107 protein-coding genes and 1 riboswitch (2 of these 108 cut by a window edge) are annotated in these 110,072 nt (G+C 66.2%); of the genes, 53 read left to right on the top strand and 54 right to left on the bottom strand.

What is annotated here, in order from left to right; translation table 11 throughout:
• The 6 genes from ACEN9P_RS10180 to ACEN9P_RS10205 all read right to left on the bottom strand — a co-directional run.
• Positions 1-9: the 5' portion of an acyl-CoA thioesterase gene (locus ACEN9P_RS10180; protein ID WP_495621875.1), read on the bottom strand. It extends 411 nt beyond the left edge of the window; only the first 9 of its 420 coding nucleotides appear in the window; its start codon is at positions 7-9; its stop codon lies off the left edge, out of view.
• 5 nt (positions 10-14) lie between these two features.
• On the bottom strand, positions 15-800 hold the full coding sequence (locus ACEN9P_RS10185; RefSeq protein WP_477664270.1) for an SDR family NAD(P)-dependent oxidoreductase: 786 nt from the start codon (positions 798-800) through the stop codon (positions 15-17).
• Positions 797-2,050 carry a thiolase family protein gene (locus ACEN9P_RS10190; protein WP_477664269.1) on the bottom strand — a complete coding sequence of 418 codons (1,254 nt, stop codon included), beginning with the start codon at positions 2,048-2,050 and terminating at the stop codon, positions 797-799. The genes ACEN9P_RS10185 and ACEN9P_RS10190 overlap by 4 nt, the downstream gene beginning before the upstream one ends.
• 19 nt (positions 2,051-2,069) lie before the next feature.
• On the bottom strand, positions 2,070-3,929 hold the full coding sequence (locus ACEN9P_RS10195; protein ID WP_477664268.1) for a feruloyl-CoA synthase: 1,860 nt from the start codon (positions 3,927-3,929) through the stop codon (positions 2,070-2,072).
• 81 nt (positions 3,930-4,010) lie between these two features.
• The gene (locus ACEN9P_RS10200) at positions 4,011-4,784 is read right to left on the bottom strand and encodes a crotonase/enoyl-CoA hydratase family protein (RefSeq protein WP_477664267.1); all 774 of its coding nucleotides are present in this window, start codon (positions 4,782-4,784) and stop codon (positions 4,011-4,013) included.
• 207 nt (positions 4,785-4,991) lie between these two features.
• Positions 4,992-5,825, bottom strand: a complete 834-nt coding sequence (locus ACEN9P_RS10205) for a phosphate/phosphite/phosphonate ABC transporter substrate-binding protein (protein WP_477664266.1) — start codon at positions 5,823-5,825, stop codon at positions 4,992-4,994.
• Between the two features lie 135 nt (positions 5,826-5,960).
• Here ACEN9P_RS10205 and ACEN9P_RS10210 point away from each other — a divergent pair, with 135 nt between their 5' ends.
• Entirely contained in the window at positions 5,961-6,347 is a 387-nt protein-coding gene (locus ACEN9P_RS10210; RefSeq protein WP_477664265.1) for a hypothetical protein, read from the top strand.
• On the opposite strand, the gene ACEN9P_RS10215 is transcribed toward ACEN9P_RS10210, so the two are convergent.
• From ACEN9P_RS10215 to ACEN9P_RS10240, 6 genes are all read right to left on the bottom strand, one after another.
• The gene (locus ACEN9P_RS10215; RefSeq protein ID WP_495621876.1) at positions 6,344-6,802 is read right to left on the bottom strand and encodes a hypothetical protein; all 459 of its coding nucleotides are present in this window, start codon (positions 6,800-6,802) and stop codon (positions 6,344-6,346) included. The two genes, ACEN9P_RS10210 and ACEN9P_RS10215, sit on opposite strands and share 4 nt — an antisense overlap.
• A 36-nt stretch (positions 6,803-6,838) precedes the next feature.
• Positions 6,839-8,350 (bottom strand): ammonium transporter, encoded by a 1,512-nt coding sequence (locus tag ACEN9P_RS10220; RefSeq protein ID WP_495621877.1) that lies wholly within the window; start codon positions 8,348-8,350, stop codon positions 6,839-6,841.
• 406 nt (positions 8,351-8,756) lie between these two features.
• Positions 8,757-10,829 (bottom strand): penicillin-binding protein 2, encoded by a 2,073-nt coding sequence (mrdA, locus tag ACEN9P_RS10225; RefSeq protein ID WP_495621878.1) that lies wholly within the window; start codon positions 10,827-10,829, stop codon positions 8,757-8,759.
• Between the two features lie 273 nt (positions 10,830-11,102).
• Positions 11,103-11,621, bottom strand: a complete 519-nt coding sequence (mreD, locus tag ACEN9P_RS10230; RefSeq protein ID WP_074578268.1) for a rod shape-determining protein MreD — start codon at positions 11,619-11,621, stop codon at positions 11,103-11,105.
• Entirely contained in the window at positions 11,618-12,547 is a 930-nt protein-coding gene (gene mreC / locus ACEN9P_RS10235; protein ID WP_495621879.1) for a rod shape-determining protein MreC, read from the bottom strand. Before mreC ends, mreD begins: the two co-directional genes overlap by 4 nt.
• Before the next feature lie 61 nt (positions 12,548-12,608).
• A complete protein-coding gene (locus ACEN9P_RS10240; protein ID WP_007872262.1) occupies positions 12,609-13,652 on the bottom strand; it encodes a rod shape-determining protein in 1,044 nt (347 codons plus the stop codon).
• A 307-nt stretch (positions 13,653-13,959) separates the two neighbouring features.
• Here ACEN9P_RS10240 and gatC point away from each other — a divergent pair, with 307 nt between their 5' ends.
• From gatC to gatB, 3 genes are read left to right on the top strand one after another with little or no spacing between them, the layout of a single operon-like run.
• On the top strand, positions 13,960-14,259 hold the full coding sequence (gene gatC, locus ACEN9P_RS10245) for an Asp-tRNA(Asn)/Glu-tRNA(Gln) amidotransferase subunit GatC (RefSeq protein ID WP_495621880.1): 300 nt from the start codon (positions 13,960-13,962) through the stop codon (positions 14,257-14,259).
• The gene (gene gatA, locus ACEN9P_RS10250) at positions 14,256-15,770 is read left to right on the top strand and encodes an Asp-tRNA(Asn)/Glu-tRNA(Gln) amidotransferase subunit GatA (RefSeq protein ID WP_495621881.1); all 1,515 of its coding nucleotides are present in this window, start codon (positions 14,256-14,258) and stop codon (positions 15,768-15,770) included. Before gatC ends, gatA begins: the two co-directional genes overlap by 4 nt.
• Before the next feature lie 5 nt (positions 15,771-15,775).
• Entirely contained in the window at positions 15,776-17,233 is a 1,458-nt protein-coding gene (gene gatB, locus ACEN9P_RS10255; protein WP_495621882.1) for an Asp-tRNA(Asn)/Glu-tRNA(Gln) amidotransferase subunit GatB, read from the top strand.
• Positions 17,234-17,275: 42 nt separating this feature from the next.
• Here gatB and ACEN9P_RS10260 read toward each other — a convergent pair whose 3' ends face one another.
• Both ACEN9P_RS10260 and pyrE read right to left on the bottom strand, forming a co-directional pair.
• Positions 17,276-17,914 carry a DUF4124 domain-containing protein gene (locus ACEN9P_RS10260; protein WP_495622160.1) on the bottom strand — a complete coding sequence of 213 codons (639 nt, stop codon included), beginning with the start codon at positions 17,912-17,914 and terminating at the stop codon, positions 17,276-17,278.
• A 30-nt stretch (positions 17,915-17,944) separates the two neighbouring features.
• Positions 17,945-18,697 carry an orotate phosphoribosyltransferase gene (gene pyrE, locus ACEN9P_RS10265; protein WP_495622161.1) on the bottom strand — a complete coding sequence of 251 codons (753 nt, stop codon included), beginning with the start codon at positions 18,695-18,697 and terminating at the stop codon, positions 17,945-17,947.
• 10 nt (positions 18,698-18,707) lie between these two features.
• On the opposite strand from pyrE, the gene ACEN9P_RS10270 reads away from it, so the two are divergent.
• Positions 18,708-19,574: an exodeoxyribonuclease III gene (locus ACEN9P_RS10270; protein WP_495621883.1), complete on the top strand. Its 867-nt coding sequence runs from the start codon at positions 18,708-18,710 to the stop codon at positions 19,572-19,574.
• A 226-nt stretch (positions 19,575-19,800) separates the two neighbouring features.
• Here the strand turns inward: ACEN9P_RS10270 and ACEN9P_RS10275 are convergent, their stop codons facing one another.
• From ACEN9P_RS10275 to ACEN9P_RS10295, 5 genes are all read right to left on the bottom strand, one after another.
• On the bottom strand, positions 19,801-20,187 hold the full coding sequence (locus ACEN9P_RS10275) for a response regulator (protein ID WP_074578274.1): 387 nt from the start codon (positions 20,185-20,187) through the stop codon (positions 19,801-19,803).
• A gap of 6 nt (positions 20,188-20,193) precedes the next feature.
• Entirely contained in the window at positions 20,194-23,091 is a 2,898-nt protein-coding gene (locus tag ACEN9P_RS10280; protein ID WP_495621884.1) for a PAS domain S-box protein, read from the bottom strand.
• 21 nt (positions 23,092-23,112) lie between these two features.
• Positions 23,113-23,454, bottom strand: coding sequence for an Hpt domain-containing protein (locus tag ACEN9P_RS10285; protein WP_477664166.1), 342 nt, complete (start codon positions 23,452-23,454; stop codon positions 23,113-23,115).
• Positions 23,455-23,757: 303 nt separating this feature from the next.
• Complete coding sequence (locus ACEN9P_RS10290; protein ID WP_495621885.1) at positions 23,758-24,915, bottom strand: HPP family protein; 1,158 nt, start codon at positions 24,913-24,915, stop codon at positions 23,758-23,760.
• 27 nt (positions 24,916-24,942) lie between these two features.
• Positions 24,943-25,785 (bottom strand): M48 family metallopeptidase, encoded by an 843-nt coding sequence (locus ACEN9P_RS10295; protein ID WP_477664168.1) that lies wholly within the window; start codon positions 25,783-25,785, stop codon positions 24,943-24,945.
• 31 nt (positions 25,786-25,816) lie between these two features.
• On the opposite strand from ACEN9P_RS10295, the gene ACEN9P_RS10300 reads away from it, so the two are divergent.
• The 4 genes from ACEN9P_RS10300 to ACEN9P_RS10315 all read left to right on the top strand — a co-directional run bounded on the left by ACEN9P_RS10300 (position 25,817) and on the right by ACEN9P_RS10315 (position 30,518).
• Positions 25,817-27,430, top strand: coding sequence for an AmpG family muropeptide MFS transporter (locus tag ACEN9P_RS10300; RefSeq protein WP_495621886.1), 1,614 nt, complete (start codon positions 25,817-25,819; stop codon positions 27,428-27,430).
• A gap of 197 nt (positions 27,431-27,627) precedes the next feature.
• On the top strand, positions 27,628-28,344 hold the full coding sequence (locus tag ACEN9P_RS10305) for a response regulator (protein WP_074578280.1): 717 nt from the start codon (positions 27,628-27,630) through the stop codon (positions 28,342-28,344).
• A gap of 5 nt (positions 28,345-28,349) precedes the next feature.
• Positions 28,350-29,591 (top strand): ATP-binding protein, encoded by a 1,242-nt coding sequence (locus tag ACEN9P_RS10310; RefSeq protein WP_477664171.1) that lies wholly within the window; start codon positions 28,350-28,352, stop codon positions 29,589-29,591.
• A gap of 303 nt (positions 29,592-29,894) precedes the next feature.
• Positions 29,895-30,518 carry a carboxymuconolactone decarboxylase family protein gene (locus ACEN9P_RS10315; RefSeq protein ID WP_495621887.1) on the top strand — a complete coding sequence of 208 codons (624 nt, stop codon included), beginning with the start codon at positions 29,895-29,897 and terminating at the stop codon, positions 30,516-30,518.
• Here the strand turns inward: ACEN9P_RS10315 and waaF are convergent.
• The 6 genes from waaF to radA all read right to left on the bottom strand — a co-directional run bounded on the left by waaF (position 30,515) and on the right by radA (position 35,541).
• Entirely contained in the window at positions 30,515-31,522 is a 1,008-nt protein-coding gene (waaF, locus tag ACEN9P_RS10320) for a lipopolysaccharide heptosyltransferase II (RefSeq protein ID WP_495621888.1), read from the bottom strand. The two genes, ACEN9P_RS10315 and waaF, sit on opposite strands and share 4 nt — an antisense overlap.
• A gap of 99 nt (positions 31,523-31,621) precedes the next feature.
• On the bottom strand, positions 31,622-31,831 hold the full coding sequence (locus ACEN9P_RS10325; protein WP_074578284.1) for a zinc-finger domain-containing protein: 210 nt from the start codon (positions 31,829-31,831) through the stop codon (positions 31,622-31,624).
• Positions 31,832-31,839: 8 nt separating this feature from the next.
• Entirely contained in the window at positions 31,840-32,778 is a 939-nt protein-coding gene (locus ACEN9P_RS10330; protein ID WP_007873858.1) for a branched-chain amino acid transaminase, read from the bottom strand.
• 82 nt (positions 32,779-32,860) lie between these two features.
• Complete coding sequence (locus tag ACEN9P_RS10335; RefSeq protein WP_477664174.1) at positions 32,861-33,274, bottom strand: glycerate kinase; 414 nt, start codon at positions 33,272-33,274, stop codon at positions 32,861-32,863.
• Between the two features lie 78 nt (positions 33,275-33,352).
• A complete protein-coding gene (locus tag ACEN9P_RS10340; RefSeq protein ID WP_495621889.1) occupies positions 33,353-34,141 on the bottom strand; it encodes a metallophosphoesterase family protein in 789 nt (262 codons plus the stop codon).
• Between the two features lie 20 nt (positions 34,142-34,161).
• Entirely contained in the window at positions 34,162-35,541 is a 1,380-nt protein-coding gene (gene radA, locus ACEN9P_RS10345; RefSeq protein ID WP_007873855.1) for a DNA repair protein RadA, read from the bottom strand.
• Positions 35,542-35,729: 188 nt separating this feature from the next.
• On the opposite strand from radA, the gene ACEN9P_RS10350 reads away from it, so the two are divergent.
• The 3 genes from ACEN9P_RS10350 to ACEN9P_RS10360 all read left to right on the top strand — a co-directional run bounded on the left by ACEN9P_RS10350 (position 35,730) and on the right by ACEN9P_RS10360 (position 38,714).
• On the top strand, positions 35,730-36,716 hold the full coding sequence (locus ACEN9P_RS10350; protein ID WP_495621890.1) for a Bug family tripartite tricarboxylate transporter substrate binding protein: 987 nt from the start codon (positions 35,730-35,732) through the stop codon (positions 36,714-36,716).
• 83 nt (positions 36,717-36,799) lie between these two features.
• The gene (locus ACEN9P_RS10355; RefSeq protein WP_495622162.1) at positions 36,800-37,774 is read left to right on the top strand and encodes a 2-dehydropantoate 2-reductase; all 975 of its coding nucleotides are present in this window, start codon (positions 36,800-36,802) and stop codon (positions 37,772-37,774) included.
• A 46-nt stretch (positions 37,775-37,820) separates the two neighbouring features.
• Positions 37,821-38,714, top strand: coding sequence for an NAD(P)-dependent oxidoreductase (locus ACEN9P_RS10360; RefSeq protein WP_495621891.1), 894 nt, complete (start codon positions 37,821-37,823; stop codon positions 38,712-38,714).
• Between the two features lie 13 nt (positions 38,715-38,727).
• Here the strand turns inward: ACEN9P_RS10360 and ACEN9P_RS10365 are convergent, their stop codons facing one another.
• The 3 genes from ACEN9P_RS10365 to alr are packed head-to-tail and all read right to left on the bottom strand — an operon-like array spanning position 38,728 to position 40,780.
• The gene (locus ACEN9P_RS10365; protein ID WP_495621892.1) at positions 38,728-39,192 is read right to left on the bottom strand and encodes a GNAT family N-acetyltransferase; all 465 of its coding nucleotides are present in this window, start codon (positions 39,190-39,192) and stop codon (positions 38,728-38,730) included.
• Between the two features lie 6 nt (positions 39,193-39,198).
• Positions 39,199-39,660 (bottom strand): RDD family protein, encoded by a 462-nt coding sequence (locus ACEN9P_RS10370; protein ID WP_477664179.1) that lies wholly within the window; start codon positions 39,658-39,660, stop codon positions 39,199-39,201.
• Positions 39,661-39,685: 25 nt separating this feature from the next.
• Entirely contained in the window at positions 39,686-40,780 is a 1,095-nt protein-coding gene (gene alr, locus ACEN9P_RS10375) for an alanine racemase (protein ID WP_477701136.1), read from the bottom strand.
• A 188-nt stretch (positions 40,781-40,968) separates the two neighbouring features.
• Between alr and lplT the strand changes: the two genes are divergently transcribed.
• Genes lplT through ACEN9P_RS10390 form a run of 3 tightly spaced genes read left to right on the top strand, consistent with a single transcriptional unit; the run spans position 40,969 to position 43,719 of the window.
• Complete coding sequence (lplT, locus tag ACEN9P_RS10380; protein ID WP_477664181.1) at positions 40,969-42,249, top strand: lysophospholipid transporter LplT; 1,281 nt, start codon at positions 40,969-40,971, stop codon at positions 42,247-42,249.
• Positions 42,249-43,184, top strand: coding sequence for a DMT family transporter (locus tag ACEN9P_RS10385; protein ID WP_495621893.1), 936 nt, complete (start codon positions 42,249-42,251; stop codon positions 43,182-43,184). The genes lplT and ACEN9P_RS10385 overlap by 1 nt, the downstream gene beginning before the upstream one ends.
• Positions 43,185-43,233: 49 nt before the next feature.
• Entirely contained in the window at positions 43,234-43,719 is a 486-nt protein-coding gene (locus ACEN9P_RS10390; RefSeq protein ID WP_477664183.1) for a glutathione peroxidase, read from the top strand.
• 23 nt (positions 43,720-43,742) lie between these two features.
• On the opposite strand, the gene ACEN9P_RS10395 is transcribed toward ACEN9P_RS10390, so the two are convergent.
• Positions 43,743-44,435, bottom strand: a complete 693-nt coding sequence (locus ACEN9P_RS10395) for a helix-turn-helix transcriptional regulator (protein WP_477701137.1) — start codon at positions 44,433-44,435, stop codon at positions 43,743-43,745.
• A 160-nt stretch (positions 44,436-44,595) separates the two neighbouring features.
• On the opposite strand from ACEN9P_RS10395, the gene ACEN9P_RS10400 reads away from it, so the two are divergent.
• The 8 genes from ACEN9P_RS10400 to ACEN9P_RS10435 all read left to right on the top strand — a co-directional run bounded on the left by ACEN9P_RS10400 (position 44,596) and on the right by ACEN9P_RS10435 (position 49,365).
• Positions 44,596-44,964, top strand: a complete 369-nt coding sequence (locus tag ACEN9P_RS10400; protein ID WP_495621894.1) for a hypothetical protein — start codon at positions 44,596-44,598, stop codon at positions 44,962-44,964.
• A gap of 76 nt (positions 44,965-45,040) precedes the next feature.
• The gene (locus ACEN9P_RS10405) at positions 45,041-45,454 is read left to right on the top strand and encodes a hypothetical protein (RefSeq protein WP_495621895.1); all 414 of its coding nucleotides are present in this window, start codon (positions 45,041-45,043) and stop codon (positions 45,452-45,454) included.
• Position 45,455: 1 nt separating this feature from the next.
• Positions 45,456-45,815: a hypothetical protein gene (locus ACEN9P_RS10410; protein WP_495621896.1), complete on the top strand. Its 360-nt coding sequence runs from the start codon at positions 45,456-45,458 to the stop codon at positions 45,813-45,815.
• 98 nt (positions 45,816-45,913) lie between these two features.
• Positions 45,914-46,354: a hypothetical protein gene (locus tag ACEN9P_RS10415; RefSeq protein WP_495621897.1), complete on the top strand. Its 441-nt coding sequence runs from the start codon at positions 45,914-45,916 to the stop codon at positions 46,352-46,354.
• 226 nt (positions 46,355-46,580) lie between these two features.
• Positions 46,581-47,159 (top strand): GNAT family N-acetyltransferase, encoded by a 579-nt coding sequence (locus ACEN9P_RS10420; RefSeq protein ID WP_495621898.1) that lies wholly within the window; start codon positions 46,581-46,583, stop codon positions 47,157-47,159.
• Between the two features lie 50 nt (positions 47,160-47,209).
• Positions 47,210-48,028 (top strand): class I SAM-dependent methyltransferase, encoded by an 819-nt coding sequence (locus ACEN9P_RS10425; RefSeq protein WP_495621899.1) that lies wholly within the window; start codon positions 47,210-47,212, stop codon positions 48,026-48,028.
• Positions 48,029-48,235: 207 nt separating this feature from the next.
• Entirely contained in the window at positions 48,236-48,829 is a 594-nt protein-coding gene (locus tag ACEN9P_RS10430) for a helix-turn-helix domain-containing protein (RefSeq protein ID WP_477664188.1), read from the top strand.
• 5 nt (positions 48,830-48,834) lie between these two features.
• Complete coding sequence (locus ACEN9P_RS10435) at positions 48,835-49,365, top strand: GNAT family N-acetyltransferase (RefSeq protein WP_495621900.1); 531 nt, start codon at positions 48,835-48,837, stop codon at positions 49,363-49,365.
• 70 nt (positions 49,366-49,435) lie between these two features.
• Here the strand turns inward: ACEN9P_RS10435 and ACEN9P_RS10440 are convergent, their stop codons facing one another.
• Complete coding sequence (locus ACEN9P_RS10440) at positions 49,436-49,660, bottom strand: DUF6356 family protein (RefSeq protein WP_477664190.1); 225 nt, start codon at positions 49,658-49,660, stop codon at positions 49,436-49,438.
• A 144-nt stretch (positions 49,661-49,804) separates the two neighbouring features.
• On the opposite strand from ACEN9P_RS10440, the gene ACEN9P_RS10445 reads away from it, so the two are divergent.
• Complete coding sequence (locus ACEN9P_RS10445) at positions 49,805-50,272, top strand: Lrp/AsnC family transcriptional regulator (protein WP_477664191.1); 468 nt, start codon at positions 49,805-49,807, stop codon at positions 50,270-50,272.
• 13 nt (positions 50,273-50,285) lie between these two features.
• Here ACEN9P_RS10445 and ACEN9P_RS10450 read toward each other — a convergent pair whose 3' ends face one another.
• From ACEN9P_RS10450 to glnK, 8 genes are all read right to left on the bottom strand, one after another.
• Entirely contained in the window at positions 50,286-50,735 is a 450-nt protein-coding gene (locus ACEN9P_RS10450) for an EVE domain-containing protein (RefSeq protein ID WP_495621901.1), read from the bottom strand.
• Positions 50,732-51,106 carry a VOC family protein gene (locus tag ACEN9P_RS10455; RefSeq protein ID WP_477713900.1) on the bottom strand — a complete coding sequence of 125 codons (375 nt, stop codon included), beginning with the start codon at positions 51,104-51,106 and terminating at the stop codon, positions 50,732-50,734. The genes ACEN9P_RS10450 and ACEN9P_RS10455 overlap by 4 nt, the downstream gene beginning before the upstream one ends.
• Before the next feature lie 204 nt (positions 51,107-51,310).
• Positions 51,311-52,555, bottom strand: a complete 1,245-nt coding sequence (gene glcF, locus ACEN9P_RS10460; protein ID WP_495621902.1) for a glycolate oxidase subunit GlcF — start codon at positions 52,553-52,555, stop codon at positions 51,311-51,313.
• A gap of 4 nt (positions 52,556-52,559) precedes the next feature.
• The gene (locus ACEN9P_RS10465) at positions 52,560-53,336 is read right to left on the bottom strand and encodes a YoaK family protein (protein WP_495621903.1); all 777 of its coding nucleotides are present in this window, start codon (positions 53,334-53,336) and stop codon (positions 52,560-52,562) included.
• Between the two features lie 7 nt (positions 53,337-53,343).
• Positions 53,344-54,411 carry a glycolate oxidase subunit GlcE gene (gene glcE / locus ACEN9P_RS10470; protein WP_495621904.1) on the bottom strand — a complete coding sequence of 356 codons (1,068 nt, stop codon included), beginning with the start codon at positions 54,409-54,411 and terminating at the stop codon, positions 53,344-53,346.
• Positions 54,412-54,507: 96 nt separating this feature from the next.
• Complete coding sequence (locus tag ACEN9P_RS10475) at positions 54,508-55,422, bottom strand: SMP-30/gluconolactonase/LRE family protein (protein ID WP_495621905.1); 915 nt, start codon at positions 55,420-55,422, stop codon at positions 54,508-54,510.
• Positions 55,423-55,577: 155 nt separating this feature from the next.
• Complete coding sequence (locus tag ACEN9P_RS10480) at positions 55,578-57,137, bottom strand: ammonium transporter (protein ID WP_477664198.1); 1,560 nt, start codon at positions 57,135-57,137, stop codon at positions 55,578-55,580.
• A 31-nt stretch (positions 57,138-57,168) separates the two neighbouring features.
• A complete protein-coding gene (glnK, locus tag ACEN9P_RS10485) occupies positions 57,169-57,507 on the bottom strand; it encodes a P-II family nitrogen regulator (protein ID WP_007873831.1) in 339 nt (112 codons plus the stop codon).
• 311 nt (positions 57,508-57,818) lie between these two features.
• On the opposite strand from glnK, the gene ACEN9P_RS10490 reads away from it, so the two are divergent.
• Positions 57,819-59,369: a YifB family Mg chelatase-like AAA ATPase gene (locus tag ACEN9P_RS10490; protein ID WP_495621906.1), complete on the top strand. Its 1,551-nt coding sequence runs from the start codon at positions 57,819-57,821 to the stop codon at positions 59,367-59,369.
• Positions 59,370-59,381: 12 nt separating this feature from the next.
• On the opposite strand, the gene ACEN9P_RS10495 is transcribed toward ACEN9P_RS10490, so the two are convergent.
• The 6 genes from ACEN9P_RS10495 to ACEN9P_RS10520 all read right to left on the bottom strand — a co-directional run bounded on the left by ACEN9P_RS10495 (position 59,382) and on the right by ACEN9P_RS10520 (position 68,241).
• On the bottom strand, positions 59,382-60,710 hold the full coding sequence (locus tag ACEN9P_RS10495; protein ID WP_495621907.1) for an HdeD family acid-resistance protein: 1,329 nt from the start codon (positions 60,708-60,710) through the stop codon (positions 59,382-59,384).
• A 58-nt stretch (positions 60,711-60,768) separates the two neighbouring features.
• Positions 60,769-61,986 carry a M23 family metallopeptidase gene (locus ACEN9P_RS10500; RefSeq protein ID WP_495621908.1) on the bottom strand — a complete coding sequence of 406 codons (1,218 nt, stop codon included), beginning with the start codon at positions 61,984-61,986 and terminating at the stop codon, positions 60,769-60,771.
• A gap of 106 nt (positions 61,987-62,092) precedes the next feature.
• Positions 62,093-62,905, bottom strand: coding sequence for a glycine zipper 2TM domain-containing protein (locus ACEN9P_RS10505; RefSeq protein ID WP_477664209.1), 813 nt, complete (start codon positions 62,903-62,905; stop codon positions 62,093-62,095).
• A gap of 184 nt (positions 62,906-63,089) precedes the next feature.
• Positions 63,090-65,807 carry a methionine synthase gene (metH, locus tag ACEN9P_RS10510; protein ID WP_495622163.1) on the bottom strand — a complete coding sequence of 906 codons (2,718 nt, stop codon included), beginning with the start codon at positions 65,805-65,807 and terminating at the stop codon, positions 63,090-63,092.
• Between the two features lie 51 nt (positions 65,808-65,858).
• Positions 65,859-65,950, bottom strand: a riboswitch (S-adenosyl-L-homocysteine riboswitch).
• Between the two features lie 71 nt (positions 65,951-66,021).
• Entirely contained in the window at positions 66,022-66,999 is a 978-nt protein-coding gene (locus ACEN9P_RS10515) for a Bug family tripartite tricarboxylate transporter substrate binding protein (protein WP_477664211.1), read from the bottom strand.
• A gap of 195 nt (positions 67,000-67,194) precedes the next feature.
• Complete coding sequence (locus ACEN9P_RS10520) at positions 67,195-68,241, bottom strand: homocysteine S-methyltransferase family protein (protein ID WP_477664212.1); 1,047 nt, start codon at positions 68,239-68,241, stop codon at positions 67,195-67,197.
• A 68-nt stretch (positions 68,242-68,309) separates the two neighbouring features.
• Between ACEN9P_RS10520 and ACEN9P_RS10525 the strand changes: the two genes are divergently transcribed.
• The 7 genes from ACEN9P_RS10525 (at position 68,310) to ACEN9P_RS10555 (ending at position 76,016) form a co-directional block, all read left to right on the top strand.
• Positions 68,310-68,702, top strand: coding sequence for a rhodanese-like domain-containing protein (locus tag ACEN9P_RS10525; protein ID WP_477664213.1), 393 nt, complete (start codon positions 68,310-68,312; stop codon positions 68,700-68,702).
• A 60-nt stretch (positions 68,703-68,762) separates the two neighbouring features.
• Positions 68,763-70,646: a DNA helicase RecQ gene (gene recQ, locus ACEN9P_RS10530; protein WP_495621909.1), complete on the top strand. Its 1,884-nt coding sequence runs from the start codon at positions 68,763-68,765 to the stop codon at positions 70,644-70,646.
• Positions 70,647-71,033: 387 nt separating this feature from the next.
• A complete protein-coding gene (locus ACEN9P_RS10535) occupies positions 71,034-72,008 on the top strand; it encodes an amino acid ABC transporter substrate-binding protein (RefSeq protein ID WP_413330019.1) in 975 nt (324 codons plus the stop codon).
• Positions 72,009-72,104: 96 nt separating this feature from the next.
• Positions 72,105-73,307 (top strand): amino acid ABC transporter permease, encoded by a 1,203-nt coding sequence (locus ACEN9P_RS10540; protein WP_477664215.1) that lies wholly within the window; start codon positions 72,105-72,107, stop codon positions 73,305-73,307.
• Between the two features lie 3 nt (positions 73,308-73,310).
• Entirely contained in the window at positions 73,311-74,414 is a 1,104-nt protein-coding gene (locus tag ACEN9P_RS10545) for an amino acid ABC transporter permease (RefSeq protein WP_477664216.1), read from the top strand.
• Positions 74,415-74,428: 14 nt separating this feature from the next.
• Positions 74,429-75,172 (top strand): amino acid ABC transporter ATP-binding protein, encoded by a 744-nt coding sequence (locus ACEN9P_RS10550; RefSeq protein ID WP_074578347.1) that lies wholly within the window; start codon positions 74,429-74,431, stop codon positions 75,170-75,172.
• A gap of 10 nt (positions 75,173-75,182) precedes the next feature.
• Complete coding sequence (locus tag ACEN9P_RS10555; RefSeq protein WP_477664217.1) at positions 75,183-76,016, top strand: class II glutamine amidotransferase; 834 nt, start codon at positions 75,183-75,185, stop codon at positions 76,014-76,016.
• A gap of 30 nt (positions 76,017-76,046) precedes the next feature.
• Here ACEN9P_RS10555 and ACEN9P_RS10560 read toward each other — a convergent pair whose 3' ends face one another.
• Positions 76,047-78,413 (bottom strand): ATP-binding protein, encoded by a 2,367-nt coding sequence (locus ACEN9P_RS10560; RefSeq protein ID WP_495621910.1) that lies wholly within the window; start codon positions 78,411-78,413, stop codon positions 76,047-76,049.
• Positions 78,414-78,681: 268 nt separating this feature from the next.
• On the opposite strand from ACEN9P_RS10560, the gene ACEN9P_RS10565 reads away from it, so the two are divergent.
• On the top strand, positions 78,682-79,884 hold the full coding sequence (locus ACEN9P_RS10565) for a threonine ammonia-lyase (protein ID WP_477664219.1): 1,203 nt from the start codon (positions 78,682-78,684) through the stop codon (positions 79,882-79,884).
• Between the two features lie 19 nt (positions 79,885-79,903).
• Here the strand turns inward: ACEN9P_RS10565 and ACEN9P_RS10570 are convergent, their stop codons facing one another.
• Positions 79,904-80,368: a glycine zipper family protein gene (locus ACEN9P_RS10570; protein ID WP_074578362.1), complete on the bottom strand. Its 465-nt coding sequence runs from the start codon at positions 80,366-80,368 to the stop codon at positions 79,904-79,906.
• 136 nt (positions 80,369-80,504) lie between these two features.
• Here ACEN9P_RS10570 and ACEN9P_RS10575 point away from each other — a divergent pair, with 136 nt between their 5' ends.
• Together ACEN9P_RS10575 and ACEN9P_RS10580 are read left to right on the top strand one after the other, a co-directional pair.
• A complete protein-coding gene (locus tag ACEN9P_RS10575) occupies positions 80,505-80,672 on the top strand; it encodes a hypothetical protein (protein ID WP_007873808.1) in 168 nt (55 codons plus the stop codon).
• A gap of 511 nt (positions 80,673-81,183) precedes the next feature.
• Positions 81,184-83,046: a phosphoenolpyruvate carboxykinase (GTP) gene (locus ACEN9P_RS10580; protein WP_074578365.1), complete on the top strand. Its 1,863-nt coding sequence runs from the start codon at positions 81,184-81,186 to the stop codon at positions 83,044-83,046.
• Between the two features lie 145 nt (positions 83,047-83,191).
• Here the strand turns inward: ACEN9P_RS10580 and ACEN9P_RS10585 are convergent, their stop codons facing one another.
• A complete protein-coding gene (locus ACEN9P_RS10585; protein WP_477662575.1) occupies positions 83,192-83,710 on the bottom strand; it encodes a hypothetical protein in 519 nt (172 codons plus the stop codon).
• Positions 83,711-83,859: 149 nt separating this feature from the next.
• Here ACEN9P_RS10585 and ACEN9P_RS10590 point away from each other — a divergent pair, with 149 nt between their 5' ends.
• Together ACEN9P_RS10590 and ACEN9P_RS10595 are read left to right on the top strand one after the other, a co-directional pair.
• The gene (locus tag ACEN9P_RS10590) at positions 83,860-84,831 is read left to right on the top strand and encodes a LysR family transcriptional regulator (RefSeq protein WP_477701139.1); all 972 of its coding nucleotides are present in this window, start codon (positions 83,860-83,862) and stop codon (positions 84,829-84,831) included.
• Between the two features lie 61 nt (positions 84,832-84,892).
• Positions 84,893-85,885, top strand: coding sequence for a Bug family tripartite tricarboxylate transporter substrate binding protein (locus ACEN9P_RS10595; protein WP_495621911.1), 993 nt, complete (start codon positions 84,893-84,895; stop codon positions 85,883-85,885).
• Positions 85,886-85,918: 33 nt separating this feature from the next.
• Here ACEN9P_RS10595 and ACEN9P_RS10600 read toward each other — a convergent pair whose 3' ends face one another.
• Positions 85,919-86,107, bottom strand: coding sequence for a hypothetical protein (locus ACEN9P_RS10600; protein WP_477662579.1), 189 nt, complete (start codon positions 86,105-86,107; stop codon positions 85,919-85,921).
• 170 nt (positions 86,108-86,277) lie between these two features.
• On the opposite strand from ACEN9P_RS10600, the gene ACEN9P_RS10605 reads away from it, so the two are divergent.
• Positions 86,278-87,807, top strand: coding sequence for a sensor histidine kinase (locus ACEN9P_RS10605; RefSeq protein WP_495621912.1), 1,530 nt, complete (start codon positions 86,278-86,280; stop codon positions 87,805-87,807).
• A 24-nt stretch (positions 87,808-87,831) separates the two neighbouring features.
• Here ACEN9P_RS10605 and ACEN9P_RS10610 read toward each other — a convergent pair whose 3' ends face one another.
• Both ACEN9P_RS10610 and ACEN9P_RS10615 read right to left on the bottom strand, forming a co-directional pair.
• Positions 87,832-88,254: a VOC family protein gene (locus tag ACEN9P_RS10610; RefSeq protein WP_477662581.1), complete on the bottom strand. Its 423-nt coding sequence runs from the start codon at positions 88,252-88,254 to the stop codon at positions 87,832-87,834.
• On the bottom strand, positions 88,254-88,667 hold the full coding sequence (locus ACEN9P_RS10615; RefSeq protein WP_477662582.1) for a DUF1801 domain-containing protein: 414 nt from the start codon (positions 88,665-88,667) through the stop codon (positions 88,254-88,256). The genes ACEN9P_RS10610 and ACEN9P_RS10615 overlap by 1 nt, the downstream gene beginning before the upstream one ends.
• 92 nt (positions 88,668-88,759) lie before the next feature.
• On the opposite strand from ACEN9P_RS10615, the gene ACEN9P_RS10620 reads away from it, so the two are divergent.
• Complete coding sequence (locus tag ACEN9P_RS10620) at positions 88,760-89,611, top strand: metallophosphoesterase (RefSeq protein WP_477662583.1); 852 nt, start codon at positions 88,760-88,762, stop codon at positions 89,609-89,611.
• 271 nt (positions 89,612-89,882) lie between these two features.
• Positions 89,883-90,434, top strand: a complete 552-nt coding sequence (locus ACEN9P_RS10625; protein WP_495621913.1) for a hypothetical protein — start codon at positions 89,883-89,885, stop codon at positions 90,432-90,434.
• 219 nt (positions 90,435-90,653) lie between these two features.
• Here ACEN9P_RS10625 and ACEN9P_RS10630 read toward each other — a convergent pair whose 3' ends face one another.
• The gene (locus ACEN9P_RS10630) at positions 90,654-94,718 is read right to left on the bottom strand and encodes a PAS domain S-box protein (RefSeq protein ID WP_495621914.1); all 4,065 of its coding nucleotides are present in this window, start codon (positions 94,716-94,718) and stop codon (positions 90,654-90,656) included.
• Between the two features lie 213 nt (positions 94,719-94,931).
• The gene (locus tag ACEN9P_RS10635; protein WP_477662586.1) at positions 94,932-95,876 is read right to left on the bottom strand and encodes a LysR family transcriptional regulator ArgP; all 945 of its coding nucleotides are present in this window, start codon (positions 95,874-95,876) and stop codon (positions 94,932-94,934) included.
• A 169-nt stretch (positions 95,877-96,045) separates the two neighbouring features.
• Between ACEN9P_RS10635 and ACEN9P_RS10640 the strand changes: the two genes are divergently transcribed.
• Complete coding sequence (locus ACEN9P_RS10640; protein ID WP_495621915.1) at positions 96,046-97,395, top strand: D-amino acid dehydrogenase; 1,350 nt, start codon at positions 96,046-96,048, stop codon at positions 97,393-97,395.
• A 9-nt stretch (positions 97,396-97,404) separates the two neighbouring features.
• Here ACEN9P_RS10640 and ACEN9P_RS10645 read toward each other — a convergent pair whose 3' ends face one another.
• On the bottom strand, positions 97,405-98,355 hold the full coding sequence (locus tag ACEN9P_RS10645) for a helix-turn-helix transcriptional regulator (protein ID WP_495621916.1): 951 nt from the start codon (positions 98,353-98,355) through the stop codon (positions 97,405-97,407).
• Positions 98,356-98,466: 111 nt separating this feature from the next.
• On the opposite strand from ACEN9P_RS10645, the gene ACEN9P_RS10650 reads away from it, so the two are divergent.
• Positions 98,467-98,988: a hypothetical protein gene (locus ACEN9P_RS10650; protein WP_495621917.1), complete on the top strand. Its 522-nt coding sequence runs from the start codon at positions 98,467-98,469 to the stop codon at positions 98,986-98,988.
• A gap of 11 nt (positions 98,989-98,999) precedes the next feature.
• On the top strand, positions 99,000-99,635 hold the full coding sequence (locus tag ACEN9P_RS10655) for a LysE family translocator (protein WP_477662590.1): 636 nt from the start codon (positions 99,000-99,002) through the stop codon (positions 99,633-99,635).
• Between the two features lie 6 nt (positions 99,636-99,641).
• Here the strand turns inward: ACEN9P_RS10655 and ACEN9P_RS10660 are convergent, their stop codons facing one another.
• A complete protein-coding gene (locus ACEN9P_RS10660) occupies positions 99,642-100,064 on the bottom strand; it encodes a VOC family protein (protein WP_477662591.1) in 423 nt (140 codons plus the stop codon).
• 86 nt (positions 100,065-100,150) lie between these two features.
• Between ACEN9P_RS10660 and ACEN9P_RS10665 the strand changes: the two genes are divergently transcribed.
• The 10 genes from ACEN9P_RS10665 to ACEN9P_RS10710 all read left to right on the top strand — a co-directional run.
• The gene (locus ACEN9P_RS10665) at positions 100,151-100,717 is read left to right on the top strand and encodes an NAD(P)H-dependent oxidoreductase (RefSeq protein ID WP_477662592.1); all 567 of its coding nucleotides are present in this window, start codon (positions 100,151-100,153) and stop codon (positions 100,715-100,717) included.
• 94 nt (positions 100,718-100,811) lie between these two features.
• Positions 100,812-101,105, top strand: coding sequence for a hypothetical protein (locus ACEN9P_RS10670; protein WP_495621918.1), 294 nt, complete (start codon positions 100,812-100,814; stop codon positions 101,103-101,105).
• 200 nt (positions 101,106-101,305) lie between these two features.
• A complete protein-coding gene (locus tag ACEN9P_RS10675) occupies positions 101,306-102,265 on the top strand; it encodes a MurR/RpiR family transcriptional regulator (RefSeq protein ID WP_495621919.1) in 960 nt (319 codons plus the stop codon).
• A gap of 50 nt (positions 102,266-102,315) precedes the next feature.
• A complete protein-coding gene (locus ACEN9P_RS10680) occupies positions 102,316-103,272 on the top strand; it encodes an isoaspartyl peptidase/L-asparaginase family protein (RefSeq protein ID WP_495622164.1) in 957 nt (318 codons plus the stop codon).
• Positions 103,269-105,128, top strand: a complete 1,860-nt coding sequence (locus ACEN9P_RS10685) for a dipeptide ABC transporter ATP-binding protein (protein WP_477701141.1) — start codon at positions 103,269-103,271, stop codon at positions 105,126-105,128. The genes ACEN9P_RS10680 and ACEN9P_RS10685 overlap by 4 nt, the downstream gene beginning before the upstream one ends.
• A 78-nt stretch (positions 105,129-105,206) precedes the next feature.
• Positions 105,207-106,754 carry a glutathione ABC transporter substrate-binding protein GsiB gene (gene gsiB, locus ACEN9P_RS10690; RefSeq protein WP_495621920.1) on the top strand — a complete coding sequence of 516 codons (1,548 nt, stop codon included), beginning with the start codon at positions 105,207-105,209 and terminating at the stop codon, positions 106,752-106,754.
• Between the two features lie 63 nt (positions 106,755-106,817).
• Positions 106,818-107,738 (top strand): glutathione ABC transporter permease GsiC, encoded by a 921-nt coding sequence (gene gsiC / locus ACEN9P_RS10695; protein ID WP_074578408.1) that lies wholly within the window; start codon positions 106,818-106,820, stop codon positions 107,736-107,738.
• Complete coding sequence (gene gsiD, locus ACEN9P_RS10700; protein WP_477662597.1) at positions 107,735-108,655, top strand: glutathione ABC transporter permease GsiD; 921 nt, start codon at positions 107,735-107,737, stop codon at positions 108,653-108,655. Before gsiC ends, gsiD begins: the two co-directional genes overlap by 4 nt.
• Before the next feature lie 18 nt (positions 108,656-108,673).
• Positions 108,674-109,750, top strand: coding sequence for a DmpA family aminopeptidase (locus ACEN9P_RS10705; protein ID WP_495621921.1), 1,077 nt, complete (start codon positions 108,674-108,676; stop codon positions 109,748-109,750).
• Positions 109,747-110,072: the beginning of a M55 family metallopeptidase gene (locus ACEN9P_RS10710; RefSeq protein ID WP_495621922.1), read on the top strand. Its footprint extends 493 nt past the window's final position; 326 of the gene's 819 nt are visible here — the first part of the coding sequence; it begins with the start codon at positions 109,747-109,749; the stop codon falls past the right edge of the window. Before ACEN9P_RS10705 ends, ACEN9P_RS10710 begins: the two co-directional genes overlap by 4 nt.

The following is a 110,072-nucleotide window of genomic DNA, read 5'->3' on the forward strand; positions in this document are numbered from 1 at the left end:
CTTTTCCATGCGGCTCACCTTGGCGCCATGCGCAGTGCACCGTCCAGGCGTATGACTTCGCCGTTCAGGTGGTCGTTGTGGACGATGTGCGCGGCCAGTTGCGCGAACTCCTGCGGCTTGCCCAGGCGCTGCGGAAACGGGATGCTGGCGGCCAGCGAAGCCTGGACTGCTTCGGGCAGCTGCGCCATCAGCGGCGTGGCGAACAGGCCGGGCGCCACCGTGCAGACGCGGATGCCGTGCTGCGCCAGGTCGCGCGCCATGGGCAGCGTCATGCCGGCCAGGCCGGCCTTGGAGGCGCTGTAGGCCTGCTGCCCGACCTGGCCGTCGAAGGCGGCCACCGAGGCGGTGAACATCATGACGCCGCGCTGGCCGTCCTCCAGCGGCGCCAGCTTGGCGCAGGCGGCCGCGAACAGCCGGCTCACGTTGTAGCTGCCGACCAGGTTGATGTTGACCACCCTGGCAAAGTCCTCCAGCGGTGCCGGTGTGCCGTCTTTGGCGACGATGCGTTTGGCCGACCCTATGCCGGCGATGTTCATCAGGATGCGGGCGGTGCCGTGCGCACCAGCCGCCTTGTCCAGCGCGGCCTGCACGCTGGCGCTGTCGGTGATGTCGCAGCCGCAGGCCAGCGCGGCGGCCGGGCCGTGGGCCGCGCAAATATCGGCGGCGACCTTTTCGGCGTTCGCCAGGTTGATGTCCAGCACGGCGACCTTGGCGCCCAGGCGCGCCAGTTCGCGGGCTGTGGCTTCGCCCAGTCCCGAGCCGCCGCCGGTGACCAGTGCCGCGAGTCCTTCGATATTCATGCCGCTCCTCCTTCCGGGTTCTCCAGCAGCAGGGCAATGCCCTGGCCGCCGCCAACACAGGCCGAGGCAATGCCGTAGCGCATGCCTGCGCGCTGGATCTCGCGCGCGACGGTGACCGTAAGGCGCACACCGGTCACCGCCAGCGGGTGGCCCATGGCGATCGCCCCGCCGTTGACGTTGAGCTTGCCGAGGTCCAGGTCCAGCTCGCGGGCGACCGCCAGCGTCTGCGCGCCCTGGGCTTCGTTGATTTCAAAACGGCCAATCTGCTCCAGCCTGAGGCCGCAGCGCTCGAGCAGCAGGCGGATCGCGGGAGCCGGGCCTATGCCCATGATCTCGGGCGGCACACCGACCACCGCGGCGGCCACCACACGCGCCAGCGGCTTACCGCCACGGGCTTTCACGTAGGCGCCGGAGGCCACGACGGCGGCCGCGGCCGCGTCCACCAGCGCCGCGCTGTTGCCGCCGGTCTGCACGCCGCCGGCATGCACCGCCCGGAGTTTGGCCAGGACCTCGACGGGGGACGGCCGTGCATGGGTGTCCTGCGCGACTTCCGCAAGCTTGCCCAGGCTGATGCCGCGCGTGGCGTAGCCGGGGAGTTCAAATTTCTCGCTGACCACCGGCACGATCTCACCGGCGTGAAAGCCGGCATCCCGGGCCGCCACGGCCTTGGCGAAGGAGCTGGAGGCGAATTCATCGACCGCTTCGCGCGTGATGCCGTATTTCTTCGCGAGGTTTTCCGCGGTCTGGATCATGTCGATGCCGGCGGCCGAGTCCTTGAGGGCCTCCCACATGAAGTCCTTGAAACCGACGGGTGCGCCCAGCTTGAAGCCGGTGCGGTGCTCAAAGGCCGCGATCGGGTTGCGCGTCATGCTCTCGGCGCCGACCACCAGCGCCACGTTGGCCGCACCGCTCTGGATCTGTTCGCCGGCCTGCCGGAACAGCTCGAAGCCGGTGCCGCAGATCCGCTGCACCATGATGGCGGGCACTTCCACCGGCACGCCGGCGTACAGGCCGATATGGCGCGGCAGCATGAATTGCTCGAAATCGCCCGGGGCCATGTTGCCGGCAATCACCGAGTCGACATCGCCGGGGCTGACGCCCGAGCGCTGCAGCACGGCGCGCGCGGCCTTGATGCCGAGGTCGGTGGGCGATACATGGCCCAGGGCGCCGCAATAGTCGACCATGGGCGTGCGCATGCCGTCCAGCATCCAGACGTCCTGGAAGGCGGAGAAAAATCCTTTGTGTTGCATGGTGTTGGGGTTCGTGGTGTTAGCGTGCGGCGGGTTTAAGAATGGGGTGCGCGGTGTCCTCGTGCAGGGCCGCCACAAGCACCGCCCGGTGCGTGAGCACGGCGCGTTGGTTGATGGAGCCCTTGTCGGTGACCTCGCCCTTGTCGAAAGAAGGCGGCTCGTGCATCAGGAGCAATCGGCCTATGCAGCTGGCACTGCCGGTGGCGCTCTGCGCGAGCGTGTCCAGCACAGCCTGGAAATGCGCGATCACCTGTTCGCATTCGAGAACCTCGCGCAGCGGCGCCTCGGGCGCAAGCCTCGAAAGCGCGCGCACCGCGGGCGTCGGAAACACCAGCGCGCCCACTTCCCTGAGGTTGATGCCCGTGAGGACCACGTCCTGCACATAAGGCGCGCCCGCCGCGATGACTTTTGCGCGCAGCGGTCCCACGCTGACAAAAGTGCCGGTGGCGAGCTTGAAGTCTTCGGCGATGCGCCCGTCGAACTTGAGGCCGAGGTGGATGTTGCCCTCGTCTATCCATTTGACGGCGTCGCCGGTGCAGAAAAAGCCTTCCTCGTCAAAAGCCTGCGCCGTTTCCAGCGGCGCCCGCCAGTAGCCGGGCGTGATGTTGGGGCCCTTGTAGCGGACCTCGGTCTTGCCGTCGATGTCGGCCAGCTTGAGCTCGATGCCGGGCGCGGGCACACCCAGATCGCCGGCCTTCACCTCGGGGCTGGTCACAAAGATGGCGAAGGGCCCGGACTCGGTCATGCCCAGGCCGGTGGCCATGACGATGCGCTCGCCCACTTCCTTTTCCTCGGATTCATACAGGCTGTCCCAGACCGGCTGGGCGAGCGAAGCCCCGGCATAAAAGAACATCTTCACGCGCGACAGCAGATTGCGCCTCAGCTCCGCGTCCGTTTTCATGGCGTTGGCGATGGCTTCAAAGCCGGTCGGCACATTGAAGTAGACCGTGGGGGCAATTTCGCGCAGGTTGCGCAAGGTCTCATGCATCAGCGCGGGTGTGGGTTTTCCGTCGTCGATGTAAAGCGTTCCGCCGTGGAACAGCACCATGCCGAAGTTGTGGTTGCCGCCGAAAGTGTGGTTCCACGGCAGCCAGTCGACCAGCACCGGCGGCTCCTCCTGCAGCACCGGCATGGACTGCGCCATCTGCTGCTGGTTGGCGCACCACATGCGCTGGGTGTTGATCACCGCCTTGGGCATCTTGGTCGAGCCGCTGGTGAACAGGAACTTCACGATGGTGTCCGGGCCTGTGGCCTGCATGGCGCGGTCCACCGCGGTTGTCGCGGGCGTCGCGGCCAGGTCCGCGAAGCGCGTGCTGGCGCGTCCCTCGATCTGCCCGTCGCCCAGCAGCACCTCGACCCCGGGCTCCAGCACGGCCTGGATGGCCTTGCCATACCGCTGCGCGTCGGCGGCAAACACCAGGCCCGGCGTCACGGTCTTGACCACATGGCGCAGCTTGTCGTAGTCCTGGCTGACCAGCGAGTACGGCGGTGAAACCGGCACAAAGGGCACGCCGGCCACCAGGCAGCCCAGGGCCAGCTGCGCGTGCTCCAGGCCGTTCTCGGACAGGATCACCACGGGCCGCTCGGCGCTGAGGCCGCGGTCCAGCAAGCCCTGGGCGATGCTGCGCGCCGCCGCCCAGGCCTGGGCGTAGCTCAGGTGCTGCCATTCGCCGGTCACGCCGCCGGCCAGCTTTTCGCGCCGTGCCATGAAGCTGCGCTCGGGCGCGGTCAGCGCCCAATGCCGCAGCCGGTCGGTGATGCGCTCGGGATAGTCTTTCAGGTCCTGGTCGGCACGCAGGTAGCGGACGCCGGGCTGGCCTTCGCGCAGCACGGCACGGGTCACGCCAAAGCGCAGCGGGCGGAATTTGGGGGCGCTCATGATGGTTTCTTGTCTCTTGTCTCTGCTGTTTTTGCTTTGCGTCTCTTGCTCACCGGGCCCTGGTGGCGCCCACCGGCGGGCTCAGGCTTTTTTCACCTTGGCGGCCCTGCCGCTCAGAAACTCCTTGACGCGGTCCTTGGCCTCGGGCGCGCTTTGCGCCACCGCCGCCATCAGGGCCTCGGTGAAGAATCCCTGGTCGGCCGGCTGCTCGGCGATGCGCGGCAAGGCATGCATCAGGGCGTAGTTGGTCAGCGGCGCGTTTTTCGCGACCTGGCCGGCGAGCTCCAGCGCCTTGTCGAAGGCCTGGCCCTGCGGCACCAGGTATTGCGCCAGGCCTATGCGTTCGCCTTCCTGGGCGTTGTAGACACGGCCGGTCAGCATCATGTCCGTCATGCGGGCCGTGCCTATCAGGCGCGGGATGCGCACCGCGCCGCCGCCGCCGACAAAAATGCCGCGCGAGCCTTCGGGCAGGGCGTAAAAAGCGCTTTCATCGGCGACCCGGATGTGGCAGGCGCTCGCCAGCTCCAGGCCGCCGCCGACCACCGCGCCGTGCAGCGCGGCGATCACGGGCACGGGCCCGTACTGCAGGCGGTCCAGCGCGGCGTGCCACATGCGCGAATGGTGCAGGCCCTGGCTGGCGTCGCGCTCCTGCAGCTCGCTGAGGTCCAGGCCGGCGCAGAAGTGGTCGCCCTCTCCATGGATCACGGCGGCCCTGGCGGCGGACGGCAGGTTTTCAAACAGGTCGCGCAGCGCCAGTACCAGGGCATCGCCCAGGGCATTGCGTTTGGCGGGGCGCGCCAGGCGAATCACGGCAATGTCGCCGCGCATTTCGAGAATCAGGTGTTTTTGGGTCATAGGAATCTTTTCAGTGAGGCCAATTATGATTATGAATCATAACTATTACAACGAGACCGGGCGGCTTTTTGGGCAGTGAAAACCCTAGGAGCCGAAAAAGGCGAGGTGGATCGCGGCGGCGCACAAAGAAGCGCGCGGGCGACTGCGGCGCCCGGCTGGCGCAGCCCGGTTCAGGCTGGCTTTATGACGGTTCGAATCAGCAAAGGCTCAGATATTGAGCCATTTGAGCAGCTCGCGCATGCGCGGCTCGGACGTGGTGTCGAACTGCTCCACCCCTATGCGCTTGAGCACGTCCTTGCCGGCGTCGCTGGCGGGCAAGGCCAGCAGCTCCTCCTGGATGGCCTTGAGCTGCTCGGGCTTGATGCGCTTGTGCGCCACCATCGGAAAGTAGGGCTGGGGCACGCTCTTGTGAATGATGCGGCCGCCGTCCTTTTCCCACTTTTTGGCGATGCCTGAATAGGAAGCCACGCCGCCCACGTCGGCGAACTTGTTGTCCAGGTAGAAGCCGACCGCAGCCTGCTCGCGCACGAACTGCACGTTTTCCTTGCCCACCAGGATGCCCTTGTCGCGCAGTTCCGCGGCGCAAAAACGCGACATGTAGGCGATCTGCTCGGGCAGGGCGATGCGCTTGCCCTTGACGTCATCGATGGTCTTCAGCTCGGAACCCTTGGGCGCGATGATGAAGCATTGCCCGTCGGGTTTGGTGCTGGCAATGTAGCTGTAGCCGTAGTCGCGCATGCCGCGCGCCGGGTAATCGCTGGGGCGGGCCATCACCAGGTCGAAGCGGCCGGTCTGCATGCCTTCTTCCAGCTGCTTGAATTCGCGCGCGAACACCACGCTGACCTTGGCTTTCATGGCTTTGCCGATCACCTCGGCCAGGCCCTGGTATTTGGCGATCACCTGGGCATGATCCAGGCCGCCCGAGGTGCCTTCGCTGATGCCCAGCACCAGCTGCTGGGCCGGGGCCTGCGCGTGTGCGGCGCCGGGCCCGAGCAGGCCGGCTGCCGATATGAATGCCAATGCCATCAAATCGCGCAACATAAGTTACTCCTTATACAGAGTCCGCATGCTAAAGGCGGCCCTTGGGACTGGCTAGCTGTGATTACCCTTAAAAGCGCGCCCCGGCAGACAGGCGGCAAGCGCTTGCGGCCGGTCGGCGATGACACAATGCGGCGCATGAAATACCTGCCCCCTTCCCTGGCCGCCACCCTGCTCCTGGCCCTGTCCGCCTGTGCTTCGGCGCCGCGAGCCAGCCAGGACCCGCTGTCGATTGCCCGCGCGCCGGTAGCGGCCGCCATCAACGACTACCAACGCTGCGCCGACCAGGCCCTGCTGCCGCTGAAAACCGATATGGCCCAGTCCGTCTTTGCGCTCGCCGATACCGCCCTGGCCGCCTGCGAGCCCGGCCTGGAGCAGGTGCGGCGCAGCATCCTGGCCGACAACGCGGGCCACCCCTATGTAGCCGCCTTCGCGGAAGAAGCCAGCGCCAACATCCGCATGCGTACCCGCAACATGCTGGCGCACAGCCTGAACCGCGCGCGGGAAACGCAGCCGGCGAACTAACGCAGGCTCTTCACATAACGCGGCGCGTTCGGGTCGCGGTGCTTGCGTTCGCGATGGCCCTCTTCGCCAAAGATCGCGCCGAAAGTCGATTCGATGAAACCCGATTCCGGGTAAACCTCTTCCTCGGTGTCTATGGAGCGCGCGCTCTGGCGGTCCGGCTGGGGCGGCGGGGCCGGCACGGGCGCGCTGCGCTCCTTCACGGCCTCCGACACCATCTGCACCAGCGGCAGGCGCGGCTTGGGATCCGGCACGGCCATGATCTCCTCCAGCCTGTCGGCCCAGACGGCCAGGTCGGGATGGCCGTCCTCCGCCGCCCTCTCGCGCGCAAAACGCGCGATCTCGGCCGCGTACTCGAGGTTGCCGGCCATCCACTCGGTGTCGGTTACCCGGCCGGTCTTGCGGCGCAGCAGCACGTGCAGGTGGGCGGCGATGGCGATTTTCTCGTTGGAAGGCATGGCGTGGTGTCCTTCAAAGGGTGAGATGCCGGCAACTCAGGTGCCCAGGCGTTCGGCGTGCTGGGTGATGTCCAGGCCGTCGCTTTCCGAGGCTTCGCTGACGCGCAGGCTGACCAGCAGCGAGGTGATCCACAAGGCCAGCGCCGTCATGAACAGGCTGTACAGCATGACGGCACCCGCGCCTATGGCCTGCGTGAGCACATCGCCTTGCGCGCCGGAAATGGCCTTGCTGGCGAACACGCCCGTGAGCAGCGAGCCCACGATGCCGCCCACCCCGTGCACGCCGAACACGTCCAGCGAGTCGTCGGCATCGAGCAGGCGCTTCAGGCCCGTGGCGCCCCAGTAGCATGCCAGCCCGGCGGCCACGCCGAACACCAGCGCCGCGCGCGGCGAGACAAAACCGGCGGCCGGCGTGATCGCGACCAGGCCGGCCACCAGGCCCGAGCACAGGCCCAGCAGCGAGGGCCGCCCGCGCACCGCCCACTCGGCGGCCATCCACGACAGAGCGCCGGCCGCGGCCGCGATGTGGGTGACCGCCATGGCCAGGCCGGCCCGGCCGTCGGAGGCCACGGCGGAGCCAGCGTTGAAGCCGAACCAGCCGACCCACAGCATGCCGGCGCCGGCCATGGTCAGGCCCAGGTTGAAGGGGGTGAAGGGCTCGCGGCCGTAGCCGCGGCGCGGGCCGAGCACATAGGCGCAGACCAGCCCGGCGATACCGGCATTGATGTGCACCACCGAGCCGCCGGCGAAATCCAGCGCGCCCATGCGGGCCAGCCAGCCGTTGGGCTCCCATACCCAGTGGGCGATGGGCGCATAGACGATGACCGTCCACAGCGACATGAAAATCAGCATCGCCGAAAAACGCATCCGCTCGACGAAAGAACCGACCACCAGCGCCGCCGTGATGATGGCAAACGTCAGCTGGAACATCGCATAGACCGATTCCGGGATGTTGGGCGCGACGTGGCTGACCGCGACCTTTTGCGCGTCCTTCACATAATCCAGCCCGGTGAACCAGAAGCGCTCGGTACCGCCCAGGTAATGGCCCCAGGCACCGCTGCCGGGCGTGAACGCGATGGAGTATCCCAAGGCGAACCACAGGAGACTGACGACGGCGCAGATGGCGACGACGCAGGCCATGACATTGAGCACGCTTTTCTTGCGCACCATGCCGCCGTAAAAAAGGGCGATGCCCGGGAGCGTCATGAGCAGCACCAGGGCGGTGGAGGTCATCATCCAGGCGGTGTCGGCGCCGTTGAGTGTCTCAGCCCCCACCAGGCCCGGCTGGGTCAGGGGCGCGGGAGGCGGCGGCGCGGATGCGGCCGCCGCGGGCGCCGGCGCCACGGGCGCGGGGCCGCCGGCGGCGGCGCGGGAATCACGGGAATCGCAGGAGTCGCGGCGGTCGCTGCGGCCTGGGCGGCGGCACTGGCCGCGGCCGCCGCGGAAGCGGAGGCCGGTGCGGCAGGCGCCTGCGCCATGGCCTGCTGGCAGGCTATGCCGACCCAGATCGTCAAGCCCCACGCCACAAAGCTCTTCAGGTACATACATGCCCGCCTTTCTTGCATCCAGCCAACAATCCGTAACATTTAAAGGCCGAAGGCATAACTCGTGCCAGTGCCTGGCTGCGGGGTTTTTAGGCAATTTTGAGTACAAATGCGTGCACAAGGTGCATGCGGGTGCCATGGTGTGGCACGCCGCGGCACGGACTGCGGGCATGCCGCGGGGTTTCGGGGGCGGGAAACCCCCAATGCACTATGCCAGTGCACGGGCTACATTGGATGACTTGCTGACGAGCCTCGCTGCTCGCAACGCGAGGAGCCGAGGAGACACGAGAGAGCCATTAGAAGTACACAAGCAACAGGGCATTCCAAAAGATGCCTTGTCGCAAAAAGCGCTGGTAACCCCAGCGCTTTTTTTATGCCTGTCGTTTTCGGCAGGCTTGCGGGTGCGGTACTCAGTCGGGGTTGATGCCGGCCGCGGCCATGGGCGGGGGCAGCTTGCTGAGCGCCTCCGCAATGGCCGCCGCCTTGGCCTTGGCGGCCGCTGCCGCGGCGGCGGTGGTCGGCCCGGGGGCGCCGCCGCCTGCCGACAGCAGGCCGGCCATCTCGGAGGCCTGGCGCGGTTTGCCGATGGGCGCGGCGGCCAGGCCTTTTTGCACCGCGATCATGTCTTCCTCGCTCGGGTACTGGCCCAGCAGCACGTAGTCAAACACCCGGCGCGCGATGGGCGCGGCCACGCCGGCGCCCCAGCCGGCGTTTTCCACAATCACGGCCAGCGCGATCTTGGGGTCCTCGGCCGGCGCGAAAGCCATGTACACCGCGTGGTCGCGCTGGTGCTCCTCCATCTTGGCGCTGTTGTACTTGTCCTTCTGGCCTATGGTCACGGCCTGGGCCGTGCCGGTCTTGCCACCCGAGAGATAACCCGCGCCGGCAAACACCCGCGCCGAGGTGCCCTCCTGCGTGACGCCCACCAGGGCCTTGCGCACGATGGCCACGTTCTCCGGCTTGTAGCCCAGGTCCTGCGGCGGGTCGGCCGGCAGCGGGTGCATCACGCGCGTGACCGGGTCCTGCGTGCCTATGACCAGGCGCGGCCTGTGCTTGATGCCGCCGTTGGCCAGCGCCGCCGTGGCCTGCGCCAGCTGCAGCATGGTGAAGGTGTTGTAGCCCTGGCCGATGCCCAGGGAAATCGTTTCGCCGGGATACCACTTCTGCTGCTCGGGCCGCTTGTAGGCCTTGCGCTTCCATTCCTGGCTGGGCAGCACGCCGCGCACCTCGCCGTTGATGTCGATGCCGGTGAGCTGGCCGAAGCCCAGCGGCTTCATGAAGTCGTGCATGGCGTCGACGCCCATCTCATTGGCCAGCGAGTAGTAATACACATTGCTGGACTTGACGATGGAGCGGTACATGTCGACCGCACCCAGCGCGATGTCGCCGTGGCTGCGGAACACGTGGCCGCCGAAGCTCCAGGAGGCGTTGTCATTGACGATGAAAGTCGGCGAGCGCTTGCCGGTCTGCAGCGCGGCCATGGCCATGAAAGGCTTGTAGGTCGAGCCCGGCGGGTAGGTGCCGCGCAGCGCGCGGTTGAGCAGCGGCTTGTCGATGGACTCATTGAGCGCCTGCCAGCTTTCGCTGTCGATGCCGTCGACAAAAAGATTGGGGTCGAAGGTCGGCTTGCTGACAAAGGCCAGCACGTCGCCGGTTTTAGGGTCCAGCGCCACCAGCGCGCCGCGCCGCTCGCCGAACATGTCTTCCACCAGCTTTTGCAGGCGGATGTCCAGCGACAGCATCACCGTGTTGCCGGGCGTGGCCGGGTTGCTGGCCAGCTTGCGCACCGCGCGCCCACCGGCCGAGGTCTCCACCTGCTCCACGCCGGTGGTGCCGTGCAGCTGCTGCTCGAAGCTTTGCTCGACGCCGAGCTTGCCGATGTAGTCGGTGCCGCGGTAGTTGCCCTCGTCGTCGCTGCCTTCGATGCTTTCCTTTTCGGCCTGGTTGATGCGGCCTATATAGCCCACCACGTGGCTGCCCAGCTCGCCGTAGGGGTAGCTGCGAAACAGCCGGGCCTTGATGTCGACGCCCGGAAAACGAAAGCGCTGCGCCGCGAAGCGCGCCACTTCCTCGTCGGTCAGGCGCGTGCGTATGGGCAGCGACTCGAAATTCTTGGACTCCTCGCGCAGGCGCTTGAAACGCCGCTTGTCGCGCAGCTGGATGTCGACCACCTTTTCCAGCGCGGCAATCGTTTCCTCGAGGTTCTCGACCTTGGACGGTGTGATCTCCAGCGTATAGGCCGAATAGTTGGTCGCCAGCACGATGCCGTTGCGGTCCAGGATCAGGCCCCGGTTCGGCACTATGGGCACGATGGCCGTGCGGTTGCTTTCGGCCTGCTCGTTCAGGTCGGCATGGCGGTACACCTGCAAATACACCAGCCGCGCCGCCAGCAGGGCAAACGCGCACAGCACCACAAAACTCGCCACCAGCACCCGCGCGCGAAAGCGCGACAGGTCGGCTTCAACGTTGCGCAATTCAGTCATGGTGGTGCGACTCTACTGCCGCCATAAAGTGCCCGCAAGGCGCGCCATTTCCCCCACGAAAGAAGAGGCGATGCGAAGCGAGCCGTTCAAGGCCAGCATGAGCCGCGGAACTGGCTTTGCCAGGCCGCAGGCGGGCGGCCCCCGAGGGGCTGGAGCCCGCGGCTCCAAGCCTGCCTGCGCAGGCTTGGACGGGCGACAGAGGCGAAGCGTCTCGCGAGCCGCGGCCTGCAAGGCCTCGGGAGCACACGAAGTGAGCGACCGTGGGGGCCATATCTACAGCGGCCGGTTTTGGTCAGGATCGGGCGCGCGCCGCTGCGGCACCAGCAGCAGCACGCTCACGACGGGCCATAGCAAAGCCTCGATCAGGGGCGCCAGCAGCATGATCCAGCCGGGGAAGATGCCGCCGCCTATCATGCGGATCACGAGTTCCACGCCATGCGCCACGGCAAACAGCGGCAACACCTGCAGGGCCTGCGAGGGTACGGTGAACCAGAGCAGGCGGCGATGGATCATGGTGGCGAAAAAGCTCAGCGCCGTGTACGACAGCGCGTGCTGGCCCAGCAGCGAGGACTGGTGCACGTCCATGCCCAGGCCGAACATGAAGGCCACGCCTATGCCCACGCGCAGCGGCTGGTGCACGTTCCAGAACACCAGCACCAGCGCGAGGAAGTCGGGCATCCAGGGCACGCGTCCCAGGGGCAGCATGTCCAGCAGCAGCGCCGCGATGAGGCTGCACCAGATGAAGACCGGGTTGGCGGGCAGCAGCAGCTGCTGGCCTGATCGCATGATCATTTGGCCGCCCCTTTCTCTTTCTTCCTGGGCGCGGCCTCGGCCGCGTCGGCCTCGGGCCGCGGCGGGATCAGGCCGGTGCCGGGCTTGACCACCATGACGTGCCGCGCCCCCGTCACCAGGGCCTGGGGCGTGCAGTAAATCTTGGCGAAGGCCGACTCGGCGCGCCGCTCGATGCGGCTGATCTTGGCCACCGGCAGCCCGGCCGGGTAGACGCCGTCCACACCGCTGGTGGTCAGCAGGTCGCCCTGCTGCACGTCCGAATTGCTGCCCATGAAGCGCAGCTCCAGCCCGCTGCCGGAAACCGCCGGGTCGCCATAGGCCACGCTGCGCGCGCCGGTGCGCACATTGAGCACGGGAATGGCCAGGTCGCGGTCCACCAGCAGGGTGACCTCGCTGACCAGCGGATGCACGCGCGTGACCTGGCCGAGCACGCCGGACTCATCCAGCACCGGAGAGCCCAGGTCCACGCCCTGCGCCATGCCCTTGTCGATGATCACCTTGCGGGTGTAGGGGTCGGCCGCGTCGTACAGCACCTCGGCGGCCATGACCGGCGTGCTGAGCTGCTCGCGCAGGCCCAGCAGCTTGCGCAGGCGGTTGTTTTCCTGGGTCAGTTGCTCGACCTGACCGGCGCGCATCGACTGCAGCGCCAGCTTGCGGCCGGCTTCCTCGCTGGCCAGTTTGGCCTGGCTCAGGGTGGTGAAATATTCGCCGCCGCCGCGGATGGCGCGCACCGGCTGCAGCGCCAGCCATTGCACCGGGTACAGCGCGGTGGCGAGCACGGCGCGCACCGGCTGGGTGATGCGAAAGCGGGTGTCGGCGACCATCAGGAACAGCGACAAGGCGCTGAAGAACATCAGCTTGGACAGCGCCGACGGCCCCTGCTTGAAAAAGGGCGGCGGGGATCTGTCAAGGGTTCCTAAGGGCATGGTTCGCTGTCAAGCTGGCCCCGCTTCATGCCGGCGCGCGGCACGAGATACGGCGTTGCGCTTATTCCGAGGTGAAGATGGAACCCAGGCGATCCATGCGCTCCAGGGCGATGCCGCAGCCGCGCACCACGCAGGTCAGCGGGTCTTCGGCCACCAGCACCGGCAGGCCGGTTTCCTCGGCCAGCAGGCGGTCCAGGTCGCGCAGCAAGGCGCCGCCGCCGGTCAGCATCATGCCGCGCTCGGCGATGTCGGCGCCCAGCTCGGGCGGGGTCTGCTCCAGCGCGTTCTTCACGGCGCTCACGATGTTGTTGAGCGGATCGGTCAGGGCTTCCAGGATTTCGTTGCTGGAAATCGTGAAGCTGCGCGGCACGCCTTCGGAGAGGTTGCGGCCCTTGACTTCCATTTCCTTGACTTCGGAACCGGGGAAAGCCGAGCCTATGCTCTTCTTGATGGCTTCGGCCGTAGGCTCGCCGATCAGCATGCCGTAGTTGCGGCGGATGTAATTGATGATGGCTTCGTCGAAGCGGTCGCCGCCGACACGCACGCTGCCCTTGTAGACCATGCCGCCCAGCGAGATCACGCCGACCTCGGTGGTGCCGCCGCCGATGTCGACGACCATGGAGCCGCTGGCTTCGGACACCGGCAGGCCCGCGCCTATCGCGGCGGCCATGGGCTCTTCAATCAGGTACACGTCGCTGGCGCCGGCGCCCAGGGCGCTTTCGCGGATCGCGCGGCGCTCGACCTGGGTCGAGCCACAGGGCACGCAGATGATGATGCGCGGGCTGGGCTTGAGCAGGCTGCGCGGGTGCACCATCTTGATGAACTGCTTGAGCATCTGCTCTGTCACGGTGAAGTCGGCGATCACGCCGTCTTTCATCGGACGGATCGCCTCGATGTTGCCGGGGACCTTGCCCAGCATGGCCTTGGCTTCGTGGCCGACGGCCTGGATGGTCTTCTTGCCTTGGGGGCCGCCTTCGTGGCGGATGGCGACGACGGAGGGCTCATCGAGCACAATACCGCGGTCGCGTACAAAAATCAGGGTGTTGGCAGTGCCGAGGTCAATGGCCAGGTCGGTGGAAAAATACCGACGAAATGCTTCAAACATATGCAAGAGTCCAGTTGGGGCATGGGCATACTTCGTTGCGCCATCGCCTTTTTATTGATTAAGCCATTATCGGGAAAGTCGGGCCAGAGGCGTTGGAAACCTTGCTTCAGGCATCTAAAAAGCGCCTAAAGAGTGCATCCGGCCCTGATTTCACACCAAAGGCGGGATAATACCGCATCCCCTGTAGATCAATGGGTCCATGAGGGCCGTTTTTTCAGCTTTACACCTCGTTTCAGGCCCTCGTTTCCGCGCTATTTTCACCTGCCTTTTCCCTCGAATTCCGCTGTATTTTCCTTCATACCTACCCATGGCATTGACACCCCAAGACATCGCCCGCGTCGCCAACCTGGCGCGGCTGGAATTGCGCCCTGACGAGACCGAGCGCACCCTGAGCCAGATCAACGGCTTTTTCGCCCTGGTGGAGCAGATGGAAGCCGTCAACACCGAAGGCGTGGAGCCGCTGGCCCACCCGGCGGCGGTGATCGGCGACGTCGCCCTGCGCCTGCGCGAGGACGTCGCCAGCGAACCCAACCAGCGCGAAGCCAGCCAGGTCAGCGCGCCCGCCGTGGAACGCGGCCTGTTTCTTGTGCCCAAGGTGATCGAATGAGCAGCGCCCTGAACAACACCGCGCTGCACGAGCTGGGGGTCGCGCAGCTGGCCGCCAAACTGGCCGCGCGCGAGGTCTCCAGCGTGGAAGCCACGCAGCATTTCCTGGCCCGCATCCAGCAGGAACAGCTGGGCGCCTTCCTGGCCACCAACGCCGACGTGTCCCTGGCGCAGGCCAAAGCCGCCGACGCGCGGCTGGCCGCCGGCGAGCGCACGCCGCTGCTGGGCGTGCCGCTGGCGCACAAGGACGTGTTCGTCACGCGCGACTTCCCCACCACGGCCGGCTCGAAAATCCTGGAAAACTACCGCAGCCCGTTTGACGCCACGGTGGTCAGCCGGCTCGGCGCGCAAGGCGCCGGCACGGTCACGCTGGGCAAGCTCAACTGCGACGAGTTCGCCATGGGCTCGGGCAACGACAACAGCGCCTACAAGCCCGTGAAAAACCCCTGGGACACCAGCCGCATTCCGGGTGGCTCCTCGGGCGGCTCGGCCGCCGCCGTGGCCGCGCGCCTGGTGCCGGCCGCCACCGGCACCGATACCGGCGGCTCGATACGCCAGCCGGCCTCGCTGACCGGCATCACCGGCATCAAGCCCACCTACGGCCGCTGCTCGCGCTACGGCATGGTGGCCTTCGCCTCCAGCCTGGACCAGGCCGGCCCGATGGCGCGCAGCGCGCTTGACTGCGCACTGCTTCTGTCGGCCATGGCCGGGCCTGACCCGGACCGCGACTCGACCTCGCTGGACCTGCCCGCCGCCGACTATGCGGTCGACCTGCTGGCCGCGCGCCCCGCTTCCGCCGGCGACAAGCCGCTCAAGGGCCTGCGCATAGGCCTGCCCACGCAGTTCTTCGGCGCCGGCTGCGCGCCCGACGTGCTGGCCACCGTGCGCGGCGCGCTGGCCGAGTATGAAAAACTGGGCGCCACGCTGGTGGACGTCAGCCTGCCGCTGACCGAACTGTCGATCCCGGTGTACTACGTCATCGCGCCGGCCGAGGCCAGCAGCAACCTGAGCCGCTTTGACGGCGTGCGTTACGGCCATCGCGCGGCGCAGTACGGCGACCTCAACGACATGTACAAAAAGTCGCGCAGCGAAGGCTTCGGTGACGAGGCCACGCGCCGCATCATGATAGGCACCTATGTGCTCTCGCACGGCTACTACGACGCCTATTACCTCAAGGCGCAAAAAATCCGCCGCCTGATCGCGCAGGACTTCCAGACCGCCTTCACGCAGTGCGACATCATTGCCGGCCCGGTGTCGCCCACCGTCGCCTGGAAGATCGGTGAAAAGTCCGACGACCCGGTGGCCAACTACCTGGCCGACATCTACACCCTGTCGTCCAGCCTGGCCGGCCTGCCCGGCATGAGCGTGCCGGCGGGCTTCGGCGCCGGCGGCATGCCGGTGGGCCTGCAGCTGATCGGCAACTACTTCAAGGAAGCGCAACTGCTGGGCGCGGCCCACCAGTTCCAGCTGGCAACCGACTGGCACACGCGCGCACCAGCAACATCGGCATGACTGACATGAGCAAAGACACGAAATCCCCGCTGGTGCAGGGCTACGAAGTCGTCATCGGCTTTGAGACCCACACGCAGCTCACCACTCAATCGAAAATCTTCAGCCGTGCCTCCACCGCCTTCGGCGCCGAGCCGAACACGCAGGCCAGCGCCGTGGACTTCGCGCTGCCCGGCGCGTTGCCGGTGATGAACAAGGGCGCGGTGCAGCGCGCCATCGAGTTCGGCCTGGCCGTCAACGCGCACATCGCCGAGCGCAGCGTATTCGCGCGCAAGAACTACTTTTACCCCGACCTGCCCAAGGGCTACCAGATCAGCCAGTTTGAAATTCCCGTGGTGCAAGGCGGTAGCGTCGAGTTTTTCCTGGACGGTGAAAAACGCTCGGTGCGCCTGGTGCGCGCCCACCTGGAGGAAGACGCGGGCAAGTCGCTGCACGAAGACTTCATCGGCATGAGCGGCATAGACCTGAACCGCGCGGGCACGCCGCTGCTGGAGATCGTGACCGAGCCGGACATGCGCTCCTCGGCCGAGGCCGTCGCCTATGCCAAGGAACTGCACAAGATCGTCACCTGGATAGGCATCTGCGACGGCAACATGCAGGAAGGCAGCTTCCGCTGCGACGCCAACGTGTCTGTGCGCAAGCCGGGCGAGCCGCTGGGCACGCGCCGTGAAATCAAGAACCTCAACAGCTTTCGCTTCATGCAGCAGGCCATCGACTACGAGGTGCGCTGGCAGATCGGGCAGATCGAAGACGGCCACGCCATCGAGCAGGCCACCGTGCTGTTCGACCCCGACACGGGCGAGACGCGCAGCATGCGCACCAAGGAAGACGCGGCCGACTACCGCTATTTCCCCGACCCCGACCTGCCGCCATTGGTGATCGGTCGCGACTGGGTGGAAAAAACACGCTCGGAAATGTCCGAGCTGCCGCGCGTGATGGCGGCGCGTTTCGTCAAGGACTACGGGCTGCCCGAATACGACGCCGGCCAGCTCACGCAGAGCAAGGCGACGGCCGCGTTTTTTGAGGCGGTGGCCGAGGCCAGCCAGCAAGCCAAGCTGGCCAGCAACTGGGTCATGGGGGAGCTCTCGCGGCGCCTGAACAGCGAAGAAAAACCGATCGAAGACTCCGCCGTCAGCGCCGCACAACTGGCGAGCCTGATCACCCGCATCGCCGACGGCACGATTTCCAACAATGCCGCCAAGCAGGTGTTCGACGCGCTGTGGACCGGCGAGGGTTCGGACGTCGACGCCATCATCGAGGCCCGGGGCCTCAAGCAGATGAGCGATACCGGCGAGCTCGAGAAGATCATCGACGAGGTGCTGGCCGCCAATGCCAGGAATGTGGAAGAGGTCAAAGCCGGCAACGCCAAGGCCATGAACGCCCTGGTCGGCCAGGCCATGAAAGCCACCAAGGGCAAGGCCAACCCGGCGCAGGTCAACGAGCTGCTGAAGAAAAAACTGGCTTAGGAGGCCGCGCCTGGGGACACCGGGCGGCCCGCGCCCGCCCCTTCAGTTTTTGGCGCTGGGGGCCGCCGGGCTTACAGGGCCTTCTCTCAAGGCCCACAGCTGCTTGAGCTTGACCAGCTCTTCGTCAAAGCGCTGGTTGACGCGCTTTTTCTCCTGTTCCTGGTCCTGGACGAACTTTCTCTGCACGGCCGAGCTGGCCTCGTTTTCTTCCACTTTGCGCTTGAGCCCGGGCGGCGCCTTGCCGGGGTCTTTGGCGTAGAACTCGAATTCGGCCTGGATGGCCTTGCGCTGCTCGGCCAGCTCCGCCGTCCGCTTGTTGGAGGCCTTGATGACCTCGTCGACCTGGGCCAGGGCGATGACGCGTTCCTGGTCATGCACCGCGCGGCTGGGATAACGCAGCAGCAGGGCGCGGTCGCGACGCTTGTCCTCGGCCTCGCGCGCGCGCGCCTCGGCGGCGGCCTTGTCCTTTTCTTCCTGCGCCGCGCGTTCCTGCGCGGTCAGCGAAGGCCCCACCTCGCGCTTCACCGTGCCCGAGCGGTTCAGTTCCTTCTGGGTGCGGTCCATGCACTCGGCGATCGGGCGGTCGGCCGTGATCTTGCGGCCTTTGCCGTCCACACAGGTGTAAATGTGCTGGGCCGCGGCCTGACTCGCCGTGAAGGCGGCCGACACCCAGATGACCATAAGCGCTGTTCGCAAGAGCAAATCGACTCCTTAATCCACGCCGTAGCGTTCCCGGTAGGCCAGCACGGCCTGGTAATGCGTCTTCAGAGACAGTGCATCGGGACCGTCGGACCCCGGCGTGTCGCCCTGTGCTGAGAGATATTGCAGCAAGTCCGTCAGGCGCGCAATCGCGCAAACCTGAAGGCCCAGGTGTTTCGTAACATATTGCACGGCACTATGGCTCACATCCACGCCGTTTTCCGTGGCCTTCTCCTGGCGGTCCAGCGCCAGCGCCACCGCGTGGGGAATGGCGCCAGCGGCCTGGATGATGGCGATCGATTCGCGCGCGGCCGTGCCGGCGGACATCACGTCGTCAATGATGAGCACACGGCCCTTGACCGGCGCGCCGACCAGCGTGCCGCCTTCGCCGTGGTCCTTGGCCTCCTTGCGGTTGTAGGCGAAGGGGTAGTTGCGCCCCAGCCGCGCGAGTTCGATGGCCACCGCCGCGGCCAGCGGGATGCCCTTGTAGGCCGGCCCGAAAATCATGTCAAAGGCCAGGCCCGTGCGCTTTTCTTCGGCCAGCAGGTGACGCGCATAGAATTGCGCCAGCCGTCCCAGCTTGGCCCCGTCGTCGAACAGGCCGGCGTTGAAAAAATACGGGCTCATGCGCCCGGCCTTGGTCTTGAATTGCCCGAAGCGCAGCACGCCCGCCTCCACGGCGAACTGCACGAATTCCTGTGCCAGCGCGCCGTCCGCGGGAGTTGCCCCGCCCCTGTTGTCCTGTTGTTGCCCTGCCGTGCTCATTGGAAGTTCCATGTTTAAATTGACCAGCCTCAACCTCAACGGTATCCGCTCCGCGGCCAGCAAAGGGCTGCTGGACTGGGTTGCGCAGTCTATGCCGGATTGTATTTGCGTGCAGGAGCTCAAGGCCCAGGCCGCCGACATGAGCGGCCGCTTTGAGGAAATCGCCGGCCTCAAGGGCTATTTTCATTTTGCCGAGAAAAAAGGCTATTCCGGCGTGGGCATCTACACCCGCCATGAGCCGAGCGACGTGATCGTGGGCTACGGCTCCACCGAATTCGACGCCGAAGGGCGCTATGTGGAGCTGCGCTTTGACAGGCCCGGGCGCAAGCTGAGCCCCAAACTCTCCATCATCAGCTGCTACTTCCCGAGCGGCTCCTCGGGCGAGGAGCGCCAGGCCGCCAAATTCCGCTTCCTGGCCGAGTTTTACCCCCGCCTGCTGGCCCTGAAGGAAACGCGCGACTTCGTGCTGTGCGGCGACATCAACATCGCGCACCAGGAAATCGACCTGAAGAACTTCAAGGGCAATAAAAAGAACAGCGGCTTCCTGCCCGAGGAACGCGCCTGGATGACTGAACTGCTGCGGGACGCCGAACTGGCCAACGAGGCAGCCGACGAGTTGACGCAGCGCACCGGCCCCTCCGTCAGGGGCGGCGGCGTGGTCGACGTCTACCGCAAGCTGCAGCCCACGGCGACCGACGCGGCCTATACCTGGTGGAGCAACCGCGGCCAAGCCTATGCGAAGAACGTGGGCTGGCGCCTGGACTACCACCTGGCCACGCCGGCCTTCGCGGCGCTGGCCCGCAGCGAGCACATCTACAAGGAACAGCGCTTTTCCGACCACGCGCCCATGAGTGTGGATTATGAATTCAAGCTCTGACAACCACCCCCGTTCAGGCTCACTTCGTGTAGCCTGCTCCCCCCTCGAGGGGGCGGCGCCTCAGGCCGGCGAAGCCGGACCCTCGGCCCCCGCTGGTGGATACCCCCGCTAGTTGCGCCCTGAATTCTTCAGGCCAGCATGAGCCGTGGAACCGGCTTTGCCGGGCCACAGGCGGGCGGCCCCCTCGGGGGGCAGCGACCCACACGAAGTGGGGGAGCGTGGGGGCCTAACTCTGTTCAGCCCAGATCCGCTGGATCTGCGTGGACAGCTCCATGGGGTCGAAGGGCTTGGGAATCACCTCCAGCGCGCCCAGGCCCTTGTACACAGCCACTTCGGCGGCCTGCACCTTGGCGGTCATGAAAATGACCGGTGTGCTGGCCGTGGCCGGCAGCTCGCGCAAGCCCTTGAGCGTGGTGGGGCCGTCCATGCCGGGCATCATGACGTCCAGCAGCAGCAGGTCGGCCCCGGCGCCGGGTGCGGCATCCAGCGCCTCCTGGCCGGAGGCGCAGGCGATCACGGTGAAGCCTCCCACCGCTTGCAGCGCCATCTGCGCCACCATGCGGATGTCGGGCTCGTCTTCAACATAGAGGATGCGGTTCAGTGGTTTGGTCATGATGGTTCAACTCAAGGCTTGGGGACGGGTTGGGCCCGGATCGCCGGGAATCTGGAGGACTCGCTGGATTGTATTGAGCAGTTCGGTGTTTGAGGTATGGGCCTTGACCAGGACCGCGTCGGCATACCGGCCGTCCGAGGGTTCCACGTCGCCGGCCGAGAACACGATCACCGGCGGGCGCGGATCCAGCGCGTCGATGTCCTCAAACAAGTCCCAGCCCGAATGGCTGCCCAGCGCCAGGTCCAGCAGCACTAGGTCAAAGGTGTGCTCGCGCAGCAGGGCGCGGGCCTCGTCCAGCGTGGCGGCGAATTCGAAGCTCGCGAATTCCTGGGCGATGGCGGCGGTGATGCGCTGGATGTCCAGGTCGTCTTCGACATGCAGGATGCGCGGCTTGCCCGAGTCCAGGCTGGCGACGGCGCGGCGCAGGCTGTGGATCAGCAGGTGCTCGTCGATGGGTTTTTTCAGCCAGTCCGAAACCGTGTGCGGCTTGCGGTTGAATTGCAGTTCGCCCTGCTCGGCCATGGCCGAAATGACCACGACGGGCAGGTTGCGCGTACTCTCGTCCTCGCGCAGCTGGCCGATGAAGGACACGCCGTTCTGGCCGGGCAGCTTGAGGTCCACCGTCACCGCGTCGTAGCTGTTGGAGGCCAGGCTGGCCAGCGCCTCCTCGGCGCTGTAGGTCATGTCCGAATCAAAGCCGGCCTTGCCCAGCATCATGCTGATGAGCCGGGCCACGTCGGGGTCGCCCTCGCAGATCAGGATGCGCGGGCGCGACGACACCGCGGGCGGCCGCAGGGGCTTGAGCAGCGGCACCGGGTTGGTCCATTCGGGCATCTCAAAAAAGAAGGTGGTGCCCACGCCCGCCTTGCTCGAAAAACCGATGGTGCCGCCCATTTTTTCGACCAGGGCGCGGGAAATATTCAGGCCCAGGCCGGTTCCGCCTTTCTGGCGGGTGTCGGAGGAGTCGGCCTGCGAGAACTTTTGGAAGATGCGGGAACTGAATTCCTCCGGAATGCCGGGGCCGGCGTCGACCACCTCCGCCCGCACTTTCTGTGCCGTGCGCGAAAGCCTGACCTCCACCACGCCGGCCTTGGGCGAAAACTTCACGGCGTTGGACAGCAGGTTGGTCAGCACCTGGGTCATGCGGTCGCTGTCGACGCGCACGTGCAAGGCCGCCTCGGGCGCCCGCATCACCAGACTCACGCCATGCTGGCTGGCAAAACCCTCGTTGGCGACCAGCGTCTGCTGCACCAGCTGCCGCAGGTCCACCACCTGCAAGTCCAGGCGCAGCTTGCCGGATTCGATTTTTTCGCTGTCCAGGATGTCGTTGATCAGCCGGATCAGGCGCTCGCAGTTGTTTTGCGCAATGGTCACCAGGCTCTTGACGGCATCGGGCAACTGGCCGGCCACGCCGCCCGAGATCAGGCCCAGCGAACCGCGTATCGAAGTGAGCGGCGTGCGCAGTTCGTGGCTGACGGTGGAAACAAACTCGGTCTTCATGCGGTCTATGCGCTTGAGCTCGGTGATGTCGGTGCCCAGCGAGAAAAAGCCGATCACCTTTTCCGCCGCCGAGCCTTCGCCGTAGCGCGGGAAATACTGCATCGCGTAGTGCCTGCGCTCGCCCTGTGGCGTGACCTGCGTGCGCTCGTAACGCACCGTATGCCCGGTCAGGACTTCATCCACCTTTTCCCGCACCGTTTCATACACCTGGGGGCCCAGCACGTCGGCCAGCGGCTTGCCGTCGATCTGCTCGTAGCTCAGGCCGAAGTTGTCCTCATAGGCCCGGTTATGAAAGCGAAAGCGCTGGTCGGTGTCCAGGTAGGCGATCAGGGCCGGCACCGTATCGGTGACCTGGCGCAGCTGCGACTCGCTGGCCCGCAGGGCCTTGGTAATGCGCTTGCTTTCGGTGATGTCGTGCATCAGGGCGGTGAACACGCGCCGCCCGCCCACCTGCACGTCGCTGAAGGACACGCTGACCGGGAATTCGGTGCCGTCCTTGCGCAAGGCCAGCACTTCACGCCCGGAGATCCGGAAGGCCCCGGGCCGTGCATGCATCATCGCGGTGAATTCCTTGTACTGGCCGCGCAGGCGCTCGGGCACCAGTTCCGAGACGTCGCGACCCACCAGCTCACTGCGCTCATAGCCGAAAAGCTGCAGCGCGGCGGCATTGGCCTCCAGCACGATGTCCTCCGAGGTGGTGGTGATCACAGCCTCCACCATGCCTTCGGTGATGCTGCGGCTCATGGCTTCGCTGTCGCGCAGCTGGGCCTCGCCGCTTTTTCGCACCTGCTCGTAATGCTTGACCACATAAACCACCCAGCCCAGCATGGCGAAGAACAGGGCGCTGGCGGCCACGATGAGGCTCAGCGCCCACTGCGCGCTGCGCTCGGCCGCTGCCTGCGCGTCACGCCATTTGTAGGACTCGCGGTTGCGCGCGCCTTCGAGCAGCGCATTGGTGCGCAGGCGCAAATCACGGCTCGCCTGGCTGGCCAGGACGGCCGCCGCGGCCTCGGGGCCGCCTGCCTGGCGCGCCGCGATGGCCTGGTTCGCGGTCTGGGCGCGCTGGTTGATCAATTCGTCAAAATCCGCCGACTCCTGCAGCACATTGGCACTGCGCGTGCGGGCCCTGACGGCGCGCAGTTCGACCCGGGCTTCCTGGAAGGCCGCCAGGTCGTCCTCGCGGCCGCTCAGCAGGTACTGGCGCAGCGTGGACTCGGCCGTTCGCAGGCTGGAGTCCACGCGCTCCAGCGTCACCAGCGTGTCCTCGGTCCGCACGCGGGACTGCGCCGTTTCCAGCAGGCGGCTGATGGCCATATAGGACGCCGTGCCCACCACGCCCATGAGCACCACACCGCCGGCCATCGCGACTTTGATCTTTTTCAGGAAGATGGCGGAGGATGGCATGGGCAGTTCCTTCGCGACGTGTCAGGCAGCGCCGTGAAAGCGCTGCTGCAATTGCTCAACGGCCCGGCCCACTTCGGCCCGCACCTCGGGCGCCAGCGCCTGCTCCATGCCGACGTGGGGGCTCAGGGCCAATTCCAGCGCCTGTGCGGCCAGTCCGAGTTCCGCCCAGCCGAAAGTCGCCGCGGAGCCCGCCAGGCTGTGCGCATGGCGCTCCAGCGCCGGCAAAGCCTGGGCCAGGTCCTCGCCCCGCAGAATCTGCTGCCAGAGCAGCCCGACCTGCTCCAGGCGGCGCGGCAGGGAGCGGGTGTAATCGGCGCGTTGCTCCTCCAGGAATGCGATCAGGGCCGGATCGGTGCGCGTCATGGCATCGGGATGGAGGGTGCCCGCCGTGCGTCCGCGGCCCGCCACCGCGCGAGAAAGGCGGCTTGTCCTGGAAGAAGAGGAGGGCTCATGCGGCCCATCTTAAGGCGCAAGTATCAAAAAGCAGCGTAGGACAAGTACGAGTGGTTGCCGCCCTGGACGCCCCTTTGGCGCGGGTCCATCCGGCGCGAAAACCGCACAAGGCAACCCCTTTAAACCTTATGCCTTGGTATGCAGAGAATTACATCCACAAACGCGCATAAATTGAATACCTTCGACCTCATTCATCACGCGCTAAGCCCTTGGTCAAGCTGACGGGTCGGCCGCCTTCCCGAGCGCCGCGACCAGATCCGACTGGGTAATAATCCCGACCAGCCGCTCACCCTCACCAATGATGGGGATGTGGTGGTGGCCGGTGCTGCCGAACAGCGGCACCAGCTCCACCAGCCGGCGCTGCCGGCCCGCCACGCGCACGTTGCGGGTCATGATCTGCCCCACGACCTCGGGCTTGTCCGAATACACGCTGCGCGTGCTGCGCACCAGCTGCCTGAGCTTAGCGTCAAAGCCTTCGTACAGGTCCAGGTCGGCGGCGCGCATGAAGTCCGCCACCGTGATGATGCCGGCGATGCGAAAGCCGCGGTCCACCACCGGCAGCGCCTTGATGCGGCGCTCCCTCAGCAGGGCCCAGGCCTCCTCAAGCGGCGTGCCGAATTCCACCGTCACCAGCTCGCGCGACATGATGTCTTCGCAGCGCACCTCGGCCAGCTTTCGGTCGTAGGCGCGCAGCCGCGTTTCGGCCAGCAGGGCCTTGAGGTCGTCGCGGCTCACGTCCAGCACCTGGTTGTAGCGTGCCAGCACGGCGTCCAGGTCGGCGTCGAGCTGCCGGTCCTGGACCGAGGGCGCCGCACCCGGCGGGGGCAGCTGCGTGTGCGGGTAGGCGCGCCGCGTCGCATTGTTGTAGAGGATGCCCATGAGCACCAGCAGCACCGAATTGAGCATCACGGGATAAAAGGCGAACACCGGGCTGGAGATGCCGCCCAGCACCATCATCAGCGCCGTGGCGCCGCCCGGCGGGTGCAGGCAGCGCAGCGCCAGCATCAGCGCAATCGCCGTGGCCACCGCCAGGGCCGCGGCCAGTTCGGGCGAACCCAGCAGGTGCGCGCCGTGCACTCCGGCGATGCCGGCCAGCGCCGACAGCGTGTTGCCGCCCACCACCGGCCAGGGCTGCGCCATGGGGCTGGCCGGCACGGCAAAGATCAGCACCGCGCTGGCCCCCAGCGGCGCCACCAGCCAGGGCAGGCCGGGCAGCACCCAGCCGGCCAGATGGCACAGCAGCCCCGTCAGGAAGATGCCAAACAGCGAACCCGCCACCAGGCGCAGGCGCTCGCGCGTGTTGATGCGGGTGCGCGCGGGGCGAAAAGCCCGCCACCAGGCGCGTGAAAAGAGGGCGGCGCGCTGCGTCAAACCGGTTACCGGAGACGGCCAGCCTGCTTAGCTGCGGGCGCGTTGATAAAGGGCTTGTACCTTGGGCACATTGGCCTGCAGTTGCTGGATGCGCTCAGGGCCGGAAGGATGGGTGGACAGAAAGCTCGGGCCGGAAGATCCGCCGCCGGCCTGGCCCATCTTTTCCCACAGGCTGACGGCCGCCTGCGGGTTGTAGCCGCCGCGCGCGGCCAGCTCCAGGCCCACCAGGTCGGCATCGGTTTCGTCCTCGCGGCTAAACCGCAGCGTCAGCAGCTGCGTGCCTATGCTGGCGGCCAGGTCGCCGACCTGGCCCCAGCCCAGCAACTGCGCGCCCAGCGACAGCAAGGTGCCCGTGCCCTGGCTTTTGGCGATGCGCGCGCGGGCGTGCTCGCGCAGCGCGTGGGCCATTTCGTGGCCCATGATCATGGCCGCCTCGTCGTCGGTCAGCTTGAGCTGGTCGAGGATGCCGGTATAAAAAGCGATCTTGCCGCCCGGCATGCAAAACGCGTTGATCTGTTTGCTGCCCAGCAGGTTGACCTCCCAGCGCCATTGTTTGGCGCGGTCGTTCCATTGGGTGGTCTGCGGCACCAGCCTGGCGGCGATGGCGCGCAGCCGTTGCAGCTGCGGATTGCCCTGTGGCGCCAGCGCGCCCTTGGCGCGGGCTTCGGCCAGCAGCTTGCTGTATTCCTGGGTGGCGGCGCTTTCAATCTCGTCGGCGGGCACCAGGTTGCGCAGCTGGGACGCGGGCCCGACATCCACCTGGGCGCGCAGCGGCATGGTGGCGGCCGTCGCCGCGGTGCCGGCGGCGGCCAGCAGAAATGCCCGGCGGCCGGGCCAGGCGGAGTGTTTGGCATCGCATAAAAAGCACATGGGTGAATAATAGTCACAAATCGAAATGGCCATGTCAGACAAAACCCCCTCCGCCACCTTGGCACCAGGCACCGCCTCTTCCGTCCCCGAATCTTCCAGCGCCGCCCCGGTATCGTGGGCCAGCGTCTGGCGTGTGTACGCCGAGCGCGCCACGCTGCGCATGCTGCTGCTCGGCTTTTCGGCGGGCCTGCCGCTGTTACTGGTTTTTGGCACGCTGAGCTTCTGGCTGCGCGAGGCGGGCATTGACCGCACCACCATAGGATTCCTAAGCTGGATAGGCTTGGCCTACGGCTTCAAATGGGTATGGGCGCCGCTGGTCGACCGTTTGCCGATACCGGTGCTCACACGCCTGTTGGGGCGCCGCCGCAGCTGGTTGCTGCTGGCGCAGCTCACCATCATCGGCGCACTGTGCGGCATGGCGCTGAACGACCCCAAGCTGTCCCTGCAGCCCATGGTGTGGTGCGCGCTGGCCGTGGCCTTTGGCTCGGCCACGCAGGATATCGCGCTCGACGCCTTTCGCATCGAATCCGCGGATGCCAAACGCCAGGCGGCGCTGGCAGCGGCCTACCAGACCGGCTACCGCATCGCCATGATCTGGGCCGGGGCCGGCGTGCTGTGGATCGCCGCGCGCGCCGAAGTCCCCAACGCCGCGGCCTACCAGCCCGGCGCATGGCAGACCGCTTACCTGGTCATGGCGGTCTCCATGCTCCCGGGCATCATCACCGTGCTGTTTTCGGCGGAGCCCGCAGAGCGCGCCCGCGCCGAAAGCGACGCTGAAACCGCGGCGACCCGCGCGCGTTTTGCCGCCACCGGCATTCCCCTCTACGGCGCGGTGCTGTTTGCGACGCTGGCGCTCCTCGTGCTGTTGCTGCTGGCCGTGCCCGGCGTGGTGGTGCGGGCGTACGACCTGGCCCTCAGCGCCTACCTGTTGCCGCTGCCCATCTACGTGCTGGCCATCATCGGCCTGGCCAAAACAGGTATTCGCGTCGCACTGCCGGCGCGGCTGGTGCCGGCCGCCGTCTGGTTCGACCATGCCTTTTACGTGCCGTTCGCCGAGTTCCTCAAGCGGTACGGCAAGCAGGCTATCGTGATCCTCGCGCTGATCGCCATCTACCGCATCAGCGACGTCGTCATGGGCATCATGGCCAACCCGTTTTACGTGGACATGGGCTATACCAAGGACGAAGTAGCGGCGGTAACCAAGATTTACGGCGTCGTCATGACGCTGGCCGGCGCCTTTATCGGCGGCGCCATGGCCATGCGCCTGGGCGTGATGCGCGTGCTGATGCTGGGCGCCGTGCTGAGCGCGGCCAGCAACCTGCTATTCGCCTGGCTGGGCACGCGCGGCCATGACGTCAGCGCGCTGATTTTCGTGATCTCGGCCGACAACCTCTCCAGCGGCATTGCCTCGGCCGCCTTCATTGCCTACCTGTCCAGCCTGACCAACGTCAATTATTCGGCCACGCAGTACGCGCTGTTCAGCTCCATGATGCTGCTGCTGCCCAAGTTCCTGGCCGGCTACTCGGGCAAATACGTGGACGCCTTCGGTTACAGCCATTTCTTCACCGCGACCGCCCTGCTGGGGCTGCCGGTGCTCGTGCTGGTGGCCCTGGCTTCGCGGCTTCAGCCTCCGAAATCCCAATAGGAACAGGCACCTGCAGCTATTAAATTAATAGCTTCAAAACAGCTGCCAGATACCCGCGCAGCGGAGTATGCTGGTGGACTGCCACCCCGGTTTACCGTAACTTTACGATGGCTTCAAGCGCGATTGTTGCGTGCGGCGCAGCATGAACCCATCGTGTTCCACCCCGGGGAACACACCCTGCAACCGAGGACCTCTCCATGACCCAACAACTCCTGATGATCGAAGACGACGCCCGCCTGGCCAGCATGGTGGGCGAGTACCTGCGCCAGTCGGGCTATGGCTTCACCCACGCGGCCGACGGCGCGAGCGGGCTCGCCGCGCTGGAAGGCAACACCCCCGACCTGGTCATCCTGGACCTGATGCTGCCCGACATGGACGGCCTGGAAGTCTGCCGGCGCATCAAGGGCCAGGGCAGCGACAGCGCCAACACCGCGGTGCTCATGCTCACCGCCAAGGGCGACCCCATGGACCGCATCGTCGGCCTGGAAATCGGCGCCGACGACTACCTGCCCAAGCCGTTTGAGCCGCGCGAGCTACTGGCGCGCATACGCGCCGTGCTGCGCCGCGGCGGCGACACCGCCAGCGCCGCGGCCAACGGCGGCCACAAGGTCATGCGCTTCGGCTCGCTGGAAATCGACCGCGATGCGCGCACCGTCTCGGTGTCGGGCAGCCCCTGCGAACTGACCTCCTACCAGTTCGACCTGCTGGTGGCGCTGGCCGAACGCGCCGGCCGAGTGCTCAGCCGCGACCAGATCATGGAAGCCGTGCGCGGCCGCGAACTCGAGGCCTTCGACCGATCCATCGACGTGCATATGGGCCGCATCCGCAGCGCCATCGAGGCCGACGCCAAGGATCCCAAACGCATACTCACCGTGCGCGGCGTGGGTTATGTGTTCGCCAAGCAGCAGGACTGATCTTCATGTGGGGCCGTTTCACTTCGCACCTCTATGTACGTATATGGCTGGCGGTTGTCGCCACCGTGGTCGTGCTGACTTTCCTGGTCGGCGCGGCCTGGCGCCTGAGCGCCGACCCGCCGCTGCTGCCGATACGCGAAGTGCTGGTGCACAACGACAAGGGCGAAGTCATAGGCACGGCGCAGACCCGGCCCGACCGCAAGCTCGGCGATGACCTGGAGTTCGACGTCGTGACCAATGACGGCCAGACCCTGAACCTGCTGCTGCCCCGGCCCAAGCGCCCGCCGGGCAACCCCTGGATGCGCCCGCCTTTTGGTTTCGGCTTCGGCTGGATGCTGGGCCTGGTCGGCCTGGCCGTGGCCGTGGGCGCCTACCCCGTCATGCGGCGGTTGACGCAGCGGCTCGAGGCCCTGCAACGCGGCGTGGAGCGCTGGGGCGCAGGCGACCTGTCGGCCCGCGTCAATGCCGACGGCAAGGACGAGGTGGCCTTCCTGGCCGGGCGCTTCAACCATGCGGCCGAACGCATCGAAACCCTGATGGAGTCGCACAAGTCACTGCTGGCCAACGCCTCGCATGAATTGCGCTCGCCGCTGGCACGCATTCGCATGGGCCTGGAACTCATGGGCACCGACGCCGCCTCGCCCCAGCGCAAGGAAATCTCGCGCAGCATCAACGAGCTCGACCAGCTGATCGACGAAATCCTGCTGGCCAGCCGCCTGGACGCCAAGCAGGCCGACGCGGAGCCCTTTGAAACCCTGGACCTCACGGGACTGGCGGCCGAGGAATGCGCGCGCGTCAACGCCGAACTCAGCGCGGAACTCGGCCAGCAGCCGGCCGCCGGCCTGGGGCTGGACGCCGCCAGCCACAGCCTGACCGTGCAGGGCTCGCCGCGCCTGCTGCGCCGGCTGATCCGCAACCTGCTGGAAAACGCCAGGCGCTACAGCACCGGCGAGATCAACCTCGAACTCGCACAAACCCGCGTCGGCGCCAAACAGCTGGCCGTGGTCAAGGTGCACGACCGCGGCCCGGGCGTTCCGGCCGGCCAGCGCGAACGCATCTTCGAGCCTTTTTACCGCCTGCCCGGCGCCAGCGAGCGGGAGGGCGGCGTGGGCCTGGGCCTGGCGCTGGTCAAGTCCATCAGCCAGCGTCATGGCGGCAACGTGCGCTGCGAGGCACGACCCGGCGGCGGCGCGTCCTTCATCGTGGAGTTGCCCGTGGCCCATGCGGTCGCCCAGCCCGCAGCGTGAAATAAGTCACGAACTTGCGCCGATTCAGCTGAAATCCCCGCCGTCTCCTCTATTTGGAGAATGGTCAAACCCTGCGCGATCACCGACAGTTGCGGTCGTTGCTGTCACAACACCCGCAATTCGAGGGAAACAGGGAAATAAAAACCAGACGTCGGTGAAGCATTTTTTGGTCTCCCAACGACGTTCTCCCATCCAGGAGAACTTTCAACAGGCCACCGCGAGGTGGCCTTTTTTTTGCCCCGGTGCCAGGCAGCGCAGGCTTTGATACCCTAGGGCCTCCTTCTCAGCACAGGACCGCAAGCCATGAGCACCGCCGCCACGCCCCAGCCCGCCAGCATCCCCCAGGGCTTTTTCCCGTCCACCGCGGACCGCATGCCGCTGATGCCGCGCGAGGCCATGTCGCCCGCGCAACGCGAAGCCGCCGATGCCATCATCGCCGGGCCGCGCAAGGCCGTGTTCGGCCCCTTCATCCCGCTGCTGCGCAGCCCGCAGCTCATGGGCCGCGTCGGTGACGTGGGCGCCTACCTGCGTTTTGAGAGCACGCTGGACGCGCGCATACGCGAACTCGCGACCTGCGTGGCGGCCCGCCACACCGCCAACCAGTTCGAATGGCTGATGCATGCGCCGCTGGCGGTGGCCGCGGGCGTGGCCCAGGCCACCGTGGACGCGATTGCCGACGGCCGCCAGCCGCGCGGCATGGCCGAAGACGAAGCCGTCGCGCTGGACCTGAGCTTCGAAGTGCTGCGCCAGCACGGCTGCAGCGACGCGACCTATGCCGCGGCGGTCAAAACCTTTGGCGAACAGGGCGTGGTCGAGCTGGTGAGCCTGGTCGGCTACTTCGTGATGGTGTGCTGGGTCATGAATGTGGCACGCACGTCGACACAGGCCAAGCCAGGTGTGGCGCCCCTGTCCGCCTTCCCGGGCTAGGGCATCGGCGCCAGCGCCGCCAGCACACGGTCGGCGCTGATGTCGTTCAGGCAACGCGTGTGGCCCAGCGGGCATTCGCGTTCAAAACAAGGCGCGCAGTCCAGCGGCGGCTGGTAATCCGCATCGGCCTTGAGCCAGAGCACGCTGGCCTTGCCGCTCAGCGGCGGCGTGTGCAACGGGCTGGACGAACCGAAAATCGCGACCTGCGGCACGCCGAAAGCCGCCGCCACATGCATCAGGCCCGAGTCGTTGCTGATCGTGCTTTTGCAGGCGGCGATCAGGCACAGCGCCTGCACCAGCGAGGTCTTGCCCGCGAAATTCAGGCAGTGGCCGGCTTGCGCCGCATTCACGGGCGCGGCGATTTCCTCGCACAGCGCCGCTTCCTTGCCTGAGCCCAGCAGTACCACCGGCAAGTCCAGCCGCGCGGCCAGCTCCGAGAAATGGCGGGCCGGCCAGCGCTTGGCAGGCCCATACTCGGCGCCCGGCGCAAACACGTAATAGCCGCCGCGCCGCAAGCCCAGTTCGGCCAGCGCCTGGTCGATTTCGGCCGGCGCCATCTGCAGCCGCGGTGTGTCCTTGTCGAGATCGCCCTCCCCGCTCAAGGCCGAATAAAACGCCACCATGGGCGGCTTGTTCTTGGGGTTCTTGAGCCGGTGCGTGAGCAGGCCCACGCGCGCCTCGCCGAAGTAGCCTATGCGCTCGGGAATGCTGGCCAGAAAGGGCAGCAGCGCGCTTTTCAGCGAGTTGGGCAACACATAGGCTTTGTCGAAACGGCCTTCAATGCGTTTGGCGATCGCCCGGCGTTCCCGGAACTGCAGGCCGCCGTGCGCAAAAGGAAATTCGATGACCTCGGCCACCTGCGGCATGGCGCGGTACACCGGCGCGACCCAGGGCAAAGCCCCCACCGTGAGGCGCTCGCCGCGCGCATGCAAGCGGCGCAGCAGCGGCTCCGTCATGACGGCGTCACCAATCCACTGAGGTGCGATGACGAGCGAATCAGGCATTAGATTTTCCCTTCAAGGGCCATCGCGGAACCGGCTTTGCCGGGCCGCAGGTGGCGCCCCCTTGAGGGGGAGGCGGCCACAGGCCGCTCCGGGGGTGGGTCAATGCCCGCCACCGAAATGCTCACCGTCTTTTAATTTGTAGACGGTCCCGCAATAGGGGCATTTCGCTTCGCCGGTGCGCGCCACATCCAGGTAGACCTTGGGGTGGCTGTTCCAGATTTTCATGTCGGCCTTGGGGTTGGGGCAGTAGACGCCGCCTTGCGCATTCAGGTCGGAGGCCAGCAGTTCAACAGAAGAAGAGGTGCTCATAGATATGTTCAAACCTTGGCGAGCCAATGGGCGTATTTGGGATTGCGGCCGTTGACGATGTCAAAGAAGGCACTCTGGATTTTTTCGGTGATGGGGCCGCGCGAGCCGGCGCCGATTTCAATGCGGTCGAGTTCGCGGATAGGCGTGACTTCGGCGGCGGTGCCGGTGAAAAAGGCCTCATCCGAGATATACACCTCGTCGCGCGTGATGCGCTTTTGCACCAGCTCCAGGCCCAGGTCCTTGCAGATGTGCAGGATGGTGTTGCGCGTGATGCCGTTGAGCGCGCCGGCCGAGAGGTCGGGTGTGTAGACCACGCCGCCCTTGACCACAAAAATATTCTCGCCCGCGCCTTCGCTGACGAAACCCGAGGCGTCCAGCAGCAGCGCCTCGTCGTAGCCGTCGTCCAGCGCTTCCATATTGGCCAGGATGGAGTTGGTGTAGTTGCTCACCGCCTTGGCCTGCGTCATGGTGATGTTGACGTGGTGGCGCGTGTAGCTCGAAGTCTTCACGCGTATGCCGCGCTTCATGCCCTCTTCGCCGAGGTAGGCGCCCCAGGCCCAGGCCGCGACCATCAGGTGGATCTGGTTGCCCTTGGGGCTGACGCCGAGTTTTTGCGAGCCTATCCAGGTCAGCGGACGGATGTAGCAGGACTCCAGCTTGTTCTCGCGCACCACGGCTTTGGTGGCTTCGTTGACTTCTTCCTGGGTGAACGGAATCTTCATGCGCAGGATCTTGGCGCTGTTGAAGAGGCGCTCGGTGTGCTCTTCAAGGCGGAAAACCGCCGTGCCGCCGGCCGCGTTGTAGGCGCGCACGCCTTCAAAAGCGCCGCAGCCGTAATGCAGGGTGTGGCTCAGCACGTGGATCTTGGCGTCGCGCCAATCGACCATCTGGCCGTCCATCCAGATTTTGCCGTCGCGGTCTGCCATGGAGGGTGCTACTGGGGGCATGATGGGAATCCTGTTCTATGTGGGGTGATGCGGGAAGCCGGGCGCGCGCGGGGCGCCGCCCGAAAAACCTGAATTGGCGATTTTACGGGGCGGGCGCCGCCGCGTCCTGCGCGGGCCTGAAAAGCTCATGGTGGGCCAGCTTGCCACCCACAAAGGTGCAGGTGACCCTGGATTCGCCGGCATCGGCCCAGCGGAAGATCTCGGGCTGCTCATCCTTGGGCGAAAGCCGCTCGCCCAGCGCCCGCGTCATGGCCACGACGTGCAGCAGCGTCATGCCGGGCTTGAGCTTGGCATTGAGCATGACCGCGCTGTCGACATACCCTATGGGGCGGTTGGCCGCGCGTTTGAGGATCTGCATCATGCGGCTGAAATGCAGCAGCACCCACATCACCAGGCCGCCGGCTACCGCGGCCACACCGGCCCAGCCGTAAAAGCGGTAGCCCAGCACAACGGCCGCGACGCCGGCCACGGGAACAAGGATTTTCTGGAAGTTCATGGCGCTATTTTCGCAGCCCCGGCCCGGCGGCCGGCTGCGGGGACTGCGTAGGCGCCTGAGCGGCGGCAAAACGGGGATTCAGCCCGCGCGCGCGGCCCAGCCCGTGGCCAGCGCATGCGCCCAGTCGCCGCGCCCACGGCTGGCCGCCACCCGCGACTGCGCCAGGTGGTCGTAAGGCACGGCGCGCAGATCGACGCGCCAGCCCACGCCGGTTTTTTCAGCGATGGCATAGCGCGCATGCGGCGCGCCGTTTTCCACCACATGCGGATGCGGGTGCGCGTCGTCATAAGCCTGCAGGCCGACGCTGCCGGGGTTGACGATGAGCACATCGCCGCACTGCGCCAAACGCGGCACATGGGTGTGGCCGCACAGGACCAGCGTATGCCCGGACTGCGCTGTGGCGCCCAGGCGCTCGCGCACTTCATCGGCCGTGGCCGGGCGTATGCCCGTGGCATGGCCCGCGCCGAAGCCCGGGACGGTGGTTTCCAGCCAGTAAATCAGGTCGCTGGCCGGCGTGCCGTGGCACAGCAGGATGTCGCCGCCGGCCAGCTCCAGGCTTTCGGGCAGCGAGCGTATCCATGCCAGATGCGCCGAGCCCAGCTGGGCCGCCGTGTAGCCGTCGGTGCTCCGGGGGTCCAGGTACTGGCCCTGGTCGATCAGCTCCAGCACCTGCCGTTCGTGGTTGCCGCGAATCGTGGGAAAGCCGCGCGCCATCAGCAAGTCAGCCGTTTCGGCCGGCTGCAGCGGCCCGCTGAGGATGTCGCCGAGGTTCACCACCTGGTCCACGCCCCGGCCTTCGATGTCGGCCAGCACGGCCTCCAGCGCCGGCAGGTTGCCGTGGATGTCGGAAATGGCGGCGAGTTTCATGGCACTGATTGTGCAACGCCTCAGCCCAGGCCGCGCACCACGTTCATTGCCTCTTCCACCCGCTCCACCGCGTGGATGGTCAGGCCTTCGATGGGCTTTTTGGGCGCGTTGGCCTTGGGCACCACGGCCACGCTAAAGCCCAGCTTGGCAGCCTCCTTCAGGCGCTCCTGGCCGCGCGGGGCCGGCCGCACCTCGCCGGCCAGCCCCACTTCGCCAAAGGCGATAAAACCCTTGGGCAGCGGCTTGCCGCGCAGGGACGAGGTGATGGCCAGCATCACGGACAGGTCGGCGGCCGGCTCGCTGATGCGCACGCCGCCCACGGCATTGACAAACACGTCCTGGTCCATGCAGGCCACGCCCGCATGGCGGTGCAGTACCGCCAGCAGCATGGCCAGGCGGTCGCGGTCCAGGCCCACCGAGAGGCGCCGCGGGCTGGGCCCGCCGTTGTCGACCAGCGCCTGGATTTCAACCAGCATGGGGCGCGTGCCTTCCAGCGTGACCAGCACGCAGCTGCCGGGCACGGGTTCGCTGTGCTGGCTCAAAAAGATGGCGCTCGGATTGGCCACGCCCTTGAGGCCTTTTTCGGTCATCGCGAACACGCCGATCTCGTTGACCGCACCGAAGCGGTTCTTGATGGCGCGCACCAGGCGAAAGCTCGAATGCGTGTCGCCTTCAAAGTAGAGCACGGTGTCCACCATGTGCTCGAGCACGCGCGGGCCGGCCAGCGCTCCTTCTTTGGTCACATGGCCCACCAGCACGATGCACACGCCGCTGGACTTGGCCGCGCGCGTGAGGTGGGCCGCGCATTCGCGCACCTGCGCGACCGAGCCGGGCGCGGAAGTCAGCTGGTCGGAATACACGGTCTGGATGGAGTCGATGACGGCAATCGCCGGCTGGGTGGCTTCCAGCGTGGCGAGGATTTTTTCAAGCTGGATCTCGGCCAGCACCTTGACCTGCGAGCCATCCAGCCCGAGCCGGCGCGAGCGCAACGCGACCTGCGCGCCGCTTTCTTCACCGGTGACATACAGGGTGTTGAGCCCGGCGCGCTGCAGCGAATCAAGCGCCTGCAGCAGCAGCGTGGATTTGCCTATGCCCGGGTCGCCGCCTATCAGCACCACGCCACCTTCCACGATGCCGCCGCCCAGCACGCGGTCCAGCTCTTCGTGGCCGGTGGGCGTGCGCTCCATGTCGGTGGCTTCGATGTCGGACAGGGCGGTCACGTCGGAGGCCTTGGCCAGCGACTGGAACTGGCTGCTGTAGCGGTTCTTGGCCGGCGCGCCGCTCTCGGCGGCCGACTCGACCAGCGTGTTCCAGGCATTGCAGTGCGGGCACTTGCCCAGCCACTTGGGGCTGCTGCCGCCGCATTCGCTGCAGGTGTAAATCGTCTTGTCTTTGGCCATACGTGATATTACTGTATAAATAACCAGGTTTTGGGTTTGATCATGATGCGGGAGGCGCCGGCCCGACAAGCTGGCCGCCTGGCGGAATCCCGCCGGCTCAGCATAATTGCGCGCTTGCACAGACAATGGCCTTTTGCTGTATTTCCCCGCCGACCCGACCCCCATCGCTTTCTTGAGGACACCGCACCATGAACATTTCGCGCCGCCAGCTCATACAGTCTTCCAGCGCCGCCGCCCTGCTCGCCGGCATAGGCCGGCAGGCCTGGGCCCAGGCCCTTGACAGCACCAAGGTCATCGCCGGCTTCGCGCCCGGCGGCACCGCCGACATCGTCTCGCGCCGCGTGGCCGACAAACTGCACCCCGGCTATGCCAAAAGCGCGGTGGTCGAGAACAAAACCGGCGCGGGCGGGCAGATCGCCGTGCAGTTCGTCAAGACGGCCGCGCCCGACGGCGCGACGGTGCTGCTCACGCCCATGTCCATGCTGGGCATCTACCCCCACACTTACAAGAAGCTGCCCTACGACCCGGTGGCCGACCTGACGCCGGTCTCGGCCGCGGCGATTTTTGACTACGGCTTTGCCGTCGGCCCCATGGTGCCGGCCAGCGTCAAGACCGTGCCCGACTTCCTCGCCTGGTGCAAGGCCAACCCCGGCCAGGCCAACTTCGGCTCGCCGGCGGCCGGCTCCTCGCCGCACTTCATAGGCGCGCTGCTGGGCCGTGCCGGCAACGTCGACCTGCGCCACGTCGCCTTCCGCGGCACCCAGCCCGCGGTGCTCGACATGGTGGGCGGGCAGATCGCCGCCGTGTCGGGCCCCACCGGCGAATTCACCCAGCATGTGGCGGCCGGCAAATGCCGCCTGCTCTCCACCAGCGGCCCCAAACGCAGCCGCTTCACGCCGAACACGCCCACGCTCGTGGAGCAGGGTTTCAAGGACTTGGCCTTCACCGAGTGGTTCGGCTTTTTCCTGCCGGCCAAGGCGCCGCAGGATGTGGTGCAGCGCCTGAACGCCGGCATACGCAGCGCGCTGGCCTCTCAGGACGTGATCGACGGACTGGCCGTGTCCTTCCTGGAGCCGGCGCCCACCTCGCCGGCCCAACTGGCCGCCATGCTCAAGGCCGACACCGAGCTGTGGGGCCCCTTGGTCAAAGCTGTGGGCTTTACACCGGAAGGCTAAGCCCTTCCCCTGATGGTGAGCAGGCGCCGCCCTTTACGCCGGGCGGCCGTTTTTTTGTGATCAAGAGAACCATGGGCAGCAGCATGAAGGTATGTATTTACGGCGCGGGCGCCATAGGCGGCTGGATAGGTATGGGGCTGGCGCGCGCCGGCTGCAGCGTCAGCGTGGTGGCACGCGGCGGCACACTCGAAGCCTTGCAGCTGCACGGCCTGAGACTCAACCAGGGCGGCACGGTCAGCTCGCAGGCCGTGGCCTCCAGCGCCCGGCCGGCCGAACTCGGTGTGCAGGACATGGTGGTGCTGGCCGTCAAGGCGCCCTCGCTGCCCGAAGTCGCGCGCCAGATCGCGCCGCTGCTGGGCCCGGACACCCTGGTGCTGACGGCCATGAACGGCGTGCCCTGGTGGTTTTTGCAAGGCTTTGGCGGCGCGCTGGCCGGCCAGCGCCTCAGCTCAGTAGATCCGGCGGGCGAGATCGCCGAGGCGATTCCGGCCCGGCACATCGTGGGCTGTGTGGTGCATGCGAGCTGCTCGCTCGACGAGCCCGGCCAGGTGCACCACCACTTCGGCAACAAACTCATCATTGGCGAGCCTTCGGGCGAGAAGACCGCCCGCGTGCTGCAACTGGCCGCGCGGCTCGAAAAGGCCGGCTTCGAAGCCCCGGTGTCGGACCAGATCCAGAAAGACATCTGGTTCAAACTCTGGGGCAATATGACGGCCAACCCGATCAGCGCGCTGACCGGCGCGACCATGGACCGCGTGCTCGACGACGAGCTCGTGACCGCCTTTACCCACAGCATCATGCTGGAGGCCAAGGAAATCGGCGCGCGCATAGGCATCCCCATTAATCAGACCCCCGAGGAGCGCCATGTCATCACACGCAAGCTGGGCGCCTTCAAGACCTCCATGCTGCAGGACGTGGAGGCCGGCAAGCCCGTCGAGCTCGACGCGCTCGTGAGCGCCGTGCGCGAACTGGGCCAGTTGACGGCCGTGCCCACGCCCTCCACCAACGCCCTGCTGGGCCTGGCGCGGCTGCAGGCGCGGGTCAAGGGCTTGTACTGAGGCCCTCCGTTTCATTCCATTCACCACCACTTTTCCAGGAGACAACATGAAACACATAGGCGTCATAGGCGCATCGGGAATGATGGGCCACGGCATCGCGCGCAACCTGCTGGCCAAAGGCTTCCAGCTCAGCCTGACCGTGCACCGCAACAGGGAGCGCGTAGCCGACCTGCTGGCCGCCGGCGCGAAACAGGCGTTCGGCCCGGCCGAACTTGGCACCTGCGACGCCGTCGTGATTTGCGTGACCGGCTCGCCCCAGGTAGAAGAAACCTTGCAGGGCCCCAACGGCGTGCTGTCCAAGGCCAGGGCCGGCCTGGTCGTGATCGACACCTCGACCAGCGAGCCCGAGTCCACGCGCCGCCTGGCCGCTTTGTGCGCGCAGCATGGCGCCATCCTGGTCGATGCGCCGCTGGCGCGCACGCCGGTGGAGGCCGAGCTCGGCAAGCTCAACACCATGGTGGGTGCCGAGCAGGCGGTGTTCGACAGGATCCGACCGGTGCTGGCGGCTTACTGCGAAAACATCTTCCACGTGGGCGGCCCCAGCGCCGGCCATGTGGTCAAGCTGCTCAACAACTTCGTTGCCCAGGCCATCTGCACGGCCACGGCCGAAGCCTTTGCCGTGGGCGCGCTGGCCGGCATCGAGCCGCAAAAACTGGTCGACGTGGTGTCCGCCGGCGCGGTGAACTCAGGCCTGTTCCAGGCCATGGCCAAAACCCTGGGCGGCGATTTTGCCGGCCTCAAGTTCGAGCTCGACAACGCGCGCAAGGACTTGCGCTACTACACCCACCTGGCCGAGATGGTCAAGGTGCCGTCTATGGTCGGCGAGGCCGTGCACCAGAGCCTGGTGACCGCCAGCGCGCTGGGCTACGGCAAGGAGTTTGTTCCGGCACTGGTGAAGGCGCAGGAAAAGCTGACCGGCGCGAAGATCACGCCGCAGTAAACAACGCAGCCCGCTACAAGGCCTTGGCGTACACCACAAAGCCGGATTTTTCGGCCACCTGGTCGTACAGCCGCATGGCCGTGGTGTTGGTTTCGTGGGTTTGCCAGTACACCCGGTCGCAGCCCGCCGCCCTGGCTTGTTCATAGACGGCCTCGATCAAGGCCTTGCCGATGCCGCGGCCACGCACCGATTCGGCGGTGAACAAATCCTGCAGATAACAGACCGGAACAATGCGGGTGCTGCTGCGGTGATACAGGTAGTGCGTGAGGCCGACAAGCTCACCATTCGCCGATTCGGCGACCAGCGCATGCACCGGCTCATAGGCGTCAAAAAACCGCGACCAGGTCATGGCGGTGATCTCATCAGCCAGCGCAGTCGGGCCGGAGCGGCCGTAGAAGCGGTTGTAGCCGGCCCAGAGCGGGAGCCAGGCGGCGAAGTCCGCTTTGCGGACGGGACGGATGGTGATCGCTGATGTCATGGATGGTCAGGCACTAAATTCCACGGGCCGGGTGGTTCCGGATTTTTTGCGCACCACCACCGTGCCGGCCATCTTGTCGTGCCAGCCCTGCTTGCGCGCGTCAAAGGCCACCCAGAAAATGCCCAGGCCCAGCGGGATGCAGGAAACAAAGTAACCGAGGTAGCGAATCAGCAATTGGCCGGTGCCAGGGTTATTGCCGGTGTCGGCGTCAACTATGCGCGCGGCAATCGCCATCTTTCCGGGCGTGGCCTGGCGCGCCACCCAGAACGCGATCACCGCCACCGCGGGCAGCACCCAGGAGATCAGGAAATCCAGGGGGCCGTGGACGAAGCTCGTGCCCTCCCAGTAGGCGTCGCCGTAGATCGCCGTCAGCAGCGGATACACCACGATGCCCAGCAGCAGGGTGTCGATGATCGACGCCCAGACGCGGATCCAGAAGCCCGCGTATTCCAGTTCTTCCGATGCCATGGAAAACTCCAGTTGGAGAGGTTTTTCATTCGATCTGTACGGGCACGCGCTGCGCAAGCGCGCACATCAATTCATAGCCCACGGTGGCACCGGCCTGCGCGACTTCGTCGATGGACAGCTCGGCGCCGCCTCCAGCGCGGCCCCACAGGGTGACTTCGCTGCCCATGCCCGCGGCGGGCACGGGCGTGAGGTCCACCGTGATCATGTCCATGCTGACGCGGCCCACCATGCGGGTGCGCACGCCGTTCACCAGCACGGGCGTGCCGGTGCTGCAGTGGCGCGGGTAGCCGTCGGCATAACCGCAGGCCACGATGCCTATGCGCAGCGGGCCGTCGGCGGTGAAGCTCGAGCCATAGCCCACGGTATCGCCGGCCTTGAGGTCCTGCACGCCGATGATTTTTGACGACAGCGTCATGGTGGGCTGCAAACCCCAGCCGGCCGCCGTGTGTTCGGGGAAATCGGGCGCGCTGCCGTAGACCAGGATGCCGGGCCGCACCCAGTCGGAGCGGCCGGCCAGTACGTCGCGGTGGCGCAGCGTGGCGGCGCTGTTGCTCAGCGTGCGCTCGCCGGGCAGGTCGTGCGTGACGGCGTCGAAGGCCTGCAGCGCCGCGCTGATGCCCTTGGGGCCGTCGGCGTCGGAGAAGTGCGTCATCAATGTGATCTCCTCGACCTGCGGCAGCGCGTTCAGGCGCGTCCAGGCGGCGCGGTAGCGCTCGGGCGGAAAGCCCAGGCGGTTCATGCCCGAGTTCATCTTGAGGAACACGCGGTGTGGCAGCTGCGTCTTGTGGGCGGCCAGCATGTCGATCTGCTCGTTGCAATGGATCGAGTGCCACAGGCCCAGGCGCGAGCACAGCTCCAGGTCGCGCGCGTCAAAGCAACCCTCCAGCAGCAGGATGGGGCCGCGCCAGTCGAGCGCGCGCAGGCGCTGGGCCTCGGCCAGGTCCAGCAGCGCGAAACCGTCGGCGCTGCGCAGCGCGTCGAAGACGCGTTCTATGCCGTGCCCGTAGGCGTTGGCCTTGACGACGGCCCAGACCTTGGCGTCGGGCGCGGCGGCGCGCGCAACGCCCAGGTTGTGGGCAAGCGCCGCGGTGTGGATGGTGGCAAGAATGGGACGTGGCATGGTGCAAAGAAGAAGTTGGTGCGGGCGGCGGCCTCAGCGGCCCGGTGGAGGCGGTGAACCGGTTCTAAGGGCTTTCTGCATTCTGACACCGCCCCCCATGCTATAAACCGGAATCGTCCGGAGACATTCATCCATATCTTGCAGCATCAGATCGGCTGATGCAGTGCCGCAATGACCACAACAGTTTAATGAAGCGCGGTTTTTACACCATCATGGCGGCCCAGTTTTTCAGCTCGCTGGCTGATAACGCGCTGTTTGTGGCCGCCGTGGAGCTGCTCAAGACCAGCGGGGCGCCCAAGTGGCAGCCAGCGGCGCTGGTGCCCATGTTTGCCTTGTTTTACGTGGTGTTGGCGCCTTTTGTGGGCGCTTTCGCCGACGCGCGGCCCAAGGGCAACGTGATGTTCGTGAGCAATGCCATCAAGGTCATAGGCTGCCTCATGATGCTGTTCGGCTCGCACCCGCTGCTGGCCTACGCCATCGTCGGGCTGGGCGCCGCCGCTTATTCACCGGCCAAATACGGCATCCTCACCGAACTGCTGCCGGCCTCGCAGCTCGTCAAGGCCAACGGCTGGATCGAGGGGCTGACGATTTCCTCCATCATCCTGGGCGTACTGCTGGGCGGCCAGCTGGTCGGCCACACGGTGTCCAGCCTGCTGCTGTCGTTCGACTTCCCGGTTTTCGAAACCGGCATAGACACCGCGCCCGAAGCGGCGATCGCCGTGCTTATCCTGCTGTACATCGTCGCGGCCTGGTTCAACACGCGCATCCCCGACACCGGCGTCGAGATGCGGCCCATGCCGCGCAACAAGCTTGAGCTGCTGCCCGACTTCTGGAACTGCAATTCGGCGCTGTGGCGCGACAAGCTGGGCCAGATCTCCCTGGCCACCACCACCTTGTTCTGGGGCGTTTCCGGCAACCTGCGCTACATTGTGCTGGCCTGGAGCGCCGCGGCCCTGGGCTACAGCACCTCGCAGGCCTCCTCGCTGGTCGGCGTGGTGGCCATAGGCACGGCCGTGGGCGCCGTGATGGCCTCCATGCGCATGCGGCTGGACCAGGCCACCAGCGTGATGCCGCTGGGCATTGCCATGGGCCTGCTGGTCGTGCTGATGAATTTCATCGGCAGCGTCTGGGTGGCCGCACCCTTCCTGATCCTGCTGGGCGGCCTGGGCGGCTTCCTGGTGGTGCCCATGAACGCGCTGCTGCAGCACCGCGGCCACAACCTCATGGGCGCGGGCCGCTCCATCGCGGTGCAGAACTTCAACGAACAGGCCTGCATCCTGAGCCTGGGCGCTTTCTACAGCCTGTCCACCGGCATGGGCCTGTCGGCCTTCGGCGCGATCACCGCCTTCGGCGTCGTGGTGGCCGGCTTTATGTGGCTGATCCAGCGCTGGCACCAGCACAACCTTGTCAAACACAAGGAACAGGTCGACCACCTGCTGAGCATCGCCCGCAGCGATAAATCGCACTGATGGCGGCCGACGCAACAGGCGCCGCCGTGCGCAGCGGCACGCCCAAAGCCGTGCTGGCTCTTACATTCAATGCCTTCGTCTGGGGCGTGTCCTGGTGGCCGCTGCGCCAGCTGCAAAGCCTGGGCCTGCACCCGCTGTGGACCACGGCGCTGGTCTATGCGATTGTGGTGGCCGGGCTGCTGGTCTTGATGCCGAAAGCCTGGCGCGGCTTTGCCGCGCATCCGCAGCTGTGGCTCCTGGCGGCGGGCGCGGGCCTGACCAATGTCGGCTTCAACTGGGCCGTGACCGTCGGCGACGTGGTGCGCGTGGTGCTGCTGTTCTACCTGATGCCGGCCTGGTCGGTGCTGGTGGCCTGGGCCATGCTGGGCGAAAAACCCACGCCGGCCTCGCTGCTGCGCCTGCTGCTGGCCATGGCCGGCGTGTTGATTGTGCTCAAGACGCCGGACTCCCCCTGGCCCGTGCCGCAAGGCGGGGCCGACTGGCTGGCCATCATGGGCGGCTTCAGCTTCGCGCTGACCAACGCCATGCTGCGCAAATCCAGGCACACGCTCGGTGAATCGCGCATGCTGGCCATGTTCGGCGGCAGCGGCCTGATGGCGGCTTGCGCCGCATTGGTCGGCATGTCGCAAGCCGCGGTGCCCGCGCCGACTTTGGCGCTGGCAGGCATTCCGGTGGCGCTGGGGCTGGCGCTGGCTTTCATGGCCAGCAACGCCTGCCTGCAGTACGGCGCAGCGCGCCTGGCCGCCGGCACCACGGCCATCGTGATGCTGACCGAAATCCTGTTCGCCAGCCTGTCCTCGGCCGCGCTGGGCGCCGCCGAGCTCACGCCGCGCATCCTGCTGGGCGGCAGCCTGATCGTGCTGGCCGCGCTGCTGGCGGCCATGGCGCCATCGGCATCTGCCCAAACCGCGCCGGGCGGTGCAGAATCGCGGTAAACCGGCAACCGGGACAGCGCCGGCAACAACCGCACCAGGAGACACCCCCATGAGCACCGTCTACGATTTCGAAGCACGCCAGATCAACGGCCAGGACATCTCGCTGGCCGGGTTCAAGGGCAAGGTCATGCTGATCGTCAACACCGCCAGCAAATGCGGCTTCACGCCGCAGTTCGGCGGCCTCGAAGAGCTGCACAAGCAGTACGCCGGCAAGGGCCTGGCGGTGCTGGGTTTCCCCTGCAACCAGTTCGGCTCGCAGGACCCGGGCGCCGACGGCGAGATCGAGTCCTTCTGCCAGGTCAACTATGGCGTGAGTTTTCCCATGATGTCCAAGATCGACGTCAACGGCCCGGCCGCGCATCCGCTCTACAAATGGCTGTCGGCCGAGGCGCCCGGCCTGCTGGGCAGCAAATCCATCAAATGGAACTTCACCAAATTCCTGGTCGGCAAGGACGGCAAGGTGATCCGGCGCTACGCGCCCACCGACAAACCGGCCGACCTGGCCAAGGATATCGAGGCCGCACTAGCCGCCTGAGGCAGAGCCGCCCTGCGTGTAACTCAAGGAGGCTTGGGGCCGGCTTTGACGGTGCGCAAATAATCCGCCAGCGTGCGGCCCGCCTCGTGGCCCACGCGCTCGTCCAGCACGTCGATCTCTGCCATGCGGTCCACGCGAAAGCTGCGAAAGTCCTGCCGGGTCTCGCACCAGGCGCCCAGCGTCCAGACGCTGCCCCAGTAAAAGCAACCCAGCGGCCAGAGCACACGCCGGCTTTCCCGCCCGGCCGCATCGAGGTAGCGCACATCCACCTTGCAGCGCGCATGCACCGCCTCGCGCAGCAGCTGCAGGCTGCGCTGCGTGGCTTCATCGGGATTGATCACCACCGCATACAGCGGCACACCTTCGGCCGCCGCACGCGCCGTGGGCGGCAGCACCGAAAAAATCTTGCTCCAGGCCGCTTCCGCATCGCCCGCCATGGCCGGGTCCAGCCAGGCCTGGGCCAGGCGCACCGAGGCGGCCAGTGCATTGGCTTCCTTTTGCGTGAACATCAGCGGCGGCAGGTCAAAGCCCGCGCCCAGCCGGTAACCCACACCGGCCTCGCCTTCAATCGGCACCCCCTGGTGCTGCAGGTCGGCCACATCGCGGTAAATGGTGCGCTCAGACACCTCCAGCCGCTTGGCCAGGAATTCCGCCGTGCTCAGGCGGCGGCCGCGAATCAGCTGGACTAGATGGAAAAGGCGGTCGGCGCGGCGCATGGTGTGTTGAGTGATTTGAATGACCGCAGCTTAACGCGTGTCGAAATGGCCAACATACGCCATGCGCGGCTATAGTGCAGGCATCCATCTGCGCGCGTATTGCCCTCCGACAAACCGAGGAGACATCGTGGTGTTTCGTGGAACTTCCATACCCGTATAAATGAGTACAGCCTGTCCGAACTGCCAGAGCCGCTCGCTCGGCGCGTTATTTCGCCTACGGGTCTGGTGGACGCGGCCGGTTGCATGCCCTCATTGCGCAGCGCTGTTGATTCCTGTACCGTCGCTTTGGCGCTGGGGCTTGTGCGGGTTGATAGTTTTCGCACCATCGAGCATCCTGGATACCTTTTCTCTTCATGGCTATCTCGGCACGGCTATTGTCTTTGGGATTGCATTTGGCTTTCTCTGCCTGTTGCTCGCTTCCTGGCCATTGCAGACGACGTCCATCGGGCTTGTCTCACGCAATCGGCGCATCGCGCTTGCCATCGTTGGTGTCATCTTTGTGCTGGCACTTTTCGGGCATGCGCTCTGACCATGTGCTTGAGCATCCTGGTTTCGGCGTTTAGCTTCATCGGGTCCGGTCGAGCCATCCATAAAGCAAATCACCGATGCCGTACGAACTGGCTTTCACGAAATTGGTCCCCATCGCTGATCGCGCCCAATACTTCAACGAATGTTGTGTTGGGGGTGACGTCGTGATGGATCAACTGCTCCCCATGCTCCGCGCGAAGTACGAGGGCATTGAGACCAATCAGGAAGACTGGGGGTGGTTTGCCTGGTTCAAAGACGCTGGCTCAAACCTCGCCGTGGATGTTTTTAGCGACCATCCTGATGCGGGTGAGTTCAGAATCCACATTACTTCAAGGGTGCCACGTTTTTTGTTTGGCGCTAAAGTGGTGGATACCCCCGAGCTTGAGCGACTACTTGGAATGGTTGTTGAGGCGATTTCCAATTGGGCTGGACAGGCACCACAAGTCATTCGCCTGGACGCAAAGCATATGCCCCTGGCAAAAGCGACCTGACATGTTTAGCAACGTCAAGCTGAAAGCGGTCGCCCTCGGGGCGTTGGGCGGTTTTATTCTTCCGTATTTTGTTTCGTTCTGGTTCAAGGTGTCTTTCCTTGGGGATGTCAAACAAGCCCACATCGATTCACCGGACGTTGACTACACGGTGATGTACATTTTTTTGCTTGGGTTTGGACCGCTGGCCGGCGGCGCCATCGCGGCGCATGTCTCAAAGCATCAGCCCATCCTTCACGCGGTGCTGGCGGCACTCGTCGGGTGGGTTTTCTATGCCTGGCTGGGGTCTGGGCTTCTACTCGGAATTTTGTTCGCAGCCGTCGCGGCGGTTGGGGCACTAGGCTGGAAGAAAATGCATGCCTGACCAGCCCAGGAGCGGCTCCGGCCTCCGTCGGTTGAAAGCGCCGCTGTTTCTTGTGCGCCGCTCACCTTGACGTCAGAGCGCAAGGAGTCTTTGCCACGATGCGAGCGTTTTTTCTCTTTTTCCCCAAGATTGCCCTGCTGGCAAGCATCGGCTTGTTCTGCCTGTGCCTGCTCGGCGACGGTTTCTACCCGTACGCATCGCGGCCTGACAGCGCAATACCAGGGTGGCAGTTGTTCCTGTTTGGTTGGTCAGCGATTCCCCATGGCGGCATTGCGTGGCTTGCGAATCCCGTGATTGGCGCAGCGTGGGCACTCTTTTTCCTGAAGCATCCCGGCCGGAGCGCGGGCCTGGCCGCCCTGGCACTTGCATTCATGATCAGTTTCCTGTTTGAGAGCAAAGTCACCTCGATCTATTCAGAAACCAGCACCTTTGTCGCTGAGTACGGGCCCGGCTACTGGTTGTGGGTTGCCTGCGCATCCACGCTGCTTCTCGGCAGCATCGTCGCGGCTTTGCCGACCAAATTCCTGGAGCAGGAGTAAGGATGCGCCCTGACATTTCGATTGGGATGGAATCGCGGCTGCCAACAACTCTCACAGTGAGTTGATGAAAAACCTGCCTCACTGATCGCCGCCGTCCTGACGATGCTGTCGGCCCAAGCCCTTGCTGCCGCCGACAACCAGTGCTTCAGCACCGTCAGCAAGGGACACATCGCTGCCGGCGGGCGCTTTGGCTATAGTGCCAACACCGGTTCGACCTCATAGCCCCATGAAGCTCACTGTCCGCCCCCTCACACCCGAGCGCTGGCCCGACCTTGAAGCGCTCTTCAACGCCAAAGGCTGTTCGGTGGCGCGCGGCTGCTGGTGCATGTTTTACCGCCGCAGCGGCGCCCGCGGGCCCTTGCCTGCGGGCGCCACGGCGGCCCAGGCCAATCGCGCCGAGCTCAAAGAGCTCACGCGCGGCGGCACCCCGCCCGGCCTGATCGGCTATCGCGGCAAGCTGCCGGTCGGCTGGGTGTCGCTGGGGCCGCGCGAGGACTACGCCAAGCTCCAGCGCTCACCGGTGATGAAGCCGGTCGATGACAAGCCCGTCTGGTCCATCATCTGTTTTGTCGTGCCCGCGGAGCATCGCGGCCAGGGCGTCGCGCGGGCGCTGCTGGACGGGGCGATTGCCTACGCCAAAAAGCAGGGCGTGACGCTGCTGGAGGCCTACCCGGTGGACAAGCACGGCCGCGCCCAGGACGACACCATGTGGTTCGGCGCCAAGTCCATGTATGACAACGCCGGCTTTGAAGAGGTCGCGCGCCGCAAGCCGCAGCGGTCTGTGGTGCGCATCAAGCCCGTCTGAGCTGCCGATAAGCGTTGGCGCACAATGATGCCGAAGCGGGGGCAAATACCATGAGCAATCCCAACGGCGATAAAGTCTTCAGCGGCTCGATTCCGAAGCTCTATGAAACGTATCTGGTTCCGCTGATCTTCGAGCCCTACGCGGCAGATCTGGTGGCGCGGCTTGCGTCGAAGCCTTTGACGCGTGTTCTCGAGATCGCAGCCGGCACCGGTGTCGTGACGCGTGCGTTGACAAGCGTGCTGCCCGAAAGTGTCTCCGTCGTGGCCACGGATTTGAATCAGTCGATGCTGGACCAGGCCTGCGCGGTCGGGACCACGCGCCCGGTGGAGTGGCGGCAGGCAGATGCCATGCAACTGCCTTTTCCGGACGCGAGTTTTGACGCGGTGGTCTGCCAATTCGGAGCCATGTTCTTCCCTGAAAGGTCAAAAGCGTTTGCAGAAACACGCCGGGTACTCAGGCCGGGAGGTGTTTTCATTTTTAATGTATGGGACCGGATTGAGGAAAACGAATTCGCCGACACCGTGATCACGGCGCTCGAATCCGTCTTTCCTCAAGACCCGCCGCGCTTCCTGGCCCGCACGCCGCACGGCTATTACGAGCGCCGCAGCATCGAGCAAGATCTTGCAAACGGCGGATTTATGGCGCCACCTCAAATCAGCACGGTTGCAGCGCGAAGCCGGGCGGAATCTGCCCGGGTTCCAGCGATCGCCTACTGCCAGGGCACGCCGCTGCGAAACGAGATCGAAACGCGCGACGCTTCACGGCTTCTAGAAGCCACCGACGTTGCGGCGGAAGCGATTGCCCTGCGCTTCGGACGCGGGCCGGTGGACGGCAAAATCCAGGCGCATGTTGTCACCATTGAAAACTGAGCGCGCGAACTGTGCGTGCCGCGCCCTGGCAAGCCGTTCGAGGCGGATGGCCGCCTGTTCGGCCGCACCCAGATGGATGCTGGCTGCCTTTTACCGCCACCTCTGGGACAACGAGGACAGCATAGGCGCCTGAGCCGCGCCATTTCCACGCCGCAGCCGTTGAGGCGCTGGACAGTATTTCCAATATGATGGAAAACAAATTCCATCATGACAGAAATTCCCTCCGACCTGAACCAGCGCATCGCCGAACGCGTGCGTGAGCTGCGCGCCGCCAAAAGCCTGTCGCTGGAAGCGCTGGCCGCCAAAAGCGGCGTGAGCCGTTCCATGATTTCATTGATAGAACGCGGCGAGAGCAGCCCCACGGCCGTGGTGCTGGAGCGCCTGGCCACCGGCCTGGGCGTGATGCTGGCTTCGCTGTTTGACGCAGCCGCCGCCCGGGCACCCGCCAGCCCCATCAGCCCTGTTGCGCGCCATGCGGACCAAGTGCAGTGGCAGGACCCGGCCTCGGGTTATGTGCGGCGCAATATCTCGCCGCCCGGCGTGCCTCAGCCCATGCAGATCGTCGAAGTGCATTTCCCGCCGGGTGGGCGCGTGGCCTTTGAGACCGGCGCGCGCGACGCGCGTGTGCACCAGCAGGTGTGGGTGCTCGAAGGCGCGATTGACATCACTGTGGGCGAGACACGCCACGCGCTGCGCGAAGGCGACTGCCTGGCCATGCAACTGGATCGCCCCACGATGTTCCACAACCCGACGCGAAAACCCGCGCGCTATGCGGTGGTGATCGCCACTGAACCCGCATGAACACCATGACGAATACCCCACCTTGGTCGCTGCGGCGCCTGCATGAAGTGAATGAGGCGCAGATTGCCGGACTCGCCGACGTGCTGATCGACTGCGTGGAAGGCGACGCCTCAGTGAGTTTTATGCATCCGCTGCCGCGCGAACGCGCCCAGGCCTTCTGGCGCGGCGTGGCCGACGGCGTGGCGACGGGCGAACGCGCGCTGCTGGTGGCCGAGGATGGCCAAGGCATTTGCGGCACGGTGCAATTGGTGCTGGCCCAGCCCGAGAACCAGCCGCACCGCGCCGACCTGGCCAAGATGCTGGTGCACCGCCGCTGCCGCCGCCAGGGCCTGGGCGAGGCCTTGATGCGGGCCGCCGAATCCATGGCGCGCGACTGCGGCAAGACGCTGCTGGTGCTGGACACCGTCACCGGCGACAACGGCGAGCGCCTGTACCAGCGCCTGGGCTGGCAGCGCGTCGGCGTGATTCCCGGCTACGCGCTGCTGCCGCGCGGCGGGCTGGTGGGCACGACGGTGTTTTACCGCGAGCTGGCCTGACGGAAGTTGTTGTGGGCTGTTGGCGTGCCGCCGGCAGGCGCAAGGCCCCGCGGCGCGTGCGCCGCTGTTTTCAGGCTTTTTTACCCGTGCGATGAACCACCATGCGCTCATGCAGGCGAGTGACGATGCGGCTTCCCGTCCTGACGAAGAAGAAGGGGAACACGCCGTGGATGAACGCGGCGACGGCGGCCGACAGCAGCGGCACGGCAAATGAAAAGGAAGCCGACATGTGCTCGAAATAGCTCTCCCCTACGGAGTCAGGGTGTTCCTTGAACAGCTGGAGAATTTTTTCCATGGTCGTATCCGTCGGTTTTCGGGGTTTGCACCCCGCTTGCATCAATGCCTGCCAGGAATCATAGGCCTGCGGATCGGAAAATAAGTTGCAAGTTCGGCTAGAAATCCTTCCATAATTAGAATTATTTTCTAATAATCTGGCCACATGGACAAAAAAGACATCCGGATCCTGGAGCTGTTGCAAGACGATGCCTCGATGGGGCTCAATGAGCTGGCCCACGCCGTCAGCCTGTCGCCGACACCTTGCTGGCGGCGAATCCAGAAGCTGCGCGATGAAGGTGTCATCAAGCAGCAGGTCACCTTGTGCGACCCGGTCAAGCTCAATCTGGGCCTGACCGCTTTTGTGAGCATCCGTGCCAGCCTGCACAACGACGCATGGACCCAGCGCTTCATCAAAGGCATCGTCGCCATCCGCGAGGTGGTGGAGGTCTACCGGATGACGGGCGATATCGACTACCTGCTGAAGGTCGTCGTGCCCGACATTGCCGGTTACGACAGCGTGTACAAACGCCTGATCAAGGTCGCCGAACTGCAGGACGTGAGTTCGGGCTTTGTGATGGAGGTGGTCAAGCACACCACCGCCCTCCCCACGGATTACGCGCTGCCGGCCTGAGGGGCCGAAAGCGTCAAAACCCCAGCATCGCGCCGTCAGCCCGCATGGCCTGCGCGATCAGCCGCATGTCGTGGTCGCTGATGTCGAACAGGCCGAAACGGAACTTGTAGCCCCAGCGCTGGCGGTCTTCCACAAACTCGAAGTCATCGAGCAGCGGCAGTATGGACGCTTCCTGCGCGGCCACATAGGCCACGTCGCGGCGGAAAGGCACAAAACCGCCGCCCATGTCGAAGGCGTAAGGCTCACCGGCCCGCACCAGGCCTATGGACACAAAACGCTGGAGTTTGTCCTTGCCGCCCATGGTCAGCGCGGGCGAATAGTAGGCCACCCGGTCGCCGGCCGACATGCGCTTGAGCGGCGCGCTTTTGCCGTGGCAGACCTGCATGTAGCCGGTATCCGGCGTCGCGCAGCCGCGCCGGGCATGCTCGGCGCTGGCGACCGCTATCCAGTTCCTGCGGTTCATGCGAGGGCGTGCAGGCCGACGCGGTTGCCATCCAGGTCGGTGATGTGGGCAAAGAATCCCAGGCCCGGCGGCAGCGCCTGGCGCGGCAGCGCGACCTTGCCGCCGGCCTTGACGGCGCGCGCCAGCGCGGCGTCCAGCGAGGGCGAGGCATCGAGGTAAATCAGGGTTCCATTCGATGCCGGCGCCGACGCGGTGGGGCCTGCCAACAGGGCGCCACCCACACCCTCCTCGCGCTCATAGGGAAACACCGCGCCTTCCGACGGGCCCATGGGCTCGCGGCGCATCTTGCACTCGAGCACGGCTTCGTAAAAGGCCTGGGCTTTGTCCAGTTGGGTGCTGGGGATTTCAAACCAGGTGACGGCGTTTTTCATGGGAGGCTCCTTGTGTGTTGAAGAAGCCTTGATGATGCGGACCTGCTACTGACAACGTCATGTCAGGAGGATGTTGGCCCCCACGCTTCCCGCTTCGCGAGCCTACGGCGTTGCGCTGCCCCTTTCCTCACATAACGGGGCGCTGCGCCTGCGGCCTGGCAAAGCCAGTTCCGCGGCCCCGGCTGGTTAAATGTTTAGCTCAACTCAGGGCAGCAACGCAGAATCCAGCACTTCCACCCAATGCCGCACGGGCGTTGCCGTGCCGCTTTGCAGGTGGGTGATGCAGCCGATATTGGCCGAGATGATGGTGCCGGGCGCCGAGGCCTGCAGATTGCCGAGCTTGCGGTCGCGCAGCTGGTAGGCGATCTCCGGGTTCAGCACCGAGTAAGTGCCGGCCGAGCCGCAGCACAGGTGGGATTCAGAGGCCGCCAGCGTTACCTGGAAACCCAGCGCGCCCATCAGCGTCTCCACCCCGCCGCGCAGCTGCTGGCCGTGCTGCAGGGTGCAGGGCGGGTGGAACACCAGCGCGCCGGCCTGGGCCTTGACCTTGCCCTGCAGTTCTCCGACCAGTTCGGGCATCAGCTCGCTGAGGTCGCGCGTGAGTTCGCCGATGCGCGCGGCCTTGGCCGCATAGGCCGGGTCGTCCTTGAGCAGGTGGCCGTAGTCCTTGACGGTGACGCCGCAGCCCGAGGCATTCATGACGATGGCTTCCACGCCGCTGCCCTCACCTCCTTCGGCCGCCGCCACATGCGGCCACCAGGCGTCGATGTTGCGCCGCATCTGGTCCTTGCCGCCTTCCTGGTCATTGAGGTGGAATTTGACGGCGCCGCAGCAGCCGGCCTTGGGCGCCAGCACGGTTTCTATGCCGGCCGCGTCCAGCACGCGCGCGGTCGCGGCATTGATGTTGGGCATCATGGCCGGCTGCACGCAGCCTTCAAGCATCAGCATCTTGCGCGCATGCGCGCGCCGCGGCCAGGTGCCGGCGTCCTGCTTTTTCGGTACCTTGTTTTGCAGGGCCGCAGGCAGCAGGCCGCGCACAGCCTGGCCGGCCTTCATCGCGGGGGCAAACAGCGGCGAGGGCAAGCCTTCTTTCAGGGCCCAGCGCAAGGCCTTCTCGCCGGCCGGGCGCGGCACACGCTCATCGACCAGCTTGCGGCCTATGTCGACCAGGTGGCCGTATTCGACGCCGCTGGGGCAGGTACTTTCGCAGTTGCGGCAGGTGAGGCAGCGGTCAAGGTGCAGCTGGGTTTTGCGCGTGGGCGCCTCGCCTTCGAGCACCTGCTTGATCAGGTAGATGCGGCCGCGCGGGCCGTCGAGTTCGTCGCCCAGCAGCTGGTAAGTCGGGCAGGTGGCGGTGCAAAAACCGCAATGCACACATTTGCGCAAAATCGCTTCGGCCTCGCGGCCTTCGGTACTGTTCTTGAATTCGGGGGCGAGATGGGTTTGCATGGTGTCAGGGCGCCTCTTTCAGGGCCACGGCGAGGGCCTTGCGCCGGGCGGCGCGCCGGAAATCGGCATACAGCGGCGGCAGGGACAGCGCCAGCAGCATGAGCGCCAGCGGCACGACCCAGATAAAGCCGATGTACTTGAAGCCGGCCGCGCCCACCACGCCGCCGGCGATAAACATCGCCAGCAAGGTACCGAACAGCCGCAGCTTGATGCGGTTGGCGCGCACGCGCGACTCGGGCGGGCTGGCCGTGCGGTTCCAGTAAAACATCTTGCCGAGCTCTATGCCCAGGTCGGTGATCACGCCGGTCATATGGGTGGTGCGGATCTGCGAGGACGAGATCTTGCTGACCAGCGCGTTCTGCAGGCCCATGGTGAAGGCCAGCACCAGCACGGTCAGCGGCACGGCGAAAGGGGTCTGGCGGTTCAGCGTCGCGCCCAGCAGCCCGAACAGCAGCATCAGCACGGCCTCCAGCAGCAGCGGCAGCGCGTATTCGCTGCGCAAGTGGTTCTGGCGCGCCCAGTTCACCAGCACGGCGGTCGCGGCGGCGCCGGTGGTAAAGGCCAGCAGTGCCCCGACGGCGCCTAGCACCAGCGCCATGTGGCCCAGGACCAGGTTGTCGGCCAGCAGGGACGCGAAGCCCGTCATGTGCGAGGTGTACATGCCGACCACCAGAAAGCCGCCGGCATTGATGGCGCCGGCGTTGAAAGCCAGCAATCCGCCCAGCAGGCGGTTCATGTAGGGCGTGCGGTGCTGCCCGGTCAAGTGGCGAAGGCGTCGCATGGCTTGTTTACCAGTCCGCGTACATGCGGCCCGGGTTGAACACGCCCGCCGGGTCGAATTGCTTTTGGAGCTCGCGGTGTATGCGGTCCAGCGGCGGCTTGAGTGCGGAGAACACCGGCACGGATTTGCCGGCCGAGCGGAACAAGGTGGCATGGCCATGAGCCCCGGCCGCCGCTTCGCGTAGCAGCGCCGCATCGCCCTCGGGCCGCTTGACCCAGCGCTGGGCGCCGCCCCACTCCACCAGCGTCTCGCCCAGCCCAAGCGGCGGCGCCGTGTCGGGCACGCTGAGCCGCCACAGCGATTCATCGCCCTGCAAGGCAAAGAAAGGCTGGGCCTGCTCGCGCAGCGCAGTCCAATGGCGGGCCGCGTCACTGTCCAGAACTTCTCCACCCATGGATTTTTGCGCGGCAGCGACAGCGGCTTTCGCGCCGCGCAGGCGCACCCACAGGCGGCCCTCTCGCCAGCAGGAGGCGTTGACAGGCAAGGGCATGGCGCCCCAGCGATTGAGTTGTTGCAAAGCCGCGGCCTCATCCATGTCAAAGACCAGCGTGGCCTCTTGCGGCGCGACCGGCAGGACCTTGAGCGAGACCTCCAGCAGCACGCCCAGGGTACCCAGCGAACCGGCCATCAGGCGCGAGACGTCGTAGCCGGCCACATTCTTCATGACCTGGCCGCCGAAGACCAGGCGCTCGCCCTTGCCGTTGAGCAACACCACGCCCAGCATGTAGTCGCGCACGGCGCCCACGCTGGCACGCGCCGGGCCGCTCAGGCCGCTGGCCACCATGCCGCCCACGGTGGCTTTGGCTTGCGCGCCGTCGAAATGCGGTGGTTCAAAGGGTAGGCATTGGCCCTGCCCGGCTAGCAGGGCTTCAAGTTCTGCCAGCGGGGTGCCGGCGCGGGCGGTGACTACCAGTTCGCTGGGCTCGTAGCTCGTGACGCCGCTGTGCGGCCGGATGTCCAGGATCTCGCCCCTGAGGGTTTGGCCGTAAAAATCTTTGCTGCCGCCGCCGCGCAGGCGCAGCGGCGTGCCGGCAGCGGCCGCGCTGCGCACGCGCTCGGCCAATGCGGCGCTCATATCAGTATCTGCAAGCATGGCGCTCATGGTAAGCCGCGCGGGCTGGGGCCATATTGATTTTTTTGAACGCGGCCTGTTCGGTTTTTTCCGGCGGCATCAATCCTGGAAGAAGTTCACCGGCAGGCCGGGCACCTCAACCTGCATGGAAAACACGCAGCCCGAATCGGGGTAGTGCTGCAGTTCCTGCGCGGGCCGGTTGTAGCGCGCGGTCGTGAGGTACAGGGTTTTGAGGTCGTCGCCGCCGAAGCAGGGCATGGTGGGGCAGCGCGCCGGCACGGCGAACTCGGCCAGCAGCGCACCGGCGGGCGAGAGCTTGAGCATGCGCCCGCCTTCAAACATCGCGACGTAGTAATTGCCCTCGCGGTCCACGGCGGCGCCGTCGGGCCGGCCACCATAGCCGGCCATGCCGGGCAACCAGCCTTCGGGCTTGCCGGGCCACTGCGCGAACACGCGGGGCTCGGTCATGGTGTTGCGTTCGGCGTCCCAGTTCCAGGCCCGGATGATGTGGCGCGGCGTGTCGGACCAATAAACCGTGGCCGCATCGGGCGACCAGGCCAGCCCGTTGGCGATGATGGCATCGCCCGCCTTGCGCTCGACCACGGGGGCGCGGCCGCCGCGGCAGTCCAGCGAAAACAGCTCGGCCGTGGACTTGTCGCGCGGCTCGTACATGGTGCCGGCCCAGAAGCGCCCCAGCGGGTCGGCCTTGCCGTCGTTAAAGCGCGTGGTCGCCGTGTCGTGGCCGGCCCGCATGAGCTGGTGCAGTTCACCACCCCATTGCCTGGCGCGGTAAATGCCGTCGCGCAGCGCGACCACGAGTCCCCCGCTGCGCGCCGGCGCGATGCTGCCGGGTTCGGAGGGCATGGCCCAGCTTTCCACCGTGCCCATGAAGACATTGCAGCGATGCAGCTGCCTGCCGGGAATATCTATCCAGTACAGCATCTGCTCGTCGGGGTGCCAGAACGGCGATTCGCCGAGCCCGCTGGGCGGTGCAGCAAGGGTTTGCCAGGTCATCACGCTACCTTTGTTTGTGTGTGGACAGCCGCCACTGTAACGCCCCCCAAAAAAAACAGCCCACCGGTTTGCACCGGCGGGCTGAACATCCAAAGGAGACTCTCAGTAAATAATTAGCAGGACCGGGCCGCCTGCGAGGTGGCCCGTCCGCTGTATCAGCGGTTGTAAGCGGTTTCGCCGTGGGACGTGATGTCCAGGCCTTCGCGCTCGTCTTCTTCGCTGACACGCAGGCCTATGGTCAGGTCCACCACCTTGTAGGCGATGAAGGAGACCACGCCGGACCAGACGATGGTGATCAGCACGGCCTTGGCCTGGATCCAGAGCTGGCCGGCGATGGTGTAGGCGTCGGGCGTCACGGCCGTGGCGGTCACCCAGTCACCCACGAAGCTTGGGCCACCGAGGGCCGGCGAATTGAAGACACCGGTGAGCAATGCGCCCAGGATACCGCCCACGCCGTGCACGCCGAACACGTCCAGCGAGTCGTCGGCGCCCAGCAGTTTCTTCAGGCCGTTCACGCCCCAGAGGCAGGCGAAGCCGGCCACCAGGCCGATGACCAGGCCGCCGCCGATGCCGACGTTGCCGGCCGCGGGGGTGATGGCCACCAGGCCGGCGACGGCGCCGGAGGCGGCACCCAGCATGGAGGCCTTGCCGCGCATCAGCGCTTCACCGACGCACCAGGCCAGCACGGCGGCAGCGGTGGCACCCAGGGTGTTGATAAAGGCCAGGGCGGCGAAGCCGTTGGCTTCCAGGGCGGAGCCGGCGTTGAAGCCGAACCAGCCCACCCACAGCAGCGCGGCGCCGACCATGGTCAGGGTCAGGCTGTGAGGCGCCATGGCTTCCTTGCCGTAACCGATGCGCTTGCCGATGCAGAAGGCACCCACCAGGCCGGCAACGGCGGCGTTGATGTGCACCACGGTACCGCCCGCGAAGTCCAGGGCGCCCATTTGCCAGATGTAACCGCCCTTGGCGCTCATGGCGTCGGCGACTTCCTTGCCGGTGTAGGCGTCAGGGCCCATCCAGAACCAGACCATGTGGGCGATAGGCGCATAGCTGAAGGTGAACCAGATGGCCATGAACAGCAGCACGGCGGAGAACTTGATGCGTTCGGCGAAGGCGCCGACGATCAGCGCGCAGGTGATGCCGGCGAAGGTGGCCTGGAAGGCGGCGAACACGATCTCGGGGATCACGACACCCTTGCTGAAGGTCGCGCCGTTGGCGAATGTGCCCGCGACGTTGTCCCAGATGCCTTTCATGAAGAGCCGGTCGAAGCCGCCAAAGAAGGCGTTGCCCTCGGTAAAGGCTAGGCTGTAGCCGTAGATGAACCACAGCACCACGATCATCGAGAAGGTGACCATGACCTGCATCAGCACCGACAGCATGTTCTTGCTGCGGACCAGGCCGCCGTAGAACAGCGCCAGGCCGGGAACGGTCATCATGATGACCAGCAGCGTGGAAACCATCATCCAGGCGGTGTCGCCCTTGTTGGGAACAGGTGCGGGCGCTGCGGAGGCGGCCGCTGCGGGTGCGGAAGCCGCTGCTGCGGCGGCCGGAGCGGCGGCAGCCGAGGCTGCGGGCGCGGCGGCGGAAGCGGCCGCTTCAGCCGGTTTGGCTTCGGCTGCGGAAGCGGCGGGTGCGGCGGCCGGGGCTTGCGCCATGACGGCGCCTGTTGTCAGCAGGCTCAGTCCCAATACAAGGGAAGCAAGTATTTTTTTCATGTCGATGTTCTCTTTTTGTGTGGATTGAGCCTTACAGCGCTTCCTTGCCGGTTTCACCGGTACGGATGCGCACGACCTGCTCGAGGTTGTAGACAAAGACCTTGCCGTCGCCGATCTTGCCGGTGCGGGCCGCGCCTTCGACCGCTTCGATCACGCGGTCCACCAGGTCGTCGGAGACAGCCGCCTCGATCTTGACCTTGGGCAGGAAGTCAACGACATATTCCGCACCGCGATACAGCTCGGTGTGGCCTTTCTGGCGGCCGAAGCCCTTGACTTCAGTGACCGTGATGCCTTGCACGCCAATACCGGACAGCGCTTCCCGCACTTCGTCCAGCTTGAACGGTTTGATGATGGCCGTTACGAGTTTCATGTTCAGGTTTCCTCCAAGGATGAATAAAGAAGCGGCCCCTCGGTGCGCCACTCCAGCTGCTTTACGGTTTTTCTGAGCGTAAAGGTCAGGCGCTCTGATTCAGGGATTTCGACGGTTGCGGAAAGGGTCCTATTCCCGGATTCCACGAAGTCTTCGTAGCACGTACCGTGCCAAAGCAAGCCCCTTGGCCGGGCGCAGTCCACCCGCTTCGGGCTTGCCACGTTGAACACCGGAATCCAAAAAAACACGATAAGCACCAGATTGGGGCGTTCATCACGCACAACTTTGGAGCATCACCAGGGAGTTAGTTCATGAGCCTGTCTTTAGTGCACAGCCGCGCCTTGCTGGGGCTGGAAGCGCGACCCGTCCGCGTCGAGGTCCACCTGGCCAACGGCCTGCCCAGCTTCACGCTGGTCGGCCTGGCCGAAACCGAGGTCAAGGAGGCCCGCGAACGCGTGCGCTCCGCCATCCAGAACACCGGCCTGGAGTTTCCCGCCAATAAGCGGATCACCGTCAACCTCGCGCCGGCCGACCTGCCCAAGGATTCCGGCCGCTTCGACCTGCCGATTGCCCTGGGCATCCTGGCGGCCAGCGGCCAGGTCGATGCCCGCAAGCTGGAAGGCTATGAGTTCGCGGGCGAGCTGTCCCTGGGTGGCGACCTGCGGCCCGTGCGCGGCGCGCTGGCCATGAGCCTGGCGCTGGCCCGCCCCGGGCGCGACGCTGCCGCTGCCGAAAAACTGCCCAAATTGGTGCTGCCGGAAGCCAGCGCCCAGGAAGCGGCCCTGGTGCCCGGTGCGGAAATCTTCCGGGCGCTGCATTTACTCGACGTGGTCAGGCAGTTTTTGCCGGGGGATGCCCCCGTGGAGACGCTGGACGGCTGGTCGCGGGTGAGGCCGGCACCGCCGCCGCCGCAGTCGGCCTACCCGGACCTGGCCGACGTGAAAGGCCAGGCCGCCGCCCGTCGCGCGCTGGAAATTGCGGCCGCCGGCGGCCATAGCGTGCTCATGATGGGCGCGCCCGGCTCCGGCAAATCCATGCTGGCCCAGCGTTTTGCCGGCCTGCTGCCGGCCATGAGCACCGAAGAGGCGCTGGAAAGCGCCGCGGTGGCCTCCCTGGGCGGCCGCTTTTCGCTGGATAAATGGGCGCTGCGCCCGACCTGCGCGCCCCACCATACCGCCAGCGCCGTGGCCCTGGTCGGCGGCGGCTCGCCGCCACGGCCCGGCGAGATCTCGCTGGCGCACCGCGGCGTGCTGTTTCTTGACGAGCTGCCCGAGTTTCCGCGCGCGGCGCTCGAGGCGCTGCGCGAGCCGCTCGAATCCGGCAGCATCACGATCTCGCGGGCCGCCCAGCGCGCCGAGTTTCCGGCCCGCTTCCAGCTGGTCGCGGCCATGAACCCCTGCCCCTGCGGCTACCTGGGCTCCAGCCTGCGGGCCTGCCGCTGCTCGCCCGAGCAGGTCTCGCGTTACCAGGGCAAGCTCAGCGGCCCGCTGCTGGACCGCATAGACCTGCATGTGGAAGTCGGCGCCCTGGCGGCCGATGAGCTGGTGAACGCGCCGCCCGGCGAAGCCACGGCCGATATCCGGCGCCGCGTCGTCGCGGCGCGCGAGCGCGCCCTGGCCCGCCAAGGCAGCACCAACCAGGCGCTGGCGGGCCAGGCCATAGACGCGCAATGCCAGCTCGACGATGCGGCCGCGAAATTCCTCAACACCGCGGCCGCCCGCCTGGGCTGGTCGGGGCGCAGCATCCACCGCTGCCTGAAAGTCGCCAGGACGATTGCCGACCTGGCCGGCGCGCAGGTGGTGCAGACGGTCCATGTCGCGGAGGCGGTGCAGTACCGGCGGGCGCTCAAGGCCGCCCAGTGAAGGCCTGACTCTTCAGTCCACGCGCAGCCTGCGCGCCTTGCGGGTCTTCCACCAGCGCGAAAGATGCACCTTCAGGTCGTGGCGCGGGTGGGTGATGCGCCGGATCGCGCTCACGTAGTCGAGCGCCAGCCCCGGCGTCCAGGCCATGGACTCGGCGCGCACGCGGGCGCTGCCGGCCATCCAGACGTCGGGATGCAAGGCAAGCCGCAGCAGGGTCCGCCAGAAGGGCTTGTCCGCGAAAACGCCTTCCATGGCCGCGTCCACGGCCTGCGTGACCACGACGGAGCAGTTGCGATGGGTGAGGTTGTAGGTGTCGTCCTGGCGGTACACGTCCCAGAAGGCCTGGAGGTAGCTGCGGTTGTAGACGCGGAAATGCAGCTTGTGCGTGGAAGGACGGGTCGCCGCGGCCTCTTCGGCGTAGGAGGGCAGCCAAACGCCGGGATGGTCGTTGCCGGAGGTGGCACGCAGGTGGTCTACCAGGTTGGCCTGTGTGATGGCCAAGCGGACCCGCGGGTGGTGGCTGATGTAGAGGCCGTCCTCGCATTCAAGCGCGATATGGCCTGTCGATACACGGCCCTTCTTTGTCATGGAGGCGATGTAGCGCTCGATCAGCGGAAGGCGTATGCGGTCCTTGTCGTCGTCCACCGCATCGACCGCCGTCCAGACATGCACGATCATGTGCCCGGCGGCGGCATTCGCGGCCAGCGTCTCGGCCGTGGCCGGCGCCGCATCGGGTTGCAGCACCCGGGTGCCGCTGTAAAGCTCGACGGCCGCCAGCCGCGAGCCGCGCGGCAGGCGCCTGAGCCGCCAGGCGCCGCGCATCAGGATGTGGCCGCCCGCGATCAGCGCCAGGCCGGTGCACAGCGACACATTCATGCTCGAGGGCACCGGCCAGTTGGTCAGCATCAGCAGCGCCAGCACCAGGTAAGCCCAGCCTATCAGGTTGGACTTGCGCCAGCTCGGGTAGCGGATCAACCAGCTGGAGGCGATGCGGACCAGGCCGTTGAAGGTGAAGGCGGCACCGAACAGGATGCCGGCAGCGATCGAGTTGTCCCAGGGGAAATCGAGCACCAGGCAGGCGAACACCACCATGGCCGCGCCGCGCAGCATCTCAAAGCTGCGCCGCTCCCGCGCGTGGGTGGCGCCCACCACCAGATCGACCACACCCTGGGCCAGCAGCACCGCGCCCAGTACCCAGGTGGCCACGTCGGCCACGCCATCGACCAGGTCAACGAGAAGCAGCATGCCGAAGAGGGCGGTCAGCACACCCGCCGCCATGAAAACTTTCCAGCGCTTGACCAGCGCATCACCGCCAAAAAGAATCAACGCAAGTCTGAACATATTCTTCTTCTGCTTTGCCGACGCGCCGTCGCCCCAAGGCGGCCGGCGCGGCCGGGCTTCACTTCAAGGCCGGGAAATCCACCACATAGGCATCCATGGGCAGGGCCGCTCGCTGCGGGCCCTGCTGGGGCAGCGGCTGGACGAGCACCTTGCCCTGCTCCGTGGCATCGGTGGCCAGCCCCTTGACGACAAAAGCGTCGATCACATAAGGCAGGCCCTGGGACGACAGCGGGCCCATGCCGTCCGACACATGGAAATGCAGGTGCGGCGCCGTGGTGTTGCCCGAGTTGCCGAGCAACGCCAGCACCTGGCCGCGCTTGACGCGGTCGCCGACGCGCACCTTGAGCGAGCCGGGTTGCAGGTGGGCGTAGAACGCGTAGTAGCCGCGGCCCAGGTCCAGCACCACGTGGTTGCCGGTGACGTTCTGCATGGTGGTGTCGGGCGGCAAGGCATTGGGCACGCGTTCGGGCAGGCCGTCGAGCACGGACACCACCTTGGCGTCGGCCACGGCAATGGCCTTTTGCCCGTAGGTCGGCCAGTTCTCGTTCTTGTTGCTGTCGCCGTTGCTTTGCTGCGAGTTCGCGTCCAGCTTGATCCAGTCGATGGCAAAGCGCTGGCTCACATACAGCACGCCGTTGACGGGAATGCCGGCGCGCCGGTGCGGGACTTCCTTGCAGCAGCCGTTAAAAGCCACCCAGCCCGTCCCTTCCAGCGGCGGGCCTATCAGCGGCGCGGGCCGGGTGCTGAGGGCCACCGCGGCGCCGGTCTGCGTGGTCTGGACCGTGCCTTCGCTCGCGGGTTTGACGGCGGCCGTGAGCTTGACCTCGGCGCCGGCCGTCACCACGCGGTGCGACAGCGCTTTCGGCAGGGGCTGGCCGGGCTCCAGCACCACGTCGATCCAGAAGAAGCCGGCCTGGGCCGCGTCCAGGCTGTCGGTGGCGGCGCCGCCCAGCAGGGAGAAAGTGCGCGCCACGTCGACGCCGGACACGCTGGCCAGCACCTTGCCGGAGCCGGCGTCCAGCACCTCCAGCGACACCAGCTTGACCGGCACGGCGCGCGCGTTGATCACCTGCAGCTCGTAGTCGATGTGCACGCGCCCGTCGGCGCCCAGAAACGGCACGGGGCGCGAGGCGGCGCTCAGCAGCACAGGGGTGTTCTGGTCGCGCGCGCCGGCAAATTCGAGCTGGTCCAGGCCCGCCCCGGGCCCGGCCGCCATCGCCTGAAAACTGCCGGCAAACATGAGCGAGGCCAGCAGGAGCATGAAAAAGCACCGCATGCGATCCTCCTTGTGATGGGCCGGTCATCATAGCGCCAAGCCCCCCACAGAGCGGACGTAAAAAAGCCCCGCAACAGGGCTGCTGCGGGGCTTTTCTGTGGATGGGTCAGCGGCTGTAGTAAGGGGCGGGCTCCGCCGGCTGCGCGGCCACGGGCGCGGGCGGCGGCTTGGGACCGTAAACGGCGCCGTCGTTGGTGCGCAGCACATTGCCTTCCACCGTCACGCGGCTGCCCACGCTGGGGGCGCGCGCCACTTCCACCATGCGCTGCGAGCCGTCTTCCATGCGCACGCCGACCTGGTAGACGGTTTCCTTGCGCATATGGCCTTCGATCGCGTTGCCGGCAAAACCGCCGCCGACCGCGCCCAGGATGGTGGCCGCGGTGCGGCCGCCGCCATGGCCGATCTGGTTGCCGAGCACGGCGCCCAGCACGCCACCGGCGACAGCACCCGCGCCGACACCGGCGGGTTTGGTGGAGCGTTCAACGGGCGTAACCGATTCAACGGCGCCGCACACATGGCAGACCGCGGCCACGGCCACCGGTGCGGGCGTGGGGCCGGGCGCGGGCGAAATACCGGCGTAGCTGGGCGCGGGCGCCGGCTTGGGCGTGGGCTTGGCCACCTTCTTGGCGGGAACGGGTGCGGGTTTGGCGGGGGCTGCGGCCGGTTTTTCGGCCAGGTCGTCCGCGGCGCTGGCGCTGCTGCTGGCCGCGGCCAGGGGGGCGGCCGCTTGCGGCGCTGCCTGCGGTGTCGCCAGCGCCACCGGCGGCGTGGGGGCGCCGACCGGGTTGCGCATCTGGTAAATCATGGTGCCGCCCATGGCCAGGACGGCGACGCCCAGAATGCCGACCGCGGCCCACAAGGGCTTGCTGGCCGACGAGGCCTGCTGGCCGGGCTGGAGGTTTTCAGTGGATGTGTTCATGGCAATTCCCTCTATTGAGATCAGATCGCTTGTTCAACGTTTCCCATGCCGTGAAAGTAAACACGCTTTGGCAAGCGGCTGTGTATTTATGTAAACGCCGCTTATTCTGCGGCAAAGTCGCCGTAAACGCGAATGGCGGCGGCCATCCTGGAAGTTGTTGTTCCAGGAGGGTTTTTGAGCAGCTCTAGAGATTCGGTGCCAGCAGGCGCTGCAATTCGTCCGCCTTGAGGCCACGCCGCTGCGCCAGGTCCTGCAGCTGGTCGTCGCCTATCTTGCCGACGTTGAAATAGGTGCTTTGCGGGTGGCTCAGGTAAAAGCCGCTGACGCTGGCCGCCGGGGTCATGGCCAGGCTTTCGGTCAAGGCCATGCCGATCTCGCCGGCCTTGAGCAGCTCGAACATCTCTTTCTTGACGCTGTGGTCCGGGCAGGCTGGGTAGCCGGGGGCCGGGCGTATGCCCTGGTATTTTTCGGCGATCAGCGCCTCGCCGTCCAGCGATTCGGCCGGCGCATAGCCCCACAGGTCCTTGCGCACGCGCTGGTGCAGGCTTTCAGCGAAAGCCTCGGCCAGGCGGTCGGCCAGTGCCTTGAGCATGATGGACGAGTAGTCGTCGTGGTCGTCGAGGAAGTATTTTTCCTTCTTCTCGGCGCCAATGCCGGCGGTCACGGCGAAGACGCCGATGTAGTCGGAAACACCCTTGGGCGCGACGAAATCGGCCAGGCAGCGGCTGGGCCGCATCACGCCGTCGATCGCGGTCTTTTCGGTCTGCTGGCGCAGGCCGTACCAGGTCATGGCCACTTCGCTGCGCGTCTCGTCGGTGTAGATCTCGATGTCGTCGCCCACGCTGTTGGCCGGGTACAGCGCCATCACGCCGTTGGCGGTGAGCCAGCGGCCTTCGATGAGGCGCTTGAGCATGCGCTGCGCGTCGCCGTACACACGCACGGCCTCGGTGCCCACCACCTCGTCCTTGAGGATGGCCGGGAAGGGGCCAGCCAGGTCCCAGGTCTGGAAGAAGGGGCCCCAGTCGATGTAGTGCGCGAGCTCGGCCAGGTCGAAGTTCTTGAACACGCGCCGGCCTGTGAACTTGGGCACCGGCGGCGTGTAGCCGGCCCAGTCCATGGGCGTGGCATTGGCGCGCGCCTTGGCCAGCGGCCACATGGGCACCTGCTTTTTGTTGGCGTGCTGGGTGCGCACCTTGTCGTAGTCGGCGTAGAGCTCGTCGATGTATTTGGCCGCCTGGTCGGAAAGCAGGCTTTGCGCCACGCTGACGCTGCGCGAGGCATCGGGCACATAGACCACCGGGCCTTCGTAGTGCGGCGAGATCTTGACGGCCGTATGCACCCGGCTGGTGGTGGCGCCGCCTATCAGCAGCGGGATTTTTTTGATGCGGAAATGCTCGTCCTTCTGCATTTCGGCGGCCACATACTGCATTTCTTCCAGGCTGGGGGTGATCAGGCCGGACAGCCCGACGATGTCGGCGCCCTCGACCTTGGCGCGCGCCAGGATCTCGTGGCAGGGCACCATCACGCCCATGTTGACGACCTCGAAGTTATTGCACTGCAGGACCACCGTGACGATGTTCTTGCCGATGTCGTGCACGTCGCCCTTGACGGTGGCGATGATGATCTTGCCCTTGGTCTTGACGTCGCCGCCGGCGGCTTCGAGCTGCAGCTTTTCGGCCTCTATATAGGGCAGCAGGTGAGCCACGGCCTGTTTCATCACGCGGGCGCTCTTGACCACCTGGGGCAGGAACATCTTGCCCTGGCCGAACAGGTCACCGACCACGTTCATGCCGTCCATCAGCGGGCCTTCGATGACGTGCAGCGGCCGGCCGCCTTCGGCCAGGATTTCGCGGTACATCTCCTCGGTGTCTTCGGTGATGAACTCGTTCATGCCGTGGACCAGCGCATGCGACAGGCGCTGGCGCACCGGCAGGGCGCGCCATTCGTTTTTCTTGCTGTCGTCCTTGGCGCCGCTCTTCGCGGTTTCGGCCACTTCGATCAGGCGCTCGCTGGGCGTGAGCTCGGGCTCGCCGGGTTTGTAGACGGGCGTGCGATTCAGCACCACGTCCTCGACACGCTCGCGCAACACCGGGTCCAGGTCGTCGTAGACGCCGACCATGCCGGCGTTGACGATGCCCATGTCCATGCCGGCCTGGATCGCGTGATAGAGAAATACGGTGTGGATGGCTTCGCGCACCGGGTCGTTGCCGCGAAAGCTGAAGGACACGTTGGACACGCCGCCCGAAACCTTGGCGCCGGGCAGGTTCTGCTTGATCCAGCGCGTGGCGTTGATGAAGTCGACCGCGTAGTTGTTGTGCTCCTCGATGCCGGTGGCAATGGCGAAGATATTGGGGTCGAAGATGATGTCCTCGGGCGGGAAGTCGAGTTCGTCGACCAGCACGCGGTAGGCGCGCTCGCAGATTTCGATCTTGCGCTCGTAGGTATCGGCCTGGCCTTTTTCGTCGAAGGCCATCACCACGGCCGCCGCGCCGTAGCGCTTGAGCAGCTTGGCCTGCTGCTTGAAGGGTTCCAGGCCCTCTTTCATGGAAATCGAATTGACGATGCCCTTGCCCTGGATGCAGCGCAGGCCGGCCTCGATGACGCTCCATTTGGAACTGTCGATCATGATGGGCACACGCGCGATGTCGGGTTCGCTGGCGATCAGATTCAGGAAGCGCACCATGGCGGCCTGGCTGTCCAGCATGGCCTCGTCCATGTTGATGTCGATGATCTGCGCGCCGTTTTCCACCTGCTGGCGGGCCACCGCCAGGGCCTGTTCGTATTCGCCGTTCAGAATCATCCGGGCGAAGGCCTTGGAGCCGGTGACGTTGGTGCGCTCGCCGATGTTGACGAACAGGGTGCCCGCGCCTATGTCGACCGGCTCCAGGCCGGACAGCTTCATGGGGGGAACGGAGACGGAATTTTCGGTTTCGGACACGGACTCACCTTGGGGCTAAGGTGAGCGTCGTTGCAAAAGGCCGCCGCCGGCGGCCTGTAACCCAAGCCTGACGGACGCTAAGGTCCGCTGCAACGCTCCTTGGGTAGCCGGTATTTTAAGCGCTGAAGCCCTGTTGCGCCATTTCCCGGTGCGAAGCCCCGGGAAATGGGGCGCATGCTCAATCCAGCTTGATTTTGGCCACCTTGATCAGGCGGCCATAGTCGGCATGCTCTTTCATCACCATATAAGCAAAATCCGCCGAGGTCATGGGGCTGGGCGTGGCGCTCATGCGCGCGAACTTTTCGGCCGTGTCGGGCGTGTTGAGCGCGGCGGCAAAAGCCTTTTGCAGCTGGTCCGTCGTGGCTTTGGGCAGGTTGGCCGGGCCGAAGATGCCGAACCAGGTGCTGATGTGGAAACCGGGCAGCACGTCATTGATGGTGGGAATCTCGGTGAAGCTGCTGGAGCGGTTGATGGTGGTCACGCCGAAGGCCACCAGCTTGCCCGACTTGATATTGGCGCTGGCCGAGGCCAGGTTGTCGAACATCAGGTCGGTCTGGCCGGACAGCAGGCTGGCCTGCGCCTGGGCAGAGCCGCTGGAAGGCAGGTGCACCACGCTGATTTTGGCCAGGCTTTTGAACAGCTCGCCGGCAAGGTGGCCGGCGCTGCCGTTGCCGCCCGAGGCATAGTTCAGCCGGCCGGGGTTCTTGCGCGCATAGGCAATCAGGTCCTTGGTGTCCTTGATGTTCAGGCGCTTGGCGGTCTCGGCGTTCATGACCAGCACATTGGGCACACGGGCCACCAGCGTGATGGGCGTGAAGTCCTTCAGCGCGTCATAAGGCATGTTGGGATAGAGCCAGGGGTTGATGGCATGGGTGGCGACCGCGCCCATGACCAACGTGTGGCCGTCGGCCGGCGCCTTGGCGACCAGCGCGGCACCCACATTGCCGCCCGAGCCGGGGCGGTTGTCGACCACCACTTCGGTCTTGAGCATGGGGCGCAGCTTGTCGGCCAGGATGTGCGCGGCGTTGTCCAGCGGGCCGCCGGCCGGATAGGGAACGACGATGGTGACGGGCTTTTGCGGCGCCAGCTGCGCCTGGGCCGCCAGGGTGACGGTGGCCACGGCGAATGCCGCGGCGATCTTGATGAATGAACGCACGTTCAGGTTTCCTTTGTGATGATGGGTTGTCAGGCCGCGGGCGGCTGCGGGACACAGCGCCGGAAAGTGAAAAGCCAGGCCGGACAAGCGGGCCTGACTATAGCCGCTAAACGTGACGCGCCCGGTCAGGTACCGCCTGGATACTTTGTAACGGCCGGGCCGGAAAGAGACGCAGTGAAGCGACCGGGGTGGCCCTCAGGCGGCTTCTTTGTAGAAAGCGCCGCGCTGCCGCGAGCGTGCGGCCACGGGGGCCACGGCATGCGCGATGGCGCCTATGTGGTCCGGCGTGGTGCCGCAGCAGCCGCCCACGATGTTGACCAAGCCTTCGTCGGCGAACTCACGCAGCAGGCGCGAGGTGACGTCGGGCGTCTCGTCGAAGCCGGTGTCGCTCATGGGATTGGGCAGGCCGGCGTTCGGGTAGCAGCTGATGAAGGTGTCGCCGGCCACGCGGGCCAGTTCCTGGATGTAGGGGCGCATCAGGGTGGCGCCCAGCGCGCAATTGAGGCCTATGGCCAGCGGCGCGGCATGGCGCACGCTGTGCCAGAAGGCAGTCACGGTCTGCCCGCTCAGGATGCGGCCCGAGGCATCGGTCACGGTGCCGCTGATGATCAGGGGCAGGCGCTCGCCGGAGTTGTCGAAGTACTCGTCGATGGCGAACAGCGCCGCCTTGGCATTGAGCGTGTCGAAGATGGTCTCGACCAGCAGCACGTCGCTGCCGCCCTTGACCAGGGCCTCGGTCTGTTCGTAGTAGGCCTTGCGCAGCTCCTCAAAGCTGGTGTTGCGCGCGCCGGGGTCGTTGACGTCGGGGCTGATGCTGGCCGTCTTGGGCGTGGGGCCCAGGGCGCCGACCACAAAACGCGGCTTGTCGGGCGTGGAGAACTTGTCGCAGGCGGCGCGGGCGATGCGGGCCGATTCGTAGTTCATCTCGACGGCCAGGTCGGCCATGTCGTAGTCGGCCTGGGCCACCGTGGTCGCGCCGAAGGTGTTGGTTTCTATCATGTCGGCGCCGGCGGCCAGGTAGCCTTCATGGATGTCCTGGATCACGTCGGGGCGTGTGAGGCTCAGCAATTCGTTGTTGCCCTTGACGTCCTTGTGGAAGTCCTTGAAGCGCTCGCCGCGGTACTGGGCTTCGCTGAGCTTGAAGCGCTGGATCATGGTGCCCATGGCGCCGTCGAGGATGGCGATGCGTTGTTCCAGGATGGCCGGCAGCTGCTGCCCGCGGGTGTAGGTGATTGGCTTCATGCCCCGATTTTAAGATGGGCTCCGTTTTGCGGCGGACTTTCCTCGACAATAGGGGTATTGCCCTGAACATGAAAAACTTTCAACCCAAAGAAGCCTGGACCTGGCTGCAGTCGCATCCCGACGCGCTGTTCGTGGACGTGCGCATGGAAATCGAGTCGCTGTACGTGGGCCGCCCGCCGGGCGTGGTCAATGTGCCGTGGTACGAGTACCCCGACCTGCAACCCGACGCGCAGAAGTTCGCCGAGGCCGTGGCGCGCGAGGCGGCCGGCAAGGCGCAGCCGGTGCTGCTGATCTGCCGATCCGGCAAACGCACGCTGGACGCGGGCAAGGCGCTGGAGGCGGCCGGCTTCACCGACGTGCAGCATGTGGTGCACGGCTTCGAGGGCGAGCTCGACGAGCAGTTCCAGCGCTCCACGCTCTCGGGTTGGCGCTTTGACGGCCTGCCCTGGGAGCAGATGTAGGCCCCGCTTCCCCGGCTTGCCCGGCCTTCGCGCAATCCGCTTTCATTTTCCATTCCGACCTTGTCCTCCCTCCCCGTTTCTTCCCCTTCCACCCCGCTGCACGTGCTGGCCGAGGTCTTCGGCTACGACAGCTTCCGGGGCCCGCAGCAGGCCATCGTGGACCACGTGGTGCGCGGCGGCGACGCGCTGGTGCTGATGCCCACGGGCGGCGGCAAGTCGCTGTGCTACCAGATACCGGCCATCGTGCGGCAGCAGGCCGGCCACGGCGTGACCGTGGTGATCTCGCCGCTGATCGCGCTGATGCACGACCAGGTCGGGGCGCTGCACGAGGCCGGCGTGTCGGCGGCCTTCCTCAATTCCACGCAAAGCTTCGACGAAAGCAGCCAGCTTGAAAAGCAGCTGCTGCGCAACGAGCTGACGCTGCTTTACGCCGCGCCCGAGCGCATCAACACGCCGCGCATGAAGGGCCTGCTGGCCTCTCTGCACGAGCGCGGGCTGCTGAGCCTGTTCGCCATCGACGAGGCGCATTGCGTGAGCCAGTGGGGCCACGATTTCCGGCCCGAGTACCGCTCGCTGAGCCTGCTGCACGAGACCTTTCCCGATGTGCCGCGCATCGCGCTGACGGCCACGGCCGACGCGCTGACGCGCCAGGACATGATCGAGCGCCTCAAGCTGGAGGACGCGCGCCAGTTCGTCAGCAGCTTCGACCGGCCCAACATCCGCTACACCATCGTCGAAAAAACCGACCCGACGCGCCAGCTGCTGCGCTTCATCGAGGCCGAGCACGAGGGCGAGGCCGGCATCGTGTATTGCCAGTCGCGCAAGCGCGTGGAGGAAATCGCCGGCATGCTGCAGGACGCGGGCCTCAAGGCGCTGGCCTACCACGCGGGCCTCGATTCGGCCCTGCGCCAGCAGCGGCAGGACCGCTTCCTGCGCGAGGACGGCATTGTCATGGTGGCGACGATTGCCTTCGGCATGGGCATCGACAAACCCGACGTACGTTTTGTCGCCCACCTGGACATGCCCAAGAACATCGAGGGCTATTACCAGGAGACCGGCCGCGCCGGCCGCGACGGCCAGAGTGCCGACGCCTGGATGGTCTACGGCCTGCAGGACGTGGTGAACCAGCGCCGGATGATCGACACCAGCGAGGCGGCCAGCGAGGAGTTCAAGCAGGTGATGCGCGACAAGCTCGACGCCCTGCTGACGCTGGCCGAGGACACGCGCTGCCGCCGCGTCAGCTTGCTGGGCTATTTCGGCGAGGACAGCCAGCCTTGCGGCAACTGCGACAACTGCCTGAACCCGCCGGCCGTCTGGGACGCCACCGAGGCCGCGCGCAAGATGCTCAGCTGCATCTACCGCGTGCAGCAGGCCAGCGGCATCAGCTTCGGCGCCGGCCACATCATGGACATCCTGCGCGGCAAGATGACCGACAAGATGGCCCAGTACGGCCACGACAAGCTCAGCACCTTCGGCATAGGCGCGGACCTGGCCGAGGCGCAGTGGCGCGGCGTGCTGCGCCAGCTGATCGCGCGCAACATGGTGCGCGTGGACGCCGAAGCCTTCAGCACCCTGCAGCTGCTGCCGGACGCGCGCCAGGTGCTCAAGGGCGAAGTCAGCGTGGTGCTGCGCGAGCAGGCGGCAGGCGCCAAGGCCGGCGGGCGCGGCAAGCGCGTGACCAAGACCTCGGTCAAGGGCCTGGCCGAGGCCGCCCTCAATGCCGGCGCGCTGGAACGCCTGGCGCGCCTCAAAGCCTGGCGCGCCGAAGTCGCCCGCGAGCACAACCTGCCGGCGTTTGTGATCTTTCACGACGCCACGCTGCGCGCCATCGCCGAGCGGGCGCCGCAAAGCCTGGACGAGCTGGACGGCATCAGCGGCATAGGCGTGAAAAAGCGCGAGGCCTACGGCGCCGAGGTGCTGCGGGTGTGCGCGGCGGCTGACTAACCAGAAGAAGCCGCGTCACGCTCCATCAGGGTTATCCCTTGGCGGCGGAAAGCCCGCCTGGGTTTGGCGCACAGGATTGTTCCAGGGGCACGGCGCGCCCGGTTTTGGGGCGGCCAGGCCGGAAGTTCCGCGTTGGTGTCCATGCGCCATGCATGGCCGGCATACCAACCCATCATTAAGCTCATGACGCATTTTTCGCAAGGGTTTATCCCGAGCGAATAGGCCTTTGCGCCCCCTCGGCGCGCGCAATGCTTGGGTTAGCATTTCGGCGCTGGCACGCATCGTGCCGGACTACAAAAGTTTCACTGACTGGAGAATCCCGTGATCAAAATCGCCAAAAAACATGGTCTTGCCACGCTGGCTGCCGCCGGCCTCACCCTTGCTGCGATGGCACCCGCCCACGCCGGCAAGACACTGGACACCATCAAGTCGCGCGGCCAGGTGATTTGCGGCGTCAACGTCGGCCTGGCGGGCTTTTCCTCCGCCGACAGCAACGGCGCCTGGACCGGCCTTGACGTGGACACCTGCAAAGCCATCGCCGCCAGCGTGCTGGGCGATGCCAGCAAGGTCAAATGGGTTCCCCTGAACGCCCAGCAGCGCTTTACCGCGCTGCAGTCCGGCGAAGTCGACGTGCTCGCGCGCAATACCACCTTCTCCTTGACCCGCGACGCTTCGCTGGGCCTGCACATGACCGCCGTGACTTACTACGACGGCCAGGGTTTCATGGTCCCCGTGAAGAGCAAGATCAAGAGCGCCAAGGCGCTGAAGAACGCCACTGTCTGCGTGCAGTCGGGCACCACGACCGAGAAAAACCTGACCGACTTCTCCAAGGCCAACAACCTGAACATGAAGCCCGTGGTGTTTGAAAAGCAGGAGGCCGTCAACGCCGCCTACTTCTCGGGCCGCTGCCAGGCTTACACCACGGACGCCTCGGGTCTCGCCTCGGTGCGCAACAAGGAAGCCAAGGTTCCCGCCGACCACCTGATCCTGCCCGAACTGATCTCCAAGGAGCCGCTGGGCCCCATGGTGCGCCGCGGTGACGACGAGTGGTTCGCCATCGTCAAGTGGGTGGTCTACGGCCTGATCGAAGCCGAAGAGTACGGCGTGACCCAGGCCAACGTCGACGCCATGACCAAGGACAGCAAGGACCCCGTGGTCATGCGCCTGACCGGCAGCGGCGAGGATACCGGCAAGCTGCTGGGCCTGGACAAGGAGTGGCTGGTGCGCGCCGTCAAGGCCGTCGGCAACTACGGCGAGATTTTCGAGCGCAACGTCGGCCCCAAGACGCCCCTGGCGCTGCCGCGCGGCCAGAACAACCAGTGGAACAAGGGCGGCCAGATGTACGCCATGCCGGTGCGCTGATCATCCCTGATCGCCTGATTCCGATGCGTTGAACGCAAGCGGGCCGCTCGCAACCCTCCGTTGTCGAGCGGCCCGTTTTTTTTGGGTACACCGTTTATGTCCGAGCACTCCCTGATCCCACCGCGCCCGGCACCCGCCCTGCGGCGCAAGGTTTTTTCCTGGCGCAGCAAGCAGGCGCGCGCCATCGTCTACCAGGTGCTGGCCGTCAGCCTGATCGTCTTCCTGATCTGGCTGCTGGTCAGCAACACCATGGCCAATATGAAGACCCGCGGCATCCAGAGCGGTTTCGACTTCCTGATGCAGCCGGCCGGCTTCGACATCGGCGAAGGCTGGCTCAGCTACGACTCCATAGACCCCTACTGGAAAGCCTTTCTGGTCGGGCTGGTCAACACACTGCGCGTGGCGGTGGTCGGCATCGTGCTGACCTCCATCCTGGGCACTCTGCTGGGCGTGGGGCGCTTTTCGCGCAACGCCCTGGTGCGGGCACTGTGCTACGGCTACGTCGAGACCTTCCGCAACATTCCGGTGCTGCTGCAGCTGCTGATGTGGTACCTGCTGTTCACCGAATACCTGCCGGCCGTCGACCAGGCCCTGCACATCGGCAAATGGGTTTACGTCAGCAAGAACGGCATCTCCTACCCCTCGCCGGTGTGGGGCCTGGGCCAGACGCTGGCGCTCGTCGGGGCGCTGGTGGGCGTGGTGGCCAGCGTGCTGTATGCGCGTAGCGCGCGCCGGCACTTCGACCTGACCGGCAAGCCACGGCCGGTGCTGTGGGTGTCGCTGGCGCTGATCGGGGGCGGTGCGGTGCTTGGCTGGCTCGCGGGCGGTGCACCCAACGAATGGAATATGCCGCTGCTGACCGAATCGCAGGTCGAAGGCGGCGGCGCGCTGTCGCCCGAATACCTCGCGGTGCTGCTGGGCCTGGTGCTTTACACCTCCGCCTTTGTGGCCGAGGTGGTGCGCGCCGGCATCGCCTCGGTGTCGCTGGGCCAGCATGAGGCCAGCGCCTCGCTGGGCCTGTCGCGCGGCCACTCGATGCGGCTGGTGGTGCTGCCGCAGGCGCTGCGGGTCATCATCCCGCCGCTGACCAACCAGTACCTCAACCTCACCAAGAACTCCTCGCTGGCCGTGGCCGTGGGTTACCCCGACCTGGTTTCCATCGCCAACACCTCGCTGAACCAGACCGGCCGGGCCGTGGAGTGCATCGCCATCATCATGCTGATCTACCTGAGCACCTCGCTGGCGACGTCCGGCCTGATGAACTGGTTCAACAGCCGTGCCGCCATCAAGGAGCGCTGAACGATGAGCAAGACTTTTGTGCCAATCGCAGCCCGCCCCGCCCCCATCAAGATGGAGGGCTTTGTGCCCTGGCTGCGGAGCAACCTGTTTTCCAGCGTCGGCAATTCGCTGGTGTCCCTCCTCGTGCTGGCGCTGCTGCTGTGGGCCGCTTCAGGCATCGCGCAGTGGGGCATCATCCATGCCGTCACGGCGGCGGAGCCGGACGCCTGCCAGGCCGCGCGCGGCGTGGGCGCCTGCTGGGGCGTGATCCGCGAAAAAGGCCGCATCATCCTGCTGGGCCGCTATCCGCAGCCCGAGCACTGGCGCGCCGAACTCGCGACCCTGCTGCTGCTAAGCCTGGTGGTCGCCAGCTGCATACGCTGGTTCTGGAAGCCCTGGCTGGCGCTGCTGTGGGTCGTGGTGCTGGCCGCCTTCTTCACGCTGATGAGCGGCGGTGTCCTGGGCCTGGCCAAGGTGACGACCGACCAATGGGGCGGACTGCCGCTGACGGTGATGCTCACGGTGATCTCCATGACGATCGCCTTCCCCATCGCCGTGATGGTGGCGCTGGGCCGCCGCGCCAACATGCCGGCCATACGCACGCTGTGCGTTATTTATGTGGAGCTGATACGCGGCGTGCCGCTGATCTCGGTGCTGTTCATGGCCAGCTTCATGTTCCCGCTGTTCATGCCCATAGGCCAGTCGCCCGACGTGCTGGTGCGCGTCATCGTCGGCATCACGCTGTTCGCGGCGGCCTATATGGCCGAGATCGTGCGCGGCGGCCTGCAGTCGCTTTCCAAGGGCCAGACCGAGGCGGCGGCCAGCCTGGGCCTGGGCTACTGGCAGACGCAGGTCAAGATCGTGCTGCCGCAGGCCCTGGGCACGGTGGTGCCCAGCATCATGAACAACTTCATCTCGCTCTTCAAGGACACCTCGCTGGTGACCATCGTGTCGCTGTACGAGCTCACCGGCGCGCTGTCGCTGGCCGTGGGCTCGGACCCGAACTGGCGGCCCTTCAAGATCGAGGCCTATATCTTCATCGCCGCGATTTATTTCACCTGCTGCTTCGCGATGTCGCGCTACAGCCTGTGGATTGAACGCCGGCTCGCCGTGGGCAAAGCCCGTTGAACAGGAACAAAAAAATGAGTGAACCCACCATCCACTTCGACAAGGTCAACAAATGGTACGGCAACAACTTCCACGTGTTGCGCGACATCGACCTGGAAGTCAGGCCGGGCGAGCGCCTGGTGATCTGCGGGCCTTCGGGCTCGGGCAAATCCACCATGATCCGCTGCATCAACGCGCTGGAGGACTACCAGGAAGGCAAGCTCACCGTCGCGGGCTCGCTGCTGGGCGACGACATCAAGGCGATTGACGCGGTGCGCCGCCAGGTCGGCATGGTGTTCCAGCAGTTCAACCTGTTCCCGCACCTGACGGTGCTCGAAAACCTCACGCTCTCACCGACCTGGGTGGCGGGCCTGTCCAAAAAGGACGCGATAGAGCGCGCCATGCACCAGCTCGAACGCGTGCGCATCGCCGAGCAGGCGCAGAAATACCCGCTGCAGCTCTCGGGCGGCCAGCAGCAGCGCGTGGCGATTGCCCGGGCGCTGTGCCTGACGCCCAAGATCATGCTGTTCGACGAGCCGACCTCGGCGCTGGACCCGGAAATGATCAAGGAAGTACTGGACGTGATGATGGAGCTGGCCAACCAGGGCATGACCATGCTGTGCGTGACGCACGAAATGGGCTTTGCCAAAGCGGTGGCCGACCGCGTGATCTTCATGGACCAGGGCCAGATCGTCGAAGAGAACACGCCCACCGAGTTCTTCAACCATCCGCAGACCGACCGGGCCAAGGATTTCCTGTCCAAAATTCTGGGGCATTAAACTAGCGCCCATGTGCCAATTACTGGGAATGAATTCGGCCAAGCCGGCGGACCTCAGGTTCTCGCTGACCGGTTTCGCCGCGCGCGGCGGCCTGACCGACCACCATGCGGATGGTTTCGGCATCGGGTTCTTTGAAGACAAGGCCTGCCGCCTGTTCGTCGACGCCCAGCCGGCGGCGACCTCGCCGGTGGCCGAGATGCTCAAGCACTACGCCATCAAGTCGCGCAACGTGGTTTCGCACATCCGCAAGGCCACGCAGGGCGACCCGATGCGGCTGGAAAACTGCCATCCCTTCACGCGCGAACTCTGGGGCCGGCACTGGCTGTTCGCTCACAACGGCGACCTGATCGACTACCAGCCGGAGTCCGCCGGCAACTACCAGCCCGTGGGCACCACCGACAGCGAGCGGGCTTTCTGTGCGCTGATGGAAGAACTCAAACGCATCAGCCCGCGCGAACCCTGCTCGGCCGACGTCGTGTTCGACACGCTGTGCGCCATGAGCGAGCGCACGGCCGAGTTCGGGGTCTTCAACTACCTGCTGTCCAACGGCCAGTCGCTTTTCGCGCACTGCTCAACCCGGCTGTGGTACCTGGTGCGCGAATGGCCTTTTTCCAATGCCAGCCTGGTGGATGCCGACCTCAGCATGGACTTTGCGCAGACCAACGACCCGGAAGACCGGCTCTGCGTGGTCGCCACCCAGCCGCTGACGCACAACGAAAACTGGCAGCAGATGCAGCCGGGCCAGTTGCTGTGGATGCAAGAAGGCCGCATCGTGCGGCAGGCGCAGCTGGAGGTCAGCGAGGCCATACGGAAGAAATACGAGGCCAGCCTGGCCTGCGTCTAGTCTCAAGCAACAGCCGCCACCCGGCGGGCCTTACTGCAGGAAACCCATGCTGCGGCCTTCACGCACCTCGGGTTTGATGCGATGTTCGGCTTCCAGCTGCGCGAGAAACTCCTCTGCGGAAAACTCGGCCGCGAGGATATCCACCTGGCGCTTGACCGCCGCGAAATCGCCGGGGCACAGCTGGGTGAGTTTGCCCAGGCGCTCGCGCAGCTCGCCGGCCAGCAGGGTTGCGTCACCGGCCAGCGCCTCGACCACAAACATGGTTTCGCGCTGCTCGCGCGTCAGTGGCATGAACCTGATCTTGAAAGTGAAGCGGCGCAGCGCCGCCTGGTCCAGGCTATTGAACAGGTTGGTGGTGCAAATGAAGATGCCGGCGTGGCGTTCCATGCCCTGCAGCATTTCATTGACCTCGGTCACCTCGTAGGTGCGCTGGGCGCCGCGCCTGTCCTGCAAAAAGCTGTCGGCCTCATCGAGCAGCAGCACGGCTTTTTCGGACTCGGCCTCGCGGAACATGGCGGCCATGTTCTGCTCGGTCTCGCCGACGTACTTGCTCATGAGGTCGCTGGCCTGCTTGATGATGAGGGGCAGGTCCAGCGCCCTGGCGATGTGTTCGGCCAGCGCGGTCTTGCCGGTGCCGGGCGGGCCGTAAAAACACAGACTGCCATGGCCGCGGCTTTTGAGGGCCTCGACGATGCGCGACACTTCAAAGCGCGACTCGACATGGAGCATGGACAGGTCATAAGTGGTGACGCTGCGCCGCCCCGCCGCCTCCGATTTGTTGCCCAGGGCCACGTCGGCGTTCTTGAGCTGCCGCTCGATCAGCGACTCCATCAGCAGCGGCCGGCCGCCGGCCAGGACCGCCTGCATGGCCTGGCCGTCGACCTGCGCGTCCATTTTTTCCTCGGGCGCGCTGGCCAGGCGGGCAAAACGAACCGCCGTGCGTATCTGCGCGGGCGTGAGGCCCTTGCGCGCGGTGAGCTTGGCCACAAAAGCGTCGCTGACCTGCACGCCTTCCAGCGTCTTGCGCACCACGCCCTCGCGCGCGCCGGGCGGCGGCGAGCGCAGCTCCAGGTGGTAGGCGAAGCGGCGGCGGAAGGCCGGGTCTATCTGCTCGATGCGGTTGGTGACCCACAGCGTGGGCACGGTGTTGGACTCCAGGATCTGGTTGACCCAGGCCTTGCCGCTGACCGAGCCGCTGGCCGGCACCGGCAGCTGTTCGGAGCGCGCCATGAGCTGCGCGGCTTCGCTGGAGATGGGCGGGAACACGTCTTCGACTTCATCGAAGAGCAAGGCCGAGTGCGTGCTGCCCTTGAGGAAGACCTGGGCGATCTGCAGCGAGCGGTAGCGGTCGCGCCCGCTCAGCGAGTTGCCGTCGCGGTCGGCGTATTCGACTTCGAACAGGTCCAGCCCGGCCGCCTGCGACACGACCTTGGCGAGTTCGGTCTTGCCGGTGCCGGGCGGGCCGTAAAGCAGCACGTTGACGCCCTGCTCCTTGGTGGCCACGGCATTTCGCAGCAGGGACACCAGCACTTGCGCGTCTTCCTGCACAAAGGCGAAATCGGCCAGGCCCAGGCTGCTGTGCGCGGCGGGCCGGGTGAAGACGGCCATGAGTTCGTTCTGGTCGCGGTACTCGCGCATCAGCACGGGGGGCAGTTTTTCGCTGACCTTCATGAGGTCGGCCAGGTCGGTGATGTTGTGCTCGGAGATCAGGTTCTCGACCATGCCTATGCGCTCCAGGCGCGAACCGGCGCGCAGGGCTTCGGCGACTTCGGGTGCCTTGACGCCGGCCACGTCGGCGATGGCGGCATAGGCTTCAGGCGCGTTGTTGACCTTGAACTCCACCAGCAGGGAGCGCAGGTCGCGCTGGTAGCGCGCGAGCGTGCCGTAGAGCAGCAGCGCGCGTTCGGCACGGTTGAGCTGCAGCAGGTTGGCCAGCGCGTCGATGTTTTTTTCGACCAGGGTGGATTGTTTCTTGAGCGCGTGCGTGAGCCAGTCGCCGGTGGCGGCCAGCACCGAGAGCAAATCCCTGGGCTGGTCCTTGGCGTGTTCGTCGAGGTAGAAAAACAGCGTGCCCTCTTCGTAGGGGCCGCGCCAGGCGCCGTGGCGCGCCATGAACTCGGCGTCGCTCAGGCTTTCGTGGCCGCGCCAGAATTCGTTGTCCTTGCAGCGGCGGACCAGGAATTCACGCAGGCGCTGCAGCGCGGGCAGCGGCCAGACCAGGTGCCGGCCGGACAGCGAGAGCAGGCTGTTGAGGTCGCGCCTGACGTTGAACTTGGCGCCCTGGCGGGCCGCCAGCGTCAGCACGAAATGCGAACACATCAGGTCCAGCACCGGCGCTTCCTTCAGCCCGGGGGACAGCAGCCACTGCTGCTGCTCGCTAACGGAACGCTTGCTCATGGACAAACCTCCCAATCGCATCTAATGCACCGAATGCAACTACACCGCTGGTTGACATGCCTCTGGACCTTGCCTGTTTGACTGGATGCACCACCCTGGCTATGAGCGCCTTGGCGCCACGTGGTTCAACGAGACTCCACCATAACGCAGCTTGAAGCATCATGGAAGACGCTACTTGAACCCTGTCGTGTGAAATGCGCCACAGAATCGCTACCGTTACACGCGGACAATCACACGGCACAATCCCACCATCGCCACAGAGGACATCATGCTCAGCCTTACCGACATCGAACAGGCCGCCCAGCGCCTGCAAGGCCATTTGCTGGACACGCCCTGCGTGGAATCCCGGACGCTGTCGCAGCTGACGGGCGCGCAGATTTTCCTGAAGTTCGAAAACCTCCAGTACACCGCATCCTTCAAGGAGCGTGGCGCTTGTAACAAGCTCGCGCAACTGTCAGCCGACGAACGGCGCCGCGGCGTGATCGCCATGAGCGCGGGTAACCATGCCCAGGGTGTGGCCTACCATGCGCAGCGCCTGGGCCTGCGGGCGGTGATCGTGATGCCGCGCTTCACGCCCGGCGTGAAGATTGAGCGCACCCGCGGCTTCGGCGCCGAGGTGGTGCTGCACGGCGACTCGCTGGACGAGTCGCGCGCCCACGCCCTGCAGCTGGCCGAGCGCGAAGGCCTTGTCTTTGTGCATCCCTATGACGACGAAGCCATCGTCGCGGGCCAGGGCACCGTCGGGCTGGAGATGCTGCATGCCGTGCCCGAACTGGACACCCTGGTGATTGCCGTGGGCGGCGGCGGCCTGATCGCGGGCATGGCCACGGCGGCCAAGGCCCTCAAGCCCGGCATTGAAATCATCGGTGTGCAGACCTCCCGCTTCCCGGGCATGGTCAACGCCATCAAGGGCACCAAGCACCCGCAGGGCACCAGCACCATCGCCGAGGGCATCGCCGTCGGCACGCCGGGCCTCATCCCGCAGGCCATCATCGCCAAGCTGGTGGACGACCTGGTACTGGTCGACGAGGGCGACATCGAGCAGGCCATGGTCATGCTGCTCGAGATCGAAAAAACCCTGGTGGAAGGCGCGGGCGCGGCCGGGCTGGCGGCGCTGCTCAAGTACCCGGCGCGTTTTGCCGGCAAGAAGGTCGGCCTGGTGCTGTGCGGTGGCAACATCGATCCGCTGCTACTGGCCGCCATCATCGAGCGCGGCATGGTGCGCGCCGGGCGCCTGGCGCGCATCAAGGTCAGCGTGCGCGACATTCCCGGCTCACTGGCGAAGATCACCGCCACCGTGGCCGACGCCGGGGCCAACATCGACGAGGTGCACCACCAGCGCGCCTTCACCATGCTTTCGGCCCAGAACGTGGAGATCGAGCTGGTGATACAGACGCGCGGGCGCGACCACATCCAGCAGGTGCTGGCGGCGCTCAACGCGGCCGGTTACGAGGCGTCGGAGCAGCACTGAGCGCGGCGGGGGGCCACGCTCAGTTCCAGCCAATCACCTCAAAACCACGTTCGCTGAGGCAGCGCTGCACAAAGCTGCGGTAGGTGCTGTTGGGCTTGTCGTTGTGAAACGCCCCCGACACCGCGCCGGCCGAGCCGCCCACGGCAGCCCCCGCGGCGCCGGCACGCAGCACGCCCTCCCCGCCGCGCCCGGTGATCAGGGCACCCACGGCCGAGGCCACGCCGCCGACGGCCGCGCCCTCGCCGGCGCGGCGGCCCACTTCATTGCCGCTTTGCGAGGGGCTGAGCCCGGCGGCCGAGGCCCGCGACATGCAGGCATTGACCTCGGCCTGGCCCTGGGCATCGCCCACGCGGTTGAGCGTGGCATTGGGATACAGCACCGGCCTGGCCGAGGCGCTGCTGGGCCCGCCGGTGGCGCAGGCCGACAGCAAGGCCAGCGCGGACACGGCGGCCGGCAAGAGTCGAAATGAAGTCGGGTATTTCATGCGTTCCTTCCGCAAACAAGCGTGGGTAAAGGGTAACGCAACTGGGCAATGCAACCGACGGCGGCGGCCTGTTTGCCGCCGGGGCGCCGCATGCGGCTAAAATCTGCCCAGACTTTCAAGCAATTCAGGAACCCCCATGTCCAGTTCAGCCAACCACACCACCAATGCCGCCCACGACAGCCCCACGTCCGCCCAGGAGCAGGAAGCCGTTGACGCCATCGTCCCCGTGATCCCCATTGTGCTGCCCGTGGTCGGCGGCGTGCTGATGTTCCTGCTGGCCTTTATCGCCATCTACATGGCCTGATACTCCCCCGCTTCCCCTAAAAAGTCCGCAGCCTGCGGACTTTTTTGTTTCCGGCCCTGGCGCCCGCCGCCGGCCCGTTTCACCGCAAAAACCGCCGTGAAACCGCAGGCCAGGCCCCCTTCGCGGTATTCCATACCCCCATGTCAGGGCTGCCTGAACCCCTACACATGGTATGCATAACCTCATGCAAGTTCTGCATAACTTTTGACGGTAACTGCAAGGTAACCGGTGCCTATCTTCTTAAAATGAATTCTCTGGCCGACCCGTGGAAGGCGGAAAAGCAGGCCTCCCGGCCGCTTTTTTGACCTTGCGCCGCAGCACCTCCGGGCTTGCGGCCCCGCCCGCCGACCAGGGCCCGGTTGTTGCGTGAGCTGCCCTGTTTCAGGCCCTTGAAGGCCCGGTTCGGAAAAGCCCCAAGCCTTATTTCGACAGTCGTTTCGATGTCGCAACCTCTTTCGGTTGCCGCGCGACGCCTCTCGAAATAACGCTTTTTAACTTTGGAGTTTTTTCGATGAACCAACCTGTGATGCAAGGCCTGCAGCTCAACACACCCAGCTACGTCAAGAACGCGAAACTGATCGCCTGGGTCGCCGACATGGTGGCCCTGTGCAAGCCCGACAATGTGTACTGGTGCGACGGCAGCGAGGCCGAATACCAGCGCCTGTGCCAGCAACTGGTCGACGCCGGCACCTTCAAGAAACTCAACGAGGCCAAGCGCCCCAACAGCTTCCTGGCCCAGAGCGACCCCAGCGACGTGGCCCGCGTGGAAGACCGCACCTATATCTGCTCAGCCAAAAAGGAAGACGCCGGTCCGACCAACAACTGGATGGCGCCCGCCGAAATGCGCCAGACGCTGCAGCCCCTGTTTGACGGCTGCATGAAGGGCCGCACCATGTACGTCGTGCCTTTCAGCATGGGCCCGCTGGGCTCGCCGATCGCGCACATCGGCATTGAACTCTCCGACAGCCCTTACGTGGCCGTCAACATGAAGATCATGACGCGCATGGGCCAGGCGGTGTTCGGCGTGCTGGGCGTGGACGGCGACTTCGTGCCCTGCGTGCACACCGTGGGCGCGCCGCTGGCCGAGGGCCAGAAAGACGTGAAGTGGCCCTGCAACAAGACCAAATACATCGTGCACTACCCCGAGACCCGCGAGATCTGGTCTTACGGCTCCGGCTACGGCGGCAACGCGCTGCTGGGCAAGAAGTGCTTTGCACTGCGCATCGCCTCCAACATGGGCCGCGACGAGGGCTGGCTGGCCGAGCACATGCTGATCCTCGGCGTGACCAACCCCCAGGGCAAGAAATACCATGTGGCGGCGGCTTTCCCCAGCGCCTGCGGCAAGACCAATTTCTCCATGCTGGTGCCGCCCGCCGGTTTTGACGGCTGGAAAGTCACCACCATAGGCGACGACATCGCCTGGATCAAGCCCAGCGCCGACGGCAAGCTCTACGCCATCAACCCCGAAGCCGGTTATTTCGGCGTGGCCCCGGGCACCAACTTCCACACCAACCCGAACTGCATGGCGAGCCTGGACAAGAACGTGATCTTCACGAACGTGGCCCTCACCGACGACGGCGACGTATGGTGGGAAGGCATGGAAAAAGACACCGGCGGCCAACCCGCGCACCTGATCGACTGGCAAGGCAAGGACTGGACGCCGCAGATCGCCAAGGAAACCGGCGCCAAGGCCGCCCACCCCAATGCCCGCTTCACCGTGGCCGCCACCAACAACCCGGCGCTCGACAGCGCCTGGGACGACCCCAAGGGCGTGGCGATCGACGCCTTCATCTTCGGCGGCCGCCGCTCCACCACCGTGCCCCTGGTCACCGAGGCGCGCAACTGGGTCGAAGGCGTTTACATGGCCGCGACCATGGGCTCGGAAACCACGGCAGCCGCCACCGGCCAGGCCGGCGTGGTGCGCCGCGACCCCTTCGCCATGCTGCCCTTCATGGGCTACAACATGAGCGACTACTTCCAGCACTGGCTCAACGTCGGCAAGAAGCTGGAAGCCACGGGCGCCAAGATCCCCAAGATCTACACCACCAACTGGTTCCGCAAGGGCGAGGACGGCAAGTTTGTCTGGCCCGGCTACGGCGAGAACATGCGCGTGCTCAAGTGGATGATCGACCGCATCGAAGGCACGGGCAAGGGCTCGGAGCACATCACCGGCATCAGCCCCGCCTATGAAGACCTGAACTGGACCGGCCTCAATTTCAGCGCCGAGCAGTTCAAGACCGTGACCAGCATCGACAAGGCCGCCTGGCTCAAGGAGCTGGAGCTGCACGCCGAACTGTTCAAGCAACTCGAACATCACCTGCCGAAAGAGCTGGGGGAGACCAAAGCCGCGATCGAGCGCCGCCTGGCTGCCTGACCGGCAGAGCCAAGCGGGCACGGCGCACGACCTGCGCCGCGCCTTATGCCCCCAGGCCAGCAGGCCAGGGCAAAAAAAAGCCACCTGACAAGGTGGCTTTTTTTGTGGGCCGCCGCTGCGGGCGGCCGGGCATCCGGCGGGATGCTTAGATGTAGCTGCGGTGGTAGGCGCGCAGCACCGAGGCACCGCTGGCGGCTTCGGCGCGCTCTGCCTTGGCGACAGGAGCGGCGGGTGCTTCCACTTCAGCGTCGGCCGCGCGTTGCAGGGCCATTTGCAGGTCGGCCATCACGCGGGGGTCGTTCTTGGCGGCTTGCCAGAGGCGTTGGTCGGCGCGGGCTTCGGCCAGGCTGCGCGACCAGTCGTCCAGGCCGGCTTTGACACGGGCGGCCAGGTTGCGCGCGGTGCCGGCGAACAGCGCCAGGACGGCAAAGGCGACAGCCCACAAGGCGATCCACATCACCAGGAGGTGGCCTTCGGTGACGCTGTCCATCACCTGGTAAGCCACCACCATGATGGCGGCCGCCACGGCGGACAACAGCAGCGTGGCGAGGCCGCGGGTGCCGGTAAAGGCCTGGCCCAGCTGGCGTACGGCACCAAAGGCCGACTCAGCGCGGACAACGCCGGGGTGCTGTGTGGAATGTTTGATATTGACGAAGCTGGTCATGATGAACTCCCGTTATGGCTAATCCCCGCCAGGACAAGATATCTCGGCGGGTACAGGGATATTAGGGTTATCACTGATGCTATTCAACTTTATCTTTATGATGAGATTCATTCATACTGGTGATAACTGAGGCATTTGCCCTCCAAACCATGGCTTCCGACACCTTCAATCCCCTCAATTTCCGGACGCTGGACCTGAACCTGCTCCGCGTATTCGATGAGGTCATGGCCGAGCGCAGCCTGACGCGGGCCGCGCGCAATCTGTCGCTGACCCAGCCCGCCGTCAGCAATGCGCTGCGCCGGCTGCGCGAGACCCTGGGCGACGAGCTGGTGCAGCGCAGCGGCCAGGGCATGGCGCCCACACCGCGCGCCCTGGCCATCTGGCCGGCCGTGCGCGAGGCGCTGCAGCAGCTGCAGGAGTCGCTGGTCCCCAATGAATTTGTGCCCGGCGAAGCCAACACCACCTTTGTGCTGGCCATGGCGGACGCCACCGCGGCCGAGCTCATGCCCGGCCTGGTCGAAACGCTGGAGCGCGAAGCCCCGGGCGTGTCGATACGGGTGGTGCCGCTCACCACCCGCGACCCGCGGCGCCTGCTGGACGAGGAAACCTGCGACCTGGCCATAGGCTATTTCCCCTCGCTGCTGGCCGACCTGACGGCCAGCGAGCAAAGCGGGGAGCCGCTGCCGTTTTCGCACCAGCGGCTCTACGACGGCGAATATGTCTGCGTGATGCGCAAGGACCATGCGCTGGCCACCGGCCCTTTCACGCTCAACCGCTTTTGCGCCGCGCGCCACATGTTGGTGAGTTTTTCGGGCCGGCCCTATGGGTTTATCGACGAAGCCCTGGCCTCGCTGGGGCGCAAGCGGCAGGTCGTGCTCACCGTCAACCAGTTCTTCACGGCCGGCCGCGTGGTGGCCAACTCCAACCTGCTGACGGTGTTGCCACGCCACTTCGTGCGCGTGACCGGCATTGCCGAGCAGCTGGTGCTGCGCCCCTTGCCCTTTGACGTCTCGCCGGTGCACGTGGACGCGGTATGGCACCGCCGCTCGCGCCAGCGCAGCGCCCACATGTGGCTGCGGCAGGCGGTGGTGCGCGCCGCCGACCAGGCGTTCTCGGCCTGAAGGCACGCCCAAGGCATGGTTTTTGCAGACGATGGCACACCATCGTTTGCAGGAGCGCCCCATGTCCGCCTCACCCACTTTTCGACACGCTTTCCAGCGCCGCGGCGCACTGAAACTTCTCGCCGGCGGCGCGGCCTCCCTGGCCCTGCCGGCTTTTGCGGCCTGGCCCGACAAGCCCATCAAGATCGTCGTGACCTTTCCGGCCGGCGGCGCCAGCGACATCGTGGCTCGCCTGATGGCCGAGCAACTCGGCAAAAAGCTGGGCCAGGCGGTGGTGGTGGACAACCGCCCCGGGGCGGGCGGCAGTGTGGGCGGGCTGGTGGTGGCGCAGGCGCCGGCTGACGGCTATACCTTGATGCTCAGCAATTCGACGCCGGTGTCCATAGGGCCGTTCGCGCTGGAGAAGCAACCCTATGACCCGGTGGAAGGCTTTACCCATATCGCGCTGATCGGCAACGCACCCTGTGTGGTCATGGCCAACCCGCACGCGCCCATCAAGACCATCACGGATGTGGAATCGCAGGCACGCAAGGCGGGCCGGCTGGACTTCGGTTCGGGCGGGCCGGCGTCCATAGGCCACATCTACGGCGAGCTGATGAAAAAAGCCATGGGCGTGAACCTGCAGCACATTCCCTACCGCGGCGGCGCGCCCATGGCGACCGACCTGATCGCCGGCGTGATCCCGGTGGGCATTGATGTGCTGACGGCCTTTGTGCCCTACTTCAAAAGCGGGCAGCTGGTGCCGTTGGCGGTGACCTCGGCGGCGCGTTCACCGCTGGTGCCCGAGGTGCCCAGCGTGCTCGAGTTCGGCTACCGCAAGCTGGTGCTGGACAACTTCTTCGGCCTGAGCGGGCCGGCGCACATGCCGGCCGACATGGTGGCGCGGCTGAATGCCGCGTGCAACGAAATCCTCGCTACCGCGGAAGTCAAAAAGAAAATGCTGGAGTTGGGCATCACCACCCAGGCCATGAGCCCGGCCGCGTTTGGCGGCTTCGTCAAGGACCAGGTGGCGGTGCTGGCGCCTGCCGTGAAGGGCGCGGGGGTGAAACTCTGAAAAGCGGCGCGCCGTTTTCGGCGGCCGAAAGCGTCAGCGAACCACGCTGAGGTAGGCGTAGGCGGCCGTGCGCAGTTCCTGGGCTTGCTGCGGGTTGCGGCCGGCACGGGCTTCGGCGCGTTCCATCAGGTTGTGGGCCACGCCATGGACGGGGACCACGCCGGCGGCGGAAGGCAGGAAACGGGCGATTTGGGCAAACAGGCTGTACATGTCGAAAGTCACCCATGGGTGGGTGAAAAGTTACGGTGAATCAAGAATAAGGGTTTTCCCTAGGGTTTCAACCCTAAGACAGGCTCCAACTCATGCAAAACATGCATAGTTTGATCCGCCGGCCCACATAGCCGGGGTTTTACGGGAGGAATTCACGCCCGCGATACGGCTATGCTCCCAGCATGTCCGCCCCCTCCTCCGCATCGACGACGGCTGAGACGCCTGTTTCGCTGCCGGGCGAGGAGCTGCTTCGGCAGATCGCCGCCAACATCGACGCCATGCTCTGGTCCTGGGACCCGGCCGGCGGCCGCATCACTTACACCAACCCGGCTTTCGAGATGTTCTGGGGCCAGTCGGCCGACAAGCTGGCGGGCGACCCCTGGCAATGGCTGGAGCAGGTCGACCCGGCGGACCGCGACCGGGTGCGGCAGCTGCAGCTGGCCGCCGTCAAACGCAGCGAGGAATACCGCGTGCGCAGGCCGAACGGCGACCTCGCCCGGCTGAGCCAGCGCGCACTGCCCATCCACAGCCCCTCGGGGCAGCTGCTGCGCGTCATACACCTGGCCAACAACATCACCTGGCAGCTCGACACCTCCAAGCAGCTGCGCGTGGAAATCGGCCGGCGCACCGACTCCGAGGCCAAATACCGCGCGGTGGTGGAAAACGTCAGCGAGGGCATCCTGGTCACGGCGGGCGGGCGCATCCTCTATGCCAATCCCAAGGCGCTGAAGCTGACCGCGCTGGACGAGGCCACCGCCAAGTCGCGGCCCTTCATCGACTTCATCCACCCCGACGACCGCGAGCGGGTGCTGGGCAACCACCTGAGGCGCCTGCGCGGCGAGACGGTGGAGAACCACTACCAGTTCCGCGTGCAGCACAGCCAGAGCGTCACGCGCTGGCTGGAAATCAGCGCGGTGATGTTCGAGTGGGAAGGCACGCCGGCCACGCTGAACTTCCTGACCGACGTGACGCTCAAGCGCCAGGCCGAGGAAGACATGCTCAAGGCGCTGGCGCACGAGCGCGAGCTGTCGGAGCTCAAGTCGCGCTTCGTCGCCGTCACCTCGCACGAATTCCGCACGCCGCTGGCCGCCATCCTGTCGTCGGTGGAACTGCTAGACGCCTACGGCGCGAGCTTTCCGGCCGAGGAGCGGCGCGAGTTGCTGGGCCAGATCAAGACCGCCGTCGCGCGCATGAGCAACATGGTGGAGCAGGTGCTGCTGACCAGCCGCCTGGAGCTGGGCAAGTTCAGGTTTGATCCCGCGCCGCTGCTGGTGCCCGACTGGCTGGTGCAGGTGATGGCCGAGCTCGAGCGCGGCAACCCGCAGGCCGCGCGCGTGTCCCTCACCTGCGACGGGCTGGACGCCCCGCGCACGGCGGACCAGCAGCTGCTGCGCCACATTGTGGTCAACCTGCTGGGCAATGCGCTCAAGTATTCGGACCCGGACACGCCGGTGAGGTTTGCGGTGCGCGGCGTGGGCGAGCAGATCCACCTGCGCATCAGCGACCAGGGCATAGGCATTCCGGAGGCCGACCTGCCGCGCCTGTTCGGCAGCTTTCATCGCGGCACCAATGTCGGGAATATTTCCGGCACCGGCATAGGCCTGCACATCGTCAAGGAATGCGTGGACCTGCACCGCGGCGAAATCGAAGTCAGCAGCCGGCCGGGACAAGGCACCAGCTTCACGGTGCGGCTGGCGGCGCCGCCGGCCTGATGGGCCACGCCCGAGCTGGCGGGGCTAGCCGGCTATCTCGAACTGCGGGTTCCACGCCACCTCCCAGAGGTGGCCGTCCGGGTCCTGGAAGTAGCCCGCATAACCGCCGTAGAAGGTCGCGCCCGCCGGCTTGGTGATCACGGCGCCGGCTTTTTCAGCCTCGGCCATCACCGCGTCGACCTCTTGCCGCGAGGCCACGTTGTGCGCCAGTGAAAACGCCGGTGCCCCGCGCTGCGATACCGGCAAGCCCGTGTCGTGCGACAGGCTGGCGCGCGGCCACAGGGCCAGCTTGAGGCCCGGCTGCAGGTCGATGAAGACCACCGCGCCGTGCTCGAACTCTTGCCCGACTATGCCGGGCGTTGCCAGCCCCAGGCCGTCACGGTAAAAAGCCAGCGCGCGCTGGAGATCGTCGACGCCCAGGGTGATCAAGGTGATGCGGGGTTTCATCAGGATTTCCTTCGGTGGTAAGTCAGCGCCGCCGTGATGCAGAACACCAGCGCGTCACGCGGCAGCGCATCGGCGGCATCCAGCACGATGGCGCGATTGCCTTCATAGCGCAGTTCCACCGGAAACAGCGTGCGGAAGGTGTCGACCAGCGTGGTCTTGCAATTGAAGTAAAGCGCGTACTGCGAGGGGCTGGATTTGACCGGTCCCAGGCGCAGGGTGCTGCCGCTTTTGCTGGCCGAGGTCAGGTAGGCCGGCTCGCCCCACTTGAGCGTCTCTTCGATCTCGCCGACACCGGGCGTGGCGGCCGCGGTGTCCAGAACCAGGCGGCGCAATACCAGCAGCCTGCGCCGCAGCGGCGGGGGATAGGCCGCGAAGGCACGCGCGACGTCGGGGTTCTCGATGTCTTCTTTCACAAGCGGCTCCTCTTGCCTGTCTCCATCTGCTTGCAGCTTGTGAAATCTAGCATGGGCGCAAGGCCGCAGGCGTCTTCCCGCACAATCGGCGGGTGAACATCCAGCTCCTGTCCGACCTGCATCTCGAATCCAACCCGCATTTCACGGCCCAGCCCGTGCCCGGCGCCGACCTGCTGGTGCTGGCCGGCGATATCGGCTCCTACCAGCAGGGTTCGCTGCTGGCTGAACGGGACATCGCCGACTTCGGCCTGGCGCGGTTTTCGCCCTTGCCCGCGGCACAGGGCGGCGCGGGCTGGCCCACGCCGGTGTTCTTCCTGCCGGGCAACCACGAGTACGACGGCCTGGACTTTGACGCCACGCATGCGCGGCTGCGCGAAACCTGCGAGCGGCTGGGCATGGTGTGGCTGGAGCAGGAGGCCGTGGTGCTGCAGGGCGTGCGCTTTGTCGGCAGCACGCTGTGGACCGACTTCGACGCCCTGAGCGCGGGCCAGGCGCAGGACGCCGATATCACGCTGGGCGAGCAGCTGAAGGCGCGCGAAAAAGCCTTTCGCGCGGCCAATTTTTACCTGAGCAAAAACCATTCGTTCAGGAACGGCCAGCCCCTGCTGGCGGCCGATGTGCGCGAGCAGGGCCTGAAAAGCCAGGCCTGGCTGCGGCAGGCGCTGGCCCAGCCCTTTGACGGCCCCACGGTCGCCGTGACCCATTTCGCGCCCAGCCTGCTGAGCGCCGACCCGCGCTACGGCCTGGCGCCGGGCACGGCGGGTTTTTGCAACGCGCTCGATGAGCTGCTGCCGCTGGCCGACCTGTGGCTGCACGGCCACCTGCATTGCGCGATCGATTACACCAGCCGCGGCTGCCGCGTGGTGGCCAACCCGCTGGGTTATGCGCGCAAGGGCGAGCAGGAGGGATTTTTGCCCGAACTGCTGATCCCCATCGGCCAATAGCATTCTTATGGTTGCGTCATGGCTGCACGGCCGGCGCGCCGCTGCTGACTAAAGTCGTAGCGCCGCGGCTTGCGCGGCGGCGCCTCTTTTTCTTTGGAACTTCCCGCGCGCCGCGCGACCCAACCAGGGTCGGCAACGTGGGGCCAAGCGTGTCAAGCAGTGATAACACTTTGTTCCAATTGTTGATTTGCGCGCTGTTCGGCTTGCAGGTATCTTGCTTGAAGGGTTCATGCAGGACTTCCTGTACCGCACCCGAATCGGGGAGAGCACTATGAAAAGCAATGTGTCCTATCTTGGCGCCTGGCTTGCCGCCGCCGGCCTGGCATTTGCACTCGCGCTGGTGGCACCCAATGATTCCAGCGTGATGGGCCGCCTGCCCGCCTTCATGGCGCAAACCCTGCTGCGCCAGCCGGTCACCGTGCCCGAAGGCCTGCCGTCGGACCGCACGCTGGCACTGATCACTTTCAAGCGCGGCCAGCGAGCCGAAGTCGAGGGCTGGATCGAGGGCATGAACCTCAGGAACGACCCATCGATCACCTGGATGCGCATGCCGGTGCTCAACGACCCGGGCACGCTGACGGGCCGCAGCGCGGTGGAAGACCGGCTGCTGCAGCATTACACGGCCGATACTGAGCGGGCCAAGATGGTGCCGGTGTTCACCGACCGCGCCAGTTTTGTGCGCTCCGCCGGCCTCGGCAGCACCGACCAGGTCTACGCCGTGGTGGTCAACCGCCAGGGCGAGGTGCTGGCACGGGTCGAGGGCCAGTTTGATGCCGACAAGGCACAAACGCTCCGCGAAACTCTCCAGCAGAAAACCTTTTAGTCCACGCTTTCACTTCGTGTAATGCGCGGCACCACAGGCGCGATGCGAAGCGAGCCGTCCCATACCAGCAGGGGCCGCGGGACTGGCTTTGCCAGACCGCAGGCGCCGCCCCCTTGAGGGGGGAACGGGCTACACGCAGTGAGCCCGGACAGGGGTGTACTAATTTCACCGCCCCCTCGAGGGGGGAACAGCTACACGCAGTGAGCTTGGACGGGGGTGTTACGCACCTTCAGGCCCCAACGTGAAATAAAACGTGGCGCCCTTCCCTGTTTCGGACTTGGCCCACACCTTGCCGCCGTGCCGCGCGATGATGCGGTGCACCGTGGCCAGGCCGACGCCGGTGCCGGAAAATTCCGACGGTGTGTGCAGGCGCTGGAAGGCGCCGAACAGCTTCTCGGCATAGGCCATGTCAAAACCCGCTCCCTGGTCGCGCACAAAGTACACCGTTTCACCGGCCTCGCCGGTTTCGCGGCCGAAGCTGATCTCAGTGAAGGCCTGCCTGGCGCTGAACTTCCAGGCGTTGCCCAGCAGGTTGTCCAGCACCTGCTTGAGCAGCCTGGGGTCTCCCGGCCCCGTGACGCCGGGCTCGACATGCAGCCGGGCGTCGCGGCCGGGCTCGCGCTCGCGGTAGCCGGCCAGCAGGCCCTCGGCGAGCGCGCTCAGGTCGACGCGCTCCCAGCGCAGGCTGGAACGCGACACCTGCGCCAGCGCGAGCATGGCGTCGATCAGCTCGCCCATTTGTGAAACACCCGCGCGTATGCGCGCCAGGTAATGCCGGCTGCGTTCGGTCAAGGGGGTGTTTTCGGCCTTGGCCATGGTCCGCTCGAGCAGGTCGCTGAAGCCGTCCACCGCGCTCAGCGGGCTGCGCAGGTCATGCGACACCGAGTAGGAGAACGCCTCCAGCTCCTTGTTGGCGAATTCAAGCTGCTCGGTGCGCTGCTGCACCCGCTCCTCGAGGCTGGCATTGAGCCGCAGGATTTCCTCGCGCGCGCGCTTGCGTTCGCGGATATTGGTGTTGATGCCCAGCACCCCGTTGACCTTGCCCTGCTCGTCGCGCACCACCGTCCAGCGCGCCTCTATGCACACCGTCGAACCGTCGCGCGCGCGCTGCTCAAGCTCGCCGCTCCAGTCGCCGTCGTTGGCCAGGGTCTTGGCCATGCTGTCCAGAAGCACCTGCGGGTCGGGGTACATGAGCGTGTCCATGGTCTTGCCCAGCACCTCCTCGGCCGTCCAGCCGTAGAGGCGCTCGGCGCCCTTGTTCCAAAAGCGTATGGTCCGGTCGAGATTGCGGACCATGATGGCGTCCTGCGCCCGGTCCAGCAGCGAGGCCTGCTCGCGCACTTTGATGACGGCCTGCCGCTCGGCCTCCTGGCTGCGCTGGCGCTCCAGCTGGGCGCGCAAGCTGACGATGCCGAAGGCCAGGTTGTCGGCAAGCTCCTGCAGGAGCTTGATTTCATCAGCACTGAATATCTGCGCCTCGCCCGAATACAGGCACAGCACGCCAAAGCTGCGAGGCCCGTCGCGCAGCGGCAGGCAGATCGCGCTGAGGAAACCGCGCTCCAGCGCATGCGCATGCCAATAGAACTTGTTGTCGGCCCGGCTGATGTCGCCGGTCTGCTGGGCTTGCCCGCTGCGCACGGCCTGGCCCGCCGGGCCTTGGCCGATGGCGTCGTCGTCGCGCCAGCTCAGGCGTATCTCCGCGAGATAGCCGTTTTCCTCTCCGGCATGGGCCATGGGCAGGATGCTGCGCTCCGCGTCGTCCTGCGCATAACCCACCCAGGCCATGCGGTAACCACCCACGTCGACGGCCACGCGGCACACCTCGGCCAGCAGCCCCGCTTCCTCGTCCACGCGGTTGATGGCGACGCTGGAGCGGCTCAGCATCTGCAGAGCCCGGTTGGTGCTGGCCAGCGCCAGGTCGGCCAGTTTGCGGTCGGTGATGTCGCGCGCCGTGCCCACCACGCGCTCGAGCTCGCCCGAAGCGTTCATGACCGGGTAGGCGTGGTCGCGTATCCACAGGACCCTGCCGTCCGCTGGGCGGATGCGGTATTCGATATCCGAGGCCTGGCCGCTGCGGTTGCGCTTCCTGGCCTCTTTGAGCAGGTGGTTGTCCTCGGGCAGCGTGACCTCGGCGTACGAGAGCGGGTCGGCATAAAGGCTTTCGCGGCTGCGGCCCCAGACCCTTTCATAGCCGGGGCTGACATACAGCGGGCGGCCGGTGCTCGGCTCCACAATGTAGAAAACGTCCTGGATGTTTTCCGCCAGTTCGCGAAAACGCGCCTCGCTGCTGACCAGGGCCGCCTCGGCGCGCGCGCGCGCCAGCGCAATGCCGGCCAGCCGCGCCGCGATGTTGATCAGCTCGAGTTCCGCGGGCTGGGGCCTGCAGGGGTAAGCGCGGTAGATCGCGAAGGTCGCGAGCACCTCGCCGTCGTTGGACACCACCGGCATGGACCAGCAGGCCCGCAACCCGTGCTCGCGCATCAGCTCGCGGTAGTCCTGCATCAGCGGGTCGCTCTGCGTATCTTCCACCACCACCAGGTGGTTGCGGAAGGCGGCGGTGCCGCAGGCGCCCACGCCCTCGCCGACGGGCAGGCCCTCGATGGCCTGGTTGTAGCGCTCGGGCAGGCTGGGCGCGGCACCCAGGTGCAGCTTCCCGTCCTCGACCAGCAGGATGGAGCACAGGCTGTCCGGCGAGCTGTCTTCGATCAGGCGCACGACGGCTTCCAGCGATTTCGCCAGGGGCGCGCCGCCGGCGATCAGCGCCAGCACCTGCTCCTGCGCGTGGGCGAAGTTTTCCGCCGCCTTCTGGGCGGTGATGTCGTTGAACACGGTGACGCCGCCCTTCATCACGCCGGCGGCATCGCGCAGCGGCCGGGTGCTCAGGCGCAGCACGCGGTCTTCCGAGCCGGCCCGGCGAAAAACCACGTCCCAATTGTCGATGGTGATGCCGCGCGCGGCCTGCGACAAGGGCCGCTCCGACTCGGCATAGGCTGTCTTGCCGTCCAGCATCAACAGCTGGTGGCCGCGGCGCCAGTCTTCCAACCGCATGCCGGGATTCGGCGCCCCGCTGAACAGCGCGCGTGCCGTGGCGTTGAACAGCAGGAAGCGGCCCTCGGTGTCCACGGCGATCACGCCCTCGTTCATGCTGTTGAGGATGAGGTCCAGCAGGGTGCGCTCCTTGTCCACGCGATCCAGCATGGCGTCGAGCTCGCGCTGCCGCGCCTGCAACGATTCGGCCATGCGGTTGAAGGTGTGGCCGATCTCGCCGAGCTCACCCTGGTACAGCGGGCCCAGCCTGACGCGCGCGTCAAGGTTGCCCCGCGCCACCTCGTTGGCCTCTTTCAGGATCGCCTTGGCGGGGTTGACGATCAGCCGGTTGCCCAGCCACCATGCGCATGCCACGCCGAACAGCGCCACGGCGAGCAGCGCCAGCAGTTCAATCGCCAGCTCCTCGTGGCCGGACGCCGCGATCACCGCTTCCGGCGCGCTGATCACCACAAGCAAGCCTTCGCGCCCGCCGCCCGGCACGGGCGCCGCGGCATAGACCCGCTGCACGCCCTGCGCGTCAGGCGCCTGCTGCACACCTTGCCGGCGCTCCCGCACGGCCTGTTGCACGACGGGGTCCGGGTGCGGCCGGCCCAGCCAGGACGGTGCCGGCGGGGACATGGCCAGCACCGTGCCGTCCCGGTCCAGCACGGACAGGCGCGCGCCCGGTAGGGAGGACACGTCCGCCAGCGATTCCGCCAGGGCGGGCAGGCCCAGCACCGCGAAGGCCACGCCGCTGACCTTGCCGGCCTCGTTGCGCACCGGTACCGCGAAGCCTATGCCGGGACGCCCGCTGGCGCGGCCCACGGCATAGCGGCCCACCGCGAAGCGCTGGCCCGCCATGACCTGCTGGAAATAGGGCCTGTCAATGGTGCCCAGGTTTTTGGCCAGGCCCAGCGCGTCGCACAGCAGCTTGCCGTCGGTCGCGGCCAGGCCCATGTTGGTGAATTCGGGATGCTCGGCATGCAGGTTTTTCAGGTGCTGGTCGCACAGGCCGGGCACGGGGTTCTTGATGTGCGGGCCGCTGGCGATGCCGCTGAGCAGTTCGTGGACCAAGTCCACGGTGCGCTGCGTGCGCGACGAGAGCATCAGCACATCCGACAGCAGGTCGGACTGCGCCAGCCGCAGCGCGGCCCGGTGGCTTTGCTGCGCGGAGTAAACAAGCAAGCCGAAGACGGGGAGCAGCGCGAGCAGCACCAGCATTACCAGACGGGTACGCAGTCCCAGCCATCCCAGCATTCGGATTACCTTATGCCTTTCATGCCACGCCGCAGCCTGCCCCGCATGGCTTTTGCAGTGTGCGCACCCCCCGGGCTTTTGTAAATGGGAATAGTCCCCGAACTGAGGCCATAAGTGTCTATCCCCGGCCTTGTCCTACAGGGCTATACCCACCCTTGTGGCGGCAAATTGAATACCAAGGATTTGTTCCGGCCCCAACCGGCCGGCCCCGCCTCAGGGCACCAGCGACTGGGCCGCGGTCTGCTTGAGCGCGGCCGTCAGGGCGTCCAGCACCTCGGATTCCAGGTTCCAGCAATGCCAGTACAGCTGGACGGGCAGCGTGTAATGGGGCGCCACATTGACCAGCTGGCCCTGGTCTATCAGGCCCTGCGCCAGCAGGCGGGGCACCACGCTGACGCCCCAGCCCGCCAGCACGGCCCTGACCATGCCCTCCGACGAAGGCACAAACAGCTGGTTCAGGGTGACGCGCTTGAGCCCGAAGGCCTTGCCCACAAATTCGACCGGCAATTCGTCCTTGCGGTTGAAGGCGATAAAAGGCACTTCGCGGAAGTTGTATTGGGTCAGCGCCGCCGCGGCCGGCCTGTCGCCGGCGGCGTCGCGCTGGCCGAGCCGGCCCTGCGCGAAGGCCGGCGCGGCCACCGCGATGTACTGCATCGCGCCCAGCGGCTCCACCTTGCAGCCGCGCAGCGCCTGCTTGAGCGTGGTCACGCAGCCCAGCACCTGGCCTTCGCGCAGCCATTCGTGGGTGAAATTCTGGTCGTCGTGGATGATCTCCATGGGCAGGCCCTGCTGCACCAGCTCGGTCAGCGCCGGCAAGGCCCAGGTGGCGATGCTGTCGGCGTTGATGGCGATGGAGATGCGCTCTTCCTCGCGTGCGCCGCCCAGCGAGCTGGGCGCCAGCTCCTTGAGGTCGCGCTCCAGGTCGGCGCGCAGCAGGCGCAGCATTTTGGTGTGTTTAAGCAACAGCTGGCCGGCCGAGGTGGGTTTGAGCGGCCGGCTGCGCACGATCAGCACGGTGCCGACCTGGGCCTCCAGGGCCCGCAGGCGCTGCGACACCGCCGACTGGGTGATGGACAAGCGCTGGGCCGCGCGCTCAAAACCGCCCTCTTCCACGATTGCCGCCAGGCATTCGAGTGCATCAGGATCAAAAGTACTCATCCCGCATCCCCTCTTCCGTTTTCTATTTGCTCTACCAGTTGTGCTAGTTGTGCCAGCTACCGGCGCTATTTAGCTTTATTAGCTGTTCTGATGTTTTCACTGAGAGTTTAATTTTTCTATTAATTGAAAGCAACATCCTTCACACTGGAATGTTGCAAAGGGGTTAGCGATGAAAGTTGTAGTTTTAGGGGCCGGCATCATCGGCGTGAGCACGGCCTGGCATCTGCTGGAGCGCGGCCATGAGGTCACGGTGGTGGACCGCCAGCCCGACGCGGCGCTGGAGACCAGCTTTGGCAACGCGGCGCAGATTTCCGTCAGCTATTGCGAGCCCTGGGCCAACAAGGACGCGCCGCTGAAGGCCTTGAAATGGATGTTCAGGGACGACGCCCCGCTGCTGTTCCGCCCGCAGCTGCCTTTCGGCGAAGGCTGGCAGCAATGGCGCTGGGGCCTGCAGTTCCTGGCGCAGTGCAACGACACCGCCTTCGAGCGCAACGTGCAGCAGCTGGTGGCGCTGGGCGCCTACAGCCATGCGGCGCTCAAGGAGGTGGTGGCCGCCACCGGCATCGAATACAACCGGCTCGAGCGCGGCATCGCGCACTACTACACCGACCAGAAAGCTTTTGACACGGCCGGCGAGGCCGCGGCCCTGATGCGCAAATACGGCGTGGCGCGCCGCGTGGTGGGCACGGCCGAGCTGCTGGCCATAGAGCCGGCCTTCAAGTCCTTCGCGCACCGCATCGTGGGCGGCACTTACACCGCCAGCGACGAAAGCGGCGACGCCCGCGTTTTCACCCAGGCGCTGGCGCAGCGCTGCGCCGCCCGCGGCGCGCGTTTCCTCTACGGCCACGACATAGCGCGGCTGGAAAAAACCGGTGGCGCCATCGAGTCCGTCGCCGTGCGGCCGCGCACGATTCGCGGCGAGAACCAGGAGCTGGTTCGCCTCAAGGCCGACGAAATCGTCGTGGCCTGCGGCTCCCACACGGCGCCGCTGCTGCGCACCGTGGGCGTCGACCTGCCCATCTACCCCGGCAAGGGCTATAGCGCCACCTTCAAGCTGCTCAAACCGGAGCTGGCGCCTTTTGTCAGCACCATCGACGACGAAGTCAAATGCGCGATGAGCCGGCTCGGCGACCAGCTGCGCGTGGCCGGCACCATCGAGGTCGGCGGCTACGACCTTTCGCTGGACACGCCGCTGGCCAAGGCCCGCTGCAAGATGCTGGCCGACCGCATCGAGGAAGTGTTGCCGGGCGTGTGCGATACCCGCCTGGAGGAGCAAGGCGGCACGCCGAACTTCTGGACTGGGCTGCGCCCCGCGACACCCACCAACATCCCCTACATCGGCAAGACCAAGGTCGGCCGCCTCTGGGTCAACGCCGGCCACGGCACGCTGGGCTGGACGCACGGCGCGGGCTCGGGCAAGGCCATCGCCGAGCTGATCAGCGGTGAAGTGCCAGCCATGGATTTCGGCTTTTACGGGCAGGGCCGCGCAGGCGGCCGGCTGCAGGCCAAAGCCGCCTGATCACCTAACCTAGGCGGCGTGCTGCTCCAGGGTGCGCCGGGCATGCTCGCGCAGCGCGACGCGCAAGGCCGCGGGCTCCTGGACGTCGAAGGAAAAAGACAAACGCATCAGCTGCCGCGCGAACCAGCCCAGGTGGTCGGTCTGGCTGTGCAGCAGCACGCCCTCCTCGCTGGGCTGGAACACGCCCACGCTGTCGGGCAGTTCCATCTGCGCGGTCTGCAGGTCGGTGTGCAAAAGCAGCCGCACGGTATTGCTGCGCGGCATGGTCGCCAGGCCCAGCGCCAGGTGCTGCACGGCGTCGAAGTCGGCCGGCGGCGTGAACACCACGTTGAGGGCGCGCACCTCGCGCACCCGGTCCAGCCGGAATGAGCGCAGCGCGCCGCGCAGGTGGCACCAGCCCGCCGCATACCAGCGGCCCTTGCGAAACACCAGGCCGTAGGCGTCGAACTCGCGCTCGGTCACCTCGCCTTCGGCCGACTGGTAGGCCATGTGCACACGCTGCCAGCCGTGCGCCGCGGCGCTCAGGGCCAGCAAGGCGGTGTTGTCGCCGGGCGCGTCGGCGCGGCGCAGGTCCAGCCTCACCGTTTCGCCGAGCCCGCGAACGCGGTTTTTCAGGTTGTGCGGCATCACGCGCTCGAGCTTGGCCTGCGCGCTTTGCGCGGCCGGTGCGGCTTCGGCCAACCCCAGGCTGCGCGCGGCCAGCAGGCCCAGGGACAGCGCCAGGGCCTCGTCGTCGGTGAACATCATGGGCGGCAGCTTGAAGCCGGCGATCAGGCTGTAGCAGCCGTAGCGGCCGCGTTCGGCCACCACCGGGATGCCCAGGTCCTCCAGCTTGGCGATGTAGCGGCGCAGGGTGCGGCCGTCCACCTCCAGCCGCCGCGCCAGTTCGGCGCCGCTCATGCGCCCATGGGACTGCAGCAGTTCCAGTACGGTCAAGACACGGGTGGTCGGGGAATACATGCTGAAAAGTTTAGCCCTTAATCAGGGCCGAAATAGCCCTATTACATCCATAGACTGGGTTTTTCCACAGGTATCACCAACGTATCGGGGCGCCACAAGCGCTTTTAAACCATGACCACCTCCACCCTGCCAAAACCCCTGGAGCCGTCCCAGCTGAACGATGGGCGGCACGACTTCAACTTCATCGCGGGGCGCTGGCTGGTCAGCAACAAGCGGCTCAAAAAGCGCCTGGCGGGCTGCACCGACTGGGAACGTTTCGAGGCCGTGCAGGACGGCGCGCTGCTGCTCGGCGGCCTGGGCAATATGAACGACCTGGTCGTGGACGGCAAGCAAACCCTGGGCATGTCGCTGCGCTTTTTCAGCCCGCAGACCCGGCTCTGGAGTATTTACTGGGTCAGCCACAGCGATGGCCTGATGCAGCCGCCGGTGATGGGCGCGTTTGTGGACGGCACGGGCCGCTTTGAGGGGCACGACAGCCATGAAGGCCGGCCGGTGCGGGTGCGTTTTACCTGGTCGGGCATCACGCCCACCCGCGCCCGCTGGGAGCAGGCTTTCTCCGAAGACGGCGGCCGCCACTGGGAAACCAACTGGGTGATGGACCTGGCCCGGCCCGCCTATTCCGCATTGCGCTAGGAGGGCCGGCCATGGAGCAATTCACCCACCTCTGGCTGTTTTTCCTGATGGTGCTGGGCATCATCATCCTGCCCGGTATGGACATGGCCTTTGTGATGGCCAGCTCGCTGACCGGCGGGCGACGCGCCGGCCTGTTCGCGGTCGGCGGCATCGTGGCCGGCGGCGCCTGCCACGTGGCGGCCGGCGCGCTGGGGCTGGGCATTGTGCTCAAGCTGGTGCCCGGTATGGTCCATGTGATGCTTGTCGCGGGCAGCCTCTACATCGCGTGGATAGGCTGGTCGCTCACGCGCAGCCACTCGGTGTTCGGCGGCCTGCCGGCGCTGCAGGAAAGCCCGCCGTGGCGCACCTTCCGCCAGGCCGCGCTGACCTGCCTGCTGAATCCCAAGGCCTATTTGTTCATGCTGGCGATTTTTCCGCAGTTCCTGCGGCTGGAATACGGCTCGCTGTGGATACAGGCCGTGGCGCTGGGCCTGATCATCGCGCTGACCCAGACCGGCGTGTATGGCTCGCTGGCGCTGGCCGCCGCCGGCGCGCGCCAGTGGCTGGCCGACCGGCCGGGCGCCAGCGTGGTGATGGCGCGCACCGTGGGCGTCGTGCTGATTGTGTGCGCAGGCTTCACGGCCTGGCAGGGCTGGCGGCAGTTCTAGGATTATTCAGGGCTTGCCGCCCTCGGGCCAGGGCGGGCCCTTGAGTTCCACGGTGTTGCCTTCGGGGTCGTTGAGGTAGATCGAAGGTCCCTCGCCCTCGGCGCCATAGCGCGATTCCACCTCGCCCGCCTCAACGCCATGGGCCGCCAGGTGGCGGCGAATCACGTCGGCATCAAAGGGCTCGACGCGAAAGCAGACATGGTCGACATTGCGGCCTTCCTTGCCCGGCGCCGCGCCGCCGGCCTTGCCCAGCGGGCCGTCCACCGGCACCAGGTCCACCAATGAGCGGCCGGCGCGCAGCTGCACCAGGCCGATGGCGTCCTGCCGGCGCTCCAGGCTGCAGCCCAGCACCTGCTGGTAAAAGCGCAGCATGCCCATGAGGTCGCTGACCCGCAGGACGATGTGGTCGATGTCTCGAATACGGATCATGGCAAAGGCGGCTCCTGTGAATCGGTGCTCATTCTGGCACGCGGGCCCCAACCCCGCAGCTGCAAGGGCTCGCGGCTGCCGCTACCATGGCCGCCATGAATGCTCCCTCCCAATTCCTCTTCCTGGCCACCTCCACGCGTGAACCCGGCGCGCTGGGCAACACCGAGTGGCTGGCCCGGCAGGCCGCCGCGGCGCTACCGGCCGGCACGCCCCAGGCCTGGCACCATTTGTCGCGCCTGCGCATGCCGCTGTTTGTCGACCAGCGCCACACCACGGGCCAGTACCCCATGCCCGAGGGCGACATGAAAACCTTGCTGGACGCGACCATGGCCGCCACCGACATCGTCTTCGTGGCCCCGGTCTACTGGTACAGCATCCCGGCCCCGCTGAAGATCTACCTGGACCACTGGAGCGCCTGGATGCGCGTGCCCGGCCTGCCCTTCAAGGAAGAGATGGCGAAAAAGACGCTGCGGCTGGTCACCACCAGCGGCGACCGCGCCAAGGCCCAGCCCATGATCGACTCCATTCGCCTGTGCGCGCAGTTCATGGCCATGAACTACGGCGGTGAACTCTGGGGCAAGGGCGGGCCGCCCGATGCCGTCAAGGCCGACACGGCGGCGCTGGCGCAGGCCGCCAGCTTTCTGGCGGCCTGAAGGCTGGTCGAAGCCGCTTCAAGTGGCCTTCTCCTACAGGGCCTGATTTTCCGGGCTGACAGAGCCGGTGCGGCGGGACACGCAGAGTTGTTCCATGACCCCTGAAAACATGCCCCTGAACAGCCGTATGCAACCCGCCTCCAGCAAAGGCATGCCGGCCAAAGACCCGCGTGCACAAGGTTCGCGTCCCGGCCAGCAGGGCACCCCGAAGGACGGCACCGTCGAGTCCAGCCTGGAACTGCCGCACGAGCGCGACCAGGCGGTGGACATGACGAATGCCAAGCCCGACCCGGTCGTCGAGCAGGCGGGGCGCGACCTGAAGCGCGGCGTGAAAGACACCAGCAAAAGCGTGGAGATGGACCGCGCCTACAAAAAGCTCGGGTCCTAGCGCCTCCCTGCATTTGCGGATGGCGCGCATGCGCCTCCAGCCCTGCAGCCCTGCTGATCGACAACCGCACCATTTGCGCTGTTCCCGGCCGCGCCGCCCTGCAAGGTATTGCCGGTTTCAATTTGATTGGAAATGATCAAATATTTCGTTATGATGAATTAGTTTGTAAATTTATATACATTTAATTCAGCTCAGCCCTGATGGCAACATTTCCCGGCAACCCTTCGATGGCACAGCGTATTGGGCGTTTGCTGCCGACGCTGACGCGCTCCCACCGGCAGATGGCGGACTATGTGCTGGCCCATCCCTTGCAAGCAGCAACCATGCCCATCGACGAGCTGGCCGCCACGCTGGGGGTTTCCGTGGCCACCGCCAACCGCTTCGCCCGGGCGCTGGAATTTGACGGCTACCCGCAGTTCCGCGCCGCGCTGGTGCTGGGCTTCGAAGCCACACTGGCCCCGGTCGAAAAGCTGCGCAACAAGCTGGAGCACTCGGCCACGGTGGCCGACGTGTTTGCCTCCGCGCTGGCGCAAAGCCAGCGCAACATCGAGCTGACGCGGCAAGCGCTGGATGCCCAGAGCTGCGAACAGGCGGTGGCGGCCATCCTGAAGGCACGGCGCATCTACATTGCCGGCTTCGGCAGCAGCAGCTGGCTGGGCGGTTTGCTGCAGCGATCGCTGGACCCTTACTGCGACAACGTCCAGCTGCTGGCCAGCGTGGAAAGCTCCTCTTACGGCGCGCGCCTGCTGGCGCGCCTGAAGCCCGAGGACCTGCTGATCGCCATCGCCTACCCGCGCTATTTCAGCGACACGATCTTGCTGGCGCGCCGCGCGCACGACGCCGGTGTGCCGGTGCTGGCGCTGACCGACCGCGTGACATCGCCGCTGGCGCCGCTGGCCAGCGTCGCGCTCTACGCCCACACCGAGAGCCAGTATTTCGCCAATTCCGAGGCCACCGTACTGGCGCTGATCGAGGCCTTGTGCAGCGCGGTCGCCCACAGCGCCAAAGACTCGCTCAAGGCGGCGACACAGCTGGCCGAGTCGGTGCTGCCCTGGCTGCACGGCAACCATGCCAGCCGGCTGCGCGCCGATGCCGACGCCGCGGCGCCCGCCCCTCGCAAAGCCCGCACTCCACCCAAATCGCCAAAGGTTTCCAAGTGACACGGCCCCAGCCCATTCCCCTTATCGCCATCCACGGCGGCGCCGGCACCATGAGCCGCAGCCACATCAGCGCGGAACAAAACGCGGCCTACCACGCCGCCCTGCAGGCCATCCTGCGGCCCGCGCAGCAGCTGCTGGCCGGCGGCGGCAGCGCACTGGATGCGGTCAGCCTGGCGGTGGAGCTGCTCGAGGACTGCCCGCTCTTCAATGCCGGGCATGGTGCCGTCTTCACCCACGACGAAACCCATGAACTCGACGCGGCCGTGATGGACGGCGCCACCTTGCGCGCCGGCGCGGTGGCCTGCGTGAACCGCGTGCGCCGCCCGGTGCGCGCGGCGCGCGCCGTGATGGAGCACAGCGCGCATGTGCTGCTGGTGGGGGCCGGTGCCGAGGCCTTCGCCGAGGAGTGCGGGCTGGAAATGGTCTCGCCCGATTATTTTTCGACCGAGGCCCGCCGCGAGCAGTTGCGGCGCGCCCTCGCGACCGACGCGGCCGTGCTGGACCACGACGGCGCGGCCCTGGCGTTCCGCTCAGGCACGGCCGCCGCCGCGCCCCTGGACGAAGGCCGCAAGCTCGGCACCGTGGGCGCCGTGGCCCTGGACGCGCAGGGCAACCTGGCCGCCGCCACCTCCACCGGCGGCATGACCAACAAGCGCGCCGGCCGGGTGGGCGACTCGCCCCTGATAGGCGCCGGCACCTATGCCGACAACCGCACGGCGGCGATCTCCTGCACCGGCACGGGTGAAATGTTCATACGCACCGCGGCAGCCTACGACATCTGCGCGCGCATGGCCTATGCCGGCATGCCGCTGGACGCGGCCGCCCGGGAAGTGGTCATGAAGGTGCTGCCCGCCATAGGCGGGCGGGGCGGCCTGATCGCCGTCGATGCGCAGGGCCACCTGAGCCTTCCCTTCAACACCGAAGGCATGTACCGCGGCTGGGCCCGCGTGGGCGAAGCGCCGGTGAGCGCCATTTACGCCGACGCCGTCGAAGGATTCTCCGCATGAGCGCCCTGCCCGGCCGCCAGCGCGTGATCGAGGTCAAGGACCTCAGCGTGAGTTTCGCCAGCGAGCAGCGCACCGTGCACGCGGTGCGCAATCTCGGCTTTCACGTGGACGCCGGGGAGACGCTGGCCATCGTGGGCGAATCGGGCTCCGGCAAATCGGTGTCCTCGCTGGCCCTGATGCGCCTGGTGGAGCAAGGCGGTGGCCGCCTGGGCAGCGGCAGCATGTGGCTGACGCGCCGCAACGGCGAGCGCCTGGACCTGGCGCGCGCTTCGCAGTCGCAGATGCGCAGCCTGCGCGGGGCCGACCTCGCCATGGTGTTCCAGGAGCCCATGACCTCGCTCAACCCGGTGTTCACGGTGGGCGAGCAGATCGCCGAATCGATACGCCTGCACCAGGGACTTTCGCGCCAGGCGGCGCTGGCCGAAGCGCTGCGCATGCTGGACCTGGTCCGCATCCCGGAAGCCAAAAACGTGCTGGGCCGCCATCCGCACCAGCTCTCGGGCGGCATGCGCCAGCGCGTGGTGATCGCCATGGCGCTGGCCTGCAAACCCACGCTGCTGATCGCCGACGAGCCGACCACGGCACTCGATGTGACCATCCAGGCGCAGATTCTCGCGCTGATCCAGCAACTGCAGCGCGAGCTCGCCATGGCGGTGATCTTCATCACCCACGACATGGGCGTGGTGGCCGAAATCGCCGACCGTGTGCTCGTGATGTACCGCGGCGACAAGGTGGAAGAAGGCGACTGCGCCACCCTGTTTGCCAGGCCGCAGCAGCCCTACACCCAGGCCTTGCTGGCGGCCGTGCCCAGGCTGGGCGCCATGCAGGGGCAGGATTTGCCGGCGCGCTTCGCGGTGCCGGGTGCGCCGCTGCAAGATAACGGCCAGGCCCTCAGCGCCGCCAGCACCGTGCGCAACGACCTGCCGCCTGTGCTCAAGGTGCAGGACCTGGTCACGCGCTTTCCATTGGCTGGCGGCCTGCTCGGGCGCGTGCGCCGGCAGGTGTATGCGGTGGAGCAGCTCAGCTTCGAACTCAAGGCCGGCGAAACCCTGTCGCTGGTGGGTGAATCCGGTTGCGGAAAATCCACCACGGGCCGCTCGCTGGCGCGGCTGCTTGAATTCAACAGCGGGCAGGTCGAGGTCGCGGGGCGCGACATCTCGGCGCTCAAGGGCCGGGCCCTGCAGGCGCTGCGCCGCGATATCCAGTTCGTCTTCCAGGACCCTTTCGCCTCGCTCGATCCGCGGCTGACCATAGGTTATTCGGTCATGGAGCCCATGCTGATCCACAAGCTCGCCTCGCCCAAGGAGGCCGAGGAGCGCGTGCGCTGGCTGCTGGGCAAGGTGGGCCTGCCGGCCGAGGCGGCCCATCGCTACCCGCACGAGTTCTCCGGCGGGCAGCGCCAGCGCGTGGCGATCGCGCGGGCACTGGCGCTCAACCCCAAGGTGGTGATCGCCGACGAGGCGGTGTCGGCGCTGGACGTGTCCATCCGCGCGCAGATCATCAACCTGATGCTGGACCTGCAGCAGGAATTCGGCGTCGCCTTCCTGTTCATCTCGCACGACATGGCGGTGGTCGAGCGCATCAGCCACCGCGTGGCCGTGATGTACCTGGGCCAGATCGTGGAGATCGGCCCGCGCCGCGCCGTGTTCGAGAACCCGCAGCACGCCTACACCCGGCGCCTGCTGGCGGCCGTGCCGGTCGCCGACCCGGCGCGCCGCAGCGCCGTGCGCGAGCTCATGGCCGACGAAATTCCCAGCCCCATACGCGCAGTGGGCGACGCGCCGCAAGTCGCGCCGCTGCACCAGGTGGCGCCGGGGCATTTTGTCGCGCGGCATTCGGTGGGAGGCCCTTATTGACTTCCACCCTTGCCCCCACCCACCTTTGCCCTTCCGTCTCCCGTGTCTGCCCCTCGTTTCGCCCCTAGGAGTTTTTTCATGAAGAATCGTCTTTCCACCCTCACCGCCGCGCTGGCCGGCACCATCGGCCTGATGGGCCTGGCCGCGCCGGCCCATGCCGCCAAGGACGTGGTCGTTGCCGTCCAGTCCAATTTCACCAGCACCGATCCCTATGATTCCAACGACACGTTGTCGCAAGCCATGGCCAAGTCCTTCTACCAGGGGCTGTACGGTTTCGACAAGGACATGAAGATGGTGCCGGTGCTGGCCGAGAGCCATACCGTGAGCAAGGACGGCCTGGTCTACACCTTCAAGCTCAAGTCCGGCATCAAGTTCCATGACGGCACGCCTTTCAACGCCGAGGCCGTGAAAGTCAATTTCGACCGCGTCACCAACCCCGACAACAAGCTCAAGCGCTACAACCTCTACAAGAACATCGCCAAAACCGAGGCGGTGGACGCCAGCACCGTGCGCGTGACGCTCAAGGAGCCCTTCTCTCCCTTCATCAACACGCTGGCCCATCCCTCGGGCGTGATGATTTCGCCCGCGGCGCTGGCCAAGTACGGCAGCAAGGGCATCGCGCAAAACCCCGTGGGCACCGGGCCCTTCAAGTTCGTCGAGTGGAAGGCCACCGACTACCTGAAGGTCGCCAAGTGGGAAGGCTACTGGAAGAAGGGCTACCCCAAGGTGGACAGCATCACCTGGCGCCCGGTGGTGGACAACAACACGCGTGCGGCCATGATGCAGACCAACGAGGCCCACTTCGCCTTCCCCATGCCGCCCGAGACGGTGGAAAGCCTGTCGAAGAAGCCCAGCCTGGAAGTGACGAGCGCGCCCTCCATCATCCACCGCTACCTCTCGATGAACACGCTGCAAAAGCCCTTCGACAATCCGAAGGTGCGTGAAGCCATCAACTACGCGATCAACAAGGAAGCCCTGGTCAAGGTGGCCTTCTCGGGCTACGCGATTCCCGCCGAAGGCGTGGTGCCGCACGGCGTGGAATACGCCGCCAAGCTGGGTCCCTGGCCCTACAACCCGGCCAAGGCGCGCGAGCTGCTGAAGGAAGCCGGCTATCCCAACGGTTTCGAAAGCACCTTGTGGTCGGCCTACAACTACACCACGGCGCAGAAGGTGATCCAGTTCGTGCAGCAGCAACTGGCCCAGGTCGGCGTCAAGGTGCAGGTGCAGGCGCTGGAAGCCGGCCAGCGCGTGGAGCGCGTGGAAAGCGCGCAGGACCCCGCGACGGCGCCGGTGCGCATGTACTACGTGGGCTGGTCCTCGTCCACCGGCGAAGCCGACTGGGCGCTGCGCCCCCTGCTGGCCTCCGAGTCCCTGCCGCCCAAGATGTTCAACACCGCCTACTACAAGAATGCTGAAGTGGACGCCGACATCGCCAAGGCGCTGGTCACCACCAGCAGCGCGGAAAAAGCCAGGCTGTACACCGACGCCCAGCAGCGCATCTGGAAAGACGCACCCTGGGTTTTCCTGGTCACCGAACGCGTGCTGTCGGTGCGTGCGCGCAACCTGGCCGGCTTTTACGTGGCCCCGGACGGCAGCTTCAACTTCGACGAAGTCGAACTCAAGTAATCCCGGCCGCGCCAGCCTCAGCCCACCTAGCCTCTTCGACCTTCCCAAGAAGCACGCCTTCGCATGACTCTCTACCTTCTCAAGCGCCTGCTGGGCCTGCTGCCGACGCTGCTGATCGTGGCCGTGCTGGTGTTCCTGTTCGTGCACCTGCTGCCCGGCGACCCGGCACGCCTGGCCGCCGGGCCCGACGCGGGCCCCGAAACCGTGGAGCTGGTGCGCCGCGACCTGGGGCTGGACCTGCCGATACCGCAGCAGTTCGTGCGCTTTTTCAGCCACGCGCTGCAAGGCGACTTCGGCCTGTCCATACGCACCAAACGGCCCGTGGCCACGGAGATCGCGGAGCGTTTTGCGCCCACCTTCTGGCTCACCATCGCGGCCATGGGGTGGTCGGTGCTGCTGGGCCTGGTGCTGGGCATGGTGTCGGCGGTGTGGCGCAACCGCTGGCCCGACCGGCTGGGCATGTCGCTGGCGGTCTCGGGCATTTCGTTTCCCTCGTTCGCGCTGGGCATGCTGCTGATGCAGTTCTTCTCGGTGCAGCTGGGCTGGCTGCCCACCGTCGGGGCCGACTCGTGGCGCCACTACATCCTGCCCTCACTCACGCTGGGCGCGGGCGTGGCGGCCGTGATGGCGCGCTTTACGCGCAGCTCCTTCATCGACATCCTCAAGGAAGACTATGTGCGCACGGCGCGCGCCAAGGGCCTCACCGAAACCGTGGTGGTGGTCAAGCACGCGCTGCGCAACGCGCTGATCCCGGTGGTCACCATGATGGGCCTGCAGTTCGGCTTCCTGCTGGGCGGCTCCATCGTCGTCGAGGTGGTGTTCAACTGGCCCGGCATGGGCCGGCTGCTGGTCGACGCGGTGGAGATGCGCGACTACCCCGTGATCCAGGCGCTGGTCCTGCTGTTCTCGCTCGAATTCATCCTGATCAACCTGGTGGTGGACATGCTCTACGCCGTCATCAACCCGACCATCCGTTTCAAGTGAACACCACCGAATCCCCCAGCACCACCGCCGCGAACGAAGCGCCGCCTCCCGACAGCGCGCAGCTCTCCGTGCGCACACCCGCCGCCGAGTTCTGGCGCAAATTCAAGAAGCAGCGCGTGGCCCTGGCGGCCGCCGGTTTTGTGCTGCTGCTGGTGCTGGTGGCGGTGCTCGCGCCCTGGCTGAGCCCTTTTGACGCGGAGAATTTTTTCGACTACGACGCCCTGAACGCGCCGCCCTCGGCCAAGCACTGGTTCGGCGTGGACGCGCTGGGCCGCGACATCTTCAGCCGCATCCTGATGGGTGCGCGCATTTCGCTGGCTGCGGGCCTGGTCTCGGTGGCCGTGGGCGCCGTGATCGGCACGCTGCTGGGCTTGTTGGCCGGTTATTACGAAGGCTGGTGGGACCGCATCGTCATGCGCATGTCCGACGTGCTGTTCGCCTTTCCCGGCATCTTGCTGGCCATCGGCATCGTCGCCATCCTGGGCAACGGCATGATCAATGTGATCATGGCCGTGGCCGTGTTCAGCGTGCCAGCGTTTGCGCGCCTGGTGCGCGGCAATGTGCTGTCGCTCAAGCACCAGACCTACATCGAGGCGGTGCGCTCCATAGGCGCGCCCGACTCGGTCATCATGCTGCGCCACCTGCTGCCGGGCACGGTGTCCTCGGTGGTGGTCTACCTGACCATGCGCATAGGCACCTCCATCATCACGGCTGCCAGCCTCTCCTTCCTGGGCCTGGGCGCGCAGCCGCCCACGCCGGAATGGGGCGCCATGCTCAACGAGGCACGCGCCGACATGCTCAACGCGCCGCATATCGCGCTGTTTCCCAGCCTGGCCATCTTCCTGACCGTGCTGGCTTTCAACCTGCTGGGCGACGGCCTGCGCGATGCGCTGGACCCCAAGATAGACCGCCAGTAAACGGGGCAAGGCCGCTTCGTGACACCCCGCCACCTGCTGCCCCACATCGGCAGCCTGCCGCACGGGCAGCGCAACGCCATTACCGACGTCTCCGGCGTGAGCGTCGGCCATTGCACGCTTGACGCGGGCGAGGTGCAGACCGGCGTGACCGTGGTGCGCCCGCATGGCGGCGACCTGTTCCACGACCGCGTCCCGGCCGCGGCGGCCGTGCTCAACGGCTTCGGCAAAAGCGTGGGCCTGCTGCAGATCGAGGAGCTCGGCGTGCTGGAAACGCCGATCGCGCTCACCAATACCTTTTCGGTCGCCGCCGTGGCCACCGCGCAGATCCGCCAGTGCATGGCCGCCAACCCCGAAACCGGGCGCGGCCTGCCCACGGTCAACCCGCTGGTGTTCGAGTGCAACGACGGTTTTCTCAACGACATCCAGCGCATGGCGGTCACGCAGCAGCACTACCTGCAGGCCTGTGCGCAGGCGGGCGTGGAGGTTGAAGAAGGTTCGGTCGGCGCGGGGCGCGGCATGTCCAGCTTCGGGCTCAAGGGCGGCGTGGGCACGGCCTCGCGCCGCGTGGCGGCCGCCGGGGGCGGCGAGCACACCGTGGGTGCGCTGGTGCTGGCCAACTACGGCCAGCTGCCGCAATTGGTCATGGCCGGCCAGGCCCTGGGCACGCGGCTGGCGGCACAGCATACGCAAGCAGCAGAACCCGAAAAAGGCTCCATCATCCTGCTGGTCGCCACCGACGCGCCGCTGGACGCGCGCCAGCTGCGCCGGCTGGCCCTGCGCGCCGGCGCCGGGCTGGCGCGCACCGGCTCGGTGTTCGGCCACGGTAGCGGCGACATCGCGCTGGCGTTTTCCACCGCCTATACCGTGCCGCAGCAAACCACCAGGCCCATGCCGGCCGTGGCCATGCTGCACGACGGCCTGATAGACCCGCTGTTCCAGGCCGTGGCCGACAGCACCGAGCAGGCCATCCTCCATGCCCTGTGGCAGGCCCGCGCCGTCACCGGCCGCAGCGGCCACCAGCGCCGCGCGCTGGCCGATTTGCTGCCTGCCTGGCCATCCGTATCTTCATTTCCACCTTCCGCGGATCCCTCATGAAAGTCCTGATCTCCACCGACATCGAAGGCGTTGCCGGCGTTTTCCACCACGAACAGGTGCGCGCCGGCAATCCCGAGTACGAACGCGCCCGCCTGCTGATGGCGCACGAGGCCAATGCCGCCATTGCCGGCGCCTTCGACGCGGGCGCCACCGAGGTGCTGGTCAACGATTCGCATGGGAGTTTTCGCAACATGCCGCCGGAGCTGCTGGATGCGCGCGCCCAGGCCGTCATGGGCAAGCCACGCTACCTGAGCATGATGGCCGGCGTCGATGACGGCGTGGACGCCGTCTGCATGGTCGGCTACCACTCTCGCGCGCAAGG

This window comes from Polaromonas sp. Polasp52, assembly GCF_059491565.1.

Excerpts from the sequence above, each read along its gene's own strand:
- ACEN9P_RS10185 (WP_477664270.1), bottom strand. The coding sequence starts at position 800 with ATGAATATCGAAGGACTCGCGGCACTGGTCACCGGCGGCGGCTCGGGA.
- ACEN9P_RS10190 (WP_477664269.1), bottom strand. The coding sequence starts at position 2,050 with ATGCAACACAAAGGATTTTTCTCCGCCTTCCAGGACGTCTGGATGCTG.
- ACEN9P_RS10195 (WP_477664268.1), bottom strand. The coding sequence starts at position 3,929 with ATGAGCGCCCCCAAATTCCGCCCGCTGCGCTTTGGCGTGACCCGTGCC.
- ACEN9P_RS10200 (WP_477664267.1), bottom strand. The coding sequence starts at position 4,784 with ATGACCCAAAAACACCTGATTCTCGAAATGCGCGGCGACATTGCCGTG.
- ACEN9P_RS10205 (WP_477664266.1), bottom strand. The coding sequence starts at position 5,825 with ATGTTGCGCGATTTGATGGCATTGGCATTCATATCGGCAGCCGGCCTG.
- ACEN9P_RS10210 (WP_477664265.1), top strand. The coding sequence starts at position 5,961 with ATGAAATACCTGCCCCCTTCCCTGGCCGCCACCCTGCTCCTGGCCCTG.
- ACEN9P_RS10215 (WP_495621876.1), bottom strand. The coding sequence starts at position 6,802 with ATGCCTTCCAACGAGAAAATCGCCATCGCCGCCCACCTGCACGTGCTG.
- ACEN9P_RS10220 (WP_495621877.1), bottom strand. The coding sequence starts at position 8,350 with ATGTATGTACCTGAAGAGCTTTGTGGCGTGGGGCTTGACGATCTGGGT.
- mrdA (WP_495621878.1), bottom strand. The coding sequence starts at position 10,829 with ATGACTGAATTGCGCAACGTTGAAGCCGACCTGTCGCGCTTTCGCGCG.
- mreD (WP_074578268.1), bottom strand. The coding sequence starts at position 11,621 with ATGATCATGCGATCAGGCCAGCAGCTGCTGCTGCCCGCCAACCCGGTC.
- mreC (WP_495621879.1), bottom strand. The coding sequence starts at position 12,547 with ATGCCCTTAGGAACCCTTGACAGATCCCCGCCGCCCTTTTTCAAGCAG.
- ACEN9P_RS10240 (WP_007872262.1), bottom strand. The coding sequence starts at position 13,652 with ATGTTTGAAGCATTTCGTCGGTATTTTTCCACCGACCTGGCCATTGAC.
- gatC (WP_495621880.1), top strand. The coding sequence starts at position 13,960 with ATGGCATTGACACCCCAAGACATCGCCCGCGTCGCCAACCTGGCGCGG.
- gatA (WP_495621881.1), top strand. The coding sequence starts at position 14,256 with ATGAGCAGCGCCCTGAACAACACCGCGCTGCACGAGCTGGGGGTCGCG.
- gatB (WP_495621882.1), top strand. The coding sequence starts at position 15,776 with ATGAGCAAAGACACGAAATCCCCGCTGGTGCAGGGCTACGAAGTCGTC.
- ACEN9P_RS10260 (WP_495622160.1), bottom strand. The coding sequence starts at position 17,914 with ATGGTCATCTGGGTGTCGGCCGCCTTCACGGCGAGTCAGGCCGCGGCC.
- pyrE (WP_495622161.1), bottom strand. The coding sequence starts at position 18,697 with ATGAGCACGGCAGGGCAACAACAGGACAACAGGGGCGGGGCAACTCCC.
- ACEN9P_RS10270 (WP_495621883.1), top strand. The coding sequence starts at position 18,708 with ATGTTTAAATTGACCAGCCTCAACCTCAACGGTATCCGCTCCGCGGCC.
- ACEN9P_RS10275 (WP_074578274.1), bottom strand. The coding sequence starts at position 20,187 with ATGACCAAACCACTGAACCGCATCCTCTATGTTGAAGACGAGCCCGAC.
- ACEN9P_RS10280 (WP_495621884.1), bottom strand. The coding sequence starts at position 23,091 with ATGCCATCCTCCGCCATCTTCCTGAAAAAGATCAAAGTCGCGATGGCC.
- ACEN9P_RS10285 (WP_477664166.1), bottom strand. The coding sequence starts at position 23,454 with ATGACGCGCACCGATCCGGCCCTGATCGCATTCCTGGAGGAGCAACGC.
- ACEN9P_RS10295 (WP_477664168.1), bottom strand. The coding sequence starts at position 25,785 with ATGTGCTTTTTATGCGATGCCAAACACTCCGCCTGGCCCGGCCGCCGG.
- ACEN9P_RS10300 (WP_495621886.1), top strand. The coding sequence starts at position 25,817 with ATGTCAGACAAAACCCCCTCCGCCACCTTGGCACCAGGCACCGCCTCT.
- ACEN9P_RS10305 (WP_074578280.1), top strand. The coding sequence starts at position 27,628 with ATGACCCAACAACTCCTGATGATCGAAGACGACGCCCGCCTGGCCAGC.
- ACEN9P_RS10310 (WP_477664171.1), top strand. The coding sequence starts at position 28,350 with ATGTGGGGCCGTTTCACTTCGCACCTCTATGTACGTATATGGCTGGCG.
- ACEN9P_RS10315 (WP_495621887.1), top strand. The coding sequence starts at position 29,895 with ATGAGCACCGCCGCCACGCCCCAGCCCGCCAGCATCCCCCAGGGCTTT.
- waaF (WP_495621888.1), bottom strand. The coding sequence starts at position 31,522 with ATGCCTGATTCGCTCGTCATCGCACCTCAGTGGATTGGTGACGCCGTC.
- ACEN9P_RS10325 (WP_074578284.1), bottom strand. The coding sequence starts at position 31,831 with ATGAGCACCTCTTCTTCTGTTGAACTGCTGGCCTCCGACCTGAATGCG.
- ACEN9P_RS10330 (WP_007873858.1), bottom strand. The coding sequence starts at position 32,778 with ATGCCCCCAGTAGCACCCTCCATGGCAGACCGCGACGGCAAAATCTGG.
- ACEN9P_RS10335 (WP_477664174.1), bottom strand. The coding sequence starts at position 33,274 with ATGAACTTCCAGAAAATCCTTGTTCCCGTGGCCGGCGTCGCGGCCGTT.
- ACEN9P_RS10340 (WP_495621889.1), bottom strand. The coding sequence starts at position 34,141 with ATGAAACTCGCCGCCATTTCCGACATCCACGGCAACCTGCCGGCGCTG.
- radA (WP_007873855.1), bottom strand. The coding sequence starts at position 35,541 with ATGGCCAAAGACAAGACGATTTACACCTGCAGCGAATGCGGCGGCAGC.
- ACEN9P_RS10350 (WP_495621890.1), top strand. The coding sequence starts at position 35,730 with ATGAACATTTCGCGCCGCCAGCTCATACAGTCTTCCAGCGCCGCCGCC.
- ACEN9P_RS10355 (WP_495622162.1), top strand. The coding sequence starts at position 36,800 with ATGAAGGTATGTATTTACGGCGCGGGCGCCATAGGCGGCTGGATAGGT.
- ACEN9P_RS10360 (WP_495621891.1), top strand. The coding sequence starts at position 37,821 with ATGAAACACATAGGCGTCATAGGCGCATCGGGAATGATGGGCCACGGC.
- ACEN9P_RS10365 (WP_495621892.1), bottom strand. The coding sequence starts at position 39,192 with ATGACATCAGCGATCACCATCCGTCCCGTCCGCAAAGCGGACTTCGCC.
- ACEN9P_RS10370 (WP_477664179.1), bottom strand. The coding sequence starts at position 39,660 with ATGGCATCGGAAGAACTGGAATACGCGGGCTTCTGGATCCGCGTCTGG.
- alr (WP_477701136.1), bottom strand. The coding sequence starts at position 40,780 with ATGCCACGTCCCATTCTTGCCACCATCCACACCGCGGCGCTTGCCCAC.
- lplT (WP_477664181.1), top strand. The coding sequence starts at position 40,969 with ATGAAGCGCGGTTTTTACACCATCATGGCGGCCCAGTTTTTCAGCTCG.
- ACEN9P_RS10385 (WP_495621893.1), top strand. The coding sequence starts at position 42,249 with ATGGCGGCCGACGCAACAGGCGCCGCCGTGCGCAGCGGCACGCCCAAA.
- ACEN9P_RS10390 (WP_477664183.1), top strand. The coding sequence starts at position 43,234 with ATGAGCACCGTCTACGATTTCGAAGCACGCCAGATCAACGGCCAGGAC.
- ACEN9P_RS10395 (WP_477701137.1), bottom strand. The coding sequence starts at position 44,435 with ATGCGCCGCGCCGACCGCCTTTTCCATCTAGTCCAGCTGATTCGCGGC.
- ACEN9P_RS10400 (WP_495621894.1), top strand. The coding sequence starts at position 44,596 with ATGAGTACAGCCTGTCCGAACTGCCAGAGCCGCTCGCTCGGCGCGTTA.
- ACEN9P_RS10405 (WP_495621895.1), top strand. The coding sequence starts at position 45,041 with ATGCCGTACGAACTGGCTTTCACGAAATTGGTCCCCATCGCTGATCGC.
- ACEN9P_RS10410 (WP_495621896.1), top strand. The coding sequence starts at position 45,456 with ATGTTTAGCAACGTCAAGCTGAAAGCGGTCGCCCTCGGGGCGTTGGGC.
- ACEN9P_RS10415 (WP_495621897.1), top strand. The coding sequence starts at position 45,914 with ATGCGAGCGTTTTTTCTCTTTTTCCCCAAGATTGCCCTGCTGGCAAGC.
- ACEN9P_RS10420 (WP_495621898.1), top strand. The coding sequence starts at position 46,581 with ATGAAGCTCACTGTCCGCCCCCTCACACCCGAGCGCTGGCCCGACCTT.
- ACEN9P_RS10425 (WP_495621899.1), top strand. The coding sequence starts at position 47,210 with ATGAGCAATCCCAACGGCGATAAAGTCTTCAGCGGCTCGATTCCGAAG.
- ACEN9P_RS10430 (WP_477664188.1), top strand. The coding sequence starts at position 48,236 with ATGACAGAAATTCCCTCCGACCTGAACCAGCGCATCGCCGAACGCGTG.
- ACEN9P_RS10435 (WP_495621900.1), top strand. The coding sequence starts at position 48,835 with ATGACGAATACCCCACCTTGGTCGCTGCGGCGCCTGCATGAAGTGAAT.
- ACEN9P_RS10440 (WP_477664190.1), bottom strand. The coding sequence starts at position 49,660 with ATGGAAAAAATTCTCCAGCTGTTCAAGGAACACCCTGACTCCGTAGGG.
- ACEN9P_RS10445 (WP_477664191.1), top strand. The coding sequence starts at position 49,805 with ATGGACAAAAAAGACATCCGGATCCTGGAGCTGTTGCAAGACGATGCC.
- ACEN9P_RS10450 (WP_495621901.1), bottom strand. The coding sequence starts at position 50,735 with ATGAACCGCAGGAACTGGATAGCGGTCGCCAGCGCCGAGCATGCCCGG.
- ACEN9P_RS10455 (WP_477713900.1), bottom strand. The coding sequence starts at position 51,106 with ATGAAAAACGCCGTCACCTGGTTTGAAATCCCCAGCACCCAACTGGAC.
- glcF (WP_495621902.1), bottom strand. The coding sequence starts at position 52,555 with ATGCAAACCCATCTCGCCCCCGAATTCAAGAACAGTACCGAAGGCCGC.
- ACEN9P_RS10465 (WP_495621903.1), bottom strand. The coding sequence starts at position 53,336 with ATGCGACGCCTTCGCCACTTGACCGGGCAGCACCGCACGCCCTACATG.
- glcE (WP_495621904.1), bottom strand. The coding sequence starts at position 54,411 with ATGAGCGCCGCATTGGCCGAGCGCGTGCGCAGCGCGGCCGCTGCCGGC.
- ACEN9P_RS10475 (WP_495621905.1), bottom strand. The coding sequence starts at position 55,422 with ATGACCTGGCAAACCCTTGCTGCACCGCCCAGCGGGCTCGGCGAATCG.
- ACEN9P_RS10480 (WP_477664198.1), bottom strand. The coding sequence starts at position 57,137 with ATGAAAAAAATACTTGCTTCCCTTGTATTGGGACTGAGCCTGCTGACA.
- glnK (WP_007873831.1), bottom strand. The coding sequence starts at position 57,507 with ATGAAACTCGTAACGGCCATCATCAAACCGTTCAAGCTGGACGAAGTG.
- ACEN9P_RS10490 (WP_495621906.1), top strand. The coding sequence starts at position 57,819 with ATGAGCCTGTCTTTAGTGCACAGCCGCGCCTTGCTGGGGCTGGAAGCG.
- ACEN9P_RS10495 (WP_495621907.1), bottom strand. The coding sequence starts at position 60,710 with ATGTTCAGACTTGCGTTGATTCTTTTTGGCGGTGATGCGCTGGTCAAG.
- ACEN9P_RS10500 (WP_495621908.1), bottom strand. The coding sequence starts at position 61,986 with ATGCGGTGCTTTTTCATGCTCCTGCTGGCCTCGCTCATGTTTGCCGGC.
- ACEN9P_RS10505 (WP_477664209.1), bottom strand. The coding sequence starts at position 62,905 with ATGAACACATCCACTGAAAACCTCCAGCCCGGCCAGCAGGCCTCGTCG.
- metH (WP_495622163.1), bottom strand. The coding sequence starts at position 65,807 with ATGAAGCTGTCCGGCCTGGAGCCGGTCGACATAGGCGCGGGCACCCTG.
- ACEN9P_RS10520 (WP_477664212.1), bottom strand. The coding sequence starts at position 68,241 with ATGAAGCCAATCACCTACACCCGCGGGCAGCAGCTGCCGGCCATCCTG.
- ACEN9P_RS10525 (WP_477664213.1), top strand. The coding sequence starts at position 68,310 with ATGAAAAACTTTCAACCCAAAGAAGCCTGGACCTGGCTGCAGTCGCAT.
- ACEN9P_RS10535 (WP_413330019.1), top strand. The coding sequence starts at position 71,034 with ATGGCACCCGCCCACGCCGGCAAGACACTGGACACCATCAAGTCGCGC.
- ACEN9P_RS10540 (WP_477664215.1), top strand. The coding sequence starts at position 72,105 with ATGTCCGAGCACTCCCTGATCCCACCGCGCCCGGCACCCGCCCTGCGG.
- ACEN9P_RS10545 (WP_477664216.1), top strand. The coding sequence starts at position 73,311 with ATGAGCAAGACTTTTGTGCCAATCGCAGCCCGCCCCGCCCCCATCAAG.
- ACEN9P_RS10550 (WP_074578347.1), top strand. The coding sequence starts at position 74,429 with ATGAGTGAACCCACCATCCACTTCGACAAGGTCAACAAATGGTACGGC.
- ACEN9P_RS10555 (WP_477664217.1), top strand. The coding sequence starts at position 75,183 with ATGTGCCAATTACTGGGAATGAATTCGGCCAAGCCGGCGGACCTCAGG.
- ACEN9P_RS10560 (WP_495621910.1), bottom strand. The coding sequence starts at position 78,413 with ATGAGCAAGCGTTCCGTTAGCGAGCAGCAGCAGTGGCTGCTGTCCCCC.
- ACEN9P_RS10565 (WP_477664219.1), top strand. The coding sequence starts at position 78,682 with ATGCTCAGCCTTACCGACATCGAACAGGCCGCCCAGCGCCTGCAAGGC.
- ACEN9P_RS10570 (WP_074578362.1), bottom strand. The coding sequence starts at position 80,368 with ATGAAATACCCGACTTCATTTCGACTCTTGCCGGCCGCCGTGTCCGCG.
- ACEN9P_RS10575 (WP_007873808.1), top strand. The coding sequence starts at position 80,505 with ATGTCCAGTTCAGCCAACCACACCACCAATGCCGCCCACGACAGCCCC.
- ACEN9P_RS10580 (WP_074578365.1), top strand. The coding sequence starts at position 81,184 with ATGAACCAACCTGTGATGCAAGGCCTGCAGCTCAACACACCCAGCTAC.
- ACEN9P_RS10585 (WP_477662575.1), bottom strand. The coding sequence starts at position 83,710 with ATGACCAGCTTCGTCAATATCAAACATTCCACACAGCACCCCGGCGTT.
- ACEN9P_RS10590 (WP_477701139.1), top strand. The coding sequence starts at position 83,860 with ATGGCTTCCGACACCTTCAATCCCCTCAATTTCCGGACGCTGGACCTG.
- ACEN9P_RS10595 (WP_495621911.1), top strand. The coding sequence starts at position 84,893 with ATGTCCGCCTCACCCACTTTTCGACACGCTTTCCAGCGCCGCGGCGCA.
- ACEN9P_RS10605 (WP_495621912.1), top strand. The coding sequence starts at position 86,278 with ATGTCCGCCCCCTCCTCCGCATCGACGACGGCTGAGACGCCTGTTTCG.
- ACEN9P_RS10610 (WP_477662581.1), bottom strand. The coding sequence starts at position 88,254 with ATGAAACCCCGCATCACCTTGATCACCCTGGGCGTCGACGATCTCCAG.
- ACEN9P_RS10625 (WP_495621913.1), top strand. The coding sequence starts at position 89,883 with ATGAAAAGCAATGTGTCCTATCTTGGCGCCTGGCTTGCCGCCGCCGGC.
- ACEN9P_RS10630 (WP_495621914.1), bottom strand. The coding sequence starts at position 94,718 with ATGCTGGGATGGCTGGGACTGCGTACCCGTCTGGTAATGCTGGTGCTG.
- ACEN9P_RS10635 (WP_477662586.1), bottom strand. The coding sequence starts at position 95,876 with ATGAGTACTTTTGATCCTGATGCACTCGAATGCCTGGCGGCAATCGTG.
- ACEN9P_RS10640 (WP_495621915.1), top strand. The coding sequence starts at position 96,046 with ATGAAAGTTGTAGTTTTAGGGGCCGGCATCATCGGCGTGAGCACGGCC.
- ACEN9P_RS10645 (WP_495621916.1), bottom strand. The coding sequence starts at position 98,355 with ATGTATTCCCCGACCACCCGTGTCTTGACCGTACTGGAACTGCTGCAG.
- ACEN9P_RS10650 (WP_495621917.1), top strand. The coding sequence starts at position 98,467 with ATGACCACCTCCACCCTGCCAAAACCCCTGGAGCCGTCCCAGCTGAAC.
- ACEN9P_RS10655 (WP_477662590.1), top strand. The coding sequence starts at position 99,000 with ATGGAGCAATTCACCCACCTCTGGCTGTTTTTCCTGATGGTGCTGGGC.
- ACEN9P_RS10660 (WP_477662591.1), bottom strand. The coding sequence starts at position 100,064 with ATGATCCGTATTCGAGACATCGACCACATCGTCCTGCGGGTCAGCGAC.
- ACEN9P_RS10665 (WP_477662592.1), top strand. The coding sequence starts at position 100,151 with ATGGCCGCCATGAATGCTCCCTCCCAATTCCTCTTCCTGGCCACCTCC.
- ACEN9P_RS10670 (WP_495621918.1), top strand. The coding sequence starts at position 100,812 with ATGACCCCTGAAAACATGCCCCTGAACAGCCGTATGCAACCCGCCTCC.
- ACEN9P_RS10675 (WP_495621919.1), top strand. The coding sequence starts at position 101,306 with ATGGCAACATTTCCCGGCAACCCTTCGATGGCACAGCGTATTGGGCGT.
- ACEN9P_RS10680 (WP_495622164.1), top strand. The coding sequence starts at position 102,316 with ATGAGCCGCAGCCACATCAGCGCGGAACAAAACGCGGCCTACCACGCC.
- ACEN9P_RS10685 (WP_477701141.1), top strand. The coding sequence starts at position 103,269 with ATGAGCGCCCTGCCCGGCCGCCAGCGCGTGATCGAGGTCAAGGACCTC.
- gsiB (WP_495621920.1), top strand. The coding sequence starts at position 105,207 with ATGAAGAATCGTCTTTCCACCCTCACCGCCGCGCTGGCCGGCACCATC.
- gsiC (WP_074578408.1), top strand. The coding sequence starts at position 106,818 with ATGACTCTCTACCTTCTCAAGCGCCTGCTGGGCCTGCTGCCGACGCTG.